Source organism: Paractinoplanes atraurantiacus (assembly GCF_900215205.1).
Taxonomy (GTDB): Bacteria; Actinomycetota; Actinomycetes; order Mycobacteriales; family Micromonosporaceae; genus Actinoplanes; species Actinoplanes atraurantiacus.
Genome location: NZ_OBDY01000007.1, coordinates 111884 through 221479, shown reverse-complemented (window position 1 = coordinate 221479; position 109596 = coordinate 111884). Strand labels below are relative to the sequence as shown.

Here is a 109596-nt window from a genome sequence, read left to right as displayed (position 1 = left end):
ACCGTCGTCTGCGTGGACGTGCCGGGCTGCGAGCACGGTGCGATTCTCGCCACGGCCGAGGGCGGCACGGTGATCTTCTTCTCGATGGCGACGAGCTTCTCGGCGGCCGCCCTGGGCGCGGAAGGCCTGGCCGCGGACGTGACGATGCTGATCGGCAACGGTTACGTCCCCGGGCACGCCGCGTTCGCGGTCGACCTGCTGCGCCGCGTCCCGGCGGTCCGGTCTCTCTTCGAGGCCCGCGTCGCGGGACACTAACGCCCATGACTGAGCTTTCCCGCGGCGGAAAACCCATGCCAAATCGAGTTGAGGTCCTCTACACCAACGGCCGCCTCTACTCACCCGCCGACCCCAGGGCCACCGCCCTGCTGGTCCGCGACGGCAAGATCTCCTGGCTGGGCGACAACGACGACGCCCCCAGCGCCGACCAGACCGTGGATCTCGACAACGCCCTGGTCACGCCCGCCTTCGTGGACGCGCATCTGCACGCCACGGACACGGGCCTGGCCGCCGAGGGCCTCGACCTGTCCGCGACCCGGTCGGCGGGCGAGCTGCTGGACGCGGTGGCCGCGTTCGCGAAGACGCGGGCCGCCGACGCGGTCGTGCACGGTCACGGCTGGGACGAGTCGACCTGGGGTGCCGAGCAGACGCCGCCGACCGCGGACGAGCTCGAGCGGGCCGCCGGCGGCCGCCGGGTCTACCTGTCGCAGGCCTCGGTGCATTCCGCCCTCGCCAGCGCCTCGCTGCTGGGCGCCGCGGAGGGCGAGCCCGGGTTCGACGCTTCCGGCTGGGTGCGGGAGCAGGCCCATCACGCCGTACGGGCGGTGGCGCTCGGTTCCCTGACGCCCGCCCAGCGTTCGCGGGCCCAGCGGGCCGCGCTGGAGCTGGCGGCGTCGAAGGGCATCGCCGCCGTGCACGAGTGCGGCGGCCCCGGCACCTCCAGCGAGGAGGACTTCGCGTCGGTGCTCGCCCTGTCGTCGAAGGGCCTGCCCGAGGTGTTCGGCTACTGGGGTGAGCTGGGCGCGGCCGAGAAGGCCCGCGACCTGGGTGCGGCCGGCGCCGCCGGTGACCTGTACGCGGACGGGGCGCTCGGATCCCGTACGGCCTCGGTCCGTGCGCCTTTCCTGGACGGTGACCACGGGCACGGCGAGGCGTTCCTGAGCGCCGAGCAGGCCGCCGAGCATCTGCTCGACTGTGTGCGGGCCGGTGTGCAGGGCGGTTTCCACGCGATCGGTGACGCCGCCATCGAGACCGTGCTGGAGGGTTTCGCCCTCGCGGCCAAGCAGATCGGCGTCGACGCGCTGCGTGAGGGCCGGCACCGGATCGAGCACGTCGAGCTGATCGACAAGGCGATGATCGCCCGGATGGTGGAGTTCGGGGTGATCGCCTCGGTGCAGCCGGTCTTCGACGCGCTGTGGGGCGGCCCGGACCGGATGTACGCGCAGCGCCTCGGCGTCGAGCGGGCGATGGCGTCGAACCCGATCGGCGCGATGCACGCGACCGGGGTGCTGCTGGCCTTCGGCTCCGACTCGCCGGTGACCGCGCTCGACCCGTGGGCGATGGTGCGGGCGGCGGTGGCCCCGCACAACCCGGTCTACCGGATGAGTGTGCGGGCGGCGTTCGCGGCGTCGTCGCGCGGCGGCTGGCGGGCGGCCGGTGTCGACGGGGTGGGTGTGCTGGCGCCGGGCGCGTCGGCCACGTTCGCGGTCTGGGACACCCCGGACGGCGTACGGGAAGGACTGCCGGTTTTGACCGGTGGGGGTGAGCCGGTGTGCCGGCGCACTGTTCTGCACGGCGAGACGATCTACGAAAAGGGATAAGGGATGGCGGGGAAGCTGGATCTGGATCCGCGGGTGGTGCGCGAGGCGCGCGCGCTCGCGGCGCGGGCGGGGCAGCCCGTGGTCGACCTCGCGCGCTCGCACACGACGGTGTCGGTGGAGCGGGCGGTGCTGCGCCTGGCCGGGGTGCGCGGGGCCGACTCGGACGGCATCCCCTGGGTGAACCGGCTCGTCGACGCGGTGCGCGCGGACGTGGGGCTCGAGCACGGCGTGGCCGTGCCCGTGTTCCACGCCATGCGCGGCACCGGCGTCGACGACATCACGGTGCTCGCGCAGAAGGCCGCCGCGGGGGCCGTACGCTTCGGCGTACCACCGAAGAAAGCGGAAGCCACCGCGGCCCGCAAGCTGGCGCGGAGGGCGACCAACGACGGCCTGAAGGTCATCGACCGGCGCCGGGCCGAACGCGACCGCCTGATCAAGCGGTACGGGGACCCGAAGCAGCGGCCGTGGATCTATCTGATCGTCGCCACCGGGGACATCCTGGAGGACATCCCGCAGGCCCAGGCGGCCGCGCGGGCCGGCGCCGACGTGATCGCGGTGATCCGCTCGACCGGGCAGTCGCTGCTCGACTACGTGCCCGAGGGCGCCACCCGGGAGGGTTTCGCCGGCACGTACGCGACGCAGGAGAACTTCCGGCTGATGCGGGCGGCGCTGGACGAGACGTCGAAGGAGCTGGGCCGCTACGTGCGGCTGACCAACTACGCGTCCGGGCTGTGCATGCCGGAGATCGCCGCGCTGGCCGGCCTGGAACGGCTCGACATGATGCTCAACGACTCGATGTACGGGATCCTGTTCCGCGACATCAACCCGATCCGCACCTTCGTCGACCAGCGGTTCAGCCGCCAGGTGCACGCCCGCGCCGGCATCATCATCAACACCGGCGAGGACAACTACCTGACCACGGCCGACGCGGTCGAGGCGGCCCACACGGTGACGGTGTCGCAGCTGCTCAACGAGTTCTTCGCGCACGAGGCCGGCCTGGAGAACTGGCAGCTCGGCCTGGGGCACGCCTTCGAGATCAACCCGGAGTTGCCGGAGTCGTTCCGCCTGGAGCTGGCGCACGCGCTGCTGGCCCGCGAGCTGTTCCCGGACGCCCCGCTGAAGTGGATGCCGCCGACCAAGCACATGACCGGCGACGTCTTCCGCGGCAACCTGCTCGACGGCTTCTTCAACCTGGTCGGCGCGCTGACCGGCCAGGGCATCCTGCTGGTCGGCATGATGACCGAGGCCGTGGTCACCCCGTGGCTGTCCGACCGCGACATCGCCCTGCAGAACGTGCGCTATGTGCTGACCGGCGCCGGCAACCTGCACGAGGACTTCGTGCCCGCCCCCGGCGGCTTCATCCAGCAGCGGGCCAACGCTGTGCTGGGCGAGGCCATCGACCTGCTCGCCAAGATCGTCGACGACACTCTGCTGACCGCCATCGCCGACGGCACCTTCGGCATCATGAAACGCCCCGCCGACCGCGGAAAGGGCCTGGACGGCGTGGCCAAGCACGCCGAGGACTACTACAACCCCGTGACGGAGGCCCTGGAAGCATGAGCATCGTTCGGCCCTACGGGGACACGACCGGGGACGGGATGGTGCAGCTGTCGTTCACGCTGCCCGTGCCGCATGACAAGCGGGCCGAAGGGGCCGCTGTGCAGTTGGCCAACAAGATGGGGATGGACCCGGCTCTGCTGGTGCACGCCAAGCCGATGGGGGACGGGTTCACGTTCTTCGTGGTCTACGGGCGGGTCAGCCATCTCGTCGACACCGATCAGGTGCAGGTGGTGGAGCGTGACTATCCGCTGCTGAGCGCCAAAGAGGTCAACGCGGTCATCAAGCGGCGGATGCGGCGGCGGCTCAACGTGGTAGGCGCCTGCATCGGCACCGACGCGCACACCGTGGGCATCGACGCCATCCTCAACCTCAAGGGGATCGCCGGGGAGAAGGGCCTGGAGTACTACCGGGAGCTGTCGGTGACCAACATGGGCGCCCAGGTGTCGGTGCCCGACCTGGTGGAGACGGCCCGCGCGCAGAAGGCCGACGCGGTGCTGGTGTCGCAGGTGGTCACCCAGCGCGACGCGCATCTGCAGAACACCCGGGCCATGTCGGCGGCGTTCCGTGAGGCGCTGCCGGCGGGCAAGCGGCCGCTGCTGATCGTGGGCGGGCCGCGCTTCGACGAGCTGATGGCGGCCGAGCTCGGCGTCGACCGGATCTTCGGGCGGGGCACCACACCCCGCGAGGTCGCCTCTTATCTCGTCCACGCGCTTATCGGGAGCCCCCATTGATCACTGTGACGCACCGGCGGTACGTGCCGTACTCGCACGCCCACTACGCCGGGAACCTGGTCGACGGCGCGTACTCGCTGGGGTTGTTCGGCGACGTGGCGACCGAGGTGTGCATCCAGCTCGACGGGGACGAGGGGCTGTTCGCCTCGTACGACGACGTGCAGTTCAAGGCGCCCGTGCAGGCCGGCGACGTCCTGGAGATCACGGCGACCGTGGTGAAGATGGGCACCCGTTCGCGGAAGATCGCGTTCGAGTCGCGGGTGGTCTGCCGGGGCACCGGCGGGTCGGGCGCGATGGTCCTCGAGACGCCGATCGTCGCCGTGTCCGCCACCGGGACGGTCGTCGTGCCGCCGAAGAATTGAGCGGCGCCGTCGCGTGCGTCGACGTCGGGTCGACGTACACCAAAGCCGCTCTGATCGATCTTCACGACGGCACCCTGGTGCGCCGGGCCGAGGTGCCGACAACGACCGCGAGCGACGTTCTGGCCGGGCTGGACGAGGCGGTCACGGCCGTCGGCGGCCTCGATTGCCCGTTGTACGTCTGCTCGTCCGCCGGCGGAGGTCTGCGGCTCGCCGTCGTCGGCTACGAGTCTCTGGTGACCGCCGAGGCCGGGCACCGGGTGGGTCTGTCGGCGGGCGCGCAGGTCGTGCATGTGGCGGCGGGCCGCCTGGCTGCTTCGGACATGTCGGATTTGCGCGCGTCCAGGCCCGACGTGATCCTGCTGGTCGGCGGCACCGACGGTGGCGACGGGGACACGCTGCTGCACAACGCCAAGCGGCTCGGAAACGCCCGGATCAAGGTGCCGGTGGTGGTGGCCGGCAACGCTGACGTGCGTGACGAGGCGGCGGCGCTGCTGTACGGCCCGGTGACCGTCGCTTCCAACGTGCTCCCGAGAATCGGCGTGCTCGACCCCGGCCCGGCCCGGGCGGCGATCCGCGACGTCTTCCTCCAGCACGTGATCGGCGGCAAGCGCCTGTCCAAGGGCAGACGCTTCACCGGCCTCGTGCGGGCCGCCACCCCCGACGCCGTGCTCGCCGGCGTCGAACTGCTCGCGGACGTCACCGGCGCCGGCGTCCTCGTCGTCGATGTCGGCGGCGCCACCACCGACGTCTATTCGGCCCTGCTGCCGGACGCGGAGAGCGAGTCCGGGCCCCGCCGGGACGTCGCGGGCACCCTGTGGCGTTCCCGGACCGTGGAGGGCGATCTGGGGGTCGCCGTCGGCGCCGCGGGCACGATCGCCGCGGCCGCCGCCGAGAAATTGGCACTAACGGATCCCGGTGACCGTGGGTTAGCCGCGGCGGCCGCCACGATCGCCCTGCGGCGGCACGCCCGCGGCCACTCGTCCGGTCCCGGTCAGCCCCGCACCGGGGGCCGCGACCTGCGCGACGTGCGCCTGGTGGTCGGCTCGGGCGGGGTGCTGCGGCACGGCGGCGGCGCATATGTGCTGGACGCGGTCCTGTCCGACACGGCCGGGGGCTGGGCCGCCCCGTCCGGGGCGCGCACGGTCGTCGACGGGCAGTACGTGCTGGCCGCCGCCGGCCTGCTCGCTAATGATCACCCTCACGTCGCGGCGGCCCTCGTGAACAGCCTGTAGCCCGATCAGGTACAGGGCATGACACGCCGGGGAACGCGACACGCCCGAGCCCGGGGGTGGCGGTTGACAGAGGGGCGGGTAGGCGACGTACCGTCGTCGAATCCTGAGCACGGCAGCGACTCTGTTCGCTCCGTTCCTCCGCCCACTGGCCCGCAGTCCTCGCAGGGGTCGCGCGTTCAGCCAGGTCCAGGGGGTGGGGGTCGGCGGGGCGGCGGCGGACCGGTCGCGACCGCGGTGGGGCAGGGGAGTGAGCGGCGCCAGTAGACAACGGCACGCCGGCGGGCAGCCAGCCCGGCGCGGGCCGGTCCGAAGGTGCCCGCGACCTCCGGCTGTTCCCACCGGCCGTGTGCGGGAGAGGAATCGGATGTGAGGCGCGGCCTTCCAGGGCCGCGCCTCTGTCCATCTGTAGGCCGTGCCGTTATCGGCTGCGGGTAGCCTCTCGCGGGTGGAGATGACGTTGCAGCCCCCGGCTGCGCCGCTGGTCACGGCGCACACCGACCCGCCACCGCCGATCCGGCGGAGGTACGCGTACGCGCTGGCCGTGCTCGCGGGTCTCGCGCTGCTCGTCGCCCTTCCCCCGTACGGCCTGTGGTGGCTCTCGCCGGCCGGTGTGGCCCTGCTGGCCGCGGCCACCCACCGCCGGCGTCTCGGCGGCGCCTTCGGCATGGGCTTCATCGCCGGGGCGGTGCTGTTCGTGCCGCTGCTCGACTGGACCCGCATCGCCGCCGGCTGGCTGCCGTGGATGCTGCTGTCGCTGGCCGAGGCCTGCTTCCTCGGCCTGACCGGTGTCGCCACGGCCTGGCTGTCGCCGCTGCTGGATCGCCGGCGGGCTTTGTGGCCGCCCGTGCTGGGCCTGCTGTGGGTGGCGCAGGAGGCGGCCCGTGACCGCGCCCCGTTCGGCGGGTTCCCGTGGGGGCGGCTCGCCTTCAGCCAGGATTCCTCTCCGGCGCTTCGGCTCGCGGCGTGGGGCGGCGCCCCGCTGGTCACCTTCGCCGTGGCGGCCGCCGGGGGCGCCCTGGTGGCTCTCGTGTGGCGACGGCGCTGGTCCTGGCACGCGGGCGGCTACGCGCTGGCTGTGGCCGCCCTGATCGCCGGGCCGCTGCTCGTGCCGGTGGCCAAGGCCGGCGGCCCCACCCAGACCGTCGCGGTCGTGCAGGGCAACGTGCCCCGCCTCGGCCTCGACTTCAACGCGCAGCGCCGGGCGGTGCTCGACAACCACGTACAGGCCACCAAGCAGCTCGCTCTCGACGTCGCCGCCGGCAAGGCGCCCAAGCCCGATCTGGTCGTCTGGCCGGAGAACTCCAGCGACATCGACCCGCTGCGCAACGCCGACGCCGCCCAGCAGATCTCCGACGCGGCCGACGCCATCGGCGCGCCCATCCTGGTCGGCACCGTGCTGCGCACCGACAAGCCGGCCGACATCAAGAACGCCGGCATCCTGTGGAACCCGGGCACCGGCCCCGACCTGGCCCAGGTGTACGTCAAACGCCACCCGGTGCCGTTCGCCGAGTACATGCCGCTGCGCTCGGTCGCCCGGTTCGTCTCCGACAAGGTCGACCTGGTCAAGAACATGCTCTCCGGCGACCACCCCGGCGTCATCCGATCGGGTGCCCTGAGCATCGGCGACGTCATCTGCTTCGAAGTGGCGTACGACGACATCGTCCGCGACACTGTGGTGGGCGGCGCGCAGGTGCTGGCCGTGCAGACCAACAACGCGACCTTCAACGAGGCCGAGGCCCGCCAGCAGCTGGCCATGGTGCGGTTGCGGGCCGTCGAGCACGGCCGGGAGGCGCTGATGGTGTCCACCGTCGGGGTGTCGGCGTTCGCCGGCACGGCCGGTCAGGTGTACGACTCCAGCGGCTTCAACGTCGGCGCGGTGATGGTGCGTGACATGCACGTGGGCGATACGACTACGCTGGCGACTCGTTTGGGCCATTGGCCCGAGATGGTCATGGTCGCTCTCGCGATCACGGCCCTGGCCGGTGTGCTGCCCCTGCGGCGCCGCCGGCGTATGACCAGCGACGATGCGGAGGCACGGTGAGCGAGGCGGAAGGCTACCCGGGGGTGGGGCGGGTCCTCGTGGTGATCCCGACCTACAACGAGGCGGACAACATCCGCCTGATCACCGAGCGGACCCGCCGTGCGGTCCCGTCGGTGGACATCCTCGTCGCCGATGACAACTCGCCCGACGGCACCGGCGCGATCGCCGACGAGATCTCGGCCGCCGACGATCACATCTTCGTGCTGCACCGGGCCGGCAAGGAGGGCCTGGGCGCCGCCTACAAGGCCGGTTTCGCCTGGGCCAAGAACAAGGGCTACGACGCGGTCGTCGAGATGGACGCCGACGGCTCGCACGCGCCCGAGGAGCTGCCGAAGCTGCTCGACGCGTTGCGCGACACCGACGCGGTGCTGGGCACCCGCTACATTCCGGGTGGCAGCGTGCACAACTGGCCGCTGCACCGGCTGCTGCTCTCGCGCGGCGGCAACATCTACATCAAGATGGCGCTGGGCATGCCGTTCCGGGACGCCACCGGCGGCTACCGGGCCTACCGGATGCCGGTGCTCGACGCGATCAACGTCGAGACGGTCGCCTCCACCGGCTACTCGTTCCAGGTCGAGCTGGCCTGGCGCTCGTACAAGGCGGGCTTCCGGATGGCCGAGGTGCCGATCACGTTCACCGAGCGCGAACACGGCGTCAGCAAGATGAGCGGCAACATCTTCAAGGAACAGCTGCTCAGGGTGACCCTGTGGGGCGTGCAGACCCGCCGGGAGGCGCTCAAGGCCCGGTTCGGCAAGAGCCGCCGCGAGGGTTCGACCTGGCCGTGACCGGGCGCGGGCGTGTCATGCTTTAGAGGTCGCTGCGAGCCCGGAGGTCCCCATGCGTCGTCGAGGCCTGGCTTTGTTGCCGGCGGGGCTGTCCCTGCTGGCGATCGCCGAGATCATCGTGTTCATCCTCGTCGCCCACGCCATCGGTGGCGGCTGGGCGATCCTGCTGGCCGCCGCGGCCAGCCTGACCGGCATGGCGCTGCTGCGCCGTGAGGGCATGAAAGGCTGGCGCCGCTTCCAGGCCGCGTCGGTCGAGGGCCGCCCGCCGGGCGACGAGGTGATCCGTTCGCTGGTCGGCCTGGGCGGCGCCCTGCTGCTGGCCATCCCCGGCTTCATCACCGCCGTCGCCGGCCTGCTGCTCCTGCTTCCGCCGGGCCGTCAACTGGCCCGCCGCGGCGTGGAGCGCTACGCGACCCGGTTCGTCGGCTTCGACGCGTTCGGCCCGCGCAAGGTCCGCGTCCGCCCCGGCGACCCCATCGTCGTTGTCGACGAGGACCGCCCGGCCGATCGCAAGCCCGCAGCGGCCATCGAAGGCGAGATCGTCGAGGGCGAAGTCCTGCGCTGACCGCTTCTTTCACGCGAAAAGGCCGTTCCGGATTTGCCCGGAACGGCCTTTTCGCGTTAGTGGTTACCGGCCTCGACGGGTCCGGACCTCCTGAAGGCGCTCGTTGAGGATGTCCTCGAGCTCCGAGATCGAACGCCGCTCCAGGAGCATGTCCCAGTGGGTGCGCGGCGGCTTCGCCTTCTTCTGCTCCGGCTCGCTGCCGTCGACCAGGCGGGCGACGCTGCCGTCGAACTTGCACTCCCAGGTGGTGGGCACCTCGGCGTCGACGGCGAACGGCACCTCGAACTGGTGACCCTTGACGCAGAGGTACTCTCGGGTCTGCCGGGGCGCCAGCTCCGTGTTGCGGTCGGACTCGTAGCTGACCGCGCCAAGACGGCTGCCGCGCAGCATGCGTTCGCCCATGATTGGCTTCCCCTCGCTCGTGGTGCTGCTCTCGTTGGTGTAACGAAAGGGGCGGCCGCGGGATTCCTGCGGTCGCCGGGTCTACAGCGTTCGTTGTGACAGCCCTGCGTTTACGACAACCCTGCCGTTGTGACGGCAGTGTTAACGCTACGAGCGTAGCCGCCCGAGGCCCTTACCCGGCATACCGCACCCCCGCCGAAGTGGACCTTGGTCCACTTTACGGCCTATGGGTGTTCTACAGTTGTTGCGACTTCGGTCACTCGGTCGAGTTTTTCCCGAATCGCCACCCAGTTCCGCTCCTCGCCGGGCAATATTCGTCCACGCGCCGCCCAAGATGAGCACTCTTCACCCACTGCCCGGAACCGGCCCCTTGCTGCCGCGATCGCGGCTCGCCGTCCTTCACGGCGACGGCCACCGGCAAGACCCGGGCAAACTTCGCTGTGGATTCCGTCACGATCAGCCGCAGACTATGCGCTCGGGACGTTCGAGACGACCCCTTTCACCCCTCGGAGGTACGGAGCGAGGCCGCCCCCGACCGCAGCCGACCCGAGCCCGCCGCAACGGCCGGCTGGCTGCCACTCACCCTCCTCACCGGCCTGCGGCCGGTTCGGTGGTCACCCACATCGCGGCCCCGTGCAGTCCCGCTGCCGGTGCCCGATAAGGCGCCGTCCTGCTGCCTATGCCCGGTGAAGCGTCGACCTTGACGCCCGCGCCGCCATAACCGTCGACCCAGGCGAGCGAGGGGGTGAGCCGCCGCTGCTACCCCGTCGGCGTGGTCAGCGTCATCTCCCCGGGCCGGGGCTGGACGGCTCATGTGGGCGACGCCTGAGCTGGGGTGGTGTCTCGCGCGAGCCCGAGCCGGGGCTGGGCCAGCGTCTCGGGTGAAAGTGAGCCCGTGCTGGATGGGCTGGGTCGACGTGATGGGTGCGGTGGGTGTCGGGCTGAGCCGGTGTTGATCGGGTTGAGCCGGTGCTGATCGGGTGGGAAGGGTGGCTTATGCGGGGGACGGTTGGGCCGGGGTGTGGTCGGCCGGGCCGGGCTGGGTCGGGGCCGGGCGAGTGCTGCCGAGTGAGGCCAGGGCGGAGGCCAGGTCGCTGACCTGGGTGGACAGTTGGGCGGCGCGGGTCTGTGCGGTCTCGGCGTCGGACTGGGCCGTGGCTAGGCGGCGTTCGAGGTCGGCGCGGTCGCGGGCGGCTCGGTCCAGGTCGTCGCGCAGGGCGCGCAGGGCGTCGCGTTCGGCGCGGGCCTCGGCGATGTCGCGGTGGGCCTGGGCCAGCTCGGCCTCGAAGGCCTTGCGGTTGTCGGCGGCGTCCCGGCGTACACCAGCAAGGGTCTTGTCTGCCGTCTCACGCTGCTCGGTGGCCTCGCGGCGGGCGGTGGCGAGCTCGGCGTCGAGGCGGCGGGACTCGTCGCGGGCGGCGTCACGTTCGCGGCGCAGCTGCTCACCCCGCTGGGCGGCGGTCTCGGCGTCGCGCAGCGCGGCGGCCAGGTCCCGCTCGGTGGCCTCACGGTCACGGCGTACGTCCTGAAGCTCCGACCGCGCGACCGCCAGCTCGTCGCGGGCCGCGTCCCGGTCGGCTTCCGCCCGTTCCTTGAGCGCCGCCGCGGCCGTGGCCTCCCGGCGGGCCTCGTCGCGCTCGGCCTGCGCCTGCTCGGCGTCCTTGGCGGCCTGCTCGGCCACCCGCGCCGACTCCTCGGCCTGATGCTGCGCCTCGTCGCGTTCCGCGGTGGCGGCCGCGGCCAGTTGTTGAGCGGCCGACGCCTCGGCGGCCGCCCGCTCGGCGTCGCGGCGGGCGTCGTCGCGTTCGGTGTGGGCCGCGGCGATGCTCCCCGACGTCTCGGCCCGGATCTCGGCCACCTGACGTTCGACGCCGGCGGGGGAGAGCTCGGAGTGCAGCGCCTCGGACAGCCCGCCCACGAGCTGATCGAGCCGGTCGACCACCTCCCAGGTGCGGGCCACCTGCCCGGCCAGCCCCGGCGAGGCCCGGTGCCGCATGCGAACGTTGCGGGAGGCGCGCTGGCACTCCCCGTCGTTGTCCCGGCAGTACCGGAAGGGCCGCCCGGCCGACGAGCGCTGCGGAACAGGCCGTCCACAGTGAGCGCAGGGACGGGTCTCGGAGGCGGTGTCGTTCTCGTTCATCGCGAGATCAACCCTAGGCCCCACACCACCGGACTTCCCGCCACCACACCGACCCCAATTCATCATCCTAGGACGCTATAAACGACGTGCGCTGCGCCGCACGTCGAAGGCAAAAGACAAAAAGGAATCAACGGCATCCCGCCTGTTGCCTTTGGGCGGGGAGCGTCAGAGATACGCGTAGACGACGTGAAGCAGTCGCCATAGCAGCGCCGTGCCGGCGGCGCTCGACACCGCGGCAATCAGCATCAGCGGCCAGTGCCGCCACAGCCGCCGGGTGGAAGCAAGCCACACGAGCACGGCTACGGGCAGCCCCACCCGCACAGCGTTGGCGATGACGAACCCGTGAAGGATCGCCGCGCCATCTCCGGCCGACAGAAGCTCCCACGGCGGCGCGGCTGCCATCGCGGACCAGCCTTCACCGCTCAGTAGCCCACACGCGACCCCCACGGCGACTGCGGCGAGCCGCTTGGCGCGCTGTTCGGGAGCGACTGCGGCAGGTCGCTCGGCGCGGTCGCCGTGAGCGGCCGTGGCGCGCCCACCGGCACGGTTGTCGGGAGCGGCTGCGGCAACCACGTCATCGTGGTGCCGGGGAGCCTTTCCTTGTCGCGGCCGGCGGTTGTCGGTCCGTGCGGCGTCATGCGCTCGCAGACGGGGGTTTCCCGGCCCTGCGGCGTCATGCGCGAGTCCGTGGGCGACGTTTCGCGAGTCGCCGGTTTGCCGGAGGTCGTTTCGCGGAGGGTCGTTTTGCCGGGCGGCGTCTTGCGGGGCGTCTTGCGGGGCGGCCTGTTGACGGGCGGCGTCTTGCGGGGCGGCGCGGATCGCGTATCCGAGCAGGCCGAGCAGTGGTCCGGCGACCAGCGATCCGGCCAGCCAGAAAGTGGCCATGATGGCGACGGAGCGGAGCCCGTACAGGTCGGCGGAGGTGCCGTCCTGCAGTGTTCCGCCGCTCCATCGCCGGCTGACCAGCAGGATCAGCAGGTAGTAGCAGACCGTGGCGATCACCAGTGTGGTGGTGGCCGTCGCGGCGGCGTGCCGGGCGTTGCGGCCGTAGTGCCCGGTGAGCAGCGCGGCGAGTCCCCAGGCGAAGCCGCTGCTGGTCAGGGAGACCATGACCTGCCCGGCTCCGCCGTCGACGTAGTCGGCGGTGAAGGCCAGCAGCGCCAGTGTCACGGCGGTGACGGCGGCGAGCGTGTGCCGGTGCGCGGCCGTCGGCCGGTTTGCCACGCGCGTACCTCCTGCGGTTGGTCGCGCCTGGTTGGGGGCGCTCACCGTAACAGCGCGGGTTTCAGGGTGGCCGGAGCGCCGTAAGGTGTGGCCGGTGGGCTGGGAGGCGTTGAGGCAGTGGGGTGAGGACGTCGTTCGGGTGGAGCCGCTCGCGGGTGGTGTCGCCAACGACGTGTGGAGTGTGCGGGTCGGTGGGCGGCTTGCGGTGGCGCGTCTGGGTAGGCGGAGCGACGCTGACCTGGCGTGGGAGACGGATCTGCTTGTTCATCTCGACCGTGAGGGTCTGACGGTGCCGGTGCCGATCCCGGCGGCGGACGGCCGGTTGTTCGCCGATGGTGTGGTGGTGATGACCTATCTGGAGGGTGGTCCGCCGGAGTCGCCGGATGATTGGCGCCGGGTGGCGGGCACGCTGCGGGAGGTGCATCGGTTGACGCGAGGCTGGCCGCAGCGTCCGGGCTGGCGTTCGTCGGCTGATCTGTTGCATGTGGAGACGGGGACGAAGGTCGACCTGGGTGCGATGCCGCCGGAGGGCGTGGCCCGGTGCCGGGCGGCGTGGGCGCGGCTGGCGGGTCGTGAGACGTGTGTCGTGCACGGTGATCCCAATCCTCGCAACATTCTGGTGACGGCGGCCCGGGTCGCGTTGATCGATTGGGACGAGTCGCACGTCGATGTCCCTGACCTTGATCTGGTGCTGCCCGGTAATGCGGCCGGCTTCGACGACGACGCCCTGGATGTCGCGGCGCAGGCGTCTGCGGCGTGGGAGGCCGCCGTCTGCTGGGACGACGACTATTCGGTCAAGCGGCTGGCCGAGGTCAGGCCGGTCTGAGGAGTTGGGCCCAGTGGCCGGGGTCGGTGGTGGCGGTGGGGTCGAACAGCTCGTGGGCGGCGATCATCGGGCCGCGGAAGCCGCGGATGTAGCGGTGCAGGGCGTCGGGTGTGCGGATGCCGAGGGTGTGGTGGCTGGCGTGGTAGACCTCCCCGCCGTCGTGGGTGTGGTCGCCGGGCCGGGGTTGTGGGGGCAGTCCGAGGGTTTTGTGCAGCGCGGTCCAGGCGGCGGGCCAGTCGGTGACGGGTGGGCCGAAGGCGGTGACGGGGGTGGCGGTGCGTCCCGGGAAGTGCTGCAGGTAGGTGGTCAGGGTGGCGTTGAACAGGGCGATGCCGTGGCTCATGGCCTCGTATTCGTCGGCCCAGTCGTCGCCGGGCAGGAAGCCGCTGGTGACGGCGCGCAGGGTGGTGGCGGAGCGGTCGTTGCCCTCGATGAGGAAGTCGAAGGCTTGGAAGCGGCCGTCGGGTGTGGTGTCGGTGCGGTAGGCGAAGTGGTGGGGCGGGTCGTTGCTGGTGACGGTGGCGGTGGGGAAGGCGGTGCGGCCGAAGGCCGTACGGACGGTGTCGTTGTCGGTTTCGGTCTTGCCGATGTACCAGGAGGAGATGCCGGGGCCGGTGGCGATGGCGTCCCAGACGTGTTCGGGGTCGGTGTCGACGGTGGTGTCGAGGTGGATCTCGTAGTCCTTTCCCATGGTCATTTCTCCTGGCCGGCGGCGGAGTCGAGGGCGGGGTGGACGGCGAGGACGAGGCGGTGTTTGCGGCCTGTGTCGCTGTGGTGGCGGGCGATGAGGCTGGTGATGGTGGCGGTGAGTTCCTCGGCGAAGGCGGCGCGGTCGGCGGGGGTGGCGAAGCGGATCTCGCCGTCGAGGGCGTAGGTGGCGACGCGTTGCCGGGCGGTGGTGGCGCCGGTGATGAGGGTGCCGACGTCGCGGACGAGGCGGGCGGCGAGGGCGAGCAGCCAGCGGGCGGAGAGGCGGTCGGGGGCGCGGCTGGGGTCGGGGGCGACGGTGGGCAGGGCGCTGGGGGAGATGACGTAGGAGGCGGCGGTGGCTTGCATGAGGCGTTCGGTGACGTTGCCTTTGCGTCGTTCTTCGACGAGGTGGACGAGGCCGTGTTGTTCGAGGGTGCGCAGGTGGTAGTTGACTTTTTGGCGGGGGAGGCCGATTTTGCCGGCGAGGGTGGTGGCGGAGCCGGGTTCGGCTAACTCGGCGAGCAGGCGGCTGCGGATGGGGTCGAGGGAGATCTCGGCGGCCGCGGGGTCTTCGATGACGGCGATGTCGTCCATGTGATCGACCCTGTCACCGAAAAGAAAACCTGTCCAGGAGGTGGGGGTGTGGTGCGGATCCGCGGGGTGTTGTTCGACGCGGGTGGGGTGCTGACACGGCCGGTGGGTGGGCGGTGGAATCCGCGCTACGACTTCGAGACCATCGTGCTGGCCCACCATCCCGGGCTGCGGCCCGAATTGTTCGCGCCGGCGTTCGCCGTGGGCCAGCGGGTGCTGGACGCCGGGCCGGGGACCGTGGAACGCGCCCGCTATCACCGGGCGATCCTGGCCGCGCTGGGGATCGAGCGGCCGTCGGCGGCGTTGCTGTGGGAGCTGGAGGCCCCGGCGGCCGGGCCGGTCATCGAGGCCTACCCGGACGTGCGGCCGGCTCTGGAGCAGTTGCGGGAGCGGGGGATCGGCATGTCGGTGGTCTCGGACAACTGGGCCGGGCTCGAGGCGGTCTTCGCCGGGCTCGGCATCGCGGGCTTCTTCGCGGGTTTCGTCATCTCCGAGGTGCTCGGCTGCCGCAAGCCGGACCCGCGGATGTATGCCGAGGGAAGCCGGCTGCTCGCCCTGGAACCGGCGCAGTGCCTGTTCGTGGACGATGATCCGGTGTTGGTCGCGGCGGCGCGGGATCTGGGTTATCGGGGTGTGACCCTCGATCGGGGCGCGGCGGTGACCGGGGACGGTGTCGTCACCGGTTTGGCGCAGGTGGTGCGTCTGGTCGTACATGATCGGTCTCCGTTCTAGGGCAGGGTGGCGGCGACGACGGCGCGGGTCAGGCGGGCGTCGGTGAGCACGTCCGTACTGTCGATGATCTGGTCGGCGCAGCCGGTCAACGGCAGGGCGCGCACGGTGGGGTCGGTGATGGCGTCGCGCAGGGCCTCGGCGAAGCGGCCGGCGCCGATCACGGCGTAGCCGCGGTCGAAGAACGGGCGGCGGGCCGGGGGTTGCTCGGCGCTGAGGCCGAGGTCGTTCTGCCGGAGGGCGGCCATCTCCAGGGCGGCGCAGAGCGCGTTCTCCCGGTCGGTGGTGTCGGCGGTGCGCAGGGCGGCGAGCAGCGCGGCGACGGTGAGGTCTTCGGGCAGGGCGCGGGTGAGCCATTTGGCGTACGGGGGCCAGCGGCGCTCCTGCAGCAGGATGAGGCGGGCCACGTCGCGGCACAGGCGGGCGGTCAGCATGCGGGCGCCGAGCTCGTCGCCGGTTTCGGCGGCGCGGGCCGGGAAGGCTTCCTCCTGGCTGATGCGCTGCCATTGGCAGGCCAGCACGTGGCGCCACACGTCGGGCGGGTACCAGGACAGGCCCTCGCGGGCGGCGGTGAGCACGTCGCCGGGGTCGTGGAAGACGGCGCCGCCGGTGAACTCGGCGAGGCGCTGCCAGGGTGTGGCGAGCCAGTCGAGCAGCCCGATGCCGCCGGCCGGGTCGAAGCCGAGCAGGTCACGGCACCAGGCGGGGAACGACCGGATGCGGACGTAGTGCTCGACGTCGCCGTCGGTGTGGGACATGGAGCGGACCCGGGCGCCGGGTGGTGCGAAGTGGGTGGGCCAGCCGCGGACCCGTTTGGGCAGGCGGCGGGCGAGCATGTCGTGCAGGTCGCCGGGGTCGTCGACGAACAGTTCGAGGCGCGGGCCCCAGTCGTGGTCGGTGGAGCGCTCGGTGTCGAAGCCGAGCACGTCGGAGCCGGGTCCGAGCCGCGCGGCCGCGTGGGGAAGGTCGCCGAGTAGAGGCCGTACGGCTTCGAAGTAGAAGTGGCGGGCGAGGGTGAGGCCGGGCAGGAATTCAGGCATGGGCGCAAGGTAGCGGCCGCCCCTGACATGATCCGGAGTTATCCACAGATCTTCGTCTGTCCACAGGGGCCAACCGGCGGGGCGCGCCGGCCGGTAATCTCGGGCCCGTGCTGATTCCCGAGGATCTGATGCGACCCGGTTGGGCTGTCGAGGAGTTGGTGCACAGCACTGCGAACGAGGTCACCGGTGGGGTGTGGCGGGTCCGCCGTGATGGTGGGTCGGCGGTGGTGAAGGTGGCTACGCCGCGGCGGGAGGGGGCGGCGGCGCATTTGGCGGCCAGCGACGATCCGGGGCACTTCAACTATTGGCGTCGTGAGGCTGAGGTTTATGCGTCGGGGCTGGCGGCGCGGGCGTTCCCGGGGCTGCGGGGGCCGCGGCTTCTGGAGGTGGTGCCGCGAGTGGACGGCTCGGTGGCGTTGTGGCTCGAGGAGGTGCGGGGCAAGCCTGGTCCGGCGGGCGGTCCGGGTGAGCTGGGTGATGTGGCGTTTCGGCTCGGTGCCGCGCAGAAGGAGTGGATCGGTGGGCCGCCGGCAGAGAAGTGGCTGGCCCGGGACTGGCTGCGTGATTACACGCTGGCGCAGCCGGTGGACGAGGAGCTCGACTGGGAGCATCCGACGATCGTGGCGGGCTGGGCGAAGCCGGTGCGTGACGGTCTTCGGCGGTTGTGGGAGCGGCGGCACGAGATTTTGGCGGTGACCGACGGGCTGCCGCGGACGCTGTGCCACCACGATGTGTGGCCGATGAATCTGGTGTTCGCGGCGGACGGGCCGGTGTTGCTGGACTGGGCGTACGTGGGGCCGGGGGCGATCGGTGAGGACGCGGCGAATCTGGCTTTGGACACGTTCCTCGACGGGCTGATCGACATTTCCGTGCTCGACGAGGTGCTGGCCGTGGTGGGCGAGCAGTACCGGCGCGGCCTTGACGGTGCTGTCGATGACGGCACCGTCCGGCGGGCGGTGATGGCGTGCGGGGCGGCGAAGTATTTCTGGCTGGCGCCGCGGATGGTGATGGCCGCGGCGGCCGGGTGGGGGCGCAAGCCGGGCTACGACAGCCGGGGTATCGAGGCGATGGTGGCCGGCCGGGGACCGGTGCTGGCCGTGGTGGCCCGGTGGGCGGACGAGGTGCTGTGACTCCTCGCCCGCCCGGGGGCGGCTAGCCGGCGGCGACGGTTTCGCGGCCGGGCTGGGTGGCCGGGGTGCGGCGGGCCGTGAGCAGGGCGGCGAAGGCCAGGCCCAGGGCGGTCCACAGCAGGACCTGGGTGCCCAGCGACGCGAGGCGGAAGTTCCACAGCAGGTCGGCCGGGAACGTGTCGGGTACCTCGTCGACGGTGGGCAGCAGCAGGTAGCCGACGGCGACCACGACCAGGAAGCCGGTCACGGCGGCGATGGCCTGGCGCCACTCGGCCCGCTGGGTGCGGGCGGCGACGACGGACGCCCAGACGGCGACCAGGCCGATCACGAGGATGGCCAGGTAGCTGATGGTGCGCTGGTCGATGGTGGCCGGGTTGCCGACGGCGGGCGGGTTGGGCGGATATTTCACGTACGGGACCAGGACGACGCCGAGCAGGGCGGCGCCGGCCAGGCTGAGCGCGGCGCGGGTGTCGCTCGGGGTACGCAGGCGGCGGCGCAGCAGGGTGTACGCCGTGGCGAGCAGCCCGCCCATGGCCGCGCCGTACAGGCCGGTGGCCAGGAACAGGCCGCCTTTCTGGGCGTCGCGGCCGACCAGTTCCTCGTCGTGGTGATCCGCGGCCGCGCCGTCGGCGTGGGCGTTGGCTTCCTCGATGGCGATGGCGGCGTCCACCTTGGGTTCGCCCGCCACGTACGCGAAGCAGCCGGCCAGCAGACCGGCGATGAGGCCGGCGAGCAGGCCCCGGATCAGCAGAGCGCCGTAACCGAGCGCGGGTTTGCCCTCGGTCAGTGGCACGGGACGCCGAGCAGGTGACGGCCGTCGTGCATGAGCTCGTGCAGGAACATGCCGCTGCGCGACACCGCGCCCTGGTCGAAGGCGACCAGGTAGGTGAGCAGCAGCATCAGGGAGACAACCGCGAAGGCGGTCCAGAGCAGCCGCGCGGAGATGGCGGGGGTGCTCAGCGGGCGGACCGGTTGTGCCTTGGGCATGGTGGGGGAACCTCCTGCCGGGATGACGCGTCCCGTTCGTGCGGACTGCGACGCGTGAGCGTTCTGACTCGCGGCCCCCGTCGCCGGGGACCGTTCACAGTGGCGCGACCGCACCGGACTCTCACCGGTTTCCCTCACGACGCCGCAGATGGTTTCCACAACCTAGCTGTGAGCGACCTGAACGCACAACCGGTTCGCGCCCGGCCGATACCATCCACCCGAGTCGTTGGAGGGAGGCGCGCGATGCGCAGGGTCGTGGCCGCGGCGGCGGTGATCGCGGTGACGCTGGTCGTGCCCTCGCCGGCGCGGGCCGCGGTGATCTGTCAGCGGAGCGAGGCGCCGGCGCCGGTCGCCGCCGGGGTTCCGGCCGAGGATCAGGTGTACGCGCCGAAGCGTCTCGCCGGTTTCGCGACCGGGCGGGGGGTGCGGGTCGCGGTGATCGACTCCGGGGTGGACGCCGCCCATCCCCAGCTGCGCGGGCATGTGACGCCCGGCGCTGACTTCCTGCACGGTGACGACAACGGCCGGCAGGACTGCAACGGGCACGGCACGGCCGTCGCGAGCATCATCGGGGCGATGCCGGCCCGCAACACCGGCTTCCAGGGGCTGGCGCCGGGCGTGGCGATCCTGCCGTTGCGCATCAGTGAGCAGGAGGTCATCGACGGCAAGGCCGTGGGCGACAAGGGCACGCCGGCGCAGTTCGCCCAGGCGATCGATCTGGCCGTCGACCAGGGCGCCGACGTGATCAACATCTCGCTGGTGATGACCTCGGACAATGCGGCCGTACGGGCGGCGGTCGCCCGCGCGATCGGGGCCGGTGTGGTGGTCGTGGCGGCCGCCGGCAACGACGCGCTGAAAGGCAACCCCGACCCGTTCCCGGCGAAGTACCCGGGAGTCATCGGGGTCGGCGCGGTCCAGTTCGACGGCACCGTCGCCACCTACTCGCAGCGCGGCGACTATGTCGACCTGGTGGCGATCGGCAACGACGTGACCGCGGCCGCCGCCGGCGGCACCGGGCACAGCGTACGGTCGGGCACCAGCTTCGCGGCGCCGTTCGTGGCGGCCACGGCCGCCCTGATCCTGCAACGGTTCCCGCAGCTGAGCCCCGGCGAGGTGCGGCAGCGGCTGATCGCCACCACCGACCCCGCCCCCGGCGGCAGCGTCAGCGCGGAGTACGGCTTCGGGCTGCTCAACCCGTACCGGGCGCTCACCGAGACGCTGGGCCCGCGGCAGCAGGCCCGGCCCGCCCCCGCGGCGATGACCGGGGACGACCCGGCCGCCGCGGCACTGGCCGCCCGCCGCGCCGAGTCGCAGGACCGGGCCCTGCTGTTCGCCGCCGTCGTCGCCGGCATCGTGCTGCTGCTGGCCCTGACCGCGATCATCGTGCGCCAGGGCCGCCGCCGCGGCTGGCACCCCGCCACCTCGCAGACCTCCGACTGATCCCCGGGCGCCGTCAGCGGCCTCCGCGCAGCTGCGGGAGCTTCTGACCGGCCGGCACGCTGAACGTCTCCGCGGCCAGCAGGGGGCGCACCGCCCTTTCGAACCCGGGCGTCACGAACGCCTTCTTCAGCACGTCGCGGCAGAGATGGTTGCCCAGCGCCCCCATGATCATCGACTGGTCGAGGGACAGATACCGCTGGGCGACCGTGCCGGAGCGCACGGCGACCGCGTCGTAGAAGCCGCCCGGGCCGTACGCGTCGAAATCGTTCTTGATGTTGGCCAGGTTGGCCCGGACCGGGCCGGGCGCGTACGGCAGGGCCAGGAACGCCGCGTGCGGCGTGACCACCCCGTCGCCGTAGACGGCGGCCGGGCCCGGCGGGCGGCAGTCACCGAAACCGGCGTCGTAGCGGCCACCCTGCACATCCGACGGGTAGCCGTCGGTGTCCATGCCCATCGCGTCGACGCCGTAGACCCCGTACCCGCCGAACGGGTTCGACGCCGGCGAGAACCCCCAGTAGCCGTACGTGGCGTCGTTCAGCCCGTGCTCGATCTGCGCGGCCACCGTCGCCGGATGGTTGCGGCCCCAGCTGCGCGGGCCCCACGCCGCCTCCGGCACGAACAGGTCCGGCATCAGCGCCTCGAACATGTCCCCGCCCCAGCTCGGCACGAACGTGATCCCCCGATAGCGGTACGAGCCCTCGTACACCGACCGGCCCCGATGGGTCGTGGTGAACCCGGACGGTTTCATCTCCTGCCACGCGTAGTCACAGTTGTCGGGCAGCGTGCGCATCGTGTCGTAATAGGCCGTCGCCGGGATCTGCCCGGCCCCGATGCCCAAATACGTCGCGATCCGCGGCTCGGTCACCGTGATGTCGTAGTGGTTGCAGGTGAACCACACCCCGTTCTGCGGCACCGAACACCCCGAGGGTGCGGTGTCCCAGAATCCGCCGCGGATCAGCCCGCGCGTGCCGATCGGTGACACCGCCGCCGGGTTGAAATAGAACCCGAAATCCATCTTCCCGAGAATCGCCCCGGCCCGCCCCCGCAAAGACGGGAACGCGCCCTGCACGACCCGCAGCGACGCGGCCAGCCACCCGTTGTCCACCGACGACAGGAACGGTGTCACCGCCGTGCCGTCCGGCAGGACCGTCAGCACGGCGCCGGTATGCGGGTCGTACCAGTTGTAGAACATGCCCGACGCGGCGTGATGGCGAAGCGACGCCAATGTGCTCAGGGTCTTCGACACCCGGGCCGTGGCCTCGGCCGGCGAGATGAGTTTCAGTTCCCGGGCCACCACGGCCGACCACATGTAGCCGCCGATGTTCGTGGGTGACGTGTACGCCGACGGCGTGGACAGGTTCCCCGGAATGTTGTCGGCGACCAGGCCGGTCGCCGGGTCGGTCATAGCGACCAGAGAGCGCCACGTGTCGCGGGCGTAGACGCGCAGCGGATCGGCGCCGGCCCGCGCCACCGTGCCGCCGGAAAGGATCAGAACAACGATCAGAAACGGTATGAGCAGACGTCTCACGGCGCGAAGCTAACGCCGCGGAAACGGGTGCGACATTCAAGACCTGCCCATATTCATGATCTGCGATACGGGGCAAACCGCTTCGACCTTTCAGCAGCGCTACACAAAAAGGCGAGGACAAATTAATAGACCTTAGGCGTACGAGTTGAGACCGTGACCGGATGCTGACCGGTCTGTACGTCCCACTGATCACCCCGTTCGACGCGTCCGGCGACATCGCCGTCGGCGCGCTGACCCGGCTCGCCCACGACGTGCTCGACGGCGGGGCCGCCGGCCTGGTCGCCCTCGGCACCACGGGCGAGCCCTCGGCCCTGACCCCGGCCGAACGCGCCACCGTCCTCAAGACGCTGACCGCCACCGGCGCCCCGCTGATCGTCGGCGCCAACGACGCCGCCACCCTGGCCGGGCTCGACGCCACCGCCGCACTCACCCTCGTGCCGCCCTTCGTGCGGCCCGGCGAGGACGGGGTGGTCGCCCACCTGAGCGCGCTGGCGCAGGCGAGCCCGGTGCCGCTGGTGGTCTACCATGTGCCGTACCGGACGGCTCAGCCCTTGACCGTCGAGGCCCTGCACCGGATCGCCGCCATCCCGAACGTGATCGGCGTGAAGCTCGCCGCCGGCGGCATCGACGCCGACACCGTGGCCCTGCTGGCCGACCCGCCCGAGGACTTCGCCGTCCTCGGCGGCGACGACGCCTACATCTCCCCGCTGCTGGCGATGGGCGCGCACGGCGGCATCCTCGCCTCGGCCCACATCGACACCGGGTCGTACGCCGACCTGATCGCGGCCTGGCAGTCCGGCGACACCGCCCGCGCCCGCCCTCTCGGGCACCGCCTGGCCCGGCTGTCGGCGGCGCTGTTCGCCGAACCGAACCCGACCGTCGTCAAGGGCGTCTTGCACGCGCAGGGCCGCATCCCCACCCCGCACGTCCGCCTGCCCCTGCTGCCGGCCGCAGCCGCCTCCGTCGACGCCGCGCTCAGCCGGACCCTGACGGATTCACGGGCGTGATCGCCGCCGCCGTCCTCGGCCGGGCGTCAGAGGTGCGCGACCGCCACGGCGATGTTGTCCGGGGCGCCCGCGTCGTGGGCCAGCGCGATCAGGCTGGTGACCGCCTGCTGAGGGTCATCGGCGCCGGCCAGAGCGGACCGGATCGCCTCGGGCGCGACGACCGCCGAGAGCCCGTCCGAGCAGAGCAGGTAGCGGTCGCCGGGCAGGGCGGTGCGCAGGGCCAGGTCGACCTCGCCCTCCGCGCCCCAGCCCAGGGCCCGGGCCAGCAGGGCGCGCCGGGGATGCGCGGCGGCCTCGGCCGGGGTGAGCTTGCCCTGGTCGACCTGTGTGCGTACCCACGTGTGGTCCTGGGTCAGCTGCGTCAGCTCGCCGCTGCGCAGCAGATAGGCGCGGGTGTCGCCGACGTGCACCAGCGCCAGCCGCGTGCCGTTGCGCACCATCGCGGTCAGCGTCGTCACCGGCCGATCGGCGCCACCGCCGGCGTCATCTCCGCCGGCTTCCCCGCGGCCCGGCTCGGCCAGGCGGCGGATCGCCCGGTCGGCCTCGGTGACCGCGCCGGCCAGCAGGGTCAGCAGGCCGGCGCCGGTGGCAGCGGACGGGTCCACGGCACGGACGGCCTCGACCGCGGCGGCCGCGGCCTGCGCGCCGCCCGGGCCGCGGGTGCCGTCGGCCACCGCGAGCAGGTGCGTCCCGGCGTACGCCGAATCCTCATTGGTGTTGCGCCCCGAGCCCGCGTCCAGCCCGGCGGCGAAACGGAAGTCGATCTCCGACATGGTGGTGGCCCTTCCCGTCAGATCAGCCACGAGGAGGGAGGTGAGACGAGCCCGCGCCGCCGTGTCGGCGGTGACCCGCCGCCAGAAGGCCTCCACGGCCTGCGCCGCGGCCGCCGGCTCGAGCCCGCACACTTCGGCGATCTCGGCCAGCGGCATCCCGATCCGGCGCAGCTCAGCGACCAGCCGGGCCCGCTCCAACTGCCGCGGCTCGTAGAACCGGTACCCGGTCTCGGCATCCACCGCGGCCGGCCGCAACAGCCCCATCTCGTCATAAAGCCGCAACGCCTTCGGCGTGAGCCCCGCCTGCCGCGCGAACCCACCGATCGTCAACAGCCCCACGGCCCCATCCTCCTCGCACCGGCCACCGCGGCCGGCACACCCCACGCTGGGCCTTGCCCAAGGGTCAAGGTCAACCCGACCTCGGCTTCGCCCCGCGCTTCGAGCGCTGCCATCCTGATCGCATGACAGGCCTGAGCGCTGAACTCGTGGTGGACGGTCGCGCCCCGCAGACGCCGGTCCTCGCCCCGAGCGGGCGTTCGATCTGCTACGTCCTGGCGCCCACCAGCCGGGCCGGTGACCACCTCGACACCGAGCTGTGGCTGGCCGATGTCGATGGAGGCGGTGCGGCACGCCGGGTGACCTCGGACATCGCGACGGAGTCCCGGCCGCGCTGGTCCACAGACTCGGACACGCTGTTCTTCCTCTCCGACCGCGCGCAGCGCGGGACAGCGCAGTTGTACCGGCTCACCCTCGCCGACGGCACGGTAACCGTGCAGACCGGTTGGCGCGCCGGCATCACGGACCATCTGCCGCTCGCCGACCGCCGGCTACTCGCTCTGCTCGCCGAGGACGAGCCCACCGAGGAGGACGAGCGCCGAGCCCGGGACCGCGACGACGCCATCGTCGCCGGCGAGCGGGAGCCACATGCCAGGTTACGGCTGCTCGACCTCACCACCGGCCGGGTCAGCACACCGGACGTGTTCGGCGACCGGCACGTCGTGGAAGTACGGCAACGGCCTGACGGCGGCCCGCTCGCCGTACTCACACAGGCCAGTGCCGACAACGACTACGGCCCCCGCACCGGCCGGCTGCACTTGTTCGACCAGAGCACCGGGACCGCGGAGGACCTCGGGCCGGTCGCGGCCGACGCTCGCTCGCTGGCCTGGTGGCCGGCTGAGGACGGCTGGCATCTCGGTTACCTCGCGCTCACCCCACCGGGGCTGCACGCCGGCACCGCGGTGTTCGACCTGGCCCTGGGCAGCCGTGTCCTGCGCAATCGCACCGCCGGGTTGTCGATGTGCCCGACCGAACTGTGCCAGACCGATGCCGGCGCACTGGTGGTGTTCGCCGACGGTCTGAACACGGCCCTGTCCCGGCTCGGCCCCGCCGGCCTCACGATCCTGTCGCGGCCAACGGGACGCCTCGATGGCCTCACCGCCACGGCCACCGGTGAGAACATCGCGGCGCTGACCGGTAGCCGCTATCAACCCGCCAACGTTCACCTCGGCCCACCAGCCGGCCCGCTACGGAAGATCACCGACACTCGCCCGGAGCTGGACGGTATCGCCCTGGGCCTGCAGGAACCGTTGGCCTACCGGGCCGCCGATGGTCTCGCCCTGGACGGCTTACTGGTTCTCCCGGTGGGCAAGACAGCATCCGAGGGCCCGTTCCCCCTGGTCACCATCGTGCACGGTGGACCATACGATCGCTACGCCGACCGTTGCCAGCTGTCCTGGTCCCCGAGCGGGCAATGGCTGGCCGCCGCGGGCTACGCGGTGTTTCTGCCCAACCCGCGCGGCGGGCAAGGTCACGGCCACCAGTTCGCGGCCAGGGTCGCCGGCCGGGTCGGTCAGGAGGAGTGGACCGACATCCTGACCGGCATCGACCTGCTCATCGCGCGAGGCGTGGCCGACCCCGACCGGCTGGGCATCGCCGGTTGGAGCCACGGCGGCTTCATGTCCGCCTGGGCGGTCGGCCAGACCAACCGCTTCCGCGCCGCGCTGGTCGGCGCCGGCGTCACAGACTGGGGCATGCTCGCCGCGACCGGGGAGAACGGCCAGTTCGAGGCCGCGCTCGGAGGCAGCCAGGGCTGGTCCGGCATCGGCCCGCACCCGCACGACGCGGTCAGCCCGGTCTCCTTCACCGGCCGCATCCGCACCACCGTGCTTATTCTGCACGGTGCCGAGGACCCCAACGTTCCCCTCGGCCAGGCCGTGTACCTGCACCGGGCGCTGCGCCACTTCGGCGTCGAGCACGAGTTCGTGATCTACCCGAGGGAGGGCCACGCGATCCGCGAACGCCGCCACCAACTCGACGTCCTTCACCGGAGCCGCGCATGGTTCGACCGCTTCCTGCGGCCGTAACCGGCCATCGCCGCTGCGGCGAACCGATGCGTTCGTCGCGGTGGCTAATGCAGCAGGCCGCCGGTGGGGATCGGGGGCACGTGGCCGGTGCGGGGGCGCTCGCGCAGCAGGGCCAGGCCGACGTCGATGATGGTGGCGCGTTCCAGCGTGGGGACCTCGGCCAGGGGAATCCAGCGGGCCATGTCGGTGGAGCCGCCGATCTCGTCGCGCAGGGCGCCGCCGGTCACGGTGGCCTCGTAGAGGAGGCCGACGGCGTGCAGGAGCTGCCCGGGCGGGTCGCTGTAGTTCATGACGATGGTGCGGGAGTCGACGCCCAGCAAAGCGCTGACCTCGGCCGTGTAGCCGGTCTCCTCCTCGAGCTCGCGGACCACCGCGTCGTACGGGTCCTCCTGCTCGTCGACGCCGCCGCCGGGCAGGGTCCAGTGGTCGCGGGTGCCGTCGGGGGAGGCCCAGTGTGCCAGCAGGATGTGGTCGTCGCGCAGGCACAAGGCGTACGCCGCAAGTCTCTGCATCTTCTAGAAACCGATCATCGTGAGCAGGTCGGTGTGGGTGCGCGCGTCCGCGGCGACGATCAGGCCGCCCGGGCCGGAGTGCGCGGGGCCGCCGTCCAGGGCGGTGACCACGCAGCCGGCCGCGCGGGCCAGGGCGATGCCGGCGGCGAAATGGACGCTGTCGCGCAGATGCCCGTCGGTCACGTAGGCGGCGCGGCGGCCGGCGGCGACCCAGGTCACGGCCAGGGTGGTGGAGACGACCCGGGGGCGGAAACGGGCGGCGAAATCGCGGTTGGCCAGCAGGTCGGCGGCGCGGAATCGGGGGTCGTTGGGAAATGGCGGGTCGAGGTTCACGTCGACCAGACGCGACGACGCGGAGGGTGACAGTTTTTCGTCGGTGCTCTCCCGCCGTACACAAGCGGAATCGCCGTTTGTCCAGAAGACCTCGCCGGTGAACGGGTCGGCGCAGGCGGCCGTCGTGACCTCGCCGTCTTCGCGCAAGGCGACATTGACGGCGACGAGCTGGCTGCGTACGGCGTAATTGAGAGTTCCGCACAGCGGATCGACCATCCACGTGCGGTCCGCCGGCACGCCCGAATGGCCCGTTTCCTCGCCCAGCACGGCATCGCCGGGACGGTTCTCGCTCAGCAGATCGATGATGGCGCGTTCGGCTTGCAGGTCGGCGGCGGTCGCGAAATCACCGCCGCCCTTGTCGACCCGGTCGTGCTCGGCGCCGAAATGGGCGAGCACGACCCGCGCCCCGGCCCGTGCCGCGGCAATCGCCAGTTCCCCGTCGGTGATCATCGGGGCAGGATAGCCGGATTCCGCCAATCAGAGTTGTCAATGACCACGCCGGCCCGCGAGTGCGGATCACACGTGGCGAAATACAGCCGCTGGCCGCCGACATAACGGGCCAGGCTCGGATGCCGCGGATCCGGATGCGAGCCGTCACGTGCCGCCATCCGCGGCACCGTCACCTCGAACGGCGCGTCCAGGAACACCGAGAACTCGAACAGGCCGGCCAGCTCGTCGCGGTGCAGGAAAAGCCCGTCCACGACAAGCACCGTGCCTTCCGGAGCCACTTCCCAATCAAGGTCCAGGGCTTCGTCCGTACGCACGTCGTGCGCGGCCCGCCGGAATCGCCGTGACCCGCCCGGCGCGAACGGCTCGAGCACCTCCCGCACGAGAGCGGAATAGTCGTAACTGTCGAGGAAGAACCCCTCCGGGGAATCGCGGCCCCGGCGATAGCGAATGACGCGCGGATGGTGGAAGTCGTCGGCCGACACGTGCACCACAGGGCGGCCGCGGTCGCTCAGCTCGCCGGCCAGGTGGGCCGCGAACGTCGACTTCCCGACGCCGTCGACCCCGTCGACGGCGACCCGCACCGAGCCGGGACCACCCGGTACAAGATCAGCAATTTGGTTGATCAAGGCTGGGCGCACGGCCGAAGACTAGCCTTGCCCGGCCTTGCACAATGACACGGGTGAAGGACGCCGCGGGTTCGATATCTCTGTTCGCCATACCGGTGATCCTGTACGCGGCGTGGTTGGGTGGCAGCCTCACGATCCCCGTTACGGTGGACGGGCTGACCGGATCGGTGCTGCTGGTCGTGACGCTGATGGCGGCGCTCGTGCTGCCCCGGGTGCCGTGGGCGTTCGCCGTGACCGGCGCGCTGGTGGTGGTGACCGCGCTGGCGTTCGCCCAGCTGCCGGCCACGGTCCTCTTCTCGGTTCCGGCGCCTGCGCTGCTCGCCGCGGCGGCGCTGCTGGCCTGGCTGTTCAACCGCACGCCGCGCCGGCAGGACCCTTGGCTCGCCCGTCTCGAAGGGCTGCTCGTGGGCCGCTACGGCGTGTCCCGGCGCCGGGCGAAAGAGCTGGTCGCCGAGGCCCCGGCCGCCGCACGGCAGAAGCCGGTGGCGCGTTACGCCCGTGAGCTGGCCGACGCGGAGCCGCCCCGCCGCCGCGGTGACTGGCCGCTGCTGCCGTTGCTGGTCCTGACGGCCGTGTTCGGCGCCGCGGTGGACGGCCAGTGGGTGCTGGCCGGGATCGGCGCGGTGGTGCTGGCCTGGTCGCTGTGGAACTATCGGGGCACCCTGCGCCGGTCATGACCGTCTCGTGGAGCCTGCGGCCCGCCGCCGCCGGGGATGTCAAGGCCATCGCCGAGCTGCGGGCCGTCGTGCTGCGCCCCGACCTGGAGCGCCTCGGCCGTTTCGACGAGCACCGGGTGCGGCAGCGGCTCCGGGACTCCTTCTCGCCCGAGCACACCTCGATCATTGTGTACGGGGGTGAGTTCGCCGGCAGCCTCACCGTGCGGCCCGGCTGGCTCGAGCACTTCTATCTCGCGCCGGCGCTGCAGGGCCGCGGCCTGGGCTCGGCCGTCCTGCGGACCGTGCTCACGTCGGCCGACGTGGTTCGGCTCAATGTGCTGCGGGGCAGTCGCGCCATTCGGTTGTACGAACGGCACGGCTTCACTGTGGAGTCGCAGGACCCGGTCGACGTGTTCATGATCCGGCACCCCCTACCGAAGTCGTAAGACCTCGGGTGGACGCGCTCCCGGCCGCTCCCGCGATAGCGTGCGAACGCACCCGAGAGAGGAGGGCCCGATGAGATCCCCCGTCAAGATCATGCTGGCCGGCGCGGCGACTTTCGTGGTGGGGCTGCTGTCGTGGCTGTTCACCGGCGACGTCGAAACCCCGGTGTTCAACCTGCAGAAGGTCGGCGTCGTCTTGATGGTGATCGGAGGTTTGGAGTTCCTGTGGGGCCTCTATCAGGCCGCCCGCGCACCGGCCCGTCCCGACGATTGAGCGCGGCGCGCCACCAGGAGCCGCAACGGCACCGGGCCGGTCATCGGGTCGCCCTGGTGCACCGGGTGACGTAAGGGAGGTCCAACGTGTCGCGGCCCTTCAGGTCGGGGTGGGTGTCCATGAGCTCCTCGACGTTGCCGAGCAGTTCGCGGCGCTGCTGCTCGGGCAGCACAATGACGTAGCTGCGCGAGGCCACCATGTCGAGAAGTTCGCCGCGGCTCAGCGTGTGCCGCCAGCGGATCTCGGTGCGCTCGAGACGGGCGAACGGCTCGCCGAGCTCCGGCTCGGTGTCGATCTCCTGGCGGGTGTGCTGGTGCAGGATGCCGTCGAGCAGGGCCACCCAGGGTTCGCTGTGGTCGCGGATGTTCCAGACGAGGCTGAGCGTTCCACCCGGCCGCAGGACCCGGGCGACCTCGGCGGTGGCGTCGCGCGGATCGACCCAGTGCCAGGCCTGCGCCACGACGACGGCGTCGACGCTGGCGTCGGGCAGGGGGATGCGTTCGGCCGAGCCTTCGAAGACCGCGGCCCGGTGGACCGCGGCGGCCAGCTGGTCGCGCATCGCCGCCGACGGCTCGACCGCGACGACGTCCAGATTCGCGTCCGCCAGAAGCTTGGTGAACTTGCCGGTGCCGGCCCCCAGATCGAGAACCCGGCGCGCCGCGCGCGGCACCGCCCACTCCACGGCGGACAGCGGATAGGAGGGACGCCCCCGCTGATAGGCCTCCGCCGCCGCGTCGAACGAGGCCGCGTGCAGCTTGCGCGACCAGCGCCGAGTCGCCCCTTGCCGGGTCATGCCGCACGCCTGCCCGATCTCGTCCCAACTGGCCCGCCGCTCCCGCCGCAACTGATTGATGACCTGCGTACGGCGCGCTTCCAGAGCCGAGATCGCCTCGGTGACCCGGCGCAGCCCGTCAATCCCGCCCCCGCCGGCAACCTCGTCCACCAGGCGCCCAACATCGCTCATGCAAGGCAACGTATGTTGCCCTCGGCTGCCTGTCAACAGATGTTGCCTCTTCGGCCGAGGCCTTCGTGGGGCTAACGGTGGGCGATGATGACGGCTCCCGGAACGCTGTCGTCGGGGCCGAAGACCATTTGCGCATCGACCGTGAAGCCGGCGTCGCGCAGCCAATGCGCGACCCGATCGGGCCGGCGGCGGTGGACGTACACGTTCATCGGATGGCCGCCGTAGCCTTCCGTCTTCAGCCGGGACCCGTCGCCGACATGGAACCCGGCCAGCACCAGACCGCCGGGGCGCAGCACACGGTGGAAGTGGCCGAAGACGGCCGGGATCTCGTCGTCCGGGACGTGGATCAGCGACCAGAAGGCGAGCACGGCGGCGGCGGAAGCATCGGCGAGCGGCAGATCCGTCATCGAGCCGACCGCGAACCGCAGGCCGGGGTGGTCCCGCCGGGCGACGTCGATCATCGCGGGCGACAGGTCGATGCCGAAGGCGTCCACGCCGAGCTGCCGCAGGCGGGCGGTGACGTGCCCGGGCCCGCATCCCACATCGGCCACCGGTCCGCCGCCGGCCGTGTGCACCAGGTCGGCGAACAGCGCCAGCGCCGCACGCAGATACGGCTGCTGCTCCAGCGACCCGCGAACGAAATCGGCGTAGCTGCCGGCAACGGTGTCGTAGGACCTGCGGGTATCAGCCAACCAGCCGTCCGCGCTCACGCCCGGAACCGGCCCGGCGCCGTCGTTCTCCAGCACTCGTCCTCTCCTTGTCGTTCAAGCCCGGGGCCCGATACCCGTCTCGTGGCCCTGGGTCAGGTGCGGCGGCTGGCTCGGCGGGCGCCGAGGATGAAGGCGGGGTCGCGGTCGAGGTTGTGCCGGTCGCGGTCGTAGCGGCGGGTGGTGCGCGGGTCGGCGTGGCCCATGGCGTCCTGGACGTCTTCCAAGGGCACACCGGCTTCCCGGGCGCCGGTGGCGAACGCATGCCGCAGCGAGTGCGGGGAGAGCCGGTTCGCGGCCGGGATGCCCGCCTTCTTCGCGAGCCGGCGAATGGTGATGAACACGTTGGGCTCGGCCAGGCGGCCGTTCCCGCTGACTCCGGTGGTGGCGAACAACGGCCCGGTCAGGTCGGCCACGTCAGCGCGCACGGCGAGGTATTCGTCGAGCGCTTGCAAGGCGTGCGGGGTGAGCGGCCGTTCCCTGCGTACGCCGCCCTTGCCCACGAACCGGACGGTGCGGTGCCCGGCGTTGTTGCTCAGATCGCCGAGGTCACGGTCGAGGGCTTCACTGATCCGCAGGCCGAGGTCGGCCAGCAGCCGCAGCAGCGCCCGGTCGCGTAACGCGGCCAGATGGTTGATCCGGCCGGTCAGGCTCCGCTCGGCGGCCGGGGCCCGGTCGATGACCTGCTGATCGGCGGCGGCCAGAAGCGCGTCGACCTCGTCGAGGGTGAGCCCGGCGGTCGTCGAGGTGTTCCGGTTGACCGGTGGGCGCTTGACCGCCGCGGCCGGATTACGCACGACACCGCCGTCGGTGTTCGCCACCAGATGGGCATACCAACTGGAGATCGACGCCAGGGCGCGCGCGACGGTGGCGGCCGCGGCGGGCTTCCCGTCCACCGCCGCGTGTTCGCGCCACACCCGGAACTGGGCCAGATCGGTGGGCCGCGCGGTGAGCGGATCGAGGCGTTCCTGCCCGCACCACTGCAGGAAGACGTCGAGGTCGCGGTCGTGGGCCTTCTCGGTGTGCACCGACTCGGCTTCCAGCAGCCACGCGACGGTCAGCCGGCGCGGGCTGTACCGGCTGCCGTCGTCCGGAGGCAGCGCGGGCATCCGGGCCACCGCGGCCGCGATCCGCGCGACCCGGTCAGCCAGCACCGGCTGCGCCTGCGCGAGAGTCACGGCAGAGCCGGCCGGCATCGTCATCTCGCGCACTCCTCCGTCAGCGAATGGTCGGATCCGATCATCGTCGTCACGGGCCTTCCGCGCACGCAGGCAGGCCGAGACCGCATCCACCCGCTTGCGCCCAGTCTCGGCGGCAGCGGCAGATAACGCGGCCGCGCCGTCCTCGGCGAGGGTGGCGACCGTCTGTCCACTGGCGACACCGGCGGACGCTCGATCGGTTGGATGTGAGCGAGTCGCCGTCGCCCCAATCGCCCGCTCACCCTCAGGTCGAGCCCAAGGACGGCTAGGCTAAGGACTCATAGGATAACAGTAATTATCCTATGAGTACGGAACGTGAAGAAGTCGACACGTCTTGCTTCTAACTCGATTATCGGATTGCCAATATTAGTAATCCGATAATTCTGGGCGGCGGGTCTCGCGAGCGGCGGCGCGCGAGATTCAGGACGCGCGCCGCCGCTGTCGGGTACGAGCATTCGTAGGAGATCCGCCGGGCGTACGGCTGCCGCCTTGTTCGGGCAGGCAACGGCGTGGCTACGCCAGGAGCGGGTGTTGCCCCTCGGGTGCCGGCGAGACCTGGACCATCGGCCCTCTTCGTGGAGGTGGGACCCCTTGCGCGGTCAACTCGTCGAACGGTTTGCCGTGTGGCTGGGCCTACAGTGGCACAAGGTGCAGGCGCGACAGCGGGTCCAAAGGACGACGCGTGCGGCGGTCGAACAGGAGAAGGTGCCGATGATGGTGCGGGGCGGTTCGACGTTGAGGTGCGACACGCATCGGGCCCGGGTCGAGTTCGACGGCACGGCTGTCACCGTCTGGCGCCGGTTCGCGTCGCTGCTGCCGTGGCGCATGAGCAGGTACGAGTTGTGGGAGCTGCTGGAGATCGGTTGGGTGTCACTCGGGGGCGAAGGTGAACGGCGGCGGCTGAGCTTTCATCTGGCCTGGGACCGCCCCTCGGTGCAGATCACCGTGGGCTTCGGCCGTGACCCCCACCATGCGCAGCCTCAGGAACTGCTGCGGCGCTGGGACGAGCTCGTCCGTGCGATCAGCACCGCCCTCGCTTCCTGGCAGCGTCGTGCCCTTGAGGAGACGACCGGTCTCGGACCTTGGAACGAGGCTGTGTGGCGACGCGTTGAGGCGATCGCTCCCGAGGTGCACGTGTTCACCGAGTGGGCCGGCGAGTTCCGGATGGGCGACCGGAAGCCGTGGACCCACCGCGAACAGATCGAGAACAACATGCTCGCGCCTCTTCGGGGGCAGAGCGGCTCCGGTGGCCGGCACAGCGTGGGCGAATCGTCGCTGGAGCGGGTGCGGGAACAGGCATGGACCAATCTCGTACGGCTCCTGGACGACGAACGCCAGCGTTCCGGCGCGGCCCCGTGGCCGGAATCGTCGGCCGTCGACCACGACGCAACCACACCGCCGGTCTGACGCGGGTGCGCACCTCGTTGACGACGCCGCGGCTGCGGCTGCGGCAGTTCGAACAAGCGGATGCCGTGGAGCTGCACGAGCTGTTCTCTGATCCGCTGACGCACACGATCGGGGGTGGGCCGTTCACCGCACTGGCGCAGACCGAGAGGTGGATTCAGCGGCGGGGCGTCGCCCAGCGGGAGTACGGGCTGTGCTGGTACGCCGTGCGGGGACGCCGAGAGTGGGGTGCTCGTCGGGAACTGCGGGATGTTGACGGGACGTACCGGGGCGGCCGAGCCGGAGATCGGCTATCTGATCGGGCGGTCGCATCGGGGGCGGGGGTACGCCTCGGAGGCGGCCCGGGCCGTGCTCGGCGAGTGCCGGGCAGCGGGGCTCGGGCGGGTCTGGTCGTCCATCCGGCCCGGTAACGCGGCGAAGCGGCGGATCGTGGAAGGGCTGGGGTTGCGGGTCGACCGGGTGGAGCGGGACGAGCGGGGGACTCTGCTGTTCTACATGATCGATCTTCGTCAGGTCGGCCGGTGAGGGCGGCCTGGGCAAGCACGCCCGAGGCGCTGCGGGCCGGGGTGGCGCGGGCGCTCGGGTCGGCGGCGGCCGGTCACTGGGATCTGCGCGGTGGTATGTCGCCGGGGCCGGCTGTGGGGTTGCGGCTGGCCGATGGGCGGCGGGTGTTCGTCAAGGCGGAGTCGGCTCGGGTGCGGGCGCACAACCATGCGATGGTGCGGCGGGAGTCGGCGATCCTGGACGAGCTGCCGGTTTCGGTGCCGGCGCCGCGGCGGCTGGCCACCGTCGAGTGCGGGCCGTGGGTGGCGCTCGTGACCACGTGGGCCGAGGGTGCCGGCGGCGCGTTGTGGACCGATGCGTCCATCGAGGCGGTGGCGCGGGCGTGCCGCACGACCAGCGGCCATCAGGCCCCGGCAGCCTTCGCCCCGGTCGCCCAGCGGCTTTTCGGTTTCGACGGCTGGGAGCGAATGCTGAAGGCCGACGGCGAGGGCGGCTCGGAGCGGATGCTGGAGGTCGGCGCTGAGGACGCTTGGGAACGCGAGCACCTTGAACCGGCGGCGGCGATGGTGGCCGGCTGGGAGGGCTGGACGGCCGGGAACGCCCTGGTGCACCGTGACATCCGGGTCGACAACACGGCGCGGGGCGAAGAGGCGACACTGCTTGATTGGGCGTACGCCTCGGCCGGCGCCGCCTGGATCGACCTGGCCCAGCTGGCCGCCGACGTGGTCGCCAGCGGCCACGAAGCGGGCCCGCACGTCGCCACCGACCGCGCCTACCGGCTGCTGCAGGACCTGCCGCCGGAGGCGTCGCGGTTCGTGGTCGGCCTGGCCGGCATGTGGCGTTTCCGGTCGGCGACGGTCCGGGACGTGGTCCTGCCGATCGCGGCCTGGCGCCGCGCGCGGGCCCTCGCGTTACGCCCCTTGGTGACCCGGCTGATCGCCGAGCGTCCCGCAGCGGCCGCCTGACCAAGGGTCAGCCTTTGCGGGCGGCCTCGCGCTTCCCGCGTTTGCCCAGGGGGATTTCCGCGACGTCGACCGTCTGGGACGTGACCTTCTTGATCGCATAGCCGCGGGCGGCCATCCACGAGGCGGCCTTGGCCTCGGCTCGGGCGGCCGCCTTGGGCACGTCGGCGTCGTCGGCGGCCTGCTCGGCGAAGCGGAAGGTGAAGAACGGCCGCGCGGGCAGGTCGTACGTCAAATGGCCCTCGGGGGTGTACTGCGTGTGCAGGAAGTCGTGGGCGCCCTGGGCGGCGACCAGCTCGGCCAGCTGGGCGTCGGTCAGGTTGTCGAAGCTGCCACGCACGGTGACCCTGATGGTGCGGCTCATGACGGTGAAGTATGCCCAGCGGGCATCCTCAGGGCCACTGGATTTCGTCGAGGAACTCCTCGACGGCCACGACGATGCGGGCCAGCACGGCGATCGAGTCGGTCAGCGGGCCGGGGACGAACATGCCGTGGTCGGCGGTGGGGATCTCGACCACGTACGGGCTCAGGCGCCGGGCGGTGGCGCTGTCCCAGTGTTTGTCGGCGGTGCCGCCGACGAGCAGGCACGGCGCGGTGGCCCGGCCGAGGGCCTCGACGATCCACGGGCAGTGCAGCAGCGGGGTGAGCCAGACGGCGGGAAGGCCGCGGTCGGCCGCGACGCGGGCGGCGTTGCTGCCCAGGGACTTGCCGATGAGCAGGGCCGGGCCGCCCAGACCGTCGAGCACGGGGCTCACCTGGTCGCGTACCCAAGCCTCGATCTCTTGACTGTGCAGCGGCGGCGGGGTGGTGCTCCACTCGTGGGCGTGGGCGGTGGCGCCGCGTTTCTCGGGGACGGTTCCGGCGTAGGCGAGCAGGCCCGCGGCCGGGCCGTAGCGTCCTCCGGGGATGACCACTGCGTCTGCCATGATTCACGCTAACCGGGGCCGAAGCGGAAGGCGATGCCTCGCGGGTCGTCGATTTCGATCAAGCCCGTGGTGTCGGTGTGCCCGGCCAGTCTTTGCAGCGCCTCGGTGGCGTTGGAGACCCCTTGCAGCTGTACGTCGATGCCGGTGAACCGCAGCGCGGCGGTGCAGGTGATCTCGCCGGGCCCGAGCGCGTCCACGTCGCCCGCCAGCGCCACCGAAGCGGTGATCAGCGGGCCGTCCTGGGCGGTGACCTGCACGTCGACGCGGTCGTAGCGGTGGTGCCCGTGGTGGTGGATCACCGCTTCGGCCGGTTCGGCGAACGAGCCGCTGGAGACGTGCAGTCCGGCGAGGCGCTGCCAGCCGGCGGCGGTGTCGGGCAGCCATTCGATCTCGAGCAGCACCGGGTCGCCGCCGACGGGCGCGAACGGGATGCGCAGCGTCCAGGTCAGGGCCGGTTCCAGGCCCACGACCGAGTTGTCGAACAGCAGTCCGGACCACTCGCCGCCATCGGCGGCGATCAGTGCGCGGGCCTGCAGCCCGCCTCCCTCGTCACCCACGGCGGGAGTGTGCCACAACGCCCGGAAGGTCCCTGAAGTCAGGGGCGCACCGCGATCGTGAGCAGGTGGTTGCTGATGCCGAGCAGGCTCGGCTCCTCCTCGACGGTGCGCAGCATCTCGAGCATCAGCTCGGTCTCGGCCGGGTCGGCCAGGATCTCGTGCAGGCGGGGGCCGAGCATGGCCATCGGGCCCTCCAGGCCGACGCGCCGGCGCACGGTCAGGCCGGCGGCGACCGCTTCGGCCGGTGGTTCGGACGGGTGGTGCAGGTAGGAGCTGGTGAACCAGCCGTTGCCGAGCTCGCCGACGGCTTCCTGCCGGCCGTCGTCGAGGACCCGGTCGACGCGCGGCCGGAAGCGCGGGTCGAGGGCGTAGTTCTTGACGAAGCCGTCGAACAGCGACGCGTAGCGGCTGATGGTGGCGGCGATGACGACGCCGCCGGGGCGCACGACCCGGGCCGCTTCCCGCCAGGCGGTGAGCCGCTCGTCGAAGTCGAGCAGGTGGTAGAGCGGGCCGAACAGCAAGACCGCGTCCACGCTGGCGTCGGCGGCGGGCAGGTCGCGGGCGTCGCCGGCCTGGGCGGTGACGCCGGGGCGGGCCGCGGCGTCGCGCACATGCGACGGGACGGGGTCGATGACGTGCACGTGGTAGCCGGCGGCGGCCAGCGGTTCGGCGTAGACGCCGGTGGCGCCGCCGACGTCGAGGATCGAGGCCGGCGCGGGTGGCAGTTCGCGGTGCAGCACGTCGAAGGTGCGCAGGAACTCGAGCCGGCCGGTGCCGGCGCCGAGCCGGTCGGTCTCGCCGCCGAGCTCGTAGTAGTCGAGGATCTCAGGTCGCATGCCGTCGATCCTTCTGCGGCCGGTGACCGGCGGCAACGCATTATCAGCCCAGCGGGAACTCGGCCAAGTTCTGCCAGCCCGGGCCCGGTGAAGGTCGTCCGGCGATCAGCCGCAGCGAGGAGACCCGGGCGTGGATCGGCAGGTGCGCGGTGATGTCGGCGGCGGCCGCTTCCAGGACCTCGCGGGGGTGGTCGTGCCCGATCGTCAGGTGGGGCACGATGTCGGTGAACTCCCCGCCGTACGGCAGAATCTCGGGGAATCGGGCCGTGACGGCGGCAGTGAGGGTGACGATCGGCGTCGCCGGCGCCGGGGCGAGCCAGACCACGTTGTCGCCGAACCAGTCGACGCGCTCGAGAGTGCAGAAGAAGGCCGGCACCGACGCGGCGACGCCGGTCAGCGCGGTCAGCACGTGCTCGTCGATCTCGGCGGGCGGCAGGAACGGGTAGAGCACGGTGATGTGGGCGGGCACGCCCCAGCTCGCGGCGGCGTCGAGGCGTTCGCGGTGCGCGGCGACGACCGGTTCGGCCTCGCCGACGGCCAGGATCAGGGCGCTGTGGGTCGGTTCCATCGCGACATTGTGGACTCCTGCGATGACGGATGTCATGGCCGGTCGGTGACGGGCGGCCCAGCCGCCGGCGTCCGGGCGGGCCGACGATGAGTGGCATGACCCTCACGGCTTCACCTGAACTGACGACCGCGCCGGCCGCGGTCGAGCTCGACGGTGTCATCAAGCGCTTCGGTGCGGTCACCGCCGTCGACGGCATCAGCCTGACCATCCGGCCGGGCGAGGTGGTCGCGCTGCTGGGCCCGAACGGGGCCGGCAAGACCACGACGGTGGACATGCTGCTGGGATTGCAGCGGCCCACCGAGGGAACGGTCCGCGTCTACGGGCGGGCTCCGCACGAGGCGGTCGAGCTGGGCCTGGTCTCGGCCGTCATGCAGACCGGCGCCCTGCTCAAGGACTACACCGTCGAGGAGACGGTGCGGTTGACGGCGGTGCTGTTCGGCCGTTCCCGTGCCGACGCGGAGGCGGCGCTGGAGCGGGCCGGGCTGACCGAGGTCGGCAAGCGCCTGGTGGGCAAGTGCTCGGGCGGGCAGCAGCAGCGGCTGCGGTTCGCGATGGCGTTGCTGCCCGACCCGGAGCTGCTGATCCTGGACGAGCCGACGACCGGCATGGACGTGGCCGGCCGGCACGAGTTCTGGTCGGCCATCCGGGAGGACACCAGCCGCGGCCGCACGGTCATCTTCGCCACGCACTATCTGGAGGAGGCCGACGCGTACGCGGACCGGGTGGTGTTCGTGCGCCGGGGCCGGGTCGTCGCCGACGGCACGGCGTCGGAGGTCAAAGCCCTTGCTTCCGGCCGTACGGTCCGGGCGACGCTCCCGGGCGCAGTCGAGGCCGAGCTCCTGGCGGTCGCGGGGGTGGACAAGGCCGAGGTCCGCGGCGAGACGATCTTCCTGCACGGCCGGGACAGCGACGAGATCGCCCGGTATCTGCTGACCCGTACGGCGGCCCGGGATCTGGAGATCACGAGCCGCAACCTGGAAGACGCTTTCCTGGCTCTGACCGCGGACGAGGTGTCGAAATGACTGTTATGACCAGATCGTTGCCTCGTTTCGGGGGCTTCTCCCTCGGGATGATCAAGCTGGAGTTGCGGCGGCTGGCCCGCAACAAGCGCACCGTCATCTTCACGCTGATCTTCCCGGCCGCGTTCTTCCTGCTCTTCGGCACCAGCGCCGACTACAAGACCGAACAGGTCGGTGGCGGCAACCTCACCGGCTACGTGCTGGTCAGCATGGCCGTGTACGGGGCGATGCTGGCCACCACCAGCGGCGGCGCGATGGTCTCGATCGAGCGGGCCGCCGGGTGGAGCCGGCAGCTGCGGCTGACCCCGCTGCGCCCGTACGCCTACATCGCCACCAAGATCGTCCTCGCGATGATCATCGGCGCGGTGTCGGTGGCCGTGGCCTTCGCGGTCGGCGCCGTCTCGGGGGCGCAGCTGCCGGTCTCGGCCTGGATCCTGTGCGGGCTGCTGGCCTGGGTGTGCGCGCTCGTGTTCGCCGCGTTCGGCTTGTTCATGGGCTACCTGCTGCCCAGCGAGAACGTCATGCAGATCCTCGGCCCGGCGCTGGCGGTGCTGTCGTTCGCCGGTGGGCTGTTCGTGCCGGTCGACCAGCTCGGCAGCACGTTCGCGACGATCGCGAAGTTCACCCCGGTGTACGGGGTGGGCGAGCTGGCCCGCTATCCGCTGACCCACGACGGGAACCTGTGGCTGGCCGCGCTGAACGTGATCGTGTGGACGGCGCTGTTCGCGGCCGGCGCGATGTGGCGGTTCCGCCGCGACACGGCCCGGGTCTGAGCGGCGGTAGGTTCACAGCCATGACAGTGACGAGGGAGAGCGGCCGGTTCCGTTACGGTGCCCTGTTCGCCGCTGTCTGGCTGTTCTACCTCACCGAGAACGTCAAGGCGCTGCTGGAGACGCCCGACCTGTGGTGGCGCTACGCCGGGCTGGTCGCGGTGCTGCTGTTCGCCGTCGGATACGTCGCGCTGGCCGCGCAGGCCCGCACCGCGCGGCGTGACAACGTGCAGCCGCCGGGGTTCGTCCGCCAGATGTGGCTCGGTCTGATCCTGCTGCTGGCGCTGTTCGCCTTGCAGGTACCCGGCGCCGGCAACCACGCGCTGACCTGCCTGGTCTACGTGGCCGCGCTGGCCATGGTGAGCCTGCCGCTGAAACAGGCGGTGCCGCTGGCGGCGGCGTTGTTCGCGCTGGCCGAGATCCTGCCGCCGGTGGTGCCGGGCTGGCACGACAACGGCTACGGCCTGGCCGTGCTGCTCGGCTCGTTCGCCACCTACGGCATCCGGATCGCCACCGACCGGCAGAACCGCCTGGTGGCGGCGCAGAGCGAACTGGCCGAGCTGGCCGTGCAGAACGAGCGGGCCCGCATCGCGGCCGACCTGCACGACATCCTCGGCCATTCGCTGACCGTGGTCGCGGTCAAGGCCGAGCTGGCCCAGCGGCTGCTCGACGTCGACGTGGAGAAGGCCCGGGCCGAGCTGCGCGACCTCGAAGCACTGTCCCGTGACGCCCTGGCCGATGTGCGGGCCACGGCGATGGGCATGCGCGGCATCTCCCTGCCCGGGGAGATCGCCGCCGCCCGGGAGGCCCTGGCCGCGGCGAACGTGGAGGCGGAGCTGCCCGGGGTGGCCGACGAGGTGCCCAGCCGCAACCGGGAGCTGTTCGCCTGGACGATCCGGGAGGCGGTCACCAACATCGTGCGGCACAGCCACGCCACCCACGCCCAGGTGCGGGTCGGCCCCGGCAGCGTCGAGATCCTCGACGACGGCCCCGTCTCCGAGACCAACGGCGGCGGGCAGGGCCTGGCCGGGCTGCGCCGGCGGGCCGAGGCGGCGGGCGCGACGTTCACCGCCGGCCGCCGCGAAGATCATCCCGGCTTCCGGGTCCGTGTGGAGGTACCGACATGATCAAGTTGTTGCTCGCCGACGATCAGGCTCTCGTGCGCGGGGCGATGGCGGCCCTGCTCGACATGGAGAACGATCTGAAGGTGGTGGCCGAGGTCGGCCGCGGCGACGAGGTCGTGGCGGCGGCGCTCGCCCACGAGCCGGACGTGGCCCTGCTGGACGTGGAGATGCCCGGCCTGGACGGCATCGCCGCCTGCCGGGCCCTGCGCGCGGCCCGCCCCGGCTGCCGGGTGCTGATGGTGACCACGTTCGGCCGGGCCGGCTATCTGCGCCAGGCGATGGCGGCCGGGGCGGGCGGGTTCATCGTCAAGGACACCCCGGCCCGGCAGCTGGCCGACGCGGTCCGCCGCGTGCACGACGGGCTGCGGGTGGTCGACCCGGCCCTGGCCGCGCAGTCCCTGGCCCAGGGCGATTCGCCGCTGACCGACCGCGAGACCCAGGTGCTGCGGGCCGCCCGCGACGGCGGCACGGTCGCCGACATAGCCCGTGAGCTGCATCTTTCCGACGGGACGGTCCGTAATCACCTGTCCTCGGCGATCGGGAAGACCGGCGCCCGGACCCGGGCCGAGGCGGTCCGGCTGGCCGTGGAGAACGGCTGGCTGCTCACTTGAGAAGAAATTCTGAGTGCAACCGAGCGGCAACCGTAAGTGGCCTTTCGTTGCACCCGTAGGCCGAAAAAGTTCTCCCCGTCAGCAACGACAGGGGGGAACCACCATGAACAGCTCGACCATCACGACCGTCAGCCGCGCCCAGGAGACCCTGATCCGCGACAACATGGCCCTGGTCGGCCACATGGTCCGCGAGATGCTGTTCAAGGTTCCCGCCCACGTGCACCGCGACGACCTCGCCTCGGCCGGCTACGCCGCCCTGGTCACCGCCGCGAAGGCGTACGAGCGGAGCCGGGGTGTCCCGTTCGGCCGTTTCGCCGCCGCCCGTGTGCGCGGCGCCCTGCTCGACGAGCTGCGCGGCATGGACTGGGCCAGCCGGTCGGTACGGGCCCGGGCCCGCCGCGCCCAGCAGGCCCGCCAGGAGCTGACCGCCCAGCTCGGCCGTACCCCCAGCGACCTGGAGCTGGCCGAGCTGCTCGGTGTGGCCGTCTCCGAGCTGGCCACCATCGACGACGACGTGCAGCGCGCGGCCGTCCTGTCGCTGCAGGGCTTCGCCGCCGGCACGGCCGAGGACATGGTCACCGAGACCGCCCTGAACCCGGAGGAGATGCTGCTGCACCGCGAGCGCATCGGCTACCTGCACGACGCGGTGGCGGTGCTGCCCGAGCGGCTGCGCTTCGTCGTGGAGGCCTCGTTCCTGCGCGAGCGCCCGCTGTCGGAGGTCGCCGCCGAGCTCGGTGTCACCGAGTCGCGCGTCTCGCAGCTGCGCACCGAGGCGCTGGCCCTGCTCAAGGACGGCCTGTCGACGCACATGGAGCAGAAGGACAACGGCGCCGCCGCGGGCGGTGCCGTGGCCCGCCGCCGTGCCGTCTACGCGGCGCAGATCGGCGCCCGCTCCACCATGACGACCCGCCTGCGCGCCACCACGGCCCAGGGCCTGCTCGCGGCGGCCTGACCGGGCTGCGCTTAGATGTGCCGATGATCGAGAGGTCGAATCCGCCCACCGTGCACGAGCCGGCCGGCTACAGCCACATCACCGTCTCCGAGGCGGGCCGGCTGGCCCATCTGGCCGGGCAGTGCCCGCTCGACCTGTCCGGGGCCGTGGTCGGCGAGCCCGGCGACTACGTGGCGCAGACCGCCCAGGTGATCACCAACTGCCTGGAGGTGCTGGAGGCGGCCGGCGCGAAGCCGTCGGACGTGGTCCGCTCGATCGTCTACGTGGTCAGCCCGGACAGCGCCGTGCTGGCCGCCGTGTGGCAGCAGCTCAACGCGTCACCGCTGGCCGCCGCGTTCACCACGGCCAGCACCCTGCTCGGGGTGGCGTCACTGGGCTATCAGGGGCAGCTGGTGGAGGTCGACCTCACGGCGGCTCTGTGAGTTCGTGTTCTCGCAACCATTGCTCGCCGACGAGGGCGCGCAACCGCGGATGAAGGGAACGCACCGAGTCGTCGTTCAGAATGGCACTGATCAGCAGGGACAGCCGGCCTTCACGGGAAGCTTGTTCGATCACGTCACGGGCGACCGCACGTGGCGGCTGTTCCCAGAGGATCATGGCCGGGCGCATCCCGGCGATGTCGGCGATCCTGCGCAGGTGACTGCTGCGCGGGTAGGCGCTGGCAAGGATGTCGGCGAGGTCCCGTTCTTGCGGCACTGACCGTGGGGATGTCGTGGGCAGTCCCCACCACAGATAGACCTCGCGCAGCGCCTCCCGCACGGGTGGCGGCGGTTGGCGCTGCCACAGCTGCTCCAGCACCGGGCCGGCGTCGGTGCCCGTGCCGGCCAGCGCGTAGGTCCAGGCGTCGCCGAGGTCGTCGTAGGTGCGCCGGCTGAGCACGATGGCCCGCGCCAGGGCGCCCGGTGGCTCCTGGGCCCGGTCCCAGGCGACCACGGCGTCGATGAGTTTCCGGACCCGCTGCGGGTCCTCGTCGTGGCCCAGGCCGACCACGGCGGCGGCCTGGATGACCCGGTCGGGGTCGTCACGGCCCAGCGCGGCGGCCAGCAGCCGCAGCAGCGCCGATCCGAGGCGGTCGCCGCGGTCGTGCAGGCGTTGCAGCAGGGCCCGGGCGTCGAGTTCCAGCAGCCACCGGGTGTCCTCGTCGTCGCGCCGGCGCCGCTCGCCGACGTTGACCCGGTTGAGCAGGACTTCGAGCCGGACCGCGGGTGCCCCGGCCAGCAGGTCGTGTTTCTCCGCGTCGTTCAGGGCCGCGATGGCGGCGTCCGGGTCGCCGGCTTTTTCGTGCAGGGCGGCCAGGTGGATCGCCGCGGCCGCGTACCGCCGCGCGTCGGTGGCCCGCCGCGCGGCCGACAGTTCCGACTCCGCGCTCGCGATCGCCTGGGGAAGGTCGCCTTCGCTCTCGTGCAGGCGCGACTCGGCCCGGTGCAGCGGGCTGGCCGGGCTGCGTTCGGCCCGTTCGGCCAGCAGGCGCCGGGCCTGGTCGAGTTCGCCCGAGCGCAGCGCCTCCTCCACCTGCGGCAGCACGCGCCGTTCCCACACGCTCAGCTGTTCGGCGGCGGAGCTGACGTCGCCGGCGGCGAGGCGGTGCCGGACGGCGTCGGCGGTGGCCGGTGGCAGGTCGCCCAGCGACGGTTCGAGCCGGCGCAGCACGGCGGACGGCATCGCGTTCACGTCCGGGTCGTCCACGGCCAGGTGGTGATAGGCCCATTCCAGGCCGCCGCCGGCGGCGAAGTAGTCCCGGGCCCGCCGGTGCAGGCGCTCGACCAGGTCGCGGTCCTCGTAGCGCAGGGCGGCCAGCGCCGGCTCGCGGACCTCCCAGCGCAGGCGGAACGTGTCGCCGTCGCGGTCGAACAGGCCCGATTCGCCGGCGAGCTCGTCGAACAGCTGCGCGCCGGAGAAGCCGGCCAGGCCGAGTTCGGGCAGCACGATCTGCTCGAGCAGGTCGGGGGTGATCTGGCGCAGCACTAGACAGAGCCGGGCGATGCGGCTCAGCGGGGCGCCGGAGGCGCCGTCGGGGATCTGGTCGAGGATCCGCCGGTAGAGGAAGCCGCGGATGAACTCGGTGCGGACCTTGTCCAGGGTGGTGGCGCGGCGCACCGCGTCGGTGACCGCGTCCGGTCCTTCGCCCACGAGCACCCGGGCGGCCAGGCGCAGGGTCAGCGGGAGCCCGCCGACCAGTTCGGCGATGCGGGCCGCGGCGGCCGGGTCGGGCTCCGGGGCCGGCCGGCCGGTGCGTTCGGCTTCGCGGCGGGTCAGGACGCCGAGCAGCCGCACCGCGTCGGTGCCGGAGAACGGCCCGACGCTCAGGTGCCGGTCGGGGCGGGCCGGGTCGGTGAAGACGCGGGCCGGTGCCCGGCCGGAGACCACCAGCCGCAGGGCGGGCACGAGGGTGGCGAGTTTCGCGAACAGCTCGTAGCAGAGCTCGTCGGCGTGCCGGGACCGTTCCAGTTGTTCGAAGGTGTCGAGCACGACGACCACGCGGGTGATGCCGGCCCGTCGCAGCTGGTCGGCGAACTCGTCGGCCAGCACGTGCCAGGAGGTGTCGCCGCCGTACGATTCCAGGCCGGCGCCGGCCGAGCGCTGCACCGAGGTGGTCTCCAGGTAGCGGAAGGCCCGCAGTTGGCCGGGATGTTGCACGCCGACCTGGCGGATGACCTCGCGCAGCAGCACGGCCGGTTCGTAGGAGGCCAGGGTCGGCCGGTCCAGGTCGAGGTAGGCCCAGCCGAACGGCTCGGCCGCCGGTTGGCGCACCATGTCCAGCACGAACTGGCTGATCAGCGTGGACTTGCCGGCGCCACCGACGCCGGAGACGACCAGGGCCGGGTCGTCGGCCAGACTCCCGCCGCCCGGGGCCCCGCGATACTCGTGCAGGACGCCGAGCTCGCTCTCGCGGCCCACGAAACCCTCGGCGGTCAGCCGGCGGGCCGCGCGGGTCAGCTCGAGCACCGCGAGGTGCCCTTCGATCTCGTCGCGGCTCGGAGCGACAGTGATCTGGCGGCTGCGCCCGGCCAGCGCGATCGCCTCGACGAACCAGCGCGTCACGGTGAGCGACGCGATCAGCTCCTCCTCGGTGCGTCGCTGCAACGGCGGCTGATTGTTGAAGGCGAAGGCGTCCAGCATCCGTTGGAGCGGGCCGCGTCGCGGCGTTCGGGTCCTGAGACGAAGTCCGGCCAGCTCGCCGAGCCCGCCGCGGCGTAGCAGGCCGGCGAGGGCGTGCACGCGGGGTTCCTCGGCGAGCAGGTAGTGCGGTTCGTCGCCGGGGGTGCGCAGCTGTTCGCAGAGCAGCCGGATCGTCTCCGGGCCGTCCGGATGACCGGCGACGTAGTCGCGCGGGAAACTGCCGCAGATCGCCAGGCGGGTGGTCAGCGGCCGGCCGGCGAGGATCGCGCGGCGTTCCGCGTCGGCCAGCGGCCCGGCCGCGGTGGGCTCGGCGCTCATGGCGTCTGTCCGGGTGTCAGCCGCTGCACGATCGCGGGCAGGCTGGCCGCGATCAGGTCGATCGGCAGCGGCGCGTCCGCCGGGTAGAGCTTGTCCAGTTCGGCGCCGAGCCGGGCGTCGTCGGCGGCGCCGCCTTCCTCGGCCACCCGGTCCCGCAGCCAGGCCTGCACATCGGCCCGCGACAGCCCGTTGACGGTGTCGAGCGCGAAGGTGCCGACCGGGAACACCGTCTCGGCCACCTCGGCCGCGCCGGCCCCGCCCAGCACGACCCGCAGCGGCACCTGCGGGTCGTCGGCCAGCCGCAGCATCTCCGAGATCAGCTCGGCCACCGGGCCGGGGCACGACTCGGCCGGGTCGTCGACACCGTCGACGAAGATCCACCACTGCTTGGCCGAGCCGCGCAGCCCGCTCCTGATCCACAGGCCCAGGCTGACCACGTTGCGGGCTTCCTGCGCGAACTGCTCGCCGGCCCTGTGCAGGCCGAGCAGCTGGGCCACGTGCGGGATCAGCCGGTCCAGCCGCTGCCCGGGGTCGGTCTCGGCGTACTGCCGCAGGTCGAGCGGCACCACGGCGAGGCCGCCGGGCACGAGTGTGCGCAGCGGTGGGTGGGTGTCCCAGCGACTGGCGCCGTAGGCGAGCAGCCGGTACGTGTAGGACACGCCCGTGCGGCGCTGGCCGCTGACGACCAGGATCGGGCTGTCGCCGCTGCACAGCTCGGCGATGGTGCCGCGCAGCCGGTTGCGGTCGACGTAGGGCTGCCGCGCGATGCGGGTGACCCGGAACGGGTCGGTGCCGGGGCGTACGGGCGCGGCCGGGCCGCCGCCGGTGCCGAACAGTTCTCCGAAGCCGTTGGCGAGCAGGGCGGCCGCGATCGGGGCGATGGGCACGCCGCGGTTGCTGCCGGTGGCCGCGTAGTGGTGCAGGGCGACGAGCCGGCCGCTGATGTCGAGCACCGGTGATCCGGACGAGCCCGGCGCGGTGTTGCCCAGGTAGCTGATCCGGCGGCCGCCGAAGAGCACGGCGGGCCGCTGGGTCAGGAACGTCATGCCCTGGAACGCGCCCAGCGGGTGCTGGACGATGAACAGCAGCGGGGCCGAGGCGAACGCGTACTCGGCCGGGTCGAGCCGGTAGTGGCCGCGCTCGGCCGGGCCGGCCGCGGTGACCGCCGCCGGCGGCGGGGACGACAGGCGCAGCAGGGCGAAATCGAGACGGTCGGGGCCCGGGTCGTTGTTGGCCGCGGTCCCGGCGGCCTCCTGAGCCGACGGCAGGCTCCCGCACAGGAATTCGGCGACCGGCACCCGGGTGCCGGTCTCGGACTCGCTGGCCCCGGGGGTGCGGACGAAGTCGAACACCGCGACCACGCTCGGCGATCCGGGCGGCGGGAACGCCGACGCGTCGAGCACGTGCGCGGCGGTCAGCACCAGGTCGGGCCCGACCAGCATGCCGGTGCCGGCGGGCCGCCCGTCGACCTCGATGCGGGCCACCCGCCGCACGGCGTCGGCGACGGCGTTCGCGTACGTCATCGGGTCGTTGATCCCGGCCGGCGGCGCGAGGTTGGCCTGCAGGCCCGGGTCCGGTGCCGTGGACAGCGACTCCAGCAGCGCCTGGCGCGTTCCCGGGTCGGCGGGCAGCCCGTGGCGTACCAGGCCGGCGGCCAGCACCGCGTCACGGTCGGCGCCGAGCAGGCCGAGCAGCGGCTGGTGGAACTGGCTGCTGGCCGGGTCGTAGAGCACGTCGGCCAGCAGCGCCGCGTACCGTCCGCCGTCACGTGCCCGCCGCAGCAGCGACGGCCAGTCGTCCTGCGCGTCCACCGCCGGCCCGGCCGCCCGGGCCAGGGCGAGCATCGCCTCCCGGCTCGGGTAGGCGCGGCCCAGCAGGCTGATCAGTCTTCTGTCGGCGACGTCCATGGGTCAGCTCGCACGCTCGGCGATGATGCGGGCGAGGGCGGGAGCCGGCACCGCGCAGTTCGCGTCGCCCTGGATGCCACCGAAGTGCAGGGCGGCCGCCTTGCCGGTGCGGAAGTCGACCAGCGCCGAGCCGGAGTTGCCGCCGAGCGTGGTCGCGTCGTGCCGCACCATCGCCGGGTGCAGTCCGGTGATCCGGCCCGGGGCCAGCCGTTTGACGTCGAAGATCCCGTCGAAGAGCCGCTGCTGGTCGCCGAGGTCGTTGCGGCTGTCGCGGGCCGGGTAGCCGATCACCCCGATCCAGCCGCCGACGCCGAGCCCGTCGAGCTCGTCGGCGCTGAGCAGGCCGATCGGCGGCGGGCACGGCTCGCCGTCCTCGCCGGTCTCGGTGACCCGCAGCAGAGCCACGTCGTGCGACGGTTCCGGCTCGATCCACAGCACCCGCTCGACCCGGAACCGGGACTCGGCGGTGATGTCGTGTTCCTGCCGCCAGTCCATGGTGGCCTGCGCCCGCCGCCCGCGCACCGGCTCGCGGAACACGAAACCGGCGCCGTCGGGGCGGGCGAACTCCTCGGCCACGTGCCGGTTGGTCACCACCAGCCGGTCGCCGACCACCCAGCCGGTGCCGGCCCAGGTCTTGCGGTGGTTGCGCAGGTCGACCCGCCCGGAGCTGGGAATGGCCGACTCCAGCGGCGCCCGCGCCTGCTCGAGCTCGCCGATCACCAGCTCGGCCTGCGGGAACCCGTCGGCCGGGGGCCGGAACGAGCCGTGCTGCACCAGTTGCACGGGCCGGGTGAACCGCTCGATGATGGCCTCCATGCCCGGGTCGAGCGGCGCGTCCACCCCCTCGGTGACCACCTTGACCGCCTCGGCCGGGTCACCGAAGGAGACGCCACCCTCCAGCGCTTCCGGGCCGCCGCGCCCGGCGGCGAAGGTCGCGGCCAGCTCGTCGTAGCGGGCCAGGAACTCCTCGCGGGTGCCGCGGTCGGCGAGCAGGAACCGGTAGTCCACGAGCGGACCCTACGGCGGCCACGGTCCGCCGGGCAGTCGGGTATCGGCAGTTCAACCGTTTTTCACCCGGTCACTAAGATCGGCGTCATGCTCACCTTGCAGGACATCCGCGAAGCCGCCAAGCGCATCGACGGGGTCGCCCACCGCACCCCGGTCATCCACTCGCGGACGCTGGACGCCCGCGTCGGCGCCGAAGTGTTCCTGAAGGCGGAGAACCTGCAGCGCATCGGCGCGTTCAAGTTCCGCGGCGCCTACAACGCCATCGCCCAACTGTCGCCGGAGCAGCTGGCCCGGGGCATCGCCGCCTACTCGTCGGGCAACCACGCGCAGGCCGTCGCCCTGTCCGCCCGTGAGCTCGGTTCCACCGCCGTGATCATCATGCCGGCCGACACCCCGGCCTCGAAACTCGACGCGGTCCGCGAGTACGGCGCCGAGATCATCACCTACGACCGGTACAGCGAGGACCGGGTCGCCATCGGCAACAAGCTCGCCGAGGACCGCGGACTGGCCCTGATCCCGCCCTACGAGCACCCGCACGTCATCGCCGGGCAGGGCACCGCCGCCCTCGAACTGCTCGACGAGGCCGGCCCGCTCGACGCGATCGTCGTGCCGGTCGGCGGGGGCGGGCTGATCGCCGGCAGCGCCGTCGCCGCCAAGGGCCTGCACCCCGGCATCGAGGTCATCGGCGTCGAACCGGCCGAGGGCGACGACACCAAACGGTCCCTGGAGGCGGGGGAGCGGGTCACCATTCCCGTGCCGCGCACCATCGCCGACGGGCAGGCCGCCCCCGTACCCGGCGAGCTCACCTTCTCCATCAACAAAGATCTCGTCGACCGCATCGTGCTGGTCAGCGACGACGAGCTGCGCGACGCCCTGCGCTTCGCCGTCGACCGCCTCAAGCAGGTCATGGAGCCCAGCGGGGCCAGCGGCCTGGCCGCACTGCTCGCCGGGCGCCTCGACCCGCCGCCGGCCCGCATCGGCGTCATCGTCTCCGGCGGCAACGTCGGCGCGGCCCGCCTGGCCTCACTGCTCGGCGAGTAACTCCCGCTCGACGGCCGGGTCCAGGCCCACCCGGGGCCGGTCGTCGCGCTGCGGCGCCTGCTGCCCGAGGCTCTGCAGCCAGGACCACGTGTCAAAGACGGTTTCCCGTACGGGCCGGCAGCGCAACCCGGCGCCCACCGCCTTGCCCACGCCGGCAGTGTTCATGAACTCGTGCTCCGGGCCCGGCGGGAACCAGATCGGCAGCTGCGTCCACGGCTCCACCCCCTTCTTCACGATCACCTCGGGGTCGGTCCAGCGCAGCTCGGCGTTCCCGCCGGTGGCCTCGTTCGCGAGATCGAGCAGCTCACCCATCGTGGTGTGCCCGGGCTCGCTGACCACGTTGAACGGCCCGTCCAGCCGCCGGGCGGCCGCGTCGAGCACGAACGCGGCCAGATCCCGCACGTCGATCAACTGCAACGGCAGCTCCCGCGGCCCCGGGGCGAGCGCCGGCCCGCCGCGGGCGATCCGGTTGAGCCACCACGGCAGCCGCCCGACATCCTCGTACGGGCCCAGGATCAGCCCGGCCCGGGCCAGCAGCACCGGCCCGCCGAACGCGGCCGCACCGATCTCACCGCGCAGCTTGTCCCCGGCGTACCCCTGCTCGCTCTGATCGACCAGCGGCGCCGCCTCGGTCAGCGGACCCGGCGCCAGCCACCGATAAACCGAGCGGCTCGAGACGTACGTGTAATGCCCGGCCCGCCCGCGCAGCAGCTCCGCCGTGCGCCGCACCGCCTCACCCTCGGCCGACCACGTGTCGACCACCGCGTCCCACTCGCCCGACTCCAGCGCGCTCAACCCAGCCGGAGCGAGCCGGTCGCCGACCAGCGAGGCATCGCCGCGCCGCCCCCGGTTGAACAGCGTCACCTCGTCGCCGCGGCGGGCGGCCTCCTCGGCGACCGCTCGCCCCGCGAACCCCGTACCCCCAAGAACCAAGACCTTCATGAACCGCGACTCTGCCCACCCGGCCCTCGGCAGGGGAAGGTTTCATCGCTCAGAGCGAAAGGAACTCCCGGACGGCCTCGACCACCAGGGCGTGATCGTCGGCCTGCGGCAGACCGGAAACGGTCACCACACCGACCACACCGACATCCTTGATCCGGATCGGGAACGCCCCGCCGTGCGCCGCGTACAGGGCCGGCTCCACCCCCATGCCCGCGTCCAGCTGCTGACCCTTCGCGGCCAGCCGGCGGCCCACCAGGTACGACGACGCCCCGTACCGCTGCACCACCCGCACCTTGCGATCGATCCACGTGTCGTTGTCGGCGACACTGCCCGGCAGCGCCGCGTGGAACAGCTGCTGCGTGCCCCGGCGGATGTCGATCGCCACCGGCAGGTCTTTCCCGGTCGCCTTCGCCACGAGCAGACTGCCCAGGCGCCACGCGTCGGTGTTGTCGAAACGCGTGAACACCAGGTCGCGTTCCTGCTGCTCCAGCCGGCCGATCAGATCGTCACTCATGCGCAGCATTATCTGTCGCGCCGGCGCCGCAGCCAGATCCCGAACGACCCCAGTGCGATAAAGATCATCATCGAGCAGCAGAGCATCTTGATGAACACCGCGGGCTCCTCGTTGGCTAGGGTTCGTAATCGTGCGCCTGGCCACCTTCAACCTGCTGCACGGACGATCACTGTCCGACGGCACGGTACACGCCGACCGCGTCGCCGCCGCCGTCGAACGACTCGACGCCGACGTCCTGGGCCTGCAGGAGGTCGACAAGGCCCAGCCCCGCAGCGGCCTGCTCGACCTGACCGCCGTGGCCGCCGAGGCCATGGGAGCCACGGTCCACCGCTTCGCGGCCGCCGTGGTGGGCACGCCGGGGGAGCAGTGGCAGCCGTGGCGCAGCGACGACGACAACGCCCATCCGCTGTACGGCATCGCCCTGGTCAGCCGTTTCCCCGTGACCCGCTGGCAGATCACCGCGCTGCCGGCGGCGCCGATCCGGTCACCGCTCTACGACCCGGAGAACGGGCTGCGGCTGCTGAAGGACGAGCCGCGCGTGTTGCTGGCCGCTGTTGTGGAAACTCCGCAGGGAGCTCTGACGGTCGCGACCACTCACCTGTCATTCGTCCCGGGGTGGAATATTCGACAATTACGACATGCCGTGCGGGCGCTCCGCACGTTGCCGGGGCCACGCGTCTTGCTGGGCGACTTGAATATGCCGGCGCGACCCGTGCGAGCGGTCACCGGCTGGCGCTCTCTCGCCTCGAAGCCGACATTTCCGTCATTTTCCCCGCGAGCCCAGCTCGACCACATCCTGGCCCACCCCCGCGATCTCCCCGCGCTGGGTCGCGTCGTGCAGGTCGCCACCCCGCGCGCCGACATCTCCGACCACCTACCCCTGCTCGTGCACCTCGACCGGCCGTAGGTAGACGTCCTCCAGGCCGTCCTCCGGATCCCACTGCTCGCCGACCTTCTTGAAGCCGAACCCGGCGATCGTCGCCTTCGACCCCACGTTGTCGGGCCGGATGCTCGCCCGTACGGCCGTCACTCCCGGCTCCGCCGCCGCCCGCTCCAGCAGCGCCCGCAACATCGCCTTGGCATAGCCCCGGCGGCGGTGCTCCGGGTCGACCGAGTACGCCACCTCGACCACCCCGTCGGCGTCCGGCGGCCCGTGGAAACCGCCGTGACCGACCACCACGCCGTCGACGACCGCGGCCCGCGCGATCCACTGCGCGGCCTCCGGGTTCTTGGCGATGTCGTCGAGGCGCACCCGCCACAGCCAGGCCTCGTCCACGAGGTACTGACTCAGCGGCTGCCCCGCCTCGGCGCTGGCGGTCTCCAGGTCGCCGTCGACCAGAGCGGCCAGCGCGGCGGGGGAGAGCTGTACGAAACGGATATCCGGCACGCGCCGATGATCACACAGCGTGGCCGCCCTTTCTAGTTGCGCACAACTTAATTGCGCACTACCGTTTCTCGCATGGTCGAACCCACCGGACTCGAGCAGATGGTGTGCTTCCAGCTCTACGCCGCCAGCCGCGCCATGACCGCCATCTACCGGCCCACGCTCGACACCCTCGGACTGACCTACCCCCAATACCTCGCCCTGCGCGTGCTCTGGCACCGCGGCCCCACCACCGTCCGCGAGCTCGGCACCATCCTCGACCTCGACAGCGGCACCCTGTCCCCACTGCTCAAAAGACTCGAAAACCAGGGACACGTCCGCCGTACGCGGGGGACAGAAGACGAACGCACCGTCGTCATCCACCTCACCGAGCAAGGATCAGCACTGCGCACCAAAGCAGCCGACCTGCCCGCACAGGTCGCCTGCGCCGTCGACCTCACCGACGACGAATTCGCCCAACTGCACCACCTGCTCGGCAAAGTCCGGGCCTCCACCACCCTCTGAGAGAAAGGCACCACATGTCGGCGATCTACACCGCCTCCGCCACCGCCACCGGCGACGGCCGCAACGGACACGTCCGCTCCAGCGACGGCGTCCTCGACTTCGACCTCGCCGTCCCCAAGGAGATGGGCGGCCCCGGCGGCGCCCTCACCAACCCCGAGCAACTCTTCGCCGCCGGCTACGCCGCCTGCTTCCACAGCGCCCTCAAACTCGTCGCCCGCGCCCAGAAGATCACCCTCACCGACACCGCCATCACCATCGACGTCGGCGTCGCCCCCAAGACCGACGGCCCCGGCTTCGTCCTCAACGTCAGCATCGAAGCCGAGATCCCCGGCGTCGAGGAAGACCAGGCCCGCGCCCTGCTCGAGGCCGCCCACCAGGTCTGCCCGTACTCCAACGCCACCCGCGGCAACGTCGAGGTAGCGCTGACCGTCGCCTGATTTCTCACCCGAGCCCCCGCAGCGCGCGGTTGGTGCGATTAGCCCGCACCGCCGCGCGCTGCTGCGCCGCCGTCACCTCGATGTAGTTCTGCGACGTCGCCAGCGACGCATGCCCCAGCAACCGCATGATCTCCGACGCGTTCGCACCGTCCTCGGCCAGCCGCGTCGCGAACGTATGCCGCAAAGCATGCAACTGAGCACCCCGCGGCACCCGATCATTGATCCCCGCCCGCTTGTAGCAGGACTGCACCAGATACTGCAGCCCACCGCGCTGCAACGGCGCCCCACGCCGATCCACCAGCATCGGCTCATCCGCGTCGGCCCGCCCGAACCGCACCCGCCGGCTGTCCACATACCGATCCACGACCGCGTCCAGCTCCGGCTCGATCGGCACACTACGAGGCCGGCCACCCTTACCGGCCACCTCCACCCACCGCTCACCGTCACGCCCCATTACCGAGCCGATCCGCAACGCCAGCAGCTCGGACAGCCGCAAACCGGCACACAGAGCCAGCGCCAGCACGACGAGATCCCGCTCCGGCCACGGATGGCGCTGCCGCTCATCGGCCCGGCTGACAGCGTCGAGAAGCTGCTCAGGAGTGTCCTCACCGCGCAGCGGCTTAGGGGAGTGGGCGGCCAGCCGCGGCTTGTCGACGGCCGACATGGGATTGCCCGCCACCACCTGCTCGGTCACCAGAAACGTGAAGAACGCGTTCCACGACGACCAGGCCCGGGCGACCGAGGCGGGGGCCCGCTCACCGGCGAACTTGGCGAAGGCGGCCCGCAGCGCACGAGGGGAGAGGTCACTGAGAGTGACGCCCGCGTCGCCGATCAAACCGGCGATCAAACCCAGGTCCCGCTCGTACGCCTTCAAGGTGTGCACCGAAGGCTTCCGCGTGGCCCGGGCGGCCAGGAAGTCGTCGATGAGCTCCTTGACCGGAAAGTCTTGGTTTTGCTGCATATGAGACATTATCCATGATTCACGCTAAAAGCGACAGAGGCGCCCGATTGCGAAATTTCCGGATCGTCGCAGCTGAGCGCCCTGCGCGGCCGATCTTGTCTTGGCAATGCGCGGGCAACAGCACGGGCGCGGCGGGGTAGGGCACCGTCTGCTGCATTCGGTGCGCCCGATGGGGCCGAGCCTGAGGCGGCCGCGTGGCTGAAGCGCGCACCGACATGCACTAGCCGGAAACTGTGGGCCGCCGACATCGAACTAGCTGGACTCTGCGGCGGCGCGCGCCGCCGTTAGCACTGAGCCCGTCGTCGGCTTCCGGTTTCCACAGGCCGTGAGTTCGTCCACAGGCGCGGACATGATCTAGTGCGCCTCCGTCAAAATGGGTCAGGACGGGGGGCCCCCAAGGGAGGGCGGGGCCTGCACTCCAAAGATCAAGCCCTTGGGTTCGGTCATCGCGGGGTGTCGCCGCCGGCATCGACGCGCGTTGGATTGCCCCCGGGGAGAGTCCAAAATCCGTCTACTCGACATAACGTCAACTATCGACCTGGGAGATCGTCGATGGATTCGGGGCTGGTTGAGCGCGATTTTCGGCGTTGCCGCCGCTGCTCGTGCTCTAACTTCGCCGCCAACCCGCGCCGCTCACTCAGGAATCGGCGCCGCCCTTGGGGTTCGCCCATCACGGATGTCGCCATCGGCGTGGCGGCTCGCGCATCGGCGCTCCTGGCTGGGTCGAGCTCCGTCAGCGCGACGCCGTGGCGGCATTTTCCCCAGCCGTCGCCGCGTGCGCCTTCAGCTGCCACTACGCCGCCGCTGGATGCGATTCGCAGACCAGAGCCGCGCTTTGAACACTCGTCGCGGCTGTCGGGTGCGGTTCGCTCGTGCACTACCGGACGCAGCGCCGCGTTTTGTCGGGCGCCCTGCCCGTCGGCGTCGGGGCTCGCACTCTATTTACGCGCTATGTCCGGTTTGAGGGGCCACTCCCCCTGCGGCGAGCTGTGATTGCAGGACATGGGTGGCTTTGAGCAGGGCGGTTCGGTGTTTGGCGGCCTTCAGCCACGCCGGTAGCTGTTCGAGCAGGCTCATGTCGCAGCTGGACAGGATTCGGGCTCGTTCGCGCAGCGTGGCGGCCAGATACTGCTGGAGCAGTGCGAGGTGGGCCGCGTTGTAGGCCCACAGCGTGTGCCCACGGAAGTCAGTGCGCAGCCACAGTGGCAGCTTGAAGTAGGGGTCGTTCGGGCCGCTCAGATGTGGCAGGAGGTGCCCGGCGCCGTGCCGCGGCGCGTTCCACGTCGCCGTGTGGGCGCAGTGGGTGCATGTGAGTCGGCGCTGGATTCGGGAGCCGTCGGCGGGTCGCACGGTGGCGGGGCTGTCGCATGCCGGGCAGTGGACGAGGATGTCGTCGCCGTAGTGCCACAGGCGGGCGCCGGTGTCACGGAAGCGGTCCATGGCCGTCGATGGTAGATCAGCTGATGCGGGCGTACAGGTAGGCGTCTTTGCGGTGCCCTCCGATGGGTGCGAACGATTTCATGAGCCCTTCGCGGTGGAAGCCTGCTTTTTCGGCGACGCGGGCCGAGGCGGTGTTCCAGGGTTCGACGTAGGCCTCCAGCCGGGCGATGCCGCCGTCCGTGAGCAGCCAGGCGGCGGCGGTGGTGACGGCGTCGGTGGTGAGGCCGGCGTGGCGGGCTTGTCCCCCGGTCCAATATCCGATGGAGGCGCGGCCGGCGTTCTGTGCCGTCCAGAGAGCGCCGACGTAGCCGATCGGCCGGCCGTCGTCGACCACGGCCCAGGCCCAGCCGCGGCCTTCGGTGTGCCGCTTGTTCTGGGCCGTGATGAAGGCGCGGGCGGCGTCCGGGTCCGGCGCTGCGGGGACGGCGCTGATCAGTGGGATGAGCGGGTCGCTGGTCAGGGTGAGGACGAAGTCGGTGTCGGAGAGGGTCCAGGGGCGCAGCAGCACGCGAGCGCCGTGCAGGATGACGCTCATCGGCGCAGGACGAGCAGGTCGAGGCTGTCGATGACCGGTGTGGTGCTGTCGCGGGCGGCCTTGTGGAGGCGGGCGAGTCCGTCGGCGTACGCCTGGTCGGTGATCAGTTGCAGTGGGGTGTGTGCCTCGCGGCGCAGGGTTTGCGCGATGTCGGTGAGTGAGTCGGCGGTTTTCTGCGGTACGGGTTGCAGGGCGATGGTGGTGAAGTCGGCGAACGCGTCTTGGACGTCGGTGACGCTCGGGTAGCGCTCGAGTGCGGCGGCCGCTTCGGGGAAGTAGCGGAACAGCGTGATGTCATGGTGGCGTCCGGGGAAAACCGTGCGGATGAGGACCACTCCCCCTGGTGTGAGGACGCGGTGGATCTCGCGGGCGGCGGCGGGCAGGTCGGGGATGTGGTGGATGACGGTGGAGAGCCAGACGGCGTCGACGCTGTCGGCGGGCAGGGGGATGTCGGCGGCGTGCCCGGCCAGGGTGGGTACGAGGGCGTGGTCGCGCATGGCGGGTGAGGGTTCGACGGCGGTGATCTGCGCTTGGGGCCACCAGGTCTGGAAGGCCTGGGTCCAGCTGCCGGTGCCGGCCCCGAGGTCGAGCAGCCGGGTTTGTGGGTGCACGTGGTGGCTGATGGCGGTGCGCCACGCGGCGAGGGCGTCGCCGGTCAGGTGCCGGGTCTCGGCGAAGGCGTGGGCGTCGGTGGCGTTGTAACTGATGAGGGGCATCAGGAGGCTTTCGTCGTACGGAGGAGGAGCGCGGGCAGGAGCAGGTGGGTGCCGGCGTCGTCGGCGGTGATCTGTGTCCGTTCGATGGTGGTGGCTGTCCAGGTGGGTGCGGCGAAGGCGGTGTGCAGGTAGTCCTCGGTGAGTCCCCAGTCCTGGGTGCCTTCGTGGGCGATGGCCAGGACGATGAGGGTGGCGCCGGGTGCGGCGAGCTCGGGGAGCCGGGCGAGGTAGCCGTCGGCGTGTCCGCGGCGGTGCAGGTTGTGCAGCAGGCCGCAGTCGATGAGGGTGTTGTAGGTCGTGGGCAGGGTCAGTGCGGTGGCGTCCTGGACCTCGAAGTGGATCGGCAGTCCCCCGGCTTTGGCACGGGCGGTGTCGATGGCGACGGCCGAGACGTCGACGCCGGTGACGTCGTAGCCGCGGCGGGCGAGGGCGATGGCCAGGTCTCCGGTGCCGCAGCCGAGGTCAAGGACGTGAGGACCGGGCAGATCTGATTGGAGTACGCCGGTGAGCGCGGGCTGGATGCGGCCGATCTCCCAGGGCGGGTGTTGAGGGGCGTTGTAGAGGGCGTCGAATTCGGCGGCGTCGGTCATGGCTGCTCCTTGGTGAGCCAGACGGTGTCGGGCCATCCGGGGGTGCCGGAGGGTTCGCGGCGCAGTTCGGTGAAGCCGTGCGCGGCGTAGAAGCGGGCGGCGCGGTGGTTGCCGTCGGTGTACTCGAGCTGGACGGTGCGGCCGGGCGCGCGGTCGGTCAGGGCGGTGATGAGGGCGTGGCCGGCGCCGGTGCCCTGTGCTGGGGGCAGGACGTAGAGCTTCCAGATGATGGCGGTCTCGCCGCGCAGGTCGATGTTGCCGGTGCCGATGACGGTGCTGGGTTCGGTTTCGGCGACCAGGACGTCGGTGGTGGTCAGGCTGCGGGCGATGGCGTGCGGGGACCACCAGGTGGCGAGGCCGTGTGCGATGTAGTCGGTGCCGGCGAAGGCGTACGTCAATGGCCAGGTTTTCGCGCCGACCTCGGCGATGGCCGCGATGTCGGAAGCAGTGGCCGGGCGGATGCGCATGGGCCGTATTGTTCCGGGTTCGGTGCCTGGTGTGGGGGTGGCTGTGGTGCGGGTGCGGTGGGTGACGGGTTTTCTGGATTCGCCGTCGCGGGTGGCGGAGCCGTTCTGGCAGGCGGTGACCGGGTCGGGGTTGTCGGCGCGGCGTGGTCCGGCCGGTGAGTTCGCGACGTTGCTGCCGGCGGACGGTGACGCGTATCTGCGGGTGCAGGTCTTGGCGGGTGCTCCCCCTCGTACACACGCGGATTTGCATGTCGAAAGCGTGGCGGAGGCGGCGGCCGAGGCGGTCGGGCGTGGCGCGGTCGTGGTGCTCGACGAGGGGGATCTGGTGGTGGTGCGCTCCCCCGCCGGTGTGGTGTTCTGCCTGGTGCCGTGGCATGGGGAGAAGCGGCGGCCGGGTGCGGGGCGGCGCAGCCTGGTGGATCAGTTGTGTGTGGACGTGCCGTCGGCACTGTTCGAGGCGGAGATCGAGTTCTGGAGCGGGTTGACGGGCTGGCCGCGGCGGCCGTCGGATCTGCCGGAGTTCGAGCATCTGGAGCGTGGGGCCGGGATGCCGTTGAAGCTGTTGTTCCAGCGGATCGGTTCGGCTGAGGCGGGGATGCACGTGGATTTCGCTTGTACGGATGTGGATGCCGAGGTGCGACGGCATGTGGAGCTCGGTGCGTCGGTGGTGCGGCGGGTGCCGGGGCAGTGGACGACGCTGACCGATCCGGTGGGCCGGGAGTATTGCGTGACGGGCCGTGCCCCGCTGCCGGGAAATGTCGGAGGGGCCTGATAGAACTGTTCAAACAAACGTTCGAAGAGGTGGGGTCCAGCATGGTGGCGACGGCGTTGAACACCGACGAGCTTCAGGCGATCCGTGACGGGCTGTCGGCGGGCCGCAAGCCGCGGGTGCAGTTCACCGAGGCGGCCGGTCAGATCGCGGGCCAGATCGGCCAGGTGGTGGGCCTGGGTGATCCGGCGGAGTCCGACGAGTTCGTGATGGTGCGCTTCGGTAAGGACGAGTTGCCCTTCTCCCCCGCCGATCTGCGCGTGGCGCCGCGTGGCGCCGTGGCGAAAAAGGCGGCACCCGCTCCCCCGGAGCCCGAGAAGCCGGCCGATCCCCCGTTCGTGCTCGACCAGCCGGTGAAGGCGCCGCCCGCCCCGCGTAAGGCAGCCGAGGAGCCGGCCGCCCCGGCTCCCGCTCCGGCGCCGGCTCCGAAGAAGGCGCCGGCGCGGCCGGTCAAGGCGAAACCGGCGCCCGGGCTGACCGTCACCCTCGCTTACGCCGAGGGCGAGTGGACCGTGGCGGCCAACCAGGGGGCCAAGGCGCTGGCCAAGCCGTATGTGATCCGCCCGGCCGAGGCGCTGCGCATGGTGTCGCTGGTCGACGTGCCGGGTGTGCAGGAGGCGGTGGAGCAGATCCTGTCCGCCGAGCGGGCCGAGGCGGAGGCCCAGGCCCAGCGGTTGCGGGCCGAGCTGGCCGAGGTGGAGGCGCGTCTGGCCGAGTTAGGAGAGGCCGGCTGACGCACCGTCCGTGTGCCGGTTCGCGGGAGTCGTCGCGGTGCCGGGGCTCGGTGCCGGTCTACTCGGCGTCGGCTTTCGCGGCGTTGGGCTGTTCGGCGGCCGCGTCGGTGGGGCGGCGGGGGCGGATGCGGGACGGGTCGGTGCGGCGGGTCGTGTCGACGTGGTGCGGGGTTTGCATCTCGGTGGGGCGCAGGGTGGCCAGGGTGTCGTGGATGCCGTCCATGATGAGCCGGGTCGCCTGCATGGCCTGGGCGCCGGGTGTGCCGGTGACGCCGGAGAGGTCGACGGGGGCGTCGCCGAAGCGCACGTGCACGACGGGGCGGCGGCGCATGGCGTGCAGCAGTGAGCGCAGCAGGTGTTCCGGGGTGGTGTAGGGCAGGACGGCGTGGGCGCCCCACTGGGCTACGGGCAGCACGGGGGCGCCGGCCGCGGCGGCCATGCGGGCGACGCCGGTCTTGCCGCGTTCGGGCCACATCCACGGGTCGAGGCCGATGCGGCCCTCCGGGTAGAGCAGCACCATGTTGCCGTCGCGCAGGGCCTGGGTGGCGGCGGGCAGGGCGTCGGCGACGCGGGTGCTGTTGCGGTCGACGCGGATGTGCCCGGCCTTGCGCATGGCGGCCCCGGCGATCGGCGCGTCGAACAGCCCGCCGGTCGCCATGATCCGCGGGGCGATGCCGGCTTTGTGGCAGGCGGCGGTCATCACGATCGGATCGAACGGGCTGACATGGTTGGCGGCCAGGATCAGCGGCCGCCCGCGCAGCTCGGCCGGCACGCTGCCGCTGACGCGCAGCCGGCACAGCGGCAGGACGACGAGCCGGGCGATCAGGAGCATGAACCGCCACATGAAGGGCGTCGGCGGAGGGGATGTGCTGTCCATCAGGCCGGTAATAATCGCACGCCCCCGCACGCCCCGGGCATGGGCTGTTGATCACATCGCCGCCGGAAGCCCCACCACGCGGACGTGAGCCGCCTTGATCAGTTCCGGCGCACCCCGAACGGTCAGTCGGGCGCGCCGGCACCGTGAGATCCGGACCCGGCGTCCCCGAGGGCCGGGGGCCGTTGGCCCGGGCGCAGCGGCCGAGATCGATACCTCCCACCGGCCCGGTAGCCGGGCGCAGCCATCGATGCCGACACCGAGGTCCGCACTCGATACCTCCACCGGCGCGGTAGCTTGGCGCAGCCATCGAGGTCGGCGCCGGGATCCGCGCCTGGTAAGCCCGCCTGGGTGCTCGGACCGCACCGGGCGCAACCCTCATCGTCCGCAGCCTGACCGCCACCGGCGTCCTGGTCGCCGGAACCGACACCGTCATCGACCTGCCGGCGACACGCAGGACGATCGGGGGCGGCACCATGAGATCTGGATCGGATAACCCCCGCGGCCCAGGCCCTTGGGTCGCGATGCCTCACGGTGGACCCGGACCCGGCGCCCTCTCGCAGGGCTGATCATCGGTTCGCCCCGAGTGGCGGGCGGGTGCGAATGAGCGCGGGCGTTTACCGGCGCGCGGGTCGTCACATCCGGGCGATGCGATGGTGGCCGGCCGGATGCGCGGCGGCGGGCCGGGCGGGCGGGTGAGGGGCTCAATTCCGATTCACTCCGCCCCCACTGTCGGGTGACCTGAATGGTGGGCTGAACTGCGGGGATGGTCCGGGTGGTGATCACCCGGCGGGATTATGGGGGCGCCGTTCGGTGGTGGGTGTGGTGATACTCGGCCATGAGTCAGGTGCTGGCCGGGTTGATGGATGAGGTGCGTGACGATCCTGGGGTGGCGGGGCTGGTGTTGACCGGCTCGCATGCCCGGGGTGTGGCGACGGCGGGGTCGGATGTGGACGCGTATGTGATCACGGGTGGGGCGGCGCGGTGGCGGCCCAGTTCGAGTTCGCCGCGGCTTGATCTGGCGGTGTTGTCGGTGGAGGAGCTGGCCGATGTGTCGGATCGGTGGCGGCGTTACTCGTATCGGGGGGCGCGGGTGCTGCTGGACCGGCTCGACGGGCGGATCGCGGAGCTGGTGCGCCGGCAGGGGTCGTTGTCGGCCGAGGAGGCCGAGGTGATGGCTCGTGAGCAGCTCGGCGGGTATGTGCAGTTCGTGCGGCGGGCGGTCAAGAGCCGGCGGGACGGGCGGGCCGAGGTGGCGCGGCTGGAGGAGATGGAGGCGGCGGCGTGGTGTCTGGGTGCGCTGTTCGCCGTGTTCGGGCGGGTGCGGCCGTACCACCGGTATCTGCGCTGGGAGCTGGATCATCATCCGTTGCCGGATCCGTGGACGGCCGATTTTGTGATCTCGCGGGTGTCGGAGCGGCCGTCGATGTTGTTCGGACCGTTGGAGGCGGTGGCGCGGGCGCGGGGTTTCGGTGACGTGTTCGACCGGTCGGGTTCAGGTCAGGCCTGACTCGGCGACGTCGAGCCAGTGCTCGACGGTGGCGTCGTCGTGGTGGCGGATGGACCAGTCGACCAGGCGCAGGCTCATGTGGGCCCAGTAGGCCTGGCGGCGGCGGGCGGAGATGGTTTCCAGGCGCTCGTCGAGAAGGCGTACGGCCGAAGGGTCTTGACCGGTCAGCATGAACCGCAGGGTGACCAGGTCGAAGTGGCGGTCGCCGCGGGTGGCGCCGTCCCAGTCGATGACGCCGGTGAGGCGGCCGCCGACGACCAGGACGTTGCCCGGGTGAAAGTCGAGGTGCACGAGATCGTCGCCGACCATGGCCGGATGCTGTGCGCCGATGGCGTGGATGCGCTCGAGCAGGCGGGCGGTGCGGTCGCTGTGGCGTTCGAGGGGCTCGTGCAGGCAGAAGCCGGGGCCGTCGGCGGTCAGGTGCAGGTCGGCCGGTTTCGGGGCCGGTTCGCCGGCCAGCAGCCCGGCCAGGCGGTCGTTGACGGCGATCATCTGCCGGATCAGGGCGGCGTCGACCCGCTCGGGCGGGGTGCCGGGCAGGCGCTGCTGGACGATGACGCGGGCGCCGTCGACGTGGGCGGCGAGTTCCTGCCGGGCGGTGGGCACGCCGGCGGCGCGGGCCTTGTCGACCAGCGGGCCGGTGCGGGAGCGGCCCTCGGTCAGCACGGAGCGGCGCCCGTCGGGCCAGCGCACGTAGGCGGCGCCGACCTCACCGCCGGGCGCGGGACCTTCGAGCTCGAGGCGGACGCCGGTGATGTCGGCGATGCGCTCGAGCACGTGCCCGGCGTCGATGCGGGGGCTGCGCGGCCACTCGTGAGTGGTCACACGGTCGGCACGTCGCACCCCAGCCCCCATGACGGTAAACGCTCTCCCGAGCAATGACCGTAGCGCCGGAGTCAAGCCGTTTTTGTCGCCTACCGGACTCTGTGGATCTTCAAACAGTGGCTGACCTGCTCGGTGAGTTCCTCTTCGGTCATGCCCGGGGTCACGGTGATCGCCGGGAGGTTTTCGCGAGTGACCTCGTCGCGCAGCCGTTCGGTGAACAGGCGGTCGCGTTCCAGCAGGTTGGCCAGGGCCCGCTCGGGGTCGCTGGTGCGCCCGGCGATCCGCCAGGTCGAGCCGCGGCTGTCGAAGGCGGCACGGCGAAACCCGGGGGTCGGCAGGAGCCACACCGCTTGCGCTTGGTCAGGCAGATGCGGCCGTACGAGATGAGGAAGTAGCCGGAAGCCCTCGGCGATGATCCCGGGCTCGGCGGGCAGGCCGCGCAGATCGGCGATGATCTGGTCGAAGGCCTCACCGCGGTACCAGTGGAAGGTCTCCAGCATGGTTTGCGGGCTGCGCTCGACCCAGCGCTGGTCCATGGTCATGGCCTTGAACGCGGTGATCTGCGCTTCGGTGCTGCGCGCGGCGTGCTCGCCCATGACGGCGTCGGTGTCGTACAGGTGCAGGCCGTGGCGTGCGCTCAGGACGCGGGCGACGGTGCTTTTGCCGGCGCCGCTCGCGCCGCCGATCCAGAACACGTGAGACAGGGACACCCGGGAAAGTGTCGTACCCCCGGGCAAGGATGAGGCGCATGTTCGACGAACTGTTTCCCATCCTGACCACATCCGACCTGCCCCGGAGCCTGGGGTTCTACCGCGACCTGCTCGGCGGCGAGGTGACGTATCAGTTCCCGCCCGACGGCGACCCGGCCTACGTGGGCGTGCAGGTGGGGCGTTCCCATCTGGGCATCGGGCAGCAGGACGAGCCGGGCGCCCTGGCCAACGACCGCGTGACCCTGTGGGTGTACGCCGACGACTGCGACGCCGGCGTCGACCGGTTACGCGCCGGCGGAGCCGAGGTGCTGCAGGAGCCCACCGGCCAGCCGTGGGGCGAGCGCATGGCCACCGTCGCCGACCCGGACGGCAACCGCGTGATCATCGCGTCCCGGGCGCCCGGAGAAGGGCCGGGCTGAGTTTCCCGCCGAGCGCGGCTCGCCGTGACCGTTCGCGGCCGAAGGCAGGCGGCGCCTGGGGGTCGGCTTCCCGGCTGAAGCCGTCGCGTGGCGGCTTGCTGTCACCGTTCGAGGCCGGAGGCACGCGGCGTACGGCTTGGCCCCCGGGACTCGCCCGGGACCTGGCTGGGGCCGGCCGGGGCGCCGGCGTCGGTCAGTGCGGTGCTTTGCGGTCGGCGGGGTCGATCTCGATGAGGTCGGGGAAGCGCAAGCCGGCCCAGAAACGGGCGGGGTCGGCGGTGATCAGGGCGTGGGCGGTGAGCCAGCAGGTCAAAGCCATGCCGTGGGTGGCCACGACCAGCAGGCGGGTGCCGGCACGGGCCCGGTGCCGGTCGACGGCCGCGTCGAAACGGGCGGTCACGGCGGCCGGTGGCTCCCAGCCGTCGGGCACGTGCGTGCCGGCGACGTAGGCGCGGGCCAGGGTGCGGTGGTCCGGCTGCCAGGCGGCGGGGCGGTGGACTTCGGCGAAGCCGGGATCCTGGTGCACGGGGGCGCCGGGGACGGCGTGCCGCAGGGTTTCCACGGCCTTGGGTTCGTCGCTGGCCACCAGGTAGGCGTCCCGGGGCAGGCGCAGGAGGCGGGCGGCGGCGCGGCCCTCGTCGCCCAGGTGCCAGCGGGCGGGCGGTACGGCGGGATCGAGCACCGGCATGGCGTGCCGCACGAAGATCATGGCCAGCCGGCTTTATCAGGCGGGCGGTTCGACCGGCCGCGGGCCCGCCACGCTACGGGGCGAGGGTGGCGGTAATGCCGATTAGCGTGACGCACGAAGACCATGGCCTTGCCGCTTGACCGAGCCGGCGGTTCGGCTCGGGGTGAAGTCACGGGCGTGCCGGACGGACGTCATGTGGGGACGTTCGCCGCGGTGACCACGGTGGGCAGGGCGGTGAGGTCGTCGATCGCGTAGGGCGGGCGCCACGTGTCCGGGTCGTCGCGCAGGGCGGCCGCGTGCGGGTGGGCGGCGTTGGTGACCAGGACCGGGCGCATGCCGGCGGTGTGGGCGCCCTGATGTTCGCGGCTGCCGCCGTCGCCGACGAACCAGCACAGCTCGGCGGGCACGCCCAGGCGGGCGGCGGCGGTGGCGTACAGGCGCGGGTCGGGTTTGCGGTGGCGTTCCTGCCAGGAGAAGACGGTCGCGTCGACACGGGTGGCGTACGGGGTGCGGGGCCAGGCTTCGACGAGTTCGCTGCTGCAGTCGCTCAGGACGGCCAGGCGGAAACCGGCCCGGCGCAGATCGTCGAGCAGCTGCAGCGCGCCGGGGCGGGGGCGGCGCACTTGTTCGGCGCCGGCGTGCTGGACGCGTACGGCCGCAAGCAGTTGATCGTCTGCGGGGGTCACGCCGCAACGGCGGGCCATCTCGCGCAAGGTGGCGCGGGTGTCGCCGTGGACGCCGGTGGCGCGTTCGGGGAACGAGGTGGACATCGCGGTCCAGAACGCGGCCGCGGGAACGCCCAGGGCGGCGGCGGTGGCGGTGAACGACGTGCGGCGGGCGGTTTCGGCGGCGGGATCGGTCAGGGTGCCGAAGAAGTCGAAGACGATCGCCCGCATCAGCGTGGCGGTGGGGCGCTGCCGCGCTGGCGCAGGTAGGCCAGGACGGCTTCGCGGGTGGTGCGGACGCCGAACAGGGCGCGGGCCTCGGCGATGCGGCGGTTCGCGGTGCGCAGCGACAGGAACTCGGCCGCGGCGGCGGCGGCGATGGTGTCGCCGGCGGCCAGGCGGTCGAGCAGGGCCCGCTGCTCGGGCACCAGGTCGGTCACGTTGTTCCCGCCGGCCGGCACCGGGTCGGCGGCGCCGTGCTGCACGGGACCCAGCCGCGACAGGTCGTCGACCAGGGCCCGGCCCAGCGGCGACTCGGCGTCGCAGACGGCCACGATGCCGGCGCCGCGGGCGGCGGCCAGCACGGCCAGCTGCAGGGTGTCGGCGTCGCCGATGCGCCCGTGCAGCACCAGCCGGGTGCTGGACACATCCCATCCGGGGTCGGGAAGGGCGAAGCCGTCGCGGGCCACCCAGCCGTCACGGGTGAGCCGGCGCAGCACGGTGTCGGCGTCGCCGGGGGTGGCGACGACGTGGCGAGGGGCGTCGGTCTGTCTGGTCACCGGCCATCCTTGTCAGACGTGTCGGGACGTGCGGGAGAGGCAAAAGCGAGGGCGGCGGCTTCCGTACGAGTCCGGGCGCCGAGCTTGCGCATACCGGCGCGGATGTGCGTGTCGACGGTCTCGGCCGAGATGCCCAACTGCCCGGCGATCCGGCGGGTCGGCTCCCCCGCCGCGACCAGCCGCAGCACATCGGTCTCCCGCCTGGTCAGCTGGTCGCCGGACCGTTTGCTGCGGGTGTCACGGTGCACACGGTGCCGGCGCAGCCCCCGGCGGGCCCGGCCGGCCAGCACGGTCAGCCCGGCCGCGTCGGCGAGCCGCTCGGCGGCCAGCAGAGCCTCGACGGCCCGGGCCTGATCGGTGTCGGTCAGCCCGGCCGCCAGCAGACACCGGATCCGCTCCCGCAGCGCGATGGGCCGCCACCCCTCGGCCGCGGCGGTGAACCCGGTCCCGGTCGCCCAGGCGGTCAGCGTACGCCGGGCGGCCGCGGGAAGCCCGCCCGGAACAACCGGCGCGGTGTCAGTGCCGAGATCGTGAGCGGCCCATTGAGCCGTGATCGCGTGCAGCCCGGCCAGCAGCCCACTCTCGTCGTCCCCGCCCGGTGTCACGGCCCGGTCCGGTTGCCCGTCGAGCCAGGCCGTCTCCTGAGCCACCCACGAGGTCGCCGGATGGGCGGGGCCACCGTCGAGATGCGCCCGGGCGGCCGCCAGCAGCCCGGTGTCGGCCTCGATCAGAGCGGTCGCGGCCGTGGCGTAGCCGCGCGCCTCGTCGGGAAGCGCCCGGTCGGTGAGGTTGCCCGCCCGCCGCAGCACCCCGTCCGCACCGTCCCACAGCTCGGCGATGACCTCATCGGCGGCCACCGCGGGCGCCGTCCCGGACGCCGAGCCGGGTTGGCCGGTGTCCGGTCCATGGACGCCACCCACGCCAGGCGTGGGCATCGCTGAGCCGCCGGCGCCAGTGGAGGCGCCCGGAATCGGGAGCGGCTCGCCGGAACGGGTGGCCGCGCCGTAGATGCCGCCGGGCCGCATGTGACCCAGACCCTGCGCAGGGCCGGCGGGCCCGGAACCGCTTCCGGGCGTGGCCGCTCTGGCGCCGCCCGGTCCGGGCGGCGACGCGGCGGGGTCTGACCTGGCGCCAGTCGTGCCGGGAGCGCCGGCGGCCAGGGCTGACGCGGTTCCGGTCAGGCCGGCGGCCCTGCCATCCGAGGTTGAGGTGGTTCCGGCGGGATTCGCGGCCCGGCCGGAGGGCGACATGGCTGCGGTGGGATTCGCGGTGGTGGCAGAGGGCGACGTGTCTGCGGTCGGGTTGGCGGCGCCCCCGACTGAGGCCGGCGTAGCTCCGGTCGGATTCGCGGCGCTGCCGGGCGAAGTGGACGTGGCTCCGGTGGCCGGGTCGGCGATGGTGGAGCCGTGCAGGGCCAGGGCCCAGTCGGCGGCCGCGGCGAAGCGGGTCTGCCAGCCGTAGGCCAGGTCGGCGGCGCTGGCGCGGGCCGCGCGCAGCGCCACCGAGGCCGACTCGGTCAGGCGGCCGTCGGCGGCCAACTGCTCGACCAGCAGCCACGCTGACCAGCGGGTGATCAGTGGGTCTGCGCCGGGCATGGCGGCCTCGGCCAGTGCGGTGTCCCAGCCGGGCAGGCGGAAGTGGGCCCGCACGGCGGCCAGGGCGGCGGCCACCCCGGCCGGCGGACGGGGATGCCTTGCGGCGATCTTGTCGGCGAGGTCGCGGGCCGCGGCCGGGTCGGTGTCGAGCTCGGCCAGCAGCAGGACACGGTCGCGCCCGGCGACGACCGGGGCCGCGGCGGCGTCGGGCACGGTGTGCACGGCGGCTCGTGCCGCCGCCGGGTCGCCGGCTTGCAGCAGGGCCTCCCCGCGCAGCACGTCGGCTTCCAGCTCGAGCGAGCGCAGCGAGTCGGAGTCCAGATGAGACCGGGCCGCCCCGGACAGCACGTCAGGCGCGTCGCGCCGGCGCGCCGGCGCCGCGGAGCTCGGAGCGTTGACGCCGCCGGCGGGCTGAGCCGGGGATTCGGCGCCGCCCGGCGAGGGTCTCGGGAAGTCGAAGTCGCCGTCGGAAAGTTGCGAGGGCGAACCCGGAACCTTCCGGCCGGTGCGGGCGGCGGAGGGATCGGCGAAATCGAGGTCGGTCCCGGAACCCGCGGCGAAGGCGGAGTGGGTGCCCGATCGCGCCGCGGAAGGGCCGGCGAAATTCAGATCGGAGCCGGAACGTGCGGCGAAGTCGAGGTCGGTGCCGGACGGTGCGGTCGGGGGGTGGGGGAAGTCGAAGTCGGCGCTGAACGCGTCGCCGGCCGGCCGGCCGGCCCTGGAGGGCTCCGCCGAGGTGGTGAGGACCCGGGCCGCGGCGGCGGGGCGGCCCACCGCCAGCAACGCGTCGGCGGCGGCCAGGCGGACTCGCAGGTCGACGGGGACGTCGAGCTCGCAGGCGAACAGCAGCAGGGCGGCCCGGTCGCCGCCGGTGCTCTGGTCGGCGGCCGTCAGGGCCCGGCGGTGGGCGCCGCGCAGGTCGCCGGCGGCGGCCAGGTGGCGGGCGGCCTCGGCCGGTGGGGTGAGCTCGGCCAGGCGGGTGTGCAGGTCGACGCGGGCGGCGGCGTCGAGCAGGCCCGCCGCCGTTTCCGCCACGTACGTCGACACCGGCAGCAGGGCGCCGTCCGGGTCGGCGGTGACCAGGCCGGCCGCCCGCAGGTCGGCCGCGCCGGCGCCGAGCAGGGCGGCGGGGGCGGGCCGGCCGAGCAGGCCCAGCGCGGCCAGCGCCGTGCGGGCGGGGCGGGGCAGGTCGGCCAGGGCCGTCGCGATGGCGTACGCCACCTGGTCGATGTCGGCGCCACCGGCGGCCGGGCGCGCGCCGGTGGCCGCGTTGCGGGCCAGGGCGGTCACGGCCAGGGGGTTGCCGCCGGCCCGGTCGACGACCGCGGTCAGGGCGGCCGCCTCCAGGTGGGGTGCGCTGCGCCGGGCCAGGTCGGTGGCCTCGTGCGGGGTCAGGGGCGGCACCGCGATCCAGGCGGTGGCCGCCGCGCGCAGCGCCGTCTCGGTCGCCGGGGGCAGCCGGTGTGGCGTGCGGACGGAGGCGAGTACCCGGCAGTGGGCCGCCAGCAGCGGCAGGGCGGCCAGGGTGGCCGGGTCGGTGTAGTGCAGGTCGTCGATGACCAGCAGGCCGCCGCGCACGCGCGAGCGTACGGCCTCGGCGAGCAGGTGCACGTCGTACGCCGGAAGCTTGGCCCGCACGGCCCTCGACAGGGCCAGGGCGGGCACGGTCTGCAGCATCGCCAGCCCGCCGCCCTCGTGCACCGGGCCGGGCACGGCGGCGCTGAGCCGGCGCAGCAGGGTGGTGCGGCCGCAGCCGGGCGGGCCGGTCAGCACGACGAGGCCGGGACGGTGCAGCATGGCGGCGGCCGGGTGCAGCGCTTCCGCCACCTGATCTCCTCCCCCTGCTCGGCGTGTGCCTGGCACGAACACGGGATCCCGTGTCCTCCCGCCTTCCGTAGGCTGGTGCCCGCGGCGGGAGCCCGCCCCCGCATGAGATGGAGAGGACGGCCGTGGTCTGCACATTCTCACCGACAGTGTGCCCGGCTGACGAGTCGCGGTGAGCGGCCCGTTGAGCGTCAGCCTAGCGACGCTGTGTGATCAACTGGTCGGTCGTGTCGGCCCGGAGGCCGGTAACCAGGTCAGACAGATCCACGATCGTCTCGGTGAGCCGCTGCGGGTTGCGATCGCGGGCCGCCTGAAAGCCGGAAAGTCGACACTCGTCAACGCGTTGATCGGGCGCCGGGTGGCCCCGACGGCGGTCGGCGAGTGCACCCGGGTGGTCACCCGGTTCCGGTACGGGCCGGCCGACCGGGTCGATGTGGTGTGCCGTGACGGGCTGCGGCGCAGCCTTCCGCTCGGCGACGACGGCATGATCCCGCAGCGGCTCGGTGTGCCGCTGGCCAAGGTCGCCTACGTCGACGTGACGTTGACCAGTGAGAAGCTGCGTGAGCTGACCGTGGTCGACACGCCGGGGCTGGCCTCGACCGACACCGTGGTCAGCGACCGGGCGGCCGAGGCGGTCGGCACGGCGCCGTTCGACGCCGACATCGACGCCGACTCCGCCTCAGAGGTCGCCGCGGCCGAGGCCGTCGTGTACGTGTTCACCCAGGCGGTGCGGGCCGACGACGTGCAGGCCCTGGAGGCGTTCCGGGACGCCTCGGCCCGGCTCGCGTCGAGCCCGATCAACGCGCTGGGCGTGTTCGGCAAGGCCGACACGCTGGCCGGTGGGGCCACCGACCCGTGGCCGGTGGCCGAGCCTCTCGCCGTGCAGCAGGCGCAGCTGCTGGCCCGGACCGTCTCCGATGTCGTCCCGGTCGTGGGCCTGCTGGCCGAGACCGGCGAGGCGGGCCGGCTCACCGGCGCCGACCGCGACGCTCTGCAGCGGCTGGCCGGGCTGGGTGAGGGCGACTTGCGCCTGCTGCTGGCCTCGGCCGATCTGTTCCGTACGCGGCCGGCACCGGTTCCCGCCGATCAGCGGGAGCGGCTGCTCGGCCTGCTCGACCTGTACGGCATCGGCTTCGCGGTGGCGCAGCTGGCCGCCGAGCCGCGGCTGTCGACCGGTGAGCTGGTGCGGCGGCTGGTCGCCGCGTCCGGGTTCCCGCGGCTGCGGCAGAGTCTGGAGGAGACGTTCCGGTGGCGCTCCGACGCGATCAAGGCCGGGTGGGCCCTCGCGCGGCTCGAGCGGCTGGCCGGGCACTGCCGTGACCCGCACGACCGGGAGGTGCTGCGCGACGCCGTGGAGGGGCTGCTGCGCGACCCGGCCTATCACCGGCTGCGGCTGCTGGACGCCGCCCAGCGGGTCGCCACCGGCGCGGTGAGCCTGCCGGTGGAGTGGGAGCAGGAGCTGACCCGCCTGGCCACCTCGGAGGACCCGCGCTGGATCCTGCGGCTTCCCGAGGCGGGCACCGAGGAGCTGGCCGCCGCCGCGGTGGCCGCGGCCAACCGGTGGCGGGTCTACGCGGTGGCCGGCGCCGGGCCGGCCCAGTCACGGGTCGCGCAGATCGCCCACCGCGGCTTCCACCTGCTGGCCCAGCAGGTGCGCTCATGAGCAGGCCCGGCGGCGATCTCGCCAGTGTTCTCGACGCGGCCGTGCGCGACACCCTGGCGTACGTCAAAAGCCAGGACCCTGACGCCGGCGCCGAGCTGGCCGAGCTGCGGCGGGTGCGGCTGACCCGCCCGCAGGTGGTCATCGTCGGTGAGACCAAGCGCGGCAAGAGCTCGCTGATCAACGCGCTGCTCGGGGTGCCCGGCCTGTCCCCGGTCGACGCGGCCGTGGCCACCGCCACCTACCTGCAGTTCGTGCCCGGCGAGTTCGCGGCCAAAGCGTGGCTGCCCGGCGCGGCCGAGCCGATCGCGATCGACGACCTGGCCGGGTGGGCGACCGGCGCGCAGCGGGCCCGGCGCATCGAGGTGGCGCACCCGGCGCCGCTGCTGCGCTACGTGAGCCTGCTCGACACCCCCGGCGTCGGCGGCCTCGACCCGGCGCACGCCACCGTCGCCCTGGCCGCTGTGGAGCGGGCCACCGCGCTGATGTTCGTCGCCGACGCGTCGGCGCCGCTGTCCAAGCCCGAGCTCGATTTTCTCGTGGCGGCCAGCGAACGGGTCGATGCGGTCGTGTTCGCCCTGACCAAGGTTGACGCTTTTCCCGGGTGGCGGCGCATCGCCGAGGACAATCAGGCGCTGCTGCGCGCGCACGCCCCCCGCTTCGGCGACGCCCCCTGGTTTCCGGTGTCGTCGCTGCTGGCCGAGCTGGCCGTGCAGTCCGGCCCGGCCGAGCAGGCCGCGCTGGTGGAGGCGTCGAAGATCGCCGAGTTGCAGCACGCCCTGGTCGAGCTGGCCGGGCGCGGGCACCAGCTGCAACTGGCCAACGTTCTGAGAGCTTCGCGGGCCGATCTCGTACGCCTGGAGGAGGCGGCCGCCGACCGGGTGCGGGCGGCCGACGCCGACCCGGTGCGGGTGGCGCAGGTGCGGGCCGAGCGGGCCGCGCTGGCCGCCCGCAAGCGCACCGAGTCGCGGCAGTGGACGCTGCTGCTGTCGACCGAGACGCAGCGGGCCCGGGTGGAGACCGTCGGGCAGCTGCGCACCCGCATCGCCGCCATGCAGCAGGAGTTCTCGGCCCGGGTCGACACCGGCCGCGGTGAGGCCCTGGCCCAGCTGCCGGACGCCCTCGACGCCGAGCTGCAAGCCCTGGCCGTCGAGCTGTCGCAGGGCCTGGAGGAGACGTTCGCGCAGGTCGGCGACCGGGTCCTGGCGTCGGTGTTCGACGAGGCGGAACGGGCCGCCATGCTGGGGCGGCTCAACGCGTCGCTGCGGCACGCCATGGACGCCGCCCCGCCGCGCGACGGCTCGGCCGACAACCTGCTCATCGCGTTGTCGGCCGGCGGCATCGCGTTCATGGCCGGGCGCGGCGCCATCCTCGGCGTGTCCGTCTTCGCCGCCGGCGGGCTGCTCGTGCCGGTCGCCGGGATCGGCCTCGGCCTGGCCGCCGGCGGCTACGTGCTGTACCGGCGGCGGGTGCAGCAGGACCGCCAGCAGGCCCGGATCTGGCTGCGCGACGTGCTCGGCGAGGCCCGGGCCGCGCTGGCCGACGAGATCGCCAACCGGTTCACCGACCTGCAGTACGCGCTGTCGGTGGCCGTGGACGACGCCGTGGAGAAGAGGCTGCGCGACCTGGACGCGCACATCGCCGAGATCGACGCGGCGGCCGCCGAGGACGCGGCCGGGCGCGCCAAACGGCGGGCCGCCGCCCAGCAGGAGCTCGACACGGTACGCGCCAGGCTGCGTGCCGCCGACGCCGTGCTTGCGCGGGCCCGGGCGCTGACGCCCGTCCCGCACGACCAGGAGGACCGATGACGGACCATCACGACTTCGGCGACCACGAGGACGACTTCGGCGTCTTCGACGACCATCAGCTGCCGGAGCACGCGGAGCCGCTGCCCTTCGAGGACCATTTCGAGTACGAGGTGGACGACCACCACACGTACGACGAGCCGGTCCACGAGCCCGCCGAGCATGTCTTCGACGAGCCGGAGCACGAGGTCGCCGAGCTGCCCGCCGACGACCCGGTCGACGTGTTCCCGCCCCCGGTGCACGTCGGTGAGCTGCCGGAACCGGTCGACGGGTTCCCGTGGATCGACACCGGCAGCCTCGGTGTGGTGCCCGCCGACGCGCTTGTCACGCCCGTGGACCCCGTACAGCCGCAAGAGCTCGCCGATTATGCGGGCGAGCAGCTGCCGCCGGGTGTGGACCCGTGGGCGGCCCTGGCCGACTCCGAGGACCCGGCCACCTCCACGCTGGCCCGGTGGTGGCAGGAAAACTGAGGCTCCCGTTCGGTGGCCGCGGATGCGATAGTTTGCGCGCCACCGAACGACTTCCTGGAGCCTGATGACCACCATGGCCGTTTCCACCGTCGGCGCCCGCGAGCGCCGTGGCTGGTACATGTACGACTGGGCCAACTCGGCCTTCCAGACCACCGTCATCACCGTGTTCCTGGGCCCGTTCCTGACCACGGTCACCGAGATCGCCGCCGGCTGCCCGCTGGGTACCGACGACTGCACCGGCCGGGTGCACCCGTTCGGGATCGCGGTCGCGGCCGGCTCCTTCTACCCGTACGTGGTGTCGCTGTCGGTGCTGCTGACCGTCTTCGTGCTGCCGGTGATGGGCGCGGTCGCCGACCGGGCCCCGCGCAAGAAACCGTTGCTGGCCGCGGCCGCGTTCACCGGCGCCGTCGCCACCATCGCGATGGCGTTCGTGACCGGCGACCGCTACCTGCTCGGCGGTTTCCTGTTCCTGATCGCGAACATCTCGTTCGGCGCGGCCATCGTCGTCTACAACTCGTTCCTGCCGCAGCTGGCCGGCCCCGACGACCGGGACAAGCTGTCCAGCCGAGGCTGGGCCATCGGCTACCTCGGCGGCGGCCTGCTGCTGGCGTTCAACCTGGTCGCCGTCACCGTGCTGGCCGTCGAGGGCGACGACCAGCGGACCCTGGACATCGCCCGCTGGTGCATCGTGTCGGCCGGCATCTGGTGGGCCGCGTTCACCGTCGTACCCCTGCTGTGGTTGAAAGAGCACCCCGGCCAGGCCGCATCGAAGAACTCGGGCAATGTGCTGACCGACGGCTTCAAACAATTGGGCCGTACGATCCGCGGCATCCGGGCCTACCCGCTGACCCTGTTCTTCCTGCTGTCCTACCTGATCTACAACGACGGCATCCAGACCGTGATCACCCTGGCCAGCCAGTACGGCACCGAGGAACTCGACCTGGAACAGTCCACGCTGATCATCACGATCCTGATCGTGCAGTTCCTCGCCTTCGGCGGCGCGCTGCTGCTGGGCGCGATGGCCGCCCGCATCGGCGCGAAACGCACCGTGCTGTTCAGCCTGGCCCTGTGGCTCGCCGTGATCATCGCCGCGTACTGGCTGCCGGCCGGTCAGCCGCTGCCGTTCATGCTGCTCGGCGCCGGCATCGGCCTGGTCCTGGGCGGCAGCCAGGCCCTGTCGCGCAGCCTGTTCTCCCAGCTGATCCCGGCCGGCAAGGAGGGCGAGTACTACGGCTTCTACGAGATCAGCGACAAGGGCACCAGCTGGCTCGGCCCGCTCGCCTTCGGCCTGATCTTCCAGCTGACCAACAGCTACCGGGTCGGCATCGTCTCGCTGGTCGTGTTCTTCCTGGTCGGTGGCATCCTGCTCGCCCTGGTCCCGATGCGCCGCGCCATCACCGAAGCCGGCAACACACCCCCGAGACTGATCTGATGGACATCACCATCGACCACGACTCGCCGACCCCGCCGTACGAGCAGGTCCGGCTGCGCATCGCCGCGCTGGCCGCCGAGGGCACGCTGACCGCCGGGGAGAAACTCCCGCCGGTGCGCACGCTGGCCACCCAGCTGGGCCTGGCCGCGAACACGGTGGCCCGCGCCTACCGCGAGCTGGAGACCGCCGGTCTCGTCGAGACCCGCGGGCGTGCCGGCACCGTGATCACGTCCCGCGCCGCCGGCACGTCGGCTCAGGCGCAAAAGGCCGCGTTCCTGTACGCCGAGACGACCCGCGCGCTGGGTGTCGCGCCGGAGACCGCCCTCGGCCTGGCTCGGGCGGCCCTGGGTCTTTAGGCGACCTGCTTCTTCAGGGGGCCGGGGCGAACCACGGCGGCCCGTCCGGCGCCGCCGTGGTCTCGATGCGCAGTTTCGTGGGCTCGCTGACCGGGGGCAGCTCGTCCGGCGCGAACCAGCCGACTTCCAGGGACTCGTCGCCGTCGGGCCGGGCCTGCCCGCCGACGGGCCGGCACCGGAACCACACGGACAGATACGAGCAGTGGTCCCCGTTCGGGTAGCGCGTCTCGTGGATGCCCACCCCGGCCAGCCGTTCGATCTCGGCCCGCACGCCGGTCTCCTCGTAGATCTCGCGCAGCGCCGCCTCGGCCGGCTGCTCCCCCGGCTCGATCATCCCCGCCGGCAGCGACCACTGCCCGTTGTCGGAACGCCGCAGCAGCAGGATCCGCCCCCGCTCGTCCCGCACGACACCACCGGCGCCGGGCAACAGCAGCAGATCGTGCCCGACGTGGGCGCGCATCGTGCTCACATACTCCGAAACTGGCATGGCCGAACAATAATCTTCGCGTGAGCACCGAGCTGACCCCCGACCTGGCCGAGGCCGTCCAGCGCGGCTACGACCGGCGCGACCGCGAAAACATGGCCCCGACCATCGCCTACTTCCAGGCCCTGCTGGCCGAGCACCCCGAGCATCCGGTCCTGGTGTACGAGGTGGGCGGCGCCTACGACACGGCCGGCGAGGAACAGACGGCCCGCGGCTACTACGAGCGGGCACTCGCGCTGGGCCTGACCGGCGACGTGCGGCGCCGCTGCCTGTGCCAGTACGCCAGCACCCTGCGCTGGCTGGGCGAGCTGGACGCCTCCCTGGCGGTCCTCGACCGCACCCGCCAGGAGTTTCCGGACTCGGACGCGGTCCGGGTCTTCCGCGCCCTGACCCTCAACGACGCCCAGCGCCCCGACGAGGCCGTGGCCGAACTGCTCACCGTCATCACCACTCACCCGGAGGTCACCGACCTGGGCCGCTGGGCGCCGGGCCTGCGCGGCCTGGCCCAGTGGCTGTCCGAAGGCCGCCCCGACGGCGATTAGACCTCAGGCCGGCGCGTGTTTGGCGACGTGCACCGCGAACGGCTCCAAGCCGACTTCCGCGCGCCGCTGGTCCAGCTGGTCCGGGTCCTCGCACGGCCACGGGACGGGGGCGCCGTCGACGACACCGGCGATCTGGGTGCCGTAGAGCTGCGGGCGGCCCTCGTTGACCAGGATGCGGTCGCGCAGCATGGCCAGCTGGGTGATGTCGCCGGTGCCCGCGCGCACGGCCTCGGTCATCAAGGTCAGGGCTCGTCGTTGCAGGTGGAGTTGCCGGTCGGCGTGCTGCGCGATCAGCCACGCCCGGCGGGCCGCTTCGGGGCCGACGAGCTCCGCGGTGGGCCACCCGTGCTCGTCGATGATCTCGGCGAGGCGGTCGGCGTTGCGGACGGTGACGCGGCGATGGGCCAGTTGGGCGGTGAAGTCGTCGCTGAGCGCGCCGGCTTGCCGCCGCCGGTCTTCGTCGGTCATGTCGATCAGTTCTTGCGCGAGTGCGTCGTTGGCCATGCCCGGCACGTTAGGCGAGGGGGCCTCCCCGCTTCCCCGCCCCCGAGCATCACATTGACGTGTGTCGATAGCACATACTTATAGATGCCGGTGATCGCGAATCAGGACCTCGCCGGGGCCGGACGGGGCGGTGCGGCGCGGGCCGTGCACGTCGAGGGCGGCAAGGTCGGCGGTTATCGCGGCCGGGCCGAAGAAGGCCGGGTCGAGGACGTACGCCACGCGGGTGCCGGCGCCGGCGGGCGCGGTGAGGGGTTCGGGTGGCTTCAGCGGGTGCAGGCCGGTCAGGCTCTGGCGGAAACCGCGGCCGTCCCGCCATGTCTCCACGCTGGTGTGCGTGCTCACGGCGACCGCGGCGGCATACGACCAGCGTTCGGGGGTCAGCAGCGTGCCGTCGTAACCGAGCCGGGGACGGTCGGGGTCGGCGGCGGCCTGGTCGTCGGTGACCGAGAAGGCCAGCCCGGCGGTGATGTCGGCGACGACGCGCGGGGTGTGCGCGGCCGCCACCGTAGCGGCCGGGTGGAACGCGTGGCCGATTACCGTGCACAGCACCCGGGTGGCCAGGTCGGGGCCAGGGGCGAAGAACATGCCGGGTCGCCGCCGGACGGCGTCGGTCATCGACAGGACGGTGAGGTCGGCGGCGCTGTAGTGGTGGTCTGTCACGGCTTGTGGGCTGTCCACAAGGTGGCGGAGCGGTGCAGGACGAAATCCGGGATCTCGGCCAGGCGGGCCAGCAGGCGGGTGTGCATCTCGGCGCGTCTGTCGGCGGGCAGGCCGTCGATGAAGCGGCCCGAGCCGTGTGAGCGGCTCCAGCGCCAGTAGGTTTCGCCGTCGGGGACCGGGATCGCCACCTCCACGTGGGTCGCCGTGATGTCGGTCAGGGTGGAGGCGGCGAACAGGTCGGCCTCCTCGGCGTCGTTGCCGTGGCGGCCGCAGCCGTCGGCGTGGAAGCGGCGGTACTCGGCGTACAGCTCGATCAGCGGGTCCGGGCCCGGGGCCGGGGCGGGCACGGTGAAGGCCAGTGTCGCGCCGGGCCGGGCGACGCGGATCGCCTCGGCCAGGGCGGCGCGCGGGTCGGCGATGATGTGGATGGCGAAACCGCAGACGACCAGGTGGAAGGTGTCCGGCGGCAGCTCCAGGTGGGCGGCGTCGCGCACGTGGGCGTCAACGTCGGCATGGTCGCGGCGCAGCAGCTCGACCATGCGGGGTGCGCCGTCGACCGCGGTGACCCGGCAACCGCGGGCCAGCAGGGCCGCGGTGAACGCGCCCCGGCCGGCCGCCAGGTCCAGGGCTCGCGTGCCGGGGGCCGGGCCGAGGTGGTCCACGGCCTGGGTGGCGAAGGCGGTGAAGAACGGCAGGATCTGGTCGTACGTGTCGGCGACACCGTCGAAGTAGGCGATCGTCATACCCGGGCCGCTCCCAGCACCCAGTCGGAGGTCTGGTCGATGAAGTCCTGCGGGAAGCCGGCCTCGAAACCCGTGGGTGCCTCCAGCCGGGCGAGTTCCTCGGTGCTGAGCTGAATCCGTACGGCACCCAGGTTGTCCTGCAGTTGATCTGCTTTGCGGGCGCCGACGATCGGGAAGACGTCGGCGTGCCGGGCCCTGGTCCAGGCGATCGCCACCTGGGCCGCCGGGACGCCACGGGCGGCCGCGACCTCGTGCACGGCCCGGGCCACCGTGTGAGCGCGCTCGCCGAGACCGGCCGGGTCGAAGCGGGACTGCTCCGGCCGGGCGCCGCCGCTGTATTTGCCGGTCAGGACCCCGCCGGCGAGGGGGCTCCACGCGGTCACGCCCAGGCCCAGCTCGGCCGCCATCGGCAGCAGCTCGCGTTCCACGTCGCGTTGCAGCAGGCTGTACGGGACCTGCAGGCCCACGAACGCGCTCCAGCCGCGCCACTCGGCCAGGGTGTTCGCCCGGGCCACCACCCACGCGGGCGCGTCGGAGATGCCCACGTAGAGGATCTTCCCGGCTCGGACGGCGTCGTCCAGGGCCCGCATCGTCTCCTCGATCGGGGTGGCCCGGTCCCACATGTGCACCCAGTACAGGTCGAGATAGTCGGTGCCGAGCCGTTGCAGGCTGGTCTCGAGCGAGGCCCGCAGGTTCTTGCGGGCGTTGCCGCCGGCGTTGGGGTCGCGCCGGTCGCGCGACACCGTGTACTTGCTGCCCAGCACGAACCGCTCGCGCCGGCCGGCCAGGAGCTTGCCGAGGATCTCCTCGCTGGCCCCGTCGCGGTAGTTGACCGCCGTGTCGATGGTGTTGCCGCCCGCCTCGGCGTACGTGTCGAGGATGCGGGCGCATTCGCCGTCGGCGGCCTCGAAGGTCATCGTGCCCAGGATCAGCTCCGAGACGCGCAGCCCGCTCGCTCCCAAGGTCCGGTAATTCATGCGCGCGAATCTACCGCCGCCGGGTGGCGCAGGACACCACCGCAGTTGTTGATGTTTCAACATCCTCGGGTGATGCTTGTGCCCATGACGGTCCGTACCAGCGTCGTGGTCCCGATGCGCTTCCCCGACGGCTACACCACCACGGCCGACGTGTTCACCTTCACCGGCCTGGCCGACGGCCGTGAACACCTCGCCCTCGGCCTGGGCCCGTGGCGTGACGCCGAGGTGCCCCTCGTGCGCCCGCACAGCGAATGCCTGACCGGTGACGTGTTCGGCAGCGCCCGCTGCGACTGCGGCCCCCAGCTGCGCGAGGCGGCCGAGCGGATCACCACCGCCGGCGGGTTCCTGCTGTACCTGCGCCAGGAGGGCCGCGGGATCGGCCTGTACGCGAAGCTGGACGCCTACGCCTTGCAGGACACGGGTTTGGACACGTACGAGGCGAATCTGGCCCTGGGTCATGGCGAGGACGAGCGGGACTACACCGCGGCCGCGCAGATGCTGCACACCCTCGGCGCCGATCGGATCCGGCTGCTGAGCAACAACCCCGACAAGGCCGCCCAGCTCGCCGCGCTCGGTATCGGCATCGTCGAGCAGATCCCGACCGGGGTGCACCTGTCCGACACCAACGCCCGCTACCTGGAAACCAAACGCGACCACACCGCGCACACCCTCGACCTGCCCCGCCAGCGCACCGCCTGAGGACACCCGATGGACCTCCACCCGTTCCAGCGCCACCTCGACCGGGTCGCCACCCTCGGCCCGCACCGCCCGTGGGCGCCCGCCGACGGGCCGATGCCGTCGCTGTACCTGAGCCACGGCGCCCCGCCGACCTTCGAGGACGGCGCGTGGATGCGCCAGCTGCACGACTGGGCCCGCGACCTGCCCCGGCCCACCGCGATCCTGATCGTCAGCGCCCATTGGGAGTCGGCGCCGCTCGCCCTTTCCAGTTCAAGGGCCAACACCGATTTGGTGTACGACTTCGGCGGCTTCAACCCCATGTATTACCGCATGCGTTATGACACCCCCGACGCCGGCGGCCTGGCCCGGCAGGTGAGCGCCCTGATGCCGCAGAGCGTGCACGAGCACAACAACCGCGGCCTCGACCACGGTGCCTGGGTCCCCCTGAAGATCATGTACCCGGAGGCGGACGTCCCCGTCCTGCAGCTGAGCATCCCCACCCACGACGCCGCCACCCTGATGTCGCTCGGCGAGCGCCTGCGCCCGCTGCGCGAACAAGGGGTGCTGGTGATCGGCTCCGGCTTCATGACACACGGCCTGCAGTTCCTGACCCGGGCCATGCTGGCCGGGCACGTGCCCGGCTGGTCGTCCGACTTCGACCACTGGGCGGCCGAGGCCCTCGCCCGCGGCGACGTCGACGAGCTGGCCGCGTTCCGCGACCGCGCCCCCGGCATGCCCTACGCGCACCCGACCGTCGAGCACTTCACCCCGCTGTTCGTCACCCTGGGCGCCGCCACCGACCCCACCGGCCCGGTCCGCACCGCGATCGACGGCTACGCGATGGGCTTCGCCAAACGCTCCTTCCAGACGACATGAGCACCACCCGCTGGCTCGACGACGACGAGATGGGCGCCTGGCTCAACCTCGCCCAGATCCTCATGGCGATGCCGGCCGCCCTGGACCGGCAGCTGCGCGAGGACACCGGCATCCCGCACGCCTACTACCAGATCCTGGCCACGCTCAGCGCCGCCGACAACCGGTGCCTGCGCATGACGGAGCTGGCCAGGGCCGTCGGCACCACCCCCAGCCGGCTGTCGCACGCGGTGGCCAGCCTGCAACAGCGCGGCTGGCTGGAACGCCGGGCCTGCCCCAGCGACAAACGCGGCCAGCTCGCCTGTCTCACCGACGCCGGAATGGCCGTGCTGGAGGCCGCCGCCCCCGGGCATGTCGCCGAGGTCCGCCGCCTGATCTTCGACCACCTCACCCCCGAGGACGTCGCCCGGCTGCGCGCGGTCACCGCCAAGCTGCTGCCGGCGCTGCAACCCTAGCCGCGGCCGGACTCCCGCCGCTCGGCCATCTGCCGGACGTCCTCGAAGTTCCCGCAGGAGACGCACGGGTAGACCGCGGCGGTGGTGTCGTCGCTGGCGGTGAGGAAGCCGCGCCCGTCGGGGGTGAACTGGACCGCGTTGACCGCGTCGCCGTGCCGGTGCAGCTCGGTCAGCTGGTGCCCCAGGTCACCGGCCCGCCACACGTGCACCGCGCCGTCGGCCGCGCTGACCGCCAGCAGCGAGGCGTCGGCGTTGAAGGCCAGACCACCGATGGTGCTGTCCGGCCCGTCGAACTCGCGCACCGAGCCGTCGGAGAGCCGCCACAGGTGCAGGCGGTGGTCCTCGGACGCGGTCAGCAGCAGCCGGCCGTCGCGGGACACGGTCAGCGCGCGCAGCGGCGACGACCCGGCCCGGCCGAGAACGCGGACCGGTTCGCCGGTGCCGGGGCCGAACAACCGGACGGTGCCGTCGGTGCCGGCCGCGGCCAGCGTGGTGCCGCCCGGCAGGTACGCCACCCCGAGGACGGACAGGTTCGGATTCGCCACGCCCAGCCGACGGACGATCCTGCCGGTGCCCAGATCCCAGACAATCACCTGGTTGTTCGCGTCGCCGGCGGCCACCGTCGCGCCGTCCGGGCTGATGGCCAGGCTCTTGAGCAGGGTGCCGCTCTGCTGCAGCGGCGGAATGCTCGGGCCGGACTGCCACATCGTCACCTGAGGCCGGTCACTTCCCACGGAGCTGGACACGATGCGGTCGCCGTCCGGCGTGAACAGCGCGTTGTTGAGCTGATCGTTGCCGTAGGTGACCGGCCATTCCTTGAGCAGCTTGCCCTTGGTGTCGTAGACCCGCAGGTGCCCGTCCTCCTCGGCGGTGACGATGTTGCGGCCGTCCGGGCTGTAACCGGCGGCCAGTACCCAGCCGGTGGCCCCGGCCAGCACGGTGCGCGACGGCAGCTGCCAGACCCGGGCTGTGCCGTCGGCGCTGGCCGAGATGACGCGCCATGGATCCTTCCGGTCGAAGGCGACGGTCAGGATGCTGCCGCGGTGACCGAGCAGTTCGGCGACGGGACGGTTGCCCATGCGGTCGGCGAGCCACACCCGGACGCGGCCGTCGTTGCCGCCGACGACCAGCCACCGGCCGTCGCGGCTGTAGGTGGCCGACGTGACCCAGTCCGGCTCTTGGGGGGTCCAGTTCTCGAGCTCGCCGGTGCGGGCGTCGAAGAAGTCGATCTCCTTGTCGAGCAGGATGGCCACCTTCTCACCGTCCGGGCGTACGGCCATGGGGGCGATGACCCGGCTGCGCATGTCAGTTCGGCGGTCGAGCTCGCCGGCGCCTTTGCGCCAGTCCCAGAAGCTGACCCAGTAGTAGCCGTAGTCGAACTGCTGGTTCATGAACACCACGCGGTTCGACCCGGCGACGAACTCCGGCATCGACGAGGAGTAGCCGAATTCGTCCGAGCGGGCGAGCATGCGGCCCGTCGCGGTCTCCCAGATGGTCAGGACACCCTTGGGCCCGGTGGTCACGATCTGCCGCCCGTCCGGGGAGGCCGACGCGTACCAGGCTTTCTCGGCGGCCGGTCCGTACTGCGTCAGCTGCTTGCGGGTCCGCGCGTCCCACAGCGTGGCCGGTCCCTCGTCGGTGCAGCACACGAGCAGGGCCGGCCGGCCGCTCAGCGTGATCCAGCGGGTGCCCCACCACAGGCTGGCCTGGCCGAGACGGCCCAGATGGCGGCCGCCGCTCTCGTACACCTGGATCTGGCCGTTCTGGGCGGTGGTGGCGACCAGCGTGCCGTCGGGGCTGAAGGACGCCCCGGTCAGCGGTGACCCTCCGGCGGCGGTGAACTGCCGCCGCAGCCGGCCGGTGCTCGCGTCGAACAGCCGGGCAGTGCCGTCCTGCCCGGCAGTGAGCACGGACTTGCCGTCGGGGGCAGGCACCGCCGTGTTGACCGTTCCCTCATGCCCGCGCAGGATCAGCCGGTTGGTGTCCGCTTCGACGGCGGTCCGCACGGCCGCCTCCGCGTCGCCGGTGCTCTTCTCGTCCCACCCGTCGAGGGCCGCTTTCAGCCCGGCGGCCGGGTCACGCTGCAACGTCTGCTCGTATTCGGCCAGCATCGCCTGGTGCTGGGCCTCGCTGCGGCTGCGCTGGGCCTGCACGAAGAACGCGACCGCCACCACCAGCAGGACGGCCAGCACACCGGAGACCAGCAGCGACACCGTCAGCCGGCGCCGGGTGCGCCGATGCTCGGCCTCGGCCTCGGCCCGGGCCGCCAGCAGCTCGGCCTCGGTGGCCAGGCGCTGCCGTTCGGCGGTGTAGCGGCGCCGCCAGTCCAGCGCGGCCGACGCCATCACGTCGTGGAAGATCTCGTACCGGGGCGGGCCGGGCTGATTCACCGGCGGCGGCACCGGCCGCAGGATCCGCTCACGGCCCGCCGCCAGCTGCTCCAGGACCTCGGCCACCTGCGCCGCGTCCGCGACCCCGGCATAGTCGGCCAGGTCCTCGGCCGTGTGCGCCAGCTTCATCCCCGACGGGGTCACCAGATGCCGGAAGATGCCCGCGGCCACCTCCTGCTGCTGCCCGGTCAGCTCGGCCATCACCGTGTCCAGGTGGGTGCGCACGATCTGCTCGGCGCCGCCCAGCTCGGCCAGGGTGGCCCGGGTCAGCACCTGGCTGGCCCGTTCCCGCTCGGCCGCCCACAGCCGCGTCATCACCAGTTGCAGGAACGGCGCCTCCACCGTCGTGTCGGCCCCGCCGGCCGTGCCGGCGCCGCTGTCGGTCACCGACATCCGCCCGGTGCGCAGCTCCGGCACCAGCTCGTCGACCAGTTCCGGCTCGACGGCCATCTCCCGGCCTTCCGGGGCGGTCTCGTTGAACCTGTTCAGCGGCTGCTCGATGGCTTGGCGGGCCGCCTGCTCGTCGAGCAGGTTGAGCCGCAGCGTGTTGCCGAACAGGCCCGGCACCTGCGCTTCCAGCCGGTCGAGCTTGGCCAGGGCGTCCTCACGGATGCCGAGCAGCACACTGGCCCGCAGACCCGGCGTGCCGACGACGCGGCCCAGCAGCGCCGCGAACGCGTCCCCGGACGGCCCGGAGTGATACGTGATGAAGTCCTCGGCCTGGTCGAGCAGCAGCACCACGTCGGCGTCCAGCCGCTCGCTGACCTCACGGATCATCTCCACCGACAGCCGCCGCCGGCCCGGCGCGTCCGGCTCCGCATGAGGCGAGGCCACCGCCTGCAGGGCCGCACCGAGCCCGTCGAGCGGGTCGTCGCGCCACGACGAGAAGTAGACGACCACCGCCCGGCCCACGGCCAGATAGCTGAACTCGCTCTCGGCCAGCTGATGCAGGTGACGCACCACCCCGGCCTGCAGCAGCGAGCTCTTGCCGACCCCGCTCGGCCCGTACAGCACGGTCAGCCGGCTCGCCAGCAGGTTCGCCGTGACCAGGTCACGGTCGGCGTCACGGCCGAAGAAGTAGTCACCGTCCTGCTCGGTGTAGGGCTGCAAACCCTTGAACGGGCAGCCGTACAGGTGCGGCGACAGCCGTACGACAGTCATGGCTTCTGACTCTCCGCCACCGGCGCCAGCGCCCGCTCGAGCTCGGCCGCGTACTCGACCAGACCCGAGTCCAGCAGCTCGACACCACGCCGGTACCAGGCCTTCTCCTCGATCCGCTCGGGCCGCGGCTGGATCGCCCACGAGTTGTAGGTCAGCCCGTCGTCACCCCACAACCGGTGCAGGATGACCCGCAGGTTCCAGTCCTTGAGGCTGTAACCCAGGAACAGGAAATGGCTCTTCTTCATCCGGGTCGCGATGTTGATCGGGATCAGCTTCGCCACATCCGTGTGGCTGATGTAGGCGATGTAGTGGTCCTCGGTCACCACGAAACTGTCACGTTCACCGGCGTCCCGCCCGACCGCACCGTGAATCTTCGCGATCACCGGCCGCTCGTCGCAGCGCAGCTCCTGATAGACGTTGGGCACCAGGATCACCTCGGTGCTGCCGTCGGGCCGGGTGTGCTTGAACCGGCCCCGGTCCGGACCGTCCGCGATGTAGGTGACCAGGTCGTACGGCTCGCCCGCCTCCTGGAACGCCCGCTCCAGCGCGTCGTCGTAGTTGGTGGTCACGTTCAGCGGGAAGAACCGCCGGCCGCGGGCCCGCACCAGCTTGGGCAGGCTCGCCAGCAGCCGGTGCACCGGGGTCGGCGCGTAGTCGGCGTCGAACACCTCGTGCAGGCTCTCGTACAGCGGCCCGTTGCCCAGCTTCACGTCGACGTACTGCGACACCCGCAACAGGTCACCGGAGTCGGCGTACGGATAACCGATCGACTCGGCCAGATACGCCGCCAGCTCGGCCCCGCTCGGCAGATAACGGCCCCGCTCCCACACCGCCGCCGGCGGCCGGTCACACAGGTTCACCCCGGCGCCCAGGAACGGGACGACCGCCCCGGCCAGAAGCCGGCCGGCGAGCATCTCGAAGTGTTCTTCGTCCGGCGCTTGCGCCATGCCTCATCGTCAACCCTGAATCGGCCGGTGACACCGGACTGTCGCCGGTCGGACTGTGCCACGCGGGCACCGGCGCCATCGTGGACAGCATGGCTCTGGAGGTGGCGAAACTCGTCGTCGACGCGCTGACCCCACTGGCCGTGGTCGCCGTCGGCTACGTCCTGAACCGGCGGCTGCGCAAGGTGGAACAGGCGCAGTGGGCCAACCAGACCGTCATCACCCGCCGCCTGCAGATCTTCGACAAGCTCGCCCCGCCGCTGAACCGGATGCTGTGCTTCGCCACCTTCGTCGGCCGGTGGAAGGAGATCCAGCCGGCCCAGGTCATCGCCCTCAAACGGGAGGTCGACGAGACCATGTACGCCAACCGGCTGCTGTTCTCCGACGACCTGTTCACCGCCTACCAGGCCTTCATGGCCGCCATGTTCGCCATGTTCGCCACCGCCGACGCCGACGCGCCGATCCGCGCCCCGATCAGCCGCCCCGGCCTCGGCGACCGCCGCAACCTGCCCTGGTGGAACCCCGCACTACAGAGCTGCTTCAGTACGGGCGACCCGGCCACCCTCGACGAGATCAGCGCCGCCTACGACACGCTGAGCCGCCAGTTCCGCACCGACCTGTACGTCCTGCACAGCCGCTGAACCCCCACATGCCCTAGGGTGCCCGGCGTGAGCTCCGATCCCCTCGACCTCGACTGGGCGGCCGTACACCACGCCTACGGGCCGGCCACCGACATGCCCGGCCTGCTGCGGGCGCTGCGCTCCCGCGACGAACAGCGCCGGACCGAGGCCGCCCGGCAGTTCCGGATCCGGGCCCTGCACCAGGACACCCTCTACCCGGCCGCCGTCGCGGCCGCGCCCTACCTGATCGAGTTGCTCGCCGACGACGCCGCCCCGGATCGCACGCTCGGGCACGAACTGCTCGTGGCCAGCCTGCCCGAAGACGCGCTGGACCGGCTGGCCGGCGCCCGCCCGCACCGGCTCGGGCCCCGCCTGCACGAAATCACCGAACAGCGCGACCGCTCCGGGCCGCCACCGCAGATCAACCGGTGCAACGCCACGCGTACGACGCGGTCCGCGCCGGTGTGCCGACCTACCTGCGGCTGCTCGACAACCCCAGTCGCGACGCCCGCGGCCTGAGCGCGCACCTGCTCAGCTTCTTCCCCGGCGCCGCACCGCAGGCGACACCGGTCATCACCGCCCGGCTCGCCGCCGAACCGGACCGGGTGGTCGCCTCGTTCCTCTGCCTGACCGCCGGAACGATCGGCGACCCCGCCGACACCGGCCTGGCCGCCGCCGTGACCCGATGGCGCGACCAGCCCGGGCGCCTCATCCGCTGGACGGTGCTGATGGGACTGGCCCGGCTGACCGCGACACCGGACACGGACATGCTCGAGCAACTGTGCGACTGCCTGTTCCACGGCCCCGCGAACTTCGACGGATGGACCTTCCACCACGACGACCCGGCGCTGGGGGCCGCGCTCGCGCTCGGTGACCTTCCGGCCCGCTCCGTGCCGGCCCTGGGCCCCATGCTCATCGAACGGCTCGCCGCCGGCGGCGAGGACATGAGCCGCTTCTACTACGCCGCCCGCCTGCTGCTCAGCCTCGCCTTCCCCGACGGGCCACCACCCGCCGGAGCCGATCTGTCACCCGGCCAGCACGCCGCCGCCGACGTCATCCTGCACAGCGGCCTCGCCGAACATCCCTCGATCGGCCGCCTGCTCCAGGAATGCCAGCTGCCCTAACCGGCCGGTTCGCCGCGCAGCACCAGGATGTGCCAGACGTACTTGAGCAGCTGCAACACCTCGGCCCGGCCACCGAAGCCCGCCCACGTCGACGGCTCCCGCGCCGCCCGGCCCACCAACTCCGCGTCGAGCGTCTCCCGTCCGAAACGCTCGCCCACCGCCGCCGCCAGCGCCGGCACCTCCGGCCCCCGCAACTCGGCCGGGAACTCAGCGGCCGCCAACCGGAAACCCGGCGCCCAGCGCAGCGGGGACCCCAGCGCGCGCAGGTGCGCCTCTACCGGCGTACCCCGGAAGGAAGGATCGGCCACGACGGCCGTGACGTCAGCAGCAAGCGTGAGACCCCCATGGATCTGCGCCTCGACGTAGTCGTCCATGGCCCGCCCCGCCGCCGTGCGCGGCACACCCAGCGCACGCACCCACTCGGCCGGGCCCGGCGCCGGCAGATTCAGCGCCCGCCCCGTCCGCGCGACCTCCGACAGCAGCGACTCCCACACCCCACGGAACGTGGTGGCGGTACCCACCACGGCCGGCTCGGTGAAACTGTCACCGTGACTGAACGTCGCCCGCAACGACACCGCCTCGGCCAGCACCAGATGGCAGCTGCCGAACCGCGGCGACGCCCCATCCGGATAGCAGGCCAGATTCAGCCCGCCGTAGAGCGGCCGCCCCGCCGCACCCGTATAGGCGCCGCCGAACATCCGCTGCTCCCACCGGTCCCGGTCACCACCCGGATACGCGGTCAGCCCACCGTTGGAGATGCCCGTCTCGAACTGGCTGCGATACACACCCTCGCCCGCCAGCCGCTCCGCGACCGTCGCCCCACCGGCCAGCAGCCGATCCGGGTGGAAGTTGACCGTGATCGGCGCCGCCGGCACCGGCGACGCCTCCGGGAACAGCCCCCGCACATGCTCCAGGGCCCGCTGCGACGGCGAGATCACTGCGCCTCGATCGTGCCCGTCACCAACAGCACCATCAAAAGAAGACCGAGGACCACCCGGTAGAAGATGAAAATGCTGTACGAGTGCCGCGAGATGAACTTCAGCAGCCAGTTCACCGAGAAGTACGCCACCACGAAACTCACCGCGGTCGCGACCAGCGTGTTCACCCAGCCCACACCGTTCGCGATGTTGCCGGCCTCCTCATAGCCCTGCAACAACGACGCACCCAGCAGCGCCGGGATCGACAGGAAGAACGACAACTTCGTCACCGTCACCCGGTCGAAGTCACGCAGCAGACCCGCCGACATCGTGGCGCCGGACCGCGACACACCCGGGATCAGCGCCAGACACTGCACCACACCGATGATCAGCGAATCCTTCCACGTCACATCCTCCTCGTGCCGCACCTGCGTGGCCGCGTGATCGGCGAACGCCATCACCGCACTCCACAGGATCAGCGCACCCGCGACGAACCACAGGCTCCGCAGCGTCGTCTCCACCTGATCCTTGAACAACAACGCCGCGATCACGATCGGGATCGCACCCAGGATCACCGCCCACCCGAACCGGTAATCCTTGTTGTCCCGCTTCGCCTTGCTGAACAGCCCGGCCAGAAATGCCGGCACGATCCGCGCGATGTCCTTCCGCAGATAAAGAATCGTCGCCAGCACCGCACCCGACTGGATGATCACCGTGAACGCGGTGATGTCCGGATCATCGAGCTGATAGCCGAGCAGCTTCTCCAGGATCGTCAGATGGCCGGTGCTCGACACGGGCAGGAACTCGGTGAAACCCTCGACCGCTCCCAGCAGCACCGCTTCGATGATGTTCAAGACCTATGCCCACCCTTGATCCGCTTTGACGCCGCGGCACAGCATAGGGGCACGTGTCACGCTCCGCTGAGGCGGACCTCGACCACCTCGCCCGCCGTGACCTGCCAGCGCCGGCCGAACCCCACCGCATCCGCGAAATACCGGTCATGGGTCACCACGACCAACGTCCCCTTATAACGGCGCAACGCCTCCTCCACCACATCCAGGGCGTCGAAGTCGAGGAAGTTCGTCGGCTCGTCCAGCAACAACACCCGCGCCGGCGAATTCACCAGCACCGCCAGCAGCAGCCGCCGCAACTCCCCCGCCGACAGGCTCCGCAGCCGCGCCTCCCACTGATCCGGCCCGAACTGATGCCCCTGCAAAAGCTTCTCGGCGTCGTCCAGATACACCGGCACATGCTCGCGGAAGAACCCCATCACGCTCTGATCCGTCCGCAGCCCGTCCGAGGTCTGCGGCAGAACCGCCGCCTCGACCCCCTCACCGAGCGCGTTCAGCAACGTCGTCTTCCCCGCACCGTTGCGCCCGGTAATCAAAATCCGGTCACCGCGGCGCACCGTCAGATCGACCCCGTCCAGCAGCAGCCGATCCCCCGCCTTCACAGTCAGATTTTCGGCCCGCAGAACCACCTCACCCGGATCACCGGCATCCTGCGGAAAAGCCAACGTCAGCGGAGGCCGCGTACGAGGCTTCGCGATCCACCGCACCGACTCCATCTGCCGCCGCAACCGCCGCTCACGAACCTTCGCCTTGCGCGCCACCAACCGCGCCACCCGCCGAAGATGAGGCGCCTCCGCCCCCGACCGAACCGTGTTCTCCACACCCCGCGAGAACTCCTTGGTCCGCTCGATGTCCGCCTCCCACCGCCGGCGATCCTTCTCCTGCGCCTCGAAATCCAGCAGCAACCGCTCCCACCGCCGCTGCTTCTCCACCCGAAACGCCGAATAACCACCACCCGGATAGTCCTGCGGCTCCTCGTCGATCCCCTCCAACTCGACAACCCGCGTCACCACGGCATCCAGAAACGCCCGGTCATGACTGACGGTCAACACCCCGCCGTCGTACGCCGCAAGCCACCCCTGCAACCACGCCACACCATCAGCGTCGAGATGGTTCGTCGGCTCATCCAGCAAAAGCACATCCGGCTCATCCAGCAACGCCCGCGCCAGCAACAACCGCGCCTGCTCACCACCACTGACCGCCCGCAACGGCAACCCATCCGGCAGCTCAGCGATATCCAGCCGCTGCCGGATCTCCCCGATCCGAGCCTCAGCCGTCCACCCCTCCAAAGCGGTCCACCGCTCCTGAACAGCCCCGAACTCCGCCAGCACATCCTCACCGGCGGCAAGCCGCGCCTCCAGCTCCCGCATCCGCACGGTCACCTCGGCCAGCTCACCCAGACCCCCGGCCAGAAACGCCCCCACGGTCCCCTCCGGATCGGGCATCTGCTGAGCCACATAACCGACCCGCGTACCCGGCCCGTGAGTGACACTGCCGGCCACCGGCTTGAGCTCGCCCGCCAGCACCCGCAGCAACGTCGTCTTACCGGCCCCATTGGGCCCGACCACACCGATCCGATCCCCATCACCGAGAACCAGATCAAAACCAGAGAACAGAACATCGCCGTCATGCGCGGCACTCAGCGAAACAGCCTTCAACAAGGAGCCCTCCAAGGAGCAGACACCGACAGGGGTACGCACACAGCCGGTTCGCCTCACATGAAGAAGAGCACTCCTCAGACCGTCGACAAGAACGGATCCACACTGCCCGCAGCACCACGGACCCGCAACCGATTTACATCACAGCATCCGAAATGAACCGCGGCCGGCGCGTCCCCACAAAGCCCACAACCCAGCCGAACCCGAAGGCCGCCAGGACCAACGGACCCACCAGGAGATTGCGGCTGTCCGCGTGGACGTCGAGGTACAGGCTCATCCACTCGACAAGCACCGCGATAGACACGTGACGTCGCCATAGCCGGCCATCACGACCGCGAAGACCACCGAGTTCACCAGAACGCAACACCCGTAGTAGACCGCCGGCCCTCCCAGTAACGCCCGCCCGCCCCTCGCGAGCCACCCGACGCCCGACCACCACCCAGAACGCAGGGCCGACCTCCGGCGCGCCGCCACCCGTAACGCCCCACCGAAGAACAACAGTGCGTGGAACAGCTTCGTCAACTTCCCCGGCGCGTCCTCGACGACCTGCAACCACTCCTGCTCATAGGCCAGCCGCAACTCCTCATCCGAGCCCGACCACCACCGCGCCAGATGCGGGGCGAGCTCACCGCACTCATTGACCACAGCACCCGTCACCACGCCCAGCCAGGACCGCGTTCACGCCGGCCCAACACCGAAGACCGCGCCTCCAGCACATCCAAGAAGGGCGCCGTGACACGTTCGGGACCGCTGCCCACCCGGTGAATTGAGCGACGTGACAACCAGCGCCACGGTGCGGCGCGGACCGAGCCCAAATCCAAGGAGGGATGTCGTTGATTCCTTTCTGGTTTTGGGTCTTCGGTTTTGGGTGCCGGTGCGCCGGTGTTCAGGCGCACATCCGCTGAGGCATCCTAGGATGGTGGTGTGGCTCCTGCGTTGTCGATCACCACGAGGGTTGCCCGGGGCGGGTGGGGTGTGCCGTTGACGGAGAATGGACGCCGTGCCGCGACCTATCCCCAGCGCCCCGTCCGGCCGGCACACCGCCGGTACCCTTCGGACCCGTGAGGAGCTCCGCGACCTTAGGCCTGACCTGCTGGAACGCTATGACGCCGAGCTGCCGGGAGCCCGCGCGGCCGTCCTCGGCCGGCTGCTGGGCGCCGTCGACCGGGAGGCCCTGCCCGGCCTGACCGGGCGCACGCGGGGCTCGGCGTCCTTCGCCCGCACGGCCGACGGGCGGGTCGGCACCCTGTGGGTCGGCCGTGCTGTGCAGGCGAGCACCGACCGGCATGAGCTGGGACGCCACGACGTCGCGCTGCGCTACTCGCCCGAAGCCGCGGAACCCTTCTTCCCCGGGGCGGCCGGACTCGCCGTCGACGTCGAACTGACAAGTTTCGGACAGATCACCCACGACAGCACCATGTCGATGGCGGACCCCGGTGAGCTCGTACGGCTGCTCTGGGGTGACGTGCCCTTCGCCGCCGAGGTCGACAACAGCGTCGCCAACCTGGCGCTGGCCCGGGCCGCTCACACCGGCGGGCCGCAGCTGCCGGAGCCGGGCCCGGACGCGCTCGGGCTGGTCGAGCAGCAGATCGTCGACGGGCATCCGCTGCATCCCTGCTGCCGCACCCGAGGTGGGATGAGCGTGGCCGACGTGCTCGCCTACGCGCCCGAGCACTCCCCCGTCATCCGCCTGCGCCGGCTCGCCGTGCCCGCCGACCGGTGGTTCGGTGACGGCCCGCCCGTGCTCCTCGCCCATCCCTGGCAGGCCGACCACCTGCGCGACCGCTATCCCTGGCTGCGTGACGACGGCGAGACCGCCCCGGTGCGGCCCCTCATGTCGCTGCGCACCGTCGCCCCTCTCGACGGCAGCCCGCACGTCAAGACCGCTGTCGACATTCAAATGACGTCGGCCGTACGGACGGTGTCCCCGGCCGCCGTGCACAACGGCCCCCTGCTGTCGCGGCTCCTGACGACCCTTACCGCCGACCTGCCCATCGAGATCCTCGCCGAGACCGGCGCCGGGGCGGTCATCGTCGACGGGCAGCCGCAACGGCATCTCGCCCACCTGTTCCGGGCCGCGCCCCGCCTGGCCCCGGGCGAGATCGCCGTCCCGCTCGCCTGGTTCGGAGCGGCCCCGCTGCCCCTGGAACGCGGCGATGACGCGTACACAATCATGGGTTTGATCGCGAAGCTTTTGTTCGGGCCCGCCGTGCGACTGCTCGCGCGCGGGGTGGCGCTGGAGGCGCACGGGCAGAACACGCTGCTGGTGCTTCGCGGCAAAAGGCCGGCGCGGGTCCTCTATCGCGACCTGGGCGGCGTGCGGGTCAGCCCTCGCCGGCTGCGCGCCGCCGGCGTCGAAGCCCCGCCACTGCTGGGCGACCTGCCCAGCGACGACCCCCAGGTGCTGCGGACCAAGCTGTCGGCGGCAGCGCTCGGCACCGTCGCCCAGGAGCTGATCACCGCGTTCCACCGATGGCACGGCGCGGACCGGCGGCGGCTGTGGGGCATCGTGGCCGCCGCCATCCGTGACACCGGCACCACGGACGTGCCGCACCTGCTGCGCGACCCGCTGCCGGTCAAGGCCACCACCGCGATGCGGCTGGCCGCCGACCCGCTCGACGACCTCTGGGCCCACCTCGACAACCCGATGGCGGAACACGCATGAATCGCAGCGTTATGCGCACCGACCGGATCGCGCACACCGAGGCCGCTCTCGCGGTGCACGCGCCGGAGCTGGTGCCCGGTTTCCTGGCGAATCTGCCCGAGGCGGCCGACACGGTCGGGCGCCGGTTGCGCGGCGCCCTGGTGCGCGAGGGCATCCGCGACATGGGACCGGGCCTGCGGCACGGTTTCGGCCGGATCGAGTACGCCACCAGCGGGGTGGCCGACCCGGTCGACCTGCTCGGCGACATCGAGGCGCCCGGTTTCGCGGCGGAGCTGCGCAACGCCGTCCTCAATCTCGCCATCGCCATGGCCCGCCCGGCCGCACCGGTCGGCGACGGTCCGGACGAGCAGGCGATCGGCTTGGAGCGGCTCGCCGTCGCCGGGCACAACCTGCACCCGTGCGGGCGGACCCGGCTGGGCTGGGACACCGGCGACGTCCTCGCTCATGATCTGGAAACCTCGAAGACCCGGATCGGCTTTGTCGCGGTCCGCCGCGACTTACTGCTCGGCGATGGTCTATTTCCCGAGATTTCGGACAAATGGGTGGCTCAGCCGGTGCACGCCTGGCAGCGCGACAACGTCCTGCCGGCCCGTTACGCCGACCTCCTCCGCGACGGCGCCCTCAAGATCCTCGACGACGAGGCCGACGCCATCCCCACCGCGGCCCTGCGCACGCTGCTGCTGCCCGGCACCGGCCAGTACCTCAAGGTCTCCCTCGACATCCAGGTCACCTCCACCCGGCGCAGCATCAGCGTCGCCAGCACCCGCAACGGCCCCGCCGTCTCCACCCTGCTGCACCGTCTGGTCGCCGGCGACCCGGCCGGCGACCGCCTGCTGCTGATGGCCGAGACCGCCGGCGCCGCCGTACCCGTCGGCTCGGGCCGGGACCTGTCCGCCATCCGCCGCACCGGCCTCAGCGGCCGTCTGGAGCCCGGCGAGCGGGCCGTTCCCGGCGGCGCCCTGCCGTTCCTGCTCGACGAGCTCGTCACCGGCGACCCCGCCGTCTGGCTGCGCGAGTACGCCGAACTGCTGATGCCCCCGCTGCTGCGCTTCACCGCCCAGGGTGTCGCCCTCGAGGCCCACCTGCAGAACTGCCTGCCCACCTTCGTCGACGGCCGCCCCCACCGGCTGGCCCTGCGCGACTTCGCCGGCCTGCGCCTGCACCCCGGCCGCCTGCGCGCCGCCGGCCACGACATCACCCTGTGGCCGGGCTCGGTGGTCGGCACCGACGACCTCGACGTGCTCCGCGCGAAGATCGGCTACACCATGTTCCAGGCCCACCTGGGCGAGCTGGTCATGCGCCTCGACCTCGACGAGGATCACGCCTGGCGCATCGTCCGCGAGGTCCTCGACGAGCACGCCACCGGCGACGACCACGCCGCGTTCACCGCACCCACCGTGCCCCACAAGGCCCTCGTCCGGATGCGCCTGGCCGGTGAGGGCGACATCTACGTCCCGGTGAGGAACCCCCTGCATGCTCCCGCCTGACCTGCCCCGGCCCGTCTGCGCCTACCTCTACGACACCGCGACGCTGCGCGCCCGGGCCGCGTCGGTCCGGCAGTCGCTTCCGGCTGGGTCGTCATTGCTGTACGCGGTGAAAGCCAACGGCCATCCTTCCGTTCTCGAGACGCTGGCCGCCGTCTGCGACGGCCTGGAGGTCGCCTCCGGCGGCGAACTGGCCCTGGCCCTGGCCACCGGCGCCCGCCGCATCGTCTTCGGCGGCCCGGCCAAGACCGACGCCGAGTTGCGCGCCGCCCTCGACGCCGGCGTGCTGATCAACGCCGAGAGCGTGCACGAGTTGCACCGCATCGCCGCCCTGGCCCCGGGAAACCCGCCCGAGGTGGTGCTGCGCGTGAACCGCCCCGGCAGCCCTCTGCAGGGCAGCCACACGATGACCGGCACTCCGACCCCGTTCGGCGTTTCTTCCCTTGGGGACGCCCTGTCCGTGCCCGGCGTCAACATCATCGGCTTCCACCTGCACGCCGTCTCCAACAACATGGACGGCCAGGCTCACGCCGCCTTCGTCCGCGACTGCCTGAGCTGGTCCTTGTCCGTCGGGCTGCCCGATTTGCGGGTGGTCAACGTCGGCGGCGGCTTCGGCGTCGACTACCTGTCCGACGCCTCCATGGACCTGTCCCCCCTGCGCGACATCGAGATCCCGCCCGGCATCGACCTGATCTTCGAACCGGGCCGTTACCTGGCCGCCGACGCCGGCCGCTACGCCGCCGAGGTCATCGACATCAAGACCACCCACGGCCGCACGTTCGCCGTGCTGCGCGGCGGCACCCACCATTTCCGCCTGCCGGCCGCCTGGGGCTACTCACACCCGTTCACCGTCGTCCCGGTCGACGACTGGCCCCACCCGTACCCGCGCCCCTCGGTCTCCGACGCCGAGGTCGACGCCGTGGGCGAGCTCTGCACCCCGCGCGACGTCCTCACCCGCGGACAGCACGTCGCCCACCTGCGCGCCGGCGACATCCTGGTCTTCGCCCGCACCGGCGCCTACGGCTGGGACATCTCCCACCACGACTTCCTGCGCCACGACCCGCCGGCTTTCGTCATCACCTGACACTTCGGCCGGCCCCGAACAGTGCGGCGGGCATCATCGTCACATGGACGACGCGTCATCCCTGGCCTCGTGGGCGGCCCTGCTGGCCGACCGCACCCGGGCCGCCTTCTGCCTGGCCCTGATGGACGGCCGGGCCTGGACGGTGGGCGAACTGGCCCGCCACGCCGGCGTGGCCATGTCCACGGCCTCCGAACACGCCGACCGCCTGGTCACCGGCGGCCTGCTGACCGAGCACCGTCAGGGCCGTCACCGCTACCTGGCCCTGGCCACCCCGGAGGTGGCCACGCTGATCGAGGCCGTCACGGCCGCGACAGATCAAACCCCTTCCCCCGTACGTACGTTGGCCGCCGCCCACCGCAAACGAAACCTCGCCTACGCCCGCACCTGCTACGACCACCTGGCCGGCACCGTGGGCGTAGCCCTGGCCGACGGCATGCTCAGCACCGGCCTGCTGACAAGAGAGAACGGCCTGTCCCTGACCCCCACCGGCCGCACCCGCCTGACCGGCCTGGGCATCACCTTGGACGCCCCGGGCCGCCGCCCGCTGCTGCGAGACTGCCTCGACTGGACCGAGCGCCGCCCCCACCTGGCCGGCATCACCGGCGCCGCCCTGCTGCGACACGCCCTGACCGAGTCCTGGCTGATCCGCATAGGCACAGGCCGGGCCTTGCGCCTGACCGACCAGGGCCATATCGCCTTCACCACCCACTTCGGCGCACCCTTGGACCGCCATTCCCACGCCATATCCTCGCGGGTGTGAACTACTTCGAGCAGTTCCCGGCTCTCGTCTCCGTCGCGCTCGAAGAGTCCTGGGTCACGGCCTTCCGCCACGACACCACGACGGTGACTTTCGCGCTGGACGCGGTCATGACAACCGAGCACCCGCGCTACCACCCACCACGTCCCGGCGAGGTCCACGCCACCGAGCCGGCCGTCCTCACGATCACCGGCAACGATCTGACCTTCACCCCTTCAGGCGCCCACCCGAACCGCGACCCCAACGGCGAACTCGACTTCGGCAACATCGACACCTTCACCCTGTCCGACCCCGCCGCCATGCGCTGGCGGCTGACCGGAGAGTGGGGCGAGCTGACGGTGACCAGACCTCGGGTGTCTCTCGCCTGGCGGCACCGCGCGGCACCACACTGACCGCCTCGCCGCCGCCGCGGTCACCGAACGGACCCAGCGAGACAGCACCGCCCCAGGCAAGTGGCCAGCCGCCTGACCTCGTCGTCCGGGACCTCGGCGGTCCTCGTACGGTCAACGGGGTTTTGTGTCGCTGCGCAGGGTGGGGATGTGGGCGGCGGCGATCGTGGTCGCCAGCCGTTCCAGGAGGCGCTGGTCGGCGGGGCTCAGGGTGCCGGCGATGTCGGGCAGGCGGTCGGCGACGTCGGCGTACAGCGACTCGGCGAGCTTTCGGCCGACGGGTGTGAGGTCCAGGGTGATCACGCGGCGGTCGCGTTCGGGGCTTTCGCGCTGGACCAGGCCGCGGCGTTCGGTGCGGTCGACGAGCTGGCTGAGCGCGTTCTTGGACATGCCCATCGAGGCGGCCAGCTCGGCCATGCGCTGCGGGCGCTCCTTGATGACGCACAGCAGCTGGGCCTGGGCCGGGGTGAGGTCGTGGTCGGCGCAGATCTGCGCGTGGCGGCGCTGGATCACCACCGACAGCCAGACCAGCATGTCCCCGAACCCGCCGCCTTGCGCCACGTCCCCACGTCTCCTTTGTCACTTGCCCGGACAGTCTACCTAGCCAAGGTTCACAACATGAACTACTTTGGTTCACGGCATGAACTACCGGCCGGCCGAAGGAGAACCAGATGGGCTTCGACACCCCCGAAGGCACCCGCGGGGCGCAGCTGTTCAGCGCCGATCAGACGCGCGAGTTCAACGACCGCGCCATCGCCATGGTCCGCGCCGGCGGCGCCGGCATGCCCGGCATGAACACGCTGATCCTCATCACCGTCGGCCGGAAGTCGGGAGCCGACCGTGAGACTCCCGTGGCTTACTTCCGCGAGCCCGAGGGCACGATGCTGATCGCCGCCTCGGCCGCGGGCGCCGCCCGCCACCCCGACTGGTACCGCAACCTGGGCGCCCACCCGGGCCGCGCCCGCGTCGTCATCGCCGGCGCCGAACACGCGGTGTCCGCCGAGGAACTGACCGGTCACCAGCGGGCGCGGGCCTGGGACCTCATCACGGCCGCCGCGCCGAACTTCGCCCAGTACGAGGACCTCACCGACCGCCTGATCCCCGTCATCCGCCTGACTCCGACAAAATGACGGGCGTCAGGGTCTTCCCGGCGTCGATCGCCTCCCTGAGCCGCCGCCCGCCGCTGAGGGCGAAGAAATGCGGGGCTTGATGACGTACGGCGATCTCGCCGTCCTCGGCCGTCGCCTCGTCCCGGCGCACGCGGCCCGGGTCGAGGTAGCACCGGGGGCCCGCCGCGCCCTCGGCCCGGGACTGGATCAGCGCGACGACCTCCTGCGGCTCGGCCCGGGTGGTGTCGCAGACCAGGTCGTAGTTGCTCAGGCGGGTCTTGTCGACGCCGTACCTCGTCAAGAATCTCTGCCGTTCGCTCTCGCTGCGCACGGCCAGCTCGCGGCAGGCCTCGTCCAGGTCGCCGTAGCTCTCCACCGCGTCGCCCGGGCGCCCGAGGGCGCGCCGGGCCGCCACCAGCGGATCGGCGATCAGGTGCACCTTCAGCGCCCCGGCGAAGAAATGCCACGCCAGCCGGCTGTCGACGACCAGCCGCTCACCCGAGGACGCGATGTCGTGCTGCATCTGATCGACGTAGTGGTCGACCTTGTCGTCGAGCTCGGCGTGCACGTTGAGCTGCAGCGCCGTCATGCCGCGCTCGGCGGCCATCTGCCGGTAGAGGTCGCCGATGCTGACCCGCCGCACCCCGAGCCTGCGCGCCAGCATCACCGACACGGTCGTCTTGCCGCTGCCGAGATCACCGTTGAACACCACCGACGGAAAGTGCTCCATCGACCAACACTAGTCCCTCCGCGCACCCCCCGGCGGGGTCGGGCGGACCCGGCGCAGCTCGCGCAACGCCTGGCGGCGGGTGTCGCCGGTCAGGGTGTCGATGTAGAGCTTGCCGGCCAGGTGGTCGGTCTCGTGCTGCAGGGCGCGGGCCAGGAAGCCCGTGCCGGGGATGACGATGGGCTCGCCGTGGCGGTCGAAGCCGCGGGCGGTCACCGACAGCGCCCGCTTGGTCGCGAAGCCCAGCCCGGGCAGCGACAGGCAGGCCTCCTCGTCGTCCTGCTCACCGGCGAAGTCACTGAGCACCGGGTTGATCATGTGGCCGACGACGCCGCCGACGTTGTACGAGAAGGCACGCAGGCTGACACCGATCTGCGGCGCGGCGACACCGGCGCGACCAGGAACCCGTACCGTGTCCTCGAGATCGTCGATCAGGGCGCCCAGCTCCGCGTCGAACGAGGTCACCGGGTCGGCCTCGGTGCGCAGCACAGCGTCGCCGAAGATCCGAATGGGCCGAACTGTCATGCCCCGAAGCCTATCGGGTCGTTACGCCTCGGGGTGAGCCGCGGCTCACCCGAACAGGGCCAGTTGGTCGGCCGCCAGGAGCTCACGCAGCTTGGACAGAGAACGCCGGGTCTGGCTCTTCACCACACCCACCGGCACTTCGAGCACATCGGCCACCTGCTCCACGCTGTAGTCCTCGAAATACCGCAGGATCACGATCGCCCGGTCTCGCTCCGGCAGATGCCCCAGCGCGTCGAGCATGGTCAGGCGCAGCTCGGGGTTCTCCCGGTAGGCGGGCTCGGCGAGCACACCCGGCGTCGACTCGGTCGACGACCGGCGACGGCGATGGTCCAGATAACTGCGCAACAAGATTTTTTGGGTGTACGCCAACAGGTTGTCGGCCTGCACGGCCTTGCGCCAGCTGAGATAGAGCTTGGTGAGCGCCGTCTGCGTCAGGTCCTGCGCCAGATGCCAGTCCCGGCACAGCATGAACGCGGTGGTCCGCAGCCGCTCGGCGTGCGCGGTCGCGAACTCGGCGAACTCGTCGTCGGCGCTCATCCGGCCAGCCCCGGCAGCCGCGGGTACCTCTGGCCACCGATGTCGACCAGGCTCGCGTCCATCGTCACGCCCCACCGCGGATCCGCGGCGATCCTCGCGGCCGCCTCCGGATCCGCCACGAGCGCCGGCAGACCCCGCGACCCGCCCGGCGGCGGACACGAGTCGACGTCGATCCGCACGGTCGTGCCGTCCGGCCATTCGGCGGTGACCGACATGGCCCGCCCGCACTCCACCGCGTACGTCACGATCGTCACCTTGGCCATCTCCCCCCGCGCCGGCCGCGGCGTGCCGGCGTCGCCCCGCGCGACCGTCAGCTGCACGTTGCCCGGCCCGAGCTTGTCGTCGATGAAGACCCGCACCCCGAGCTCACCACCGGGCACGACCGCGTAGCTGCTCGTCTGCGCGGACGGCAGGAGCTGTGTCAGGAGGTAGGCCATCGCCGCCGGGGTCGCTTCCTTCTGCTTCTCGGCGGGCCGCAACGTCCCGCTGGGGATCGCCAACGTACGGGTGTGCCCCGGGCTGGCCGCGACCGTAGGACTGATCGGCACGGACGGGGGAGGAAAACCGGGCGCCGTCACCTTGGCCGCGCCGCCCTGCATGGGCGCCGTCACCGTAGGTGTCACCCGCCGCCCCGGCACCACACCGACGTCCGGCACCGGCGCCGCTGCCACACCCCCCAGCTCCCCCGGCGCCGCGGCGGGCGACGTCAGCGCCCCACCAACCACCACAACGCCGGCCAGCACCCCCACGACCGCGGCGGCCCCACCACCCACGGCAAGCCGCCGCCGGCCACGCCGAATCCGCTTGCCGTCACGCAGTGCCGCCCCCACCACATCACCGAGAGGCGGCGGCCGCTCCGCGTTGAGGTCATCCCGCAGCAGCGCCCGCAGGTCTTCGGTCACAGCAAACCCTCACACCTTCCACCTGTAGGCGCCCCCACGACCGCCCACAGGCGAAGACGCATCGACACCCCGTTCCGGTTACCGCGATCCCAAGAACTTTTCGGCCCGGCCGAATCGGGCCTCATAGTGCCGGTCCACGGCGCCCATGACCATCCCGCTCCCGCGCGCAGGCAACCCAAGGCTCACAGAGCACCAAGCGGCCGCAGACAGCACGGCGCGAGGCGGCGCGAACGCGAGAAACTGGCACGACTGCAGAGGGAAAGGCGGGGCGGCTCGACAGGCGCGACGGCACGAGACGGTGCGGCGCGCAAGGCGGCGCGGGCCGCGCGGCGCGCAAGGCGAGCGGCCCGGGCACAGGGCGGCGCCGGGCGCGCGGCGGGAGGCGGCGCGGGCCGGCGGGAGGCGGCGCGGGCCGGCGGGAGGCGGCGCGGGCCGGCGGGAGGCGGCGCCACGGGCGCGAAGAGACTGGCCGCAGGGCTGCGCGGGCAAGGCGGCACGGGGCGCGGCGGCGACACGGGCGCGAAGAGACGGGGCGGCGCGCCCGGGCGTCCGGCGCCTCTGGCCGCCTCGCTTCCCCACGCGAGCAGCCACGGGCGCGGCTCAGGACGCTCCTGACCCGCGAAGCCGCCTCGATCGACAAGCGGCAGGGCAGGAAGCGGTGCGGCCGCGTGGTGGGACCACAACGGCCTGCCGGAAGCGACGCTGTCCCGCAAGTGAACAACGGTGAGGGCTCTGGCCAGGGCCGGCAGCGACAGGACGGCGGCGCGGCCGGGCTGGCCGGGGTCCGCGGCGGCGGTCATCGGTGGCGGAGTGGACGGCTCGTCAGGCAGGCGCAGGCGAGGAGGGCTGGTCGGTGGTGGGTGGGGCTACCGCGTAGGTCAGGTAGGCGAACTGGCCTCTCTGGGCCATGGCGGTCAGGGTCAGGCGCTTCGAGGTGAGGCGGCGCGGCAGCAAGGGGGCGCCGGCGCTCAAGGTCACGGGGGCCACGCCGACGATGATTTCGTCCAGGAGGCCGGCGTCGGCGAAGGTGGCGGCCAGGGCGCCGCCGCCGACCAGCCAGATGTTCTTGCCGGCGGCGGCCTTTGTCATGGCCTCGTGGACCGGGCGGACGTCGCCGCGCACGAAGGTCAGGTTGGCGCCGGGGATCGGGGGCAGGTCGCGGTGGGTGAAGACCCAGGCGGGGACGTCGCCGTAGTACTCGGCCCACTTGGCCGGGTTGTCGAGCAGGGCGTCGTGGTCGAGGACCCACTCGTAGGTCGTGGCGCCCATGGCGAAAGCACCGACATCGGCGAAGAAGGCGGCGAACGGGGTCACGCCGGACTCGTCGGCGCGGCCCTCGGAGCCTTCGTCGACCTCGAACAGCCAGTCGAGGGAGTTGTGCTCGTCGGCGAGGTAACCGTCGAGCGTGGTCGCGGTGTAGTACTGCGTCTTCGGCACGGGATTCACCCTGCCACGGGGGTCTGACAGGAAAGGGCCGCGCGGATCGGGGCGGCCTTCGCGGCGGCCTCGGCCACCTCGGCCGCCGGGTCGCTGTCCCAGGTGATGCCGCCGCCGGCCCAGGCGTGCAGGCGGTGGCCGTCGGCGGCGACCGTGCGGATGGTCAGGCCCAGGTCGAGGTGGTCGTGGCCGACCCAGCCGACGGCGCCCATCGAGACGCCCCGGCCGGCCGGCTCGAGCCGGGCGATCTCGGCCAGGGCGGCCAGTTTCGGCGCCCCGGTGACCGAGCCGCCGGGGCACACCGCCCGGAGCAGGTCGGCCAGGTCGAGCCGGCCCAGGATGGGCGCCGACACGACGGACTCGGCCTGCCAGAGATCGGCCCATCGGCGTACGGCGAAAAGCTCGTCGACCGTGACGGGACCGAGACCGGGCAGGCGGGCCAGGTCGTTGCGCTCCAAGTCCACGATCATCACGTGTTCGGCGCGTTCCTTGGCCGAGGCCAGCAGCTCGCGGCGGCCCTGCGCGGTCGCCGGGCGGGTCCCCTTGATCGGGCGCGTGATGACCCGGCCGTCGCGGACCTCGACCAGCGTCTCGGGCGACGCGGTGGCCAGCGCCCAGCCCTCGCCGGCCAGAACGCCGCCGTAACGCGCCCCGGGCAGCCCGGCCACCCGGTGCAGGGCGGCGGTGGGATCACCCTCGTACGGCGCGCTGGCGTGGCCGACCACGTTGGCCTGATAGACGTCGCCCCGCCCGATCGCCTCGCGGACGGCCTGAACCGCTTCAGCATGCTGGGCCGGGGACCAGCTCGGCGTCCACGCTCCCAGCGCGTAGTGAACCGGTGACGGCGGCGGGCCGTGTGAGGAGGTATGCACGTAGACCACCGCGTAGACGTCCGGGATCGCCGGCACCGGTGTGGGCGCGCCCGGGACGCCCCCGGCCATCACGCAACCGGCGTCCGCGGACACATAGAGTGCCGCCCCGCAGACAGAGCCAGCGCCGGTCGGGCGAATCTGGGTGGCCGTTCGGCCAATGTTTCGCACCGGCAGTCCGTTGGCTTCGAAGAAGGTGGCGACAAGCTCTGCGGGGTCACCACCGTCACACCGGAACCATCGGAACACTGTTGACGCACGGTGACGGCCCTGGCAGGACCCCGGGGCACCCGGTGGCGAGCCCGAAAGAGGTGTCGGGAAGTGGTCGATCGGAGGAGTTCCGTGGACCATCGGAACCGAGGATTCTTTCAATGGGACGCCGTCACCCGCCCGATCCAAGGTCGTTCGGATTCAGGTAACGTCCGTCACCGTCGTTGTGAGTCTTCACACAACCCCCGACCGGAGAACCACGATGTTGTGCCAGCACACGAACCAATGTCCCAACGCTGAGGCCGTCGACCGCGAGGCCGCTCGGACCGTCGCCACCTTCCGCGAACAAGGCTGGAGCCTGCTCTGCAACGGCGTCATCGTCTTCGAGGACACGGGTGAGATCCTCCCCGACGGCACCATGATCGAGCCGCACCGGGGCCCCGCCCGGCACGCCCTCGCCGCGTAGCGGAAAGCCTACCGAAAACAAGCCGCCCAACGACTACATAGAGTAGCCGTTGGGCGACAGAAGAAACCCGGGTCAGTCCTCGAACGCCGACGGGTCCGGGCAGGAGCACACCAGGTTGCGGTCGCCGTAAGCGCCGTCGATCCGGCGCACCGGCGGCCAGTACTTCGCCGTCCGGTCGACACCGGGCGGGAAACCGGCCACCGACCGCGGGTACGGGTGCTCCCAGACGTCCGCCGTCACCGCCGACGCCGTGTGCGGCGCGTTCGCCAAGGGGTTGTCCCCGGCCGGCCACTCGCCCGCCGCCACCTGGTCGATCTCACCCTTGATCGCGATCATCGCGTCGCAGAACCGGTCCAGCTCGGCCAGGTCCTCGCTCTCGGTCGGCTCCACCATCAGGGTGCCGGCCACCGGGAACGACATCGTCGGCGCGTGGAAGCCGTAGTCGATCAGCCGCTTGGCCACGTCGTCGACCGAGACGCCGGTCGCCTTGGTGATCGGGCGCAGGTCGAGGATGCACTCGTGCGCGACCAGGCCGTTGTTGCCGGCGTAGAGCACCGGGTAGTGCCCGCTGAGCCGCGAGGCCACGTAGTTGGCGGCCAGCACGGCGGCGCCGGTCGCGGCGACCAGGCCGTCGGGGCCCATCATCCGCAGGTACGCCCACGAGATCGGCAGGATGCCGGCCGAGCCGTGCGCGGCGGCCGAGACAGCGTGGTGATCGCCCTGCCGCAGCGGGTCGCCCGGCAGGAACTCGGCGAGGTGCGCGCGCACCGCGACCGGGCCGACACCGGGACCGCCACCACCGTGCGGGATGCAGAACGTCTTGTGCAGGTTCAGGTGCGACACGTCGGCGCCGAACCGGCCCGGCCGCGCGTAGCCGACCAGCGCGTTCAGGTTGGCCCCGTCGACGTACACCTGACCGCCCGCGTCGTGCACCGCCGCGCACAGGTCGGCGATCGACGTCTCGTACACCCCATGGGTCGACGGGTAGGTCACCATGATCGCGGCCAGCGATGAGGAGTGAGCAGCGATCTTGGCCGACAGATCCGCCATGTCGATGTTTCCCATGGAGTCGCAGGCCACGACGACGACCTTCATGCCGGCCATGACGGCGCTGGCCGCGTTCGTGCCGTGCGCGCTCGACGGGATCAGGCACACGTTGCGGTGCTCCTCGCCCCGCGAGCGGTGGTAGCCGCGGATCGCCAGGAGACCGGCCAGCTCACCCTGCGAGCCCGCGTTCGGCTGCACGCTCACCGCGTCGTACCCGGTGATCTCGGCCAGCCATCCTTCCAGCGACGACACCAGGTGCTCGTAGCCCGCGGTCCGCGACGCCGGGGCGTACGGGTGGATGTTGGCGAACTCGGGCCAGGTCACCGGCTCCATCTCGGTGGTGGCGTTCAGCTTCATCGTGCACGAGCCCAGCGGGATCATGCCGCGGTCCAGCGCGTAGTCGCGGTCCGAGAGCTTGCGCAGGTACCGCAGCATGCTCGTCTCGGAGTGGTGGCTGTGGAAGACCGGGTGGGTCAGATAATCGGTCGTACGCCCGAGCGGCTTCGCGCCGCACTCCGAAGGCTCCGACACCGGCACGCCGAACGCGGTCAGCACCGTCGCGACGTGCGCCGCCGTGGTCGTCTCGTCACACGCCACCGACACGTGGTCGGCGTCGACCAGGCGCAGGTCCACACCCTCGGCCGCGGCGGCCTCGACGATCGCGGCGGCCCGGCCCGGCACCACCGCGGTCACCGTGTCGAAGAAGGCGTCACTGGTCACCGCGATCCCGGCCGCGGTCAGGCTGCCCGCCACCGTCAGCGCGTGGTCATGCACCCGCTTGGCGATGGCACGAAGGCCCGCCGGCCCGTGGTAGACCGCGTACATGCTCGCCATCACCGCGAGCAGCACCTGCGCGGTGCAGATGTTGCTGGTCGCCTTCTCCCGGCGGATGTGCTGCTCACGCGTCTGCAGGGCGAGACGGTAGGCCGGGGCGCCGTCCGCGTCCTTCGACACACCGACCAGGCGGCCCGGCAGCGACCGCTCCAGGCCCGCCCGCACCGCGAGGTAGCCGGCGTGCGGGCCACCGAAGCCCAGCGGAACACCGAAGCGCTGCGTGGTGCCGGCCGCGATGTCGGCGCCGATCTCCCCCGGCGCGCGCAGCAGCGTCAGCGCCAGCAGGTCGGCCGCCACCGTGACCAGCGCACCAGCGGAATGCGCGGCAGCGATGAGGGCGGCGTGATCCCGTACGGCGCCCGAAGCACCCGGGTATTGCAGGTGAAGCCCGAAATATTCCGCCGGAAGTTGATCACCCTTGTCAAGATCGACGATCGCCAGCGTGATGCCCAACGGCTCCGCCCGCGTCCGCAGCACCGACAACGTCTGCGGAAGCGTGTCCGCGTCGACGACGTACACCGCAGACTTGGATTTCGAAGCCCGTCGCGCCAGCGTCATGGCCTCGGCCACGGCGGTGCCCTCATCCAGCATCGACGCGTTGGCGGTGGTCAGCCCGGTCAGATCCGTGACCATCGTCTGGAAGTTCAGCAGCGCCTCGAGACGGCCCTGGCTGATCTCCGGCTGATACGGCGTGTACGCCGTGTACCAGGCCGGGTTCTCCAGCACGTTCCGCTTGATCACGGCCGGCGTGAACGTGCCGTAGTAGCCCAGCCCGATCATCGAGGTCGTCACCGTGTTGCGCGACGCGATCGCCCGCAGCTCGGCGATCGTCTCCTCCTCGGAGGCGGCCTCCGGCAGATCGAGGGTGCCGTGCCAGCGGATCACCTCGGGGATCGCGGCATCCATCAGGGCGTCCAGCGACGCGTACCCGATGTTTTTGAGCATATGGGTCTGCTCGTCCTGATCCGGGCCGATGTGCCGGGATGCGAACGTCATGACGGCTCCTACGGAGAGGTCGACAAGGCGGCCTCCCCCTCTGTCACGTACGTCAAACAAACGCACGCTTCAGAGTCGCCTGCCCATGCGGTCCTTTTGCCTGAGAGGTTCCGGGGAGGATTTGCCCCTTCGGCGCCGCCCCGAATCCTCAATGACACAGGACCCCGGCGATCTCTCCCGCATGGCTAACCACCAAACTACCAGTGGATAAAGCACAGCCAGGAAACCGGAAGGGTAGGACTGTGACCTACACCCCCGCGGAAGACCGCTACGACACCATGACCTACCGGCGCACCGGCCGCAGCGGACTCAAGCTCCCCGTGATCTCGCTCGGCCTCTGGCACAACTTCGGCGACGAGCGCCCCTGGCAGCGCCAGCGTGACATCGTGCGCCGCGCTTTCGACCTCGGCGTCACCCACTTCGACCTGGCCAACAACTACGGCCCGCCGGCCGGCAGCGCCGAGTCGAACTTCGGCCGCATCCTCGGCACCGACCTGCGCCACCACCGCGACGAGATCGTCGTCTCCACCAAGGCCGGCTACTACATGTGGCCCGGCCCGTACGGCGAGTGGGGCAGCCGCAAATACCTGGTCAGCAGCCTCGACCAGTCGCTCAAGCGCCTCGGCCTCGACTACGTCGACATCTTCTACCACCACCGGCCCGACCCGGACACCCCGCTCGAGGAGACGATGGGCGCCCTCGACGCCATCGTCCGCGCCGGCAAGGCCCAGTACGTCGGCCTGTCGAACTACAAGTCGGCCGAGACCGCCGAGGCCGCCCGCATCCTGCGCGAGCTCGGCACCCCACTGCTGATCCACCAGCCGTCGTACTCGATCCTCAACCGCTGGATCGAGAAGGACAACCTGCTCGACACCCTCGAGACGGCCGGCGCCGGCGCCATCGCCTACAGCCCCCTGCAGCAGGGCCTGCTCACCGACCGCTACCTCGGCGGCATCCCCGACGACAGCCGCGTGCGCACCAGCAACTTCCTCAACGAGAGCGACCTGGACAACGGCACCCTCGCCCGCATCCACGCCCTCAACGACATCGCCAAGCGCCGCGGCCAGTCCCTGGCCCAGATGGCCCTGGCCTGGGCGCTGCGCGACGAGCGCATGACCAGTCTCATCATCGGCGCCAGCAGCGTCCAGCAGCTCGAGAACAACGTCGCCGTCATCAACAACCTCCCCCTCACGGACGAGGAGATCGGCGAGATCGACGGCACGGTCCTCGACCGGTAATGACGACGATCCTCGGGGTCGTGGTCGGCTCCCGCGCGTACGGCCTCGCCGGGCCGGGCTCCGACCACGACCGCCGCGGCGTCTACGCCGCACCCACCCGCTCCTTCTGGCACCTCGACAAGCCGCCGACACACCGCGACGGCCCCCGCGACGAGGAGTTCTCCTGGGAGATCGAGCGCTTCTGCACGCTCGCCCTCCAGGCCAACCCGACGGTGCTCGAAGTGCTGTGGTCACCCTTGATCGAAACCGTCACCGCCGACGGCGAGGACCTTCTCTCGGTCCGGCCGGCGTTCCTCTCACGCCGGGTTTCCGAGACGTACGGCTCGTACGCCCGCGACCAGCTCAACCGGGTCGCCGCCCGCCGCGAACGCACCGGCGAGACCAACCACAAACAGGCCATGCACATGATCCGCCTGCTCATGGCGGGCGCACACGTCCTGCGTACCGGCGCGATCCTGGTCGACGTCCGGCCGTTCCGCGACCAGCTCCTCGCCATCAAACGGGGCGAGGTCGAGTGGCCTTCGGTGACCGCGTGGGCCGCCGATCTGCAGGAGGATCTCGCCGCCGCGGCCCTTTCGACCGAGCTTCCACCCGAACCGGATCGTCAGACCATCGATCAACTGCTTGTTCGCGTACGCGAGAGAGGGCTCCGATGACCATCGACGTGCACAGTGGTCCGCGGACATCGTCGCCACCCTCCCCCACGAAGTGATCTTCGCAACGGTCAGCGGCGCCCACCGAGGCCGTTGCACAAGGCCCTGAAGGAACTGGCGCCGAGCTTCATCACGAACAACCAAGCCCACCACTACCTGGGTTTCGCCGCGACACAGGAACGCCTTTTCGAGAAGACGGGCGACTTGAAACCCGCCCTCTATCTGCACCGGGTCCTGCTCACCGGACACCATTTGATGCGCACCGGCGAACTCGAAACGGACCTGAATGTGCTCGGGAACGGCTTCGACTTCGTACGGGATCTGATTGCCCTCAAGCGCGACGCCGAGCACGGGGGACGCCGCGTCCCTGCGTACCGCGCTGGAAGAGGCCCGCGACAGTTCTTTTCTGCCGGCCACGCCCGCGGCTTCCGCCGTTTCCGCTTTGCACGACCTGGTGGTCTCGGCCCGTCTGTCGGCGTAGCCGTCGTATTTGTCTTCGGTGCGGCCCGCCGCACTGCCTTTAGCGCTTCCTAGGACACTAGGAATTACGTTTCGGAGGCATCGTCGGTTTACGCTGATCGGCATGAGCGCCACCCTTGCCCCGGTCCACCTGGCCCGGCCCCACCGGCCGGTCGTCGTGGCGGGCACCCTCGGCGAGCTGCGCGGCCCCACCGCCGGCCTGGTCGAGTTGCCGCTGCGCCTGTGGTGGGGGCCGCAGCGCGCGTTC

Annotated in this window: 114 protein-coding genes, 3 pseudogenes and 1 riboswitch (2 of these 118 only partly in view); of the genes and pseudogenes, 59 read left to right on the top strand and 58 right to left on the bottom strand. The window is 71.8% G+C overall.

Going from position 1 to position 109596, the window contains the following annotated elements; genetic code table 11:
- The 9 genes from kdd to CRP55_RS18850 all read left to right on the top strand — a co-directional run.
- Window positions 1-255: the end of an L-erythro-3,5-diaminohexanoate dehydrogenase gene (gene kdd / locus CRP55_RS18890; RefSeq protein WP_097321542.1), read on the top strand. 768 nt of this gene lie to the left of the window's left edge; the window shows 255 of its 1023 coding nt (coding positions 769-1023); its start codon lies beyond the left edge, outside the window; the stop codon is at window positions 253-255.
- 35 nt (window positions 256-290) lie between these two features.
- Window positions 291-1817 carry an amidohydrolase gene (locus tag CRP55_RS18885; RefSeq protein WP_245923153.1) on the top strand — a complete coding sequence of 509 codons (1527 nt, stop codon included), beginning with the start codon at window positions 291-293 and terminating at the stop codon, window positions 1815-1817.
- 3 nt (window positions 1818-1820) lie between these two features.
- On the top strand, window positions 1821-3377 hold the full coding sequence (gene kamD / locus CRP55_RS18880; protein ID WP_097321401.1) for a lysine 5,6-aminomutase subunit alpha: 1557 nt from the start codon (window positions 1821-1823) through the stop codon (window positions 3375-3377).
- The gene (kamE, locus tag CRP55_RS18875) at window positions 3374-4108 is read left to right on the top strand and encodes a lysine 5,6-aminomutase subunit beta (protein ID WP_097321400.1); all 735 of its coding nucleotides are present in this window, start codon (window positions 3374-3376) and stop codon (window positions 4106-4108) included. The genes kamD and kamE overlap by 4 nt, the downstream gene beginning before the upstream one ends.
- Complete coding sequence (gene kal, locus CRP55_RS18870) at window positions 4105-4470, top strand: 3-aminobutyryl-CoA ammonia lyase (RefSeq protein WP_097321399.1); 366 nt, start codon at window positions 4105-4107, stop codon at window positions 4468-4470. The genes kamE and kal overlap by 4 nt, the downstream gene beginning before the upstream one ends.
- Entirely contained in the window at window positions 4467-5702 is a 1236-nt protein-coding gene (locus CRP55_RS18865) for a glutamate mutase L (RefSeq protein ID WP_097321398.1), read from the top strand. The genes kal and CRP55_RS18865 overlap by 4 nt, the downstream gene beginning before the upstream one ends.
- A gap of 451 nt (window positions 5703-6153) precedes the next feature.
- Window positions 6154-7743, top strand: a complete 1590-nt coding sequence (gene lnt, locus CRP55_RS18860) for an apolipoprotein N-acyltransferase (RefSeq protein WP_097321397.1) — start codon at window positions 6154-6156, stop codon at window positions 7741-7743.
- Window positions 7740-8528: a polyprenol monophosphomannose synthase gene (locus CRP55_RS18855; RefSeq protein WP_097321396.1), complete on the top strand. Its 789-nt coding sequence runs from the start codon at window positions 7740-7742 to the stop codon at window positions 8526-8528. The genes lnt and CRP55_RS18855 overlap by 4 nt, the downstream gene beginning before the upstream one ends.
- 52 nt (window positions 8529-8580) lie before the next feature.
- Window positions 8581-9093, top strand: a complete 513-nt coding sequence (locus tag CRP55_RS18850) for an FxsA family protein (protein ID WP_097321395.1) — start codon at window positions 8581-8583, stop codon at window positions 9091-9093.
- A gap of 63 nt (window positions 9094-9156) precedes the next feature.
- On the opposite strand, the gene CRP55_RS18845 is transcribed toward CRP55_RS18850, so the two are convergent.
- From CRP55_RS18845 to CRP55_RS18835, 3 genes are all read right to left on the bottom strand, one after another.
- Window positions 9157-9495 carry an RNA polymerase-binding protein RbpA gene (locus tag CRP55_RS18845; RefSeq protein ID WP_020517072.1) on the bottom strand — a complete coding sequence of 113 codons (339 nt, stop codon included), beginning with the start codon at window positions 9493-9495 and terminating at the stop codon, window positions 9157-9159.
- A 994-nt stretch (window positions 9496-10489) separates the two neighbouring features.
- Window positions 10490-11635 (bottom strand): coiled-coil domain-containing protein, encoded by a 1146-nt coding sequence (locus CRP55_RS18840; protein WP_097321394.1) that lies wholly within the window; start codon window positions 11633-11635, stop codon window positions 10490-10492.
- Window positions 11636-11800: 165 nt separating this feature from the next.
- Window positions 11801-12859, bottom strand: a complete 1059-nt coding sequence (locus CRP55_RS18835; RefSeq protein ID WP_097321393.1) for a hypothetical protein — start codon at window positions 12857-12859, stop codon at window positions 11801-11803.
- A 94-nt stretch (window positions 12860-12953) separates the two neighbouring features.
- Here CRP55_RS18835 and CRP55_RS18830 point away from each other — a divergent pair, with 94 nt between their 5' ends.
- A complete protein-coding gene (locus CRP55_RS18830; RefSeq protein ID WP_097321392.1) occupies window positions 12954-13685 on the top strand; it encodes a phosphotransferase enzyme family protein in 732 nt (243 codons plus the stop codon).
- Here CRP55_RS18830 and CRP55_RS18825 read toward each other — a convergent pair.
- Window positions 13672-14376 (bottom strand): SRPBCC family protein, encoded by a 705-nt coding sequence (locus tag CRP55_RS18825; protein ID WP_097321391.1) that lies wholly within the window; start codon window positions 14374-14376, stop codon window positions 13672-13674. The two genes, CRP55_RS18830 and CRP55_RS18825, sit on opposite strands and share 14 nt — an antisense overlap.
- A 2-nt stretch (window positions 14377-14378) precedes the next feature.
- Complete coding sequence (locus CRP55_RS18820) at window positions 14379-14969, bottom strand: ArsR/SmtB family transcription factor (protein ID WP_179855242.1); 591 nt, start codon at window positions 14967-14969, stop codon at window positions 14379-14381.
- A 48-nt stretch (window positions 14970-15017) separates the two neighbouring features.
- On the opposite strand from CRP55_RS18820, the gene CRP55_RS18815 reads away from it, so the two are divergent.
- Entirely contained in the window at window positions 15018-15698 is a 681-nt protein-coding gene (locus tag CRP55_RS18815; protein WP_179855241.1) for an HAD family hydrolase, read from the top strand.
- Here CRP55_RS18815 and CRP55_RS18810 read toward each other — a convergent pair.
- Window positions 15695-16735 (bottom strand): DUF4037 domain-containing protein, encoded by a 1041-nt coding sequence (locus tag CRP55_RS18810; protein WP_097321389.1) that lies wholly within the window; start codon window positions 16733-16735, stop codon window positions 15695-15697. The genes CRP55_RS18815 and CRP55_RS18810 overlap by 4 nt on opposite strands.
- Window positions 16736-16842: 107 nt before the next feature.
- Between CRP55_RS18810 and CRP55_RS18805 the strand changes: the two genes are divergently transcribed.
- The gene (locus CRP55_RS18805) at window positions 16843-17865 is read left to right on the top strand and encodes a phosphotransferase (RefSeq protein ID WP_245923151.1); all 1023 of its coding nucleotides are present in this window, start codon (window positions 16843-16845) and stop codon (window positions 17863-17865) included.
- 22 nt (window positions 17866-17887) lie between these two features.
- Here the strand turns inward: CRP55_RS18805 and CRP55_RS18800 are convergent, their stop codons facing one another.
- Window positions 17888-18658 carry a CbtA family protein gene (locus tag CRP55_RS18800; RefSeq protein WP_097321388.1) on the bottom strand — a complete coding sequence of 257 codons (771 nt, stop codon included), beginning with the start codon at window positions 18656-18658 and terminating at the stop codon, window positions 17888-17890.
- Window positions 18649-18852, bottom strand: a complete 204-nt coding sequence (locus CRP55_RS18795) for a CbtB domain-containing protein (protein WP_097321387.1) — start codon at window positions 18850-18852, stop codon at window positions 18649-18651. The genes CRP55_RS18800 and CRP55_RS18795 overlap by 10 nt, the downstream gene beginning before the upstream one ends.
- A 243-nt stretch (window positions 18853-19095) precedes the next feature.
- Here CRP55_RS18795 and mycP point away from each other — a divergent pair, with 243 nt between their 5' ends.
- On the top strand, window positions 19096-20292 hold the full coding sequence (gene mycP / locus CRP55_RS18790) for a type VII secretion-associated serine protease mycosin (RefSeq protein ID WP_097321386.1): 1197 nt from the start codon (window positions 19096-19098) through the stop codon (window positions 20290-20292).
- 13 nt (window positions 20293-20305) lie between these two features.
- Here the strand turns inward: mycP and CRP55_RS18785 are convergent, their stop codons facing one another.
- Complete coding sequence (locus tag CRP55_RS18785) at window positions 20306-21820, bottom strand: glucoamylase family protein (RefSeq protein WP_245923149.1); 1515 nt, start codon at window positions 21818-21820, stop codon at window positions 20306-20308.
- A 161-nt stretch (window positions 21821-21981) separates the two neighbouring features.
- Here CRP55_RS18785 and CRP55_RS18780 point away from each other — a divergent pair, with 161 nt between their 5' ends.
- Complete coding sequence (locus CRP55_RS18780) at window positions 21982-22827, top strand: dihydrodipicolinate synthase family protein (RefSeq protein ID WP_097321385.1); 846 nt, start codon at window positions 21982-21984, stop codon at window positions 22825-22827.
- 26 nt (window positions 22828-22853) lie between these two features.
- On the opposite strand, the gene CRP55_RS18775 is transcribed toward CRP55_RS18780, so the two are convergent.
- Window positions 22854-23939 carry a MerR family transcriptional regulator gene (locus tag CRP55_RS18775; protein WP_097321384.1) on the bottom strand — a complete coding sequence of 362 codons (1086 nt, stop codon included), beginning with the start codon at window positions 23937-23939 and terminating at the stop codon, window positions 22854-22856.
- 122 nt (window positions 23940-24061) lie between these two features.
- Between CRP55_RS18775 and CRP55_RS18770 the strand changes: the two genes are divergently transcribed.
- A complete protein-coding gene (locus CRP55_RS18770) occupies window positions 24062-25963 on the top strand; it encodes a S9 family peptidase (protein ID WP_097321383.1) in 1902 nt (633 codons plus the stop codon).
- A 44-nt stretch (window positions 25964-26007) separates the two neighbouring features.
- On the opposite strand, the gene CRP55_RS18765 is transcribed toward CRP55_RS18770, so the two are convergent.
- Genes CRP55_RS18765 through CRP55_RS18755 form a run of 3 tightly spaced genes read right to left on the bottom strand, consistent with a single transcriptional unit; the run spans window position 26008 to window position 27896 of the window.
- A complete protein-coding gene (locus tag CRP55_RS18765) occupies window positions 26008-26475 on the bottom strand; it encodes an NUDIX hydrolase (protein ID WP_097321382.1) in 468 nt (155 codons plus the stop codon).
- Between the two features lie 3 nt (window positions 26476-26478).
- Window positions 26479-27258 carry an inositol monophosphatase family protein gene (locus CRP55_RS18760; protein ID WP_097321381.1) on the bottom strand — a complete coding sequence of 260 codons (780 nt, stop codon included), beginning with the start codon at window positions 27256-27258 and terminating at the stop codon, window positions 26479-26481.
- Window positions 27255-27896, bottom strand: coding sequence for a nucleoside/nucleotide kinase family protein (locus CRP55_RS18755; protein WP_143234723.1), 642 nt, complete (start codon window positions 27894-27896; stop codon window positions 27255-27257). The genes CRP55_RS18760 and CRP55_RS18755 overlap by 4 nt, the downstream gene beginning before the upstream one ends.
- 41 nt (window positions 27897-27937) lie before the next feature.
- On the opposite strand from CRP55_RS18755, the gene CRP55_RS18750 reads away from it, so the two are divergent.
- The 3 genes from CRP55_RS18750 to CRP55_RS18740 all read left to right on the top strand — a co-directional run bounded on the left by CRP55_RS18750 (window position 27938) and on the right by CRP55_RS18740 (window position 29257).
- On the top strand, window positions 27938-28561 hold the full coding sequence (locus CRP55_RS18750) for a hypothetical protein (RefSeq protein ID WP_143234721.1): 624 nt from the start codon (window positions 27938-27940) through the stop codon (window positions 28559-28561).
- Complete coding sequence (locus CRP55_RS18745; RefSeq protein WP_097321378.1) at window positions 28558-28986, top strand: GNAT family N-acetyltransferase; 429 nt, start codon at window positions 28558-28560, stop codon at window positions 28984-28986. The genes CRP55_RS18750 and CRP55_RS18745 overlap by 4 nt, the downstream gene beginning before the upstream one ends.
- Window positions 28987-29056: 70 nt before the next feature.
- The gene (locus CRP55_RS18740; protein WP_097321377.1) at window positions 29057-29257 is read left to right on the top strand and encodes a DUF5708 family protein; all 201 of its coding nucleotides are present in this window, start codon (window positions 29057-29059) and stop codon (window positions 29255-29257) included.
- 40 nt (window positions 29258-29297) lie between these two features.
- Here CRP55_RS18740 and CRP55_RS18735 read toward each other — a convergent pair whose 3' ends face one another.
- From CRP55_RS18735 to CRP55_RS18725, 3 genes are all read right to left on the bottom strand, one after another.
- Window positions 29298-30221: a class I SAM-dependent methyltransferase gene (locus CRP55_RS18735; RefSeq protein WP_097321376.1), complete on the bottom strand. Its 924-nt coding sequence runs from the start codon at window positions 30219-30221 to the stop codon at window positions 29298-29300.
- A gap of 71 nt (window positions 30222-30292) precedes the next feature.
- Entirely contained in the window at window positions 30293-30967 is a 675-nt protein-coding gene (locus CRP55_RS18730) for a class I SAM-dependent DNA methyltransferase (protein WP_245923148.1), read from the bottom strand.
- 56 nt (window positions 30968-31023) lie between these two features.
- Complete coding sequence (locus CRP55_RS18725; protein WP_245923146.1) at window positions 31024-32130, bottom strand: tyrosine-type recombinase/integrase; 1107 nt, start codon at window positions 32128-32130, stop codon at window positions 31024-31026.
- A gap of 645 nt (window positions 32131-32775) precedes the next feature.
- Between CRP55_RS18725 and CRP55_RS18720 the strand changes: the two genes are divergently transcribed.
- The 4 genes and pseudogenes from CRP55_RS18720 to CRP55_RS18710 all read left to right on the top strand — a co-directional run bounded on the left by CRP55_RS18720 (window position 32776) and on the right by CRP55_RS18710 (window position 35000).
- Window positions 32776-33534, top strand: coding sequence for a hypothetical protein (locus tag CRP55_RS18720; RefSeq protein ID WP_143234719.1), 759 nt, complete (start codon window positions 32776-32778; stop codon window positions 33532-33534).
- Window positions 33426-33728: pseudogene (locus tag CRP55_RS56235) on the top strand (GNAT family N-acetyltransferase); the annotation flags it as partial. The gene CRP55_RS18720 and the pseudogene CRP55_RS56235, both read left to right, overlap by 109 nt.
- Window positions 33649-34056 carry a GNAT family N-acetyltransferase gene (locus CRP55_RS55680; RefSeq protein ID WP_342751551.1) on the top strand — a complete coding sequence of 136 codons (408 nt, stop codon included), beginning with the start codon at window positions 33649-33651 and terminating at the stop codon, window positions 34054-34056. The pseudogene CRP55_RS56235 and the gene CRP55_RS55680, both read left to right, overlap by 80 nt.
- Window positions 34053-35000 carry a phosphotransferase family protein gene (locus CRP55_RS18710; protein WP_143234713.1) on the top strand — a complete coding sequence of 316 codons (948 nt, stop codon included), beginning with the start codon at window positions 34053-34055 and terminating at the stop codon, window positions 34998-35000. The genes CRP55_RS55680 and CRP55_RS18710 overlap by 4 nt, the downstream gene beginning before the upstream one ends.
- A 7-nt stretch (window positions 35001-35007) precedes the next feature.
- Here the strand turns inward: CRP55_RS18710 and CRP55_RS18705 are convergent, their stop codons facing one another.
- The 5 genes from CRP55_RS18705 to CRP55_RS18685 are packed head-to-tail and all read right to left on the bottom strand — an operon-like array spanning window position 35008 to window position 37884.
- Complete coding sequence (locus CRP55_RS18705) at window positions 35008-35361, bottom strand: DUF6204 family protein (protein WP_097321372.1); 354 nt, start codon at window positions 35359-35361, stop codon at window positions 35008-35010.
- 28 nt (window positions 35362-35389) lie between these two features.
- Window positions 35390-35923, bottom strand: a complete 534-nt coding sequence (locus tag CRP55_RS18700; RefSeq protein WP_097321371.1) for an alpha/beta fold hydrolase — start codon at window positions 35921-35923, stop codon at window positions 35390-35392.
- A gap of 8 nt (window positions 35924-35931) precedes the next feature.
- Window positions 35932-36480 carry a hypothetical protein gene (locus CRP55_RS18695; protein WP_097321370.1) on the bottom strand — a complete coding sequence of 183 codons (549 nt, stop codon included), beginning with the start codon at window positions 36478-36480 and terminating at the stop codon, window positions 35932-35934.
- Between the two features lie 38 nt (window positions 36481-36518).
- Entirely contained in the window at window positions 36519-37316 is a 798-nt protein-coding gene (locus tag CRP55_RS18690; RefSeq protein WP_097321369.1) for a class I SAM-dependent methyltransferase, read from the bottom strand.
- 43 nt (window positions 37317-37359) lie between these two features.
- The gene (locus CRP55_RS18685; RefSeq protein WP_097321368.1) at window positions 37360-37884 is read right to left on the bottom strand and encodes a 2'-5' RNA ligase family protein; all 525 of its coding nucleotides are present in this window, start codon (window positions 37882-37884) and stop codon (window positions 37360-37362) included.
- Window positions 37885-37979: 95 nt separating this feature from the next.
- On the opposite strand from CRP55_RS18685, the gene CRP55_RS18680 reads away from it, so the two are divergent.
- From CRP55_RS18680 to CRP55_RS18655, 6 genes are all read left to right on the top strand, one after another.
- A complete protein-coding gene (locus CRP55_RS18680) occupies window positions 37980-38906 on the top strand; it encodes an ABC transporter ATP-binding protein (protein WP_218854620.1) in 927 nt (308 codons plus the stop codon).
- A 5-nt stretch (window positions 38907-38911) separates the two neighbouring features.
- Window positions 38912-39676 carry an ABC transporter permease gene (locus CRP55_RS18675; RefSeq protein ID WP_245923144.1) on the top strand — a complete coding sequence of 255 codons (765 nt, stop codon included), beginning with the start codon at window positions 38912-38914 and terminating at the stop codon, window positions 39674-39676.
- 20 nt (window positions 39677-39696) lie between these two features.
- A complete protein-coding gene (locus CRP55_RS18670; RefSeq protein WP_097321365.1) occupies window positions 39697-40800 on the top strand; it encodes a sensor histidine kinase in 1104 nt (367 codons plus the stop codon).
- Window positions 40797-41408, top strand: a complete 612-nt coding sequence (locus CRP55_RS18665) for a response regulator transcription factor (protein WP_097321364.1) — start codon at window positions 40797-40799, stop codon at window positions 41406-41408. Before CRP55_RS18670 ends, CRP55_RS18665 begins: the two co-directional genes overlap by 4 nt.
- A 103-nt stretch (window positions 41409-41511) precedes the next feature.
- Window positions 41512-42360 carry a sigma-70 family RNA polymerase sigma factor gene (locus CRP55_RS18660; protein WP_097321363.1) on the top strand — a complete coding sequence of 283 codons (849 nt, stop codon included), beginning with the start codon at window positions 41512-41514 and terminating at the stop codon, window positions 42358-42360.
- 23 nt (window positions 42361-42383) lie between these two features.
- On the top strand, window positions 42384-42782 hold the full coding sequence (locus CRP55_RS18655) for a RidA family protein (RefSeq protein WP_097321362.1): 399 nt from the start codon (window positions 42384-42386) through the stop codon (window positions 42780-42782).
- On the opposite strand, the gene CRP55_RS18650 is transcribed toward CRP55_RS18655, so the two are convergent.
- From CRP55_RS18650 to CRP55_RS18640, 3 genes are read right to left on the bottom strand one after another with little or no spacing between them, the layout of a single operon-like run.
- Window positions 42766-45798, bottom strand: coding sequence for an AAA family ATPase (locus tag CRP55_RS18650; RefSeq protein WP_097321361.1), 3033 nt, complete (start codon window positions 45796-45798; stop codon window positions 42766-42768). The two genes, CRP55_RS18655 and CRP55_RS18650, sit on opposite strands and share 17 nt — an antisense overlap.
- Window positions 45795-47705 (bottom strand): serine protease, encoded by a 1911-nt coding sequence (locus CRP55_RS18645; protein ID WP_097321360.1) that lies wholly within the window; start codon window positions 47703-47705, stop codon window positions 45795-45797. The genes CRP55_RS18650 and CRP55_RS18645 overlap by 4 nt, the downstream gene beginning before the upstream one ends.
- A gap of 3 nt (window positions 47706-47708) precedes the next feature.
- Complete coding sequence (locus CRP55_RS18640) at window positions 47709-48713, bottom strand: trypsin-like serine peptidase (protein ID WP_097321359.1); 1005 nt, start codon at window positions 48711-48713, stop codon at window positions 47709-47711.
- Window positions 48714-48800: 87 nt separating this feature from the next.
- On the opposite strand from CRP55_RS18640, the gene CRP55_RS18635 reads away from it, so the two are divergent.
- Window positions 48801-49754 (top strand): pyridoxal-phosphate dependent enzyme, encoded by a 954-nt coding sequence (locus CRP55_RS18635; protein ID WP_097321358.1) that lies wholly within the window; start codon window positions 48801-48803, stop codon window positions 49752-49754.
- Here the strand turns inward: CRP55_RS18635 and CRP55_RS18630 are convergent.
- Window positions 49737-50696: an NAD-dependent epimerase/dehydratase family protein gene (locus CRP55_RS18630; RefSeq protein ID WP_097321357.1), complete on the bottom strand. Its 960-nt coding sequence runs from the start codon at window positions 50694-50696 to the stop codon at window positions 49737-49739. The two genes, CRP55_RS18635 and CRP55_RS18630, sit on opposite strands and share 18 nt — an antisense overlap.
- A 49-nt stretch (window positions 50697-50745) precedes the next feature.
- Complete coding sequence (locus CRP55_RS18625) at window positions 50746-51210, bottom strand: heme-degrading domain-containing protein (protein ID WP_097321536.1); 465 nt, start codon at window positions 51208-51210, stop codon at window positions 50746-50748.
- A 130-nt stretch (window positions 51211-51340) separates the two neighbouring features.
- On the opposite strand from CRP55_RS18625, the gene CRP55_RS18620 reads away from it, so the two are divergent.
- Complete coding sequence (locus CRP55_RS18620; RefSeq protein ID WP_097321356.1) at window positions 51341-52117, top strand: endonuclease/exonuclease/phosphatase family protein; 777 nt, start codon at window positions 51341-51343, stop codon at window positions 52115-52117.
- Here the strand turns inward: CRP55_RS18620 and CRP55_RS18615 are convergent.
- Complete coding sequence (locus CRP55_RS18615) at window positions 52085-52597, bottom strand: GNAT family N-acetyltransferase (RefSeq protein ID WP_097321355.1); 513 nt, start codon at window positions 52595-52597, stop codon at window positions 52085-52087. The two genes, CRP55_RS18620 and CRP55_RS18615, sit on opposite strands and share 33 nt — an antisense overlap.
- A gap of 72 nt (window positions 52598-52669) precedes the next feature.
- On the opposite strand from CRP55_RS18615, the gene CRP55_RS18610 reads away from it, so the two are divergent.
- A complete protein-coding gene (locus tag CRP55_RS18610; RefSeq protein WP_097321354.1) occupies window positions 52670-53098 on the top strand; it encodes a MarR family winged helix-turn-helix transcriptional regulator in 429 nt (142 codons plus the stop codon).
- Between the two features lie 14 nt (window positions 53099-53112).
- A complete protein-coding gene (locus CRP55_RS18605; RefSeq protein ID WP_097321353.1) occupies window positions 53113-53535 on the top strand; it encodes an organic hydroperoxide resistance protein in 423 nt (140 codons plus the stop codon).
- A gap of 4 nt (window positions 53536-53539) precedes the next feature.
- On the opposite strand, the gene CRP55_RS18600 is transcribed toward CRP55_RS18605, so the two are convergent.
- From CRP55_RS18600 to CRP55_RS18575, 6 genes are all read right to left on the bottom strand, one after another.
- Window positions 53540-54496: a tyrosine-type recombinase/integrase gene (locus tag CRP55_RS18600; protein ID WP_097321352.1), complete on the bottom strand. Its 957-nt coding sequence runs from the start codon at window positions 54494-54496 to the stop codon at window positions 53540-53542.
- 942 nt (window positions 54497-55438) lie between these two features.
- On the bottom strand, window positions 55439-55936 hold the full coding sequence (locus tag CRP55_RS18595) for a hypothetical protein (RefSeq protein WP_097321351.1): 498 nt from the start codon (window positions 55934-55936) through the stop codon (window positions 55439-55441).
- Between the two features lie 16 nt (window positions 55937-55952).
- A complete protein-coding gene (locus CRP55_RS18590; protein WP_097321350.1) occupies window positions 55953-56471 on the bottom strand; it encodes a GNAT family N-acetyltransferase in 519 nt (172 codons plus the stop codon).
- Entirely contained in the window at window positions 56468-57187 is a 720-nt protein-coding gene (locus tag CRP55_RS18585) for a class I SAM-dependent methyltransferase (protein ID WP_097321349.1), read from the bottom strand. Before CRP55_RS18585 ends, CRP55_RS18590 begins: the two co-directional genes overlap by 4 nt.
- Window positions 57187-57777, bottom strand: a complete 591-nt coding sequence (locus CRP55_RS18580; RefSeq protein ID WP_097321348.1) for a class I SAM-dependent methyltransferase — start codon at window positions 57775-57777, stop codon at window positions 57187-57189. Before CRP55_RS18580 ends, CRP55_RS18585 begins: the two co-directional genes overlap by 1 nt.
- On the bottom strand, window positions 57774-58244 hold the full coding sequence (locus tag CRP55_RS18575) for a GNAT family N-acetyltransferase (protein ID WP_097321347.1): 471 nt from the start codon (window positions 58242-58244) through the stop codon (window positions 57774-57776). The genes CRP55_RS18580 and CRP55_RS18575 overlap by 4 nt, the downstream gene beginning before the upstream one ends.
- A 61-nt stretch (window positions 58245-58305) precedes the next feature.
- On the opposite strand from CRP55_RS18575, the gene CRP55_RS18570 reads away from it, so the two are divergent.
- Window positions 58306-59016 (top strand): VOC family protein, encoded by a 711-nt coding sequence (locus CRP55_RS18570; protein WP_245923142.1) that lies wholly within the window; start codon window positions 58306-58308, stop codon window positions 59014-59016.
- A 41-nt stretch (window positions 59017-59057) separates the two neighbouring features.
- Window positions 59058-59747 carry a hypothetical protein gene (locus CRP55_RS18565; RefSeq protein WP_097321346.1) on the top strand — a complete coding sequence of 230 codons (690 nt, stop codon included), beginning with the start codon at window positions 59058-59060 and terminating at the stop codon, window positions 59745-59747.
- 58 nt (window positions 59748-59805) lie between these two features.
- Here CRP55_RS18565 and CRP55_RS18560 read toward each other — a convergent pair whose 3' ends face one another.
- Window positions 59806-60624: a lysophospholipid acyltransferase family protein gene (locus CRP55_RS18560; protein WP_245923140.1), complete on the bottom strand. Its 819-nt coding sequence runs from the start codon at window positions 60622-60624 to the stop codon at window positions 59806-59808.
- Between the two features lie 835 nt (window positions 60625-61459).
- Here CRP55_RS18560 and CRP55_RS18555 point away from each other — a divergent pair.
- A complete protein-coding gene (locus CRP55_RS18555) occupies window positions 61460-62131 on the top strand; it encodes a nucleotidyltransferase domain-containing protein (protein ID WP_097321344.1) in 672 nt (223 codons plus the stop codon).
- Here CRP55_RS18555 and CRP55_RS18550 read toward each other — a convergent pair.
- Both CRP55_RS18550 and CRP55_RS18545 read right to left on the bottom strand, forming a co-directional pair.
- On the bottom strand, window positions 62117-62956 hold the full coding sequence (locus CRP55_RS18550; protein WP_218854619.1) for a phosphotransferase enzyme family protein: 840 nt from the start codon (window positions 62954-62956) through the stop codon (window positions 62117-62119). The two genes, CRP55_RS18555 and CRP55_RS18550, sit on opposite strands and share 15 nt — an antisense overlap.
- Window positions 62957-63045: 89 nt before the next feature.
- A complete protein-coding gene (locus CRP55_RS18545) occupies window positions 63046-63666 on the bottom strand; it encodes a shikimate kinase (protein ID WP_245923138.1) in 621 nt (206 codons plus the stop codon).
- Window positions 63667-63704: 38 nt separating this feature from the next.
- On the opposite strand from CRP55_RS18545, the gene CRP55_RS18540 reads away from it, so the two are divergent.
- Window positions 63705-64085: a VOC family protein gene (locus CRP55_RS18540; RefSeq protein WP_097321342.1), complete on the top strand. Its 381-nt coding sequence runs from the start codon at window positions 63705-63707 to the stop codon at window positions 64083-64085.
- 193 nt (window positions 64086-64278) lie between these two features.
- Here the strand turns inward: CRP55_RS18540 and CRP55_RS18535 are convergent, their stop codons facing one another.
- The 4 genes from CRP55_RS18535 to CRP55_RS55675 form a co-directional block, all read right to left on the bottom strand.
- Complete coding sequence (locus tag CRP55_RS18535) at window positions 64279-64794, bottom strand: histidine phosphatase family protein (RefSeq protein WP_097321341.1); 516 nt, start codon at window positions 64792-64794, stop codon at window positions 64279-64281.
- A 170-nt stretch (window positions 64795-64964) separates the two neighbouring features.
- Window positions 64965-65669 carry an HAD family hydrolase gene (locus CRP55_RS18530; RefSeq protein ID WP_097321340.1) on the bottom strand — a complete coding sequence of 235 codons (705 nt, stop codon included), beginning with the start codon at window positions 65667-65669 and terminating at the stop codon, window positions 64965-64967.
- Window positions 65669-66217, bottom strand: coding sequence for a LuxR family transcriptional regulator (locus CRP55_RS18525; protein ID WP_097321339.1), 549 nt, complete (start codon window positions 66215-66217; stop codon window positions 65669-65671). Before CRP55_RS18525 ends, CRP55_RS18530 begins: the two co-directional genes overlap by 1 nt.
- Complete coding sequence (locus CRP55_RS55675; protein ID WP_143234739.1) at window positions 66214-69609, bottom strand: LuxR C-terminal-related transcriptional regulator; 3396 nt, start codon at window positions 69607-69609, stop codon at window positions 66214-66216. The genes CRP55_RS18525 and CRP55_RS55675 overlap by 4 nt, the downstream gene beginning before the upstream one ends.
- Before the next feature lie 199 nt (window positions 69610-69808).
- On the opposite strand from CRP55_RS55675, the gene CRP55_RS18515 reads away from it, so the two are divergent.
- From CRP55_RS18515 to CRP55_RS18495, 5 genes are all read left to right on the top strand, one after another.
- Window positions 69809-71299 (top strand): dynamin family protein, encoded by a 1491-nt coding sequence (locus CRP55_RS18515; RefSeq protein WP_097321338.1) that lies wholly within the window; start codon window positions 69809-69811, stop codon window positions 71297-71299.
- On the top strand, window positions 71296-73104 hold the full coding sequence (locus CRP55_RS18510) for a dynamin family protein (protein WP_097321337.1): 1809 nt from the start codon (window positions 71296-71298) through the stop codon (window positions 73102-73104). The genes CRP55_RS18515 and CRP55_RS18510 overlap by 4 nt, the downstream gene beginning before the upstream one ends.
- A complete protein-coding gene (locus tag CRP55_RS18505) occupies window positions 73101-73571 on the top strand; it encodes a hypothetical protein (RefSeq protein ID WP_097321336.1) in 471 nt (156 codons plus the stop codon). The genes CRP55_RS18510 and CRP55_RS18505 overlap by 4 nt, the downstream gene beginning before the upstream one ends.
- A 64-nt stretch (window positions 73572-73635) precedes the next feature.
- Window positions 73636-75003, top strand: a complete 1368-nt coding sequence (locus tag CRP55_RS18500; protein WP_097321335.1) for an MFS transporter — start codon at window positions 73636-73638, stop codon at window positions 75001-75003.
- On the top strand, window positions 75003-75359 hold the full coding sequence (locus CRP55_RS18495; RefSeq protein ID WP_097321334.1) for a GntR family transcriptional regulator: 357 nt from the start codon (window positions 75003-75005) through the stop codon (window positions 75357-75359). The genes CRP55_RS18500 and CRP55_RS18495 overlap by 1 nt, the downstream gene beginning before the upstream one ends.
- A gap of 13 nt (window positions 75360-75372) precedes the next feature.
- Here the strand turns inward: CRP55_RS18495 and CRP55_RS18490 are convergent, their stop codons facing one another.
- The gene (locus CRP55_RS18490) at window positions 75373-75846 is read right to left on the bottom strand and encodes an NUDIX hydrolase (RefSeq protein ID WP_097321333.1); all 474 of its coding nucleotides are present in this window, start codon (window positions 75844-75846) and stop codon (window positions 75373-75375) included.
- A gap of 20 nt (window positions 75847-75866) precedes the next feature.
- On the opposite strand from CRP55_RS18490, the gene CRP55_RS18485 reads away from it, so the two are divergent.
- Window positions 75867-76385, top strand: coding sequence for a tetratricopeptide repeat protein (locus CRP55_RS18485; protein ID WP_218854618.1), 519 nt, complete (start codon window positions 75867-75869; stop codon window positions 76383-76385).
- 3 nt (window positions 76386-76388) lie between these two features.
- Here the strand turns inward: CRP55_RS18485 and CRP55_RS18480 are convergent, their stop codons facing one another.
- From CRP55_RS18480 to CRP55_RS18465, 4 genes are all read right to left on the bottom strand, one after another.
- Entirely contained in the window at window positions 76389-76889 is a 501-nt protein-coding gene (locus tag CRP55_RS18480) for a DUF6624 domain-containing protein (RefSeq protein WP_097321332.1), read from the bottom strand.
- 78 nt (window positions 76890-76967) lie between these two features.
- A complete protein-coding gene (locus CRP55_RS18475; RefSeq protein WP_097321331.1) occupies window positions 76968-77549 on the bottom strand; it encodes a DNA topoisomerase IV subunit B family protein in 582 nt (193 codons plus the stop codon).
- Entirely contained in the window at window positions 77546-78292 is a 747-nt protein-coding gene (locus CRP55_RS18470; protein WP_097321330.1) for a class I SAM-dependent methyltransferase, read from the bottom strand. The genes CRP55_RS18475 and CRP55_RS18470 overlap by 4 nt, the downstream gene beginning before the upstream one ends.
- Entirely contained in the window at window positions 78289-79269 is a 981-nt protein-coding gene (locus CRP55_RS18465; RefSeq protein ID WP_097321329.1) for an aldo/keto reductase, read from the bottom strand. Before CRP55_RS18465 ends, CRP55_RS18470 begins: the two co-directional genes overlap by 4 nt.
- Window positions 79270-79353: 84 nt before the next feature.
- On the opposite strand from CRP55_RS18465, the gene CRP55_RS18460 reads away from it, so the two are divergent.
- From CRP55_RS18460 to CRP55_RS18450, 3 genes are read left to right on the top strand one after another with little or no spacing between them, the layout of a single operon-like run.
- A complete protein-coding gene (locus CRP55_RS18460; protein WP_245923135.1) occupies window positions 79354-79968 on the top strand; it encodes a GTP cyclohydrolase II in 615 nt (204 codons plus the stop codon).
- Between the two features lie 9 nt (window positions 79969-79977).
- Window positions 79978-80823 carry a dioxygenase family protein gene (locus CRP55_RS18455; protein ID WP_097321327.1) on the top strand — a complete coding sequence of 282 codons (846 nt, stop codon included), beginning with the start codon at window positions 79978-79980 and terminating at the stop codon, window positions 80821-80823.
- Window positions 80820-81275 (top strand): MarR family winged helix-turn-helix transcriptional regulator, encoded by a 456-nt coding sequence (locus CRP55_RS18450; protein ID WP_097321326.1) that lies wholly within the window; start codon window positions 80820-80822, stop codon window positions 81273-81275. The genes CRP55_RS18455 and CRP55_RS18450 overlap by 4 nt, the downstream gene beginning before the upstream one ends.
- Here CRP55_RS18450 and CRP55_RS18445 read toward each other — a convergent pair.
- Together CRP55_RS18445 and CRP55_RS18440 are read right to left on the bottom strand one after the other, a co-directional pair.
- Window positions 81272-84826: an nSTAND1 domain-containing NTPase gene (locus CRP55_RS18445; RefSeq protein ID WP_097321325.1), complete on the bottom strand. Its 3555-nt coding sequence runs from the start codon at window positions 84824-84826 to the stop codon at window positions 81272-81274. The two genes, CRP55_RS18450 and CRP55_RS18445, sit on opposite strands and share 4 nt — an antisense overlap.
- The gene (locus CRP55_RS18440) at window positions 84823-85773 is read right to left on the bottom strand and encodes an SIR2 family NAD-dependent protein deacylase (RefSeq protein WP_097321324.1); all 951 of its coding nucleotides are present in this window, start codon (window positions 85771-85773) and stop codon (window positions 84823-84825) included. The genes CRP55_RS18445 and CRP55_RS18440 overlap by 4 nt, the downstream gene beginning before the upstream one ends.
- Window positions 85774-85862: 89 nt before the next feature.
- Here CRP55_RS18440 and CRP55_RS18435 point away from each other — a divergent pair, with 89 nt between their 5' ends.
- From CRP55_RS18435 to CRP55_RS18425, 3 genes are read left to right on the top strand one after another with little or no spacing between them, the layout of a single operon-like run.
- Complete coding sequence (locus CRP55_RS18435; RefSeq protein ID WP_097321323.1) at window positions 85863-86411, top strand: hypothetical protein; 549 nt, start codon at window positions 85863-85865, stop codon at window positions 86409-86411.
- 27 nt (window positions 86412-86438) lie between these two features.
- On the top strand, window positions 86439-86909 hold the full coding sequence (locus CRP55_RS18430) for a hypothetical protein (protein ID WP_143234709.1): 471 nt from the start codon (window positions 86439-86441) through the stop codon (window positions 86907-86909).
- Window positions 86819-87514, top strand: coding sequence for a hypothetical protein (locus CRP55_RS18425; RefSeq protein ID WP_179855239.1), 696 nt, complete (start codon window positions 86819-86821; stop codon window positions 87512-87514). The genes CRP55_RS18430 and CRP55_RS18425 overlap by 91 nt, the downstream gene beginning before the upstream one ends.
- Here the strand turns inward: CRP55_RS18425 and CRP55_RS18420 are convergent.
- From CRP55_RS18420 to CRP55_RS18410, 3 genes are read right to left on the bottom strand one after another with little or no spacing between them, the layout of a single operon-like run.
- On the bottom strand, window positions 87511-88452 hold the full coding sequence (locus tag CRP55_RS18420) for a DUF3626 domain-containing protein (protein ID WP_097321320.1): 942 nt from the start codon (window positions 88450-88452) through the stop codon (window positions 87511-87513). The genes CRP55_RS18425 and CRP55_RS18420 overlap by 4 nt on opposite strands.
- Window positions 88449-89285 carry an undecaprenyl-diphosphate phosphatase gene (locus CRP55_RS18415; protein ID WP_097321319.1) on the bottom strand — a complete coding sequence of 279 codons (837 nt, stop codon included), beginning with the start codon at window positions 89283-89285 and terminating at the stop codon, window positions 88449-88451. The genes CRP55_RS18420 and CRP55_RS18415 overlap by 4 nt, the downstream gene beginning before the upstream one ends.
- Before the next feature lie 56 nt (window positions 89286-89341).
- Window positions 89342-90943 carry an ABC-F family ATP-binding cassette domain-containing protein gene (locus tag CRP55_RS18410; RefSeq protein WP_097321531.1) on the bottom strand — a complete coding sequence of 534 codons (1602 nt, stop codon included), beginning with the start codon at window positions 90941-90943 and terminating at the stop codon, window positions 89342-89344.
- A 997-nt stretch (window positions 90944-91940) separates the two neighbouring features.
- Between CRP55_RS18410 and CRP55_RS18400 the strand changes: the two genes are divergently transcribed.
- From CRP55_RS18400 to CRP55_RS18380, 5 genes are read left to right on the top strand one after another with little or no spacing between them, the layout of a single operon-like run.
- Complete coding sequence (locus tag CRP55_RS18400) at window positions 91941-93605, top strand: IucA/IucC family protein (protein ID WP_245923133.1); 1665 nt, start codon at window positions 91941-91943, stop codon at window positions 93603-93605.
- The gene (locus CRP55_RS18395; protein WP_097321316.1) at window positions 93602-95092 is read left to right on the top strand and encodes an IucA/IucC family protein; all 1491 of its coding nucleotides are present in this window, start codon (window positions 93602-93604) and stop codon (window positions 95090-95092) included. The genes CRP55_RS18400 and CRP55_RS18395 overlap by 4 nt, the downstream gene beginning before the upstream one ends.
- Window positions 95079-96173, top strand: coding sequence for a type III PLP-dependent enzyme domain-containing protein (locus tag CRP55_RS18390; RefSeq protein ID WP_097321315.1), 1095 nt, complete (start codon window positions 95079-95081; stop codon window positions 96171-96173). The genes CRP55_RS18395 and CRP55_RS18390 overlap by 14 nt, the downstream gene beginning before the upstream one ends.
- A 43-nt stretch (window positions 96174-96216) precedes the next feature.
- Window positions 96217-96933, top strand: a complete 717-nt coding sequence (locus tag CRP55_RS18385) for an ArsR/SmtB family transcription factor (protein WP_097321314.1) — start codon at window positions 96217-96219, stop codon at window positions 96931-96933.
- A complete protein-coding gene (locus tag CRP55_RS18380; protein WP_097321313.1) occupies window positions 96930-97322 on the top strand; it encodes a hypothetical protein in 393 nt (130 codons plus the stop codon). Before CRP55_RS18385 ends, CRP55_RS18380 begins: the two co-directional genes overlap by 4 nt.
- A gap of 111 nt (window positions 97323-97433) precedes the next feature.
- Here CRP55_RS18380 and CRP55_RS18375 read toward each other — a convergent pair whose 3' ends face one another.
- Entirely contained in the window at window positions 97434-97880 is a 447-nt protein-coding gene (locus CRP55_RS18375; RefSeq protein ID WP_245923132.1) for a MarR family winged helix-turn-helix transcriptional regulator, read from the bottom strand.
- Window positions 97881-97990: 110 nt separating this feature from the next.
- Here CRP55_RS18375 and CRP55_RS18370 point away from each other — a divergent pair, with 110 nt between their 5' ends.
- Window positions 97991-98449, top strand: a complete 459-nt coding sequence (locus CRP55_RS18370; protein WP_179855238.1) for a nitroreductase/quinone reductase family protein — start codon at window positions 97991-97993, stop codon at window positions 98447-98449.
- On the opposite strand, the pseudogene CRP55_RS18365 reads toward CRP55_RS18370, so the two are convergent.
- The 6 genes and pseudogenes from CRP55_RS18365 to CRP55_RS18335 all read right to left on the bottom strand — a co-directional run.
- A pseudogene (locus CRP55_RS18365) lies at window positions 98442-99158 on the bottom strand (AAA family ATPase); the annotation flags it as partial. The gene CRP55_RS18370 and the pseudogene CRP55_RS18365 overlap by 8 nt on opposite strands.
- 9 nt (window positions 99159-99167) lie before the next feature.
- Window positions 99168-99680, bottom strand: coding sequence for a peptide deformylase (locus CRP55_RS18360; RefSeq protein ID WP_097321311.1), 513 nt, complete (start codon window positions 99678-99680; stop codon window positions 99168-99170).
- A gap of 45 nt (window positions 99681-99725) precedes the next feature.
- Window positions 99726-100217 carry a SigE family RNA polymerase sigma factor gene (locus CRP55_RS18355; RefSeq protein ID WP_097321310.1) on the bottom strand — a complete coding sequence of 164 codons (492 nt, stop codon included), beginning with the start codon at window positions 100215-100217 and terminating at the stop codon, window positions 99726-99728.
- The gene (locus CRP55_RS18350; protein ID WP_097321309.1) at window positions 100214-101119 is read right to left on the bottom strand and encodes a hypothetical protein; all 906 of its coding nucleotides are present in this window, start codon (window positions 101117-101119) and stop codon (window positions 100214-100216) included. The genes CRP55_RS18355 and CRP55_RS18350 overlap by 4 nt, the downstream gene beginning before the upstream one ends.
- Before the next feature lie 822 nt (window positions 101120-101941).
- Window positions 101942-102556, bottom strand: a complete 615-nt coding sequence (locus CRP55_RS18340) for a dihydrofolate reductase family protein (protein ID WP_097321307.1) — start codon at window positions 102554-102556, stop codon at window positions 101942-101944.
- 5 nt (window positions 102557-102561) lie between these two features.
- Entirely contained in the window at window positions 102562-103776 is a 1215-nt protein-coding gene (locus CRP55_RS18335) for a chorismate-binding protein (RefSeq protein WP_097321306.1), read from the bottom strand.
- A 124-nt stretch (window positions 103777-103900) separates the two neighbouring features.
- On the opposite strand from CRP55_RS18335, the gene CRP55_RS18330 reads away from it, so the two are divergent.
- Window positions 103901-104101: a DUF5999 family protein gene (locus CRP55_RS18330; RefSeq protein WP_097321528.1), complete on the top strand. Its 201-nt coding sequence runs from the start codon at window positions 103901-103903 to the stop codon at window positions 104099-104101.
- Window positions 104102-104173: 72 nt separating this feature from the next.
- Here CRP55_RS18330 and gcvP read toward each other — a convergent pair whose 3' ends face one another.
- Window positions 104174-106978: an aminomethyl-transferring glycine dehydrogenase gene (gene gcvP / locus CRP55_RS18325; protein WP_097321305.1), complete on the bottom strand. Its 2805-nt coding sequence runs from the start codon at window positions 106976-106978 to the stop codon at window positions 104174-104176.
- A gap of 78 nt (window positions 106979-107056) precedes the next feature.
- A riboswitch (glycine riboswitch) is annotated at window positions 107057-107168 on the bottom strand.
- Between the two features lie 52 nt (window positions 107169-107220).
- Between gcvP and mgrA the strand changes: the two genes are divergently transcribed.
- From mgrA to CRP55_RS18305, 4 genes and pseudogenes are all read left to right on the top strand, one after another.
- Window positions 107221-108216 (top strand): L-glyceraldehyde 3-phosphate reductase, encoded by a 996-nt coding sequence (gene mgrA, locus CRP55_RS18320; RefSeq protein ID WP_097321304.1) that lies wholly within the window; start codon window positions 107221-107223, stop codon window positions 108214-108216.
- Window positions 108216-108872: a nucleotidyltransferase domain-containing protein gene (locus tag CRP55_RS18315; RefSeq protein WP_097321303.1), complete on the top strand. Its 657-nt coding sequence runs from the start codon at window positions 108216-108218 to the stop codon at window positions 108870-108872. The genes mgrA and CRP55_RS18315 overlap by 1 nt, the downstream gene beginning before the upstream one ends.
- 87 nt (window positions 108873-108959) lie before the next feature.
- Window positions 108960-109350 (top strand): annotated as a pseudogene (locus CRP55_RS18310) (DNA polymerase beta superfamily protein); the annotation flags it as partial.
- A 102-nt stretch (window positions 109351-109452) separates the two neighbouring features.
- On the top strand, window positions 109453-109596 hold the 5' end (the start) of the coding sequence (locus CRP55_RS18305) for a hypothetical protein (RefSeq protein WP_097321302.1). 234 nt of this gene lie beyond the right edge of the window; only the first 144 of its 378 coding nucleotides appear in the window; it begins with the start codon at window positions 109453-109455; its stop codon lies beyond the right edge, outside the window.

What these genes read in the sequence shown, in the direction of transcription:
- CRP55_RS18885 (WP_245923153.1), top strand. Translation starts at nt 291, where the DNA reads ATGCCAAATCGAGTTGAGGTCCTCTACACCAACGGCCGCCTCTACTCA.
- kamD (WP_097321401.1), top strand. Translation starts at nt 1,821, where the DNA reads ATGGCGGGGAAGCTGGATCTGGATCCGCGGGTGGTGCGCGAGGCGCGC.
- kamE (WP_097321400.1), top strand. Translation starts at nt 3,374, where the DNA reads ATGAGCATCGTTCGGCCCTACGGGGACACGACCGGGGACGGGATGGTG.
- lnt (WP_097321397.1), top strand. Translation starts at nt 6,154, where the DNA reads ATGACGTTGCAGCCCCCGGCTGCGCCGCTGGTCACGGCGCACACCGAC.
- CRP55_RS18850 (WP_097321395.1), top strand. Translation starts at nt 8,581, where the DNA reads ATGCGTCGTCGAGGCCTGGCTTTGTTGCCGGCGGGGCTGTCCCTGCTG.
- CRP55_RS18845 (WP_020517072.1), bottom strand. Translation starts at nt 9,495, where the DNA reads ATGGGCGAACGCATGCTGCGCGGCAGCCGTCTTGGCGCGGTCAGCTAC.
- CRP55_RS18840 (WP_097321394.1), bottom strand. Translation starts at nt 11,635, where the DNA reads ATGAACGAGAACGACACCGCCTCCGAGACCCGTCCCTGCGCTCACTGT.
- CRP55_RS18825 (WP_097321391.1), bottom strand. Translation starts at nt 14,376, where the DNA reads ATGGGAAAGGACTACGAGATCCACCTCGACACCACCGTCGACACCGAC.
- CRP55_RS18820 (WP_179855242.1), bottom strand. Translation starts at nt 14,969, where the DNA reads ATGGACGACATCGCCGTCATCGAAGACCCCGCGGCCGCCGAGATCTCC.
- CRP55_RS18810 (WP_097321389.1), bottom strand. Translation starts at nt 16,735, where the DNA reads ATGCCTGAATTCCTGCCCGGCCTCACCCTCGCCCGCCACTTCTACTTC.
- CRP55_RS18795 (WP_097321387.1), bottom strand. Translation starts at nt 18,852, where the DNA reads ATGCCCAAGGCACAACCGGTCCGCCCGCTGAGCACCCCCGCCATCTCC.
- mycP (WP_097321386.1), top strand. Translation starts at nt 19,096, where the DNA reads ATGCGCAGGGTCGTGGCCGCGGCGGCGGTGATCGCGGTGACGCTGGTC.
- CRP55_RS18780 (WP_097321385.1), top strand. Translation starts at nt 21,982, where the DNA reads ATGCTGACCGGTCTGTACGTCCCACTGATCACCCCGTTCGACGCGTCC.
- CRP55_RS18770 (WP_097321383.1), top strand. Translation starts at nt 24,062, where the DNA reads ATGACAGGCCTGAGCGCTGAACTCGTGGTGGACGGTCGCGCCCCGCAG.
- CRP55_RS18765 (WP_097321382.1), bottom strand. Translation starts at nt 26,475, where the DNA reads ATGCAGAGACTTGCGGCGTACGCCTTGTGCCTGCGCGACGACCACATC.
- CRP55_RS18760 (WP_097321381.1), bottom strand. Translation starts at nt 27,258, where the DNA reads ATGATCACCGACGGGGAACTGGCGATTGCCGCGGCACGGGCCGGGGCG.
- CRP55_RS18745 (WP_097321378.1), top strand. Translation starts at nt 28,558, where the DNA reads ATGACCGTCTCGTGGAGCCTGCGGCCCGCCGCCGCCGGGGATGTCAAG.
- CRP55_RS18740 (WP_097321377.1), top strand. Translation starts at nt 29,057, where the DNA reads ATGAGATCCCCCGTCAAGATCATGCTGGCCGGCGCGGCGACTTTCGTG.
- CRP55_RS18735 (WP_097321376.1), bottom strand. Translation starts at nt 30,221, where the DNA reads ATGAGCGATGTTGGGCGCCTGGTGGACGAGGTTGCCGGCGGGGGCGGG.
- CRP55_RS18725 (WP_245923146.1), bottom strand. Translation starts at nt 32,130, where the DNA reads ATGACGATGCCGGCCGGCTCTGCCGTGACTCTCGCGCAGGCGCAGCCG.
- CRP55_RS18705 (WP_097321372.1), bottom strand. Translation starts at nt 35,361, where the DNA reads ATGAGCCGCACCATCAGGGTCACCGTGCGTGGCAGCTTCGACAACCTG.
- CRP55_RS18700 (WP_097321371.1), bottom strand. Translation starts at nt 35,923, where the DNA reads ATGGCAGACGCAGTGGTCATCCCCGGAGGACGCTACGGCCCGGCCGCG.
- CRP55_RS18690 (WP_097321369.1), bottom strand. Translation starts at nt 37,316, where the DNA reads ATGCGACCTGAGATCCTCGACTACTACGAGCTCGGCGGCGAGACCGAC.
- CRP55_RS18685 (WP_097321368.1), bottom strand. Translation starts at nt 37,884, where the DNA reads ATGGAACCGACCCACAGCGCCCTGATCCTGGCCGTCGGCGAGGCCGAA.
- CRP55_RS18680 (WP_218854620.1), top strand. Translation starts at nt 37,980, where the DNA reads ATGACCCTCACGGCTTCACCTGAACTGACGACCGCGCCGGCCGCGGTC.
- CRP55_RS18675 (WP_245923144.1), top strand. Translation starts at nt 38,912, where the DNA reads ATGACCAGATCGTTGCCTCGTTTCGGGGGCTTCTCCCTCGGGATGATC.
- CRP55_RS18670 (WP_097321365.1), top strand. Translation starts at nt 39,697, where the DNA reads ATGACAGTGACGAGGGAGAGCGGCCGGTTCCGTTACGGTGCCCTGTTC.
- CRP55_RS18665 (WP_097321364.1), top strand. Translation starts at nt 40,797, where the DNA reads ATGATCAAGTTGTTGCTCGCCGACGATCAGGCTCTCGTGCGCGGGGCG.
- CRP55_RS18660 (WP_097321363.1), top strand. Translation starts at nt 41,512, where the DNA reads ATGAACAGCTCGACCATCACGACCGTCAGCCGCGCCCAGGAGACCCTG.
- CRP55_RS18655 (WP_097321362.1), top strand. Translation starts at nt 42,384, where the DNA reads ATGATCGAGAGGTCGAATCCGCCCACCGTGCACGAGCCGGCCGGCTAC.
- CRP55_RS18650 (WP_097321361.1), bottom strand. Translation starts at nt 45,798, where the DNA reads ATGAGCGCCGAGCCCACCGCGGCCGGGCCGCTGGCCGACGCGGAACGC.
- CRP55_RS18645 (WP_097321360.1), bottom strand. Translation starts at nt 47,705, where the DNA reads ATGGACGTCGCCGACAGAAGACTGATCAGCCTGCTGGGCCGCGCCTAC.
- CRP55_RS18635 (WP_097321358.1), top strand. Translation starts at nt 48,801, where the DNA reads ATGCTCACCTTGCAGGACATCCGCGAAGCCGCCAAGCGCATCGACGGG.
- CRP55_RS18630 (WP_097321357.1), bottom strand. Translation starts at nt 50,696, where the DNA reads ATGAAGGTCTTGGTTCTTGGGGGTACGGGGTTCGCGGGGCGAGCGGTC.
- CRP55_RS18625 (WP_097321536.1), bottom strand. Translation starts at nt 51,210, where the DNA reads ATGAGTGACGATCTGATCGGCCGGCTGGAGCAGCAGGAACGCGACCTG.
- CRP55_RS18610 (WP_097321354.1), top strand. Translation starts at nt 52,670, where the DNA reads ATGGTCGAACCCACCGGACTCGAGCAGATGGTGTGCTTCCAGCTCTAC.
- CRP55_RS18605 (WP_097321353.1), top strand. Translation starts at nt 53,113, where the DNA reads ATGTCGGCGATCTACACCGCCTCCGCCACCGCCACCGGCGACGGCCGC.
- CRP55_RS18600 (WP_097321352.1), bottom strand. Translation starts at nt 54,496, where the DNA reads ATGCAGCAAAACCAAGACTTTCCGGTCAAGGAGCTCATCGACGACTTC.
- CRP55_RS18595 (WP_097321351.1), bottom strand. Translation starts at nt 55,936, where the DNA reads ATGGACCGCTTCCGTGACACCGGCGCCCGCCTGTGGCACTACGGCGAC.
- CRP55_RS18590 (WP_097321350.1), bottom strand. Translation starts at nt 56,471, where the DNA reads ATGAGCGTCATCCTGCACGGCGCTCGCGTGCTGCTGCGCCCCTGGACC.
- CRP55_RS18585 (WP_097321349.1), bottom strand. Translation starts at nt 57,187, where the DNA reads ATGCCCCTCATCAGTTACAACGCCACCGACGCCCACGCCTTCGCCGAG.
- CRP55_RS18580 (WP_097321348.1), bottom strand. Translation starts at nt 57,777, where the DNA reads ATGACCGACGCCGCCGAATTCGACGCCCTCTACAACGCCCCTCAACAC.
- CRP55_RS18575 (WP_097321347.1), bottom strand. Translation starts at nt 58,244, where the DNA reads ATGCGCATCCGCCCGGCCACTGCTTCCGACATCGCGGCCATCGCCGAG.
- CRP55_RS18565 (WP_097321346.1), top strand. Translation starts at nt 59,058, where the DNA reads ATGGTGGCGACGGCGTTGAACACCGACGAGCTTCAGGCGATCCGTGAC.
- CRP55_RS18560 (WP_245923140.1), bottom strand. Translation starts at nt 60,624, where the DNA reads ATGGACAGCACATCCCCTCCGCCGACGCCCTTCATGTGGCGGTTCATG.
- CRP55_RS18555 (WP_097321344.1), top strand. Translation starts at nt 61,460, where the DNA reads ATGAGTCAGGTGCTGGCCGGGTTGATGGATGAGGTGCGTGACGATCCT.
- CRP55_RS18540 (WP_097321342.1), top strand. Translation starts at nt 63,705, where the DNA reads ATGTTCGACGAACTGTTTCCCATCCTGACCACATCCGACCTGCCCCGG.
- CRP55_RS18535 (WP_097321341.1), bottom strand. Translation starts at nt 64,794, where the DNA reads ATGATCTTCGTGCGGCACGCCATGCCGGTGCTCGATCCCGCCGTACCG.
- CRP55_RS18530 (WP_097321340.1), bottom strand. Translation starts at nt 65,669, where the DNA reads ATGCGGGCGATCGTCTTCGACTTCTTCGGCACCCTGACCGATCCCGCC.
- CRP55_RS55675 (WP_143234739.1), bottom strand. Translation starts at nt 69,609, where the DNA reads ATGCTGCACCGTCCCGGCCTCGTCGTGCTGACCGGCCCGCCCGGCTGC.
- CRP55_RS18510 (WP_097321337.1), top strand. Translation starts at nt 71,296, where the DNA reads ATGAGCAGGCCCGGCGGCGATCTCGCCAGTGTTCTCGACGCGGCCGTG.
- CRP55_RS18505 (WP_097321336.1), top strand. Translation starts at nt 73,101, where the DNA reads ATGACGGACCATCACGACTTCGGCGACCACGAGGACGACTTCGGCGTC.
- CRP55_RS18500 (WP_097321335.1), top strand. Translation starts at nt 73,636, where the DNA reads ATGACCACCATGGCCGTTTCCACCGTCGGCGCCCGCGAGCGCCGTGGC.
- CRP55_RS18495 (WP_097321334.1), top strand. Translation starts at nt 75,003, where the DNA reads ATGGACATCACCATCGACCACGACTCGCCGACCCCGCCGTACGAGCAG.
- CRP55_RS18490 (WP_097321333.1), bottom strand. Translation starts at nt 75,846, where the DNA reads ATGCCAGTTTCGGAGTATGTGAGCACGATGCGCGCCCACGTCGGGCAC.
- CRP55_RS18480 (WP_097321332.1), bottom strand. Translation starts at nt 76,889, where the DNA reads ATGGCCAACGACGCACTCGCGCAAGAACTGATCGACATGACCGACGAA.
- CRP55_RS18470 (WP_097321330.1), bottom strand. Translation starts at nt 78,292, where the DNA reads ATGACGATCGCCTACTTCGACGGTGTCGCCGACACGTACGACCAGATC.
- CRP55_RS18465 (WP_097321329.1), bottom strand. Translation starts at nt 79,269, where the DNA reads ATGAATTACCGGACCTTGGGAGCGAGCGGGCTGCGCGTCTCGGAGCTG.
- CRP55_RS18460 (WP_245923135.1), top strand. Translation starts at nt 79,354, where the DNA reads ATGACGGTCCGTACCAGCGTCGTGGTCCCGATGCGCTTCCCCGACGGC.
- CRP55_RS18455 (WP_097321327.1), top strand. Translation starts at nt 79,978, where the DNA reads ATGGACCTCCACCCGTTCCAGCGCCACCTCGACCGGGTCGCCACCCTC.
- CRP55_RS18450 (WP_097321326.1), top strand. Translation starts at nt 80,820, where the DNA reads ATGAGCACCACCCGCTGGCTCGACGACGACGAGATGGGCGCCTGGCTC.
- CRP55_RS18445 (WP_097321325.1), bottom strand. Translation starts at nt 84,826, where the DNA reads ATGACTGTCGTACGGCTGTCGCCGCACCTGTACGGCTGCCCGTTCAAG.
- CRP55_RS18440 (WP_097321324.1), bottom strand. Translation starts at nt 85,773, where the DNA reads ATGGCGCAAGCGCCGGACGAAGAACACTTCGAGATGCTCGCCGGCCGG.
- CRP55_RS18435 (WP_097321323.1), top strand. Translation starts at nt 85,863, where the DNA reads ATGGCTCTGGAGGTGGCGAAACTCGTCGTCGACGCGCTGACCCCACTG.
- CRP55_RS18395 (WP_097321316.1), top strand. Translation starts at nt 93,602, where the DNA reads ATGAATCGCAGCGTTATGCGCACCGACCGGATCGCGCACACCGAGGCC.
- CRP55_RS18390 (WP_097321315.1), top strand. Translation starts at nt 95,079, where the DNA reads ATGCTCCCGCCTGACCTGCCCCGGCCCGTCTGCGCCTACCTCTACGAC.
- CRP55_RS18385 (WP_097321314.1), top strand. Translation starts at nt 96,217, where the DNA reads ATGGACGACGCGTCATCCCTGGCCTCGTGGGCGGCCCTGCTGGCCGAC.
- CRP55_RS18370 (WP_179855238.1), top strand. Translation starts at nt 97,991, where the DNA reads ATGGGCTTCGACACCCCCGAAGGCACCCGCGGGGCGCAGCTGTTCAGC.
- CRP55_RS18360 (WP_097321311.1), bottom strand. Translation starts at nt 99,680, where the DNA reads ATGACAGTTCGGCCCATTCGGATCTTCGGCGACGCTGTGCTGCGCACC.
- CRP55_RS18355 (WP_097321310.1), bottom strand. Translation starts at nt 100,217, where the DNA reads ATGAGCGCCGACGACGAGTTCGCCGAGTTCGCGACCGCGCACGCCGAG.
- CRP55_RS18335 (WP_097321306.1), bottom strand. Translation starts at nt 103,776, where the DNA reads ATGGTCCACGGAACTCCTCCGATCGACCACTTCCCGACACCTCTTTCG.
- gcvP (WP_097321305.1), bottom strand. Translation starts at nt 106,978, where the DNA reads ATGACGTTCGCATCCCGGCACATCGGCCCGGATCAGGACGAGCAGACC.
- CRP55_RS18315 (WP_097321303.1), top strand. Translation starts at nt 108,216, where the DNA reads ATGACGACGATCCTCGGGGTCGTGGTCGGCTCCCGCGCGTACGGCCTC.